Annotated in this window: 85 protein-coding genes, 1 tRNA gene and 2 pseudogenes; 37 read left to right on the top strand and 51 right to left on the bottom strand. The window is 60.3% G+C overall.

Annotation, left to right across the window (positions count from 1 at the left end; all coding sequences use genetic code 11):
- Positions 1-120 precede the first annotated feature (120 nt).
- From bfr to VGU61_RS16005, 10 genes and pseudogenes are all read right to left on the bottom strand, one after another.
- Positions 121-591, bottom strand: coding sequence for a bacterioferritin (gene bfr, locus VGU61_RS16050; protein ID WP_326860204.1), 471 nt, complete (start codon positions 589-591; stop codon positions 121-123).
- Between the two features lie 470 nt (positions 592-1,061).
- A complete protein-coding gene (locus VGU61_RS16045; protein ID WP_326860203.1) occupies positions 1,062-1,478 on the bottom strand; it encodes a biopolymer transporter ExbD in 417 nt (138 codons plus the stop codon).
- Positions 1,478-2,203, bottom strand: a complete 726-nt coding sequence (locus VGU61_RS16040) for a MotA/TolQ/ExbB proton channel family protein (protein ID WP_326860202.1) — start codon at positions 2,201-2,203, stop codon at positions 1,478-1,480. Before VGU61_RS16040 ends, VGU61_RS16045 begins: the two co-directional genes overlap by 1 nt.
- Before the next feature lie 9 nt (positions 2,204-2,212).
- On the bottom strand, positions 2,213-2,977 hold the full coding sequence (locus VGU61_RS16035; protein ID WP_326860201.1) for a TonB family protein: 765 nt from the start codon (positions 2,975-2,977) through the stop codon (positions 2,213-2,215).
- Between the two features lie 7 nt (positions 2,978-2,984).
- Positions 2,985-3,200 (bottom strand): (2Fe-2S)-binding protein, encoded by a 216-nt coding sequence (locus tag VGU61_RS16030; protein WP_326860200.1) that lies wholly within the window; start codon positions 3,198-3,200, stop codon positions 2,985-2,987.
- A 104-nt stretch (positions 3,201-3,304) separates the two neighbouring features.
- A complete protein-coding gene (locus VGU61_RS16025) occupies positions 3,305-3,625 on the bottom strand; it encodes a hypothetical protein (protein WP_326860199.1) in 321 nt (106 codons plus the stop codon).
- Between the two features lie 111 nt (positions 3,626-3,736).
- Positions 3,737-3,853, bottom strand: a pseudogene (gene hemP, locus VGU61_RS22665) (hemin uptake protein HemP); the annotation flags it as partial.
- Positions 3,854-4,248: 395 nt separating this feature from the next.
- Complete coding sequence (gene mnmA, locus VGU61_RS16015; protein ID WP_326860198.1) at positions 4,249-5,364, bottom strand: tRNA 2-thiouridine(34) synthase MnmA; 1,116 nt, start codon at positions 5,362-5,364, stop codon at positions 4,249-4,251.
- Complete coding sequence (locus tag VGU61_RS16010; protein ID WP_326860197.1) at positions 5,361-5,876, bottom strand: NUDIX hydrolase; 516 nt, start codon at positions 5,874-5,876, stop codon at positions 5,361-5,363. Before VGU61_RS16010 ends, mnmA begins: the two co-directional genes overlap by 4 nt.
- 255 nt (positions 5,877-6,131) lie before the next feature.
- Entirely contained in the window at positions 6,132-6,347 is a 216-nt protein-coding gene (locus VGU61_RS16005; RefSeq protein WP_326860196.1) for a hypothetical protein, read from the bottom strand.
- A 31-nt stretch (positions 6,348-6,378) separates the two neighbouring features.
- Here VGU61_RS16005 and panD point away from each other — a divergent pair.
- From panD to VGU61_RS15975, 6 genes and pseudogenes are all read left to right on the top strand, one after another.
- A pseudogene (gene panD, locus VGU61_RS16000) lies at positions 6,379-6,737 on the top strand (aspartate 1-decarboxylase).
- Between the two features lie 121 nt (positions 6,738-6,858).
- A complete protein-coding gene (locus VGU61_RS15995) occupies positions 6,859-8,445 on the top strand; it encodes a Re/Si-specific NAD(P)(+) transhydrogenase subunit alpha (RefSeq protein WP_326860195.1) in 1,587 nt (528 codons plus the stop codon).
- Positions 8,446-8,456: 11 nt separating this feature from the next.
- Positions 8,457-9,878, top strand: coding sequence for a Re/Si-specific NAD(P)(+) transhydrogenase subunit beta (pntB, locus tag VGU61_RS15990; protein WP_326860194.1), 1,422 nt, complete (start codon positions 8,457-8,459; stop codon positions 9,876-9,878).
- A gap of 263 nt (positions 9,879-10,141) precedes the next feature.
- The gene (locus tag VGU61_RS15985) at positions 10,142-10,546 is read left to right on the top strand and encodes a cupin domain-containing protein (RefSeq protein WP_326860193.1); all 405 of its coding nucleotides are present in this window, start codon (positions 10,142-10,144) and stop codon (positions 10,544-10,546) included.
- Positions 10,547-10,714: 168 nt separating this feature from the next.
- Positions 10,715-11,074 carry a GFA family protein gene (locus tag VGU61_RS15980; RefSeq protein ID WP_326860192.1) on the top strand — a complete coding sequence of 120 codons (360 nt, stop codon included), beginning with the start codon at positions 10,715-10,717 and terminating at the stop codon, positions 11,072-11,074.
- 102 nt (positions 11,075-11,176) lie between these two features.
- Positions 11,177-11,971, top strand: coding sequence for a DUF4184 family protein (locus tag VGU61_RS15975; protein ID WP_326860191.1), 795 nt, complete (start codon positions 11,177-11,179; stop codon positions 11,969-11,971).
- A 73-nt stretch (positions 11,972-12,044) separates the two neighbouring features.
- Here the strand turns inward: VGU61_RS15975 and VGU61_RS15970 are convergent, their stop codons facing one another.
- From VGU61_RS15970 to VGU61_RS15940, 7 genes are all read right to left on the bottom strand, one after another.
- Positions 12,045-12,305, bottom strand: coding sequence for a hypothetical protein (locus VGU61_RS15970; protein ID WP_326860190.1), 261 nt, complete (start codon positions 12,303-12,305; stop codon positions 12,045-12,047).
- Positions 12,306-12,385: 80 nt separating this feature from the next.
- Positions 12,386-18,532 (bottom strand): AAA family ATPase, encoded by a 6,147-nt coding sequence (locus VGU61_RS15965; protein WP_326860210.1) that lies wholly within the window; start codon positions 18,530-18,532, stop codon positions 12,386-12,388.
- Positions 18,533-19,099: 567 nt separating this feature from the next.
- Positions 19,100-19,543 (bottom strand): nuclear transport factor 2 family protein, encoded by a 444-nt coding sequence (locus tag VGU61_RS15960; RefSeq protein ID WP_326860189.1) that lies wholly within the window; start codon positions 19,541-19,543, stop codon positions 19,100-19,102.
- Positions 19,544-19,984: 441 nt separating this feature from the next.
- Positions 19,985-21,121, bottom strand: a complete 1,137-nt coding sequence (locus VGU61_RS15955; RefSeq protein WP_326860188.1) for a UbiH/UbiF/VisC/COQ6 family ubiquinone biosynthesis hydroxylase — start codon at positions 21,119-21,121, stop codon at positions 19,985-19,987.
- A gap of 6 nt (positions 21,122-21,127) precedes the next feature.
- On the bottom strand, positions 21,128-22,465 hold the full coding sequence (gene pepP / locus VGU61_RS15950; protein WP_326860187.1) for a Xaa-Pro aminopeptidase: 1,338 nt from the start codon (positions 22,463-22,465) through the stop codon (positions 21,128-21,130).
- A complete protein-coding gene (gene murU, locus VGU61_RS15945; protein WP_326860186.1) occupies positions 22,462-23,181 on the bottom strand; it encodes an N-acetylmuramate alpha-1-phosphate uridylyltransferase MurU in 720 nt (239 codons plus the stop codon). Before murU ends, pepP begins: the two co-directional genes overlap by 4 nt.
- A gap of 13 nt (positions 23,182-23,194) precedes the next feature.
- Positions 23,195-24,244, bottom strand: a complete 1,050-nt coding sequence (locus tag VGU61_RS15940; RefSeq protein ID WP_326860209.1) for an aminoglycoside phosphotransferase family protein — start codon at positions 24,242-24,244, stop codon at positions 23,195-23,197.
- Between the two features lie 79 nt (positions 24,245-24,323).
- Here VGU61_RS15940 and VGU61_RS15935 point away from each other — a divergent pair, with 79 nt between their 5' ends.
- Genes VGU61_RS15935 through rsmA form a run of 4 tightly spaced genes read left to right on the top strand, consistent with a single transcriptional unit; the run spans position 24,324 to position 29,877 of the window.
- On the top strand, positions 24,324-26,519 hold the full coding sequence (locus tag VGU61_RS15935; RefSeq protein ID WP_326860185.1) for an LPS-assembly protein LptD: 2,196 nt from the start codon (positions 24,324-24,326) through the stop codon (positions 26,517-26,519).
- 21 nt (positions 26,520-26,540) lie between these two features.
- Positions 26,541-28,025 carry a peptidylprolyl isomerase gene (locus VGU61_RS15930; protein ID WP_326860184.1) on the top strand — a complete coding sequence of 495 codons (1,485 nt, stop codon included), beginning with the start codon at positions 26,541-26,543 and terminating at the stop codon, positions 28,023-28,025.
- 18 nt (positions 28,026-28,043) lie between these two features.
- A complete protein-coding gene (pdxA, locus tag VGU61_RS15925) occupies positions 28,044-29,057 on the top strand; it encodes a 4-hydroxythreonine-4-phosphate dehydrogenase PdxA (RefSeq protein ID WP_326860183.1) in 1,014 nt (337 codons plus the stop codon).
- 43 nt (positions 29,058-29,100) lie between these two features.
- Entirely contained in the window at positions 29,101-29,877 is a 777-nt protein-coding gene (rsmA, locus tag VGU61_RS15920; protein WP_326860182.1) for a 16S rRNA (adenine(1518)-N(6)/adenine(1519)-N(6))-dimethyltransferase RsmA, read from the top strand.
- A gap of 1 nt (position 29,878) precedes the next feature.
- Here the strand turns inward: rsmA and VGU61_RS15915 are convergent, their stop codons facing one another.
- A complete protein-coding gene (locus VGU61_RS15915) occupies positions 29,879-31,549 on the bottom strand; it encodes a SulP family inorganic anion transporter (protein ID WP_326860181.1) in 1,671 nt (556 codons plus the stop codon).
- Between the two features lie 203 nt (positions 31,550-31,752).
- A complete protein-coding gene (locus VGU61_RS15910) occupies positions 31,753-32,919 on the bottom strand; it encodes a M48 family metallopeptidase (protein ID WP_326860180.1) in 1,167 nt (388 codons plus the stop codon).
- A gap of 189 nt (positions 32,920-33,108) precedes the next feature.
- Between VGU61_RS15910 and VGU61_RS15905 the strand changes: the two genes are divergently transcribed.
- From VGU61_RS15905 to VGU61_RS15885, 5 genes are all read left to right on the top strand, one after another.
- Positions 33,109-33,768 (top strand): response regulator transcription factor, encoded by a 660-nt coding sequence (locus VGU61_RS15905; protein ID WP_326860179.1) that lies wholly within the window; start codon positions 33,109-33,111, stop codon positions 33,766-33,768.
- Positions 33,765-35,129, top strand: coding sequence for an ATP-binding protein (locus tag VGU61_RS15900; protein ID WP_326860178.1), 1,365 nt, complete (start codon positions 33,765-33,767; stop codon positions 35,127-35,129). Before VGU61_RS15905 ends, VGU61_RS15900 begins: the two co-directional genes overlap by 4 nt.
- A gap of 560 nt (positions 35,130-35,689) precedes the next feature.
- Positions 35,690-36,094 carry a hypothetical protein gene (locus tag VGU61_RS15895; RefSeq protein WP_326860177.1) on the top strand — a complete coding sequence of 135 codons (405 nt, stop codon included), beginning with the start codon at positions 35,690-35,692 and terminating at the stop codon, positions 36,092-36,094.
- Between the two features lies 1 nt (position 36,095).
- Positions 36,096-36,353, top strand: a complete 258-nt coding sequence (locus VGU61_RS15890) for a DUF5985 family protein (protein WP_326860176.1) — start codon at positions 36,096-36,098, stop codon at positions 36,351-36,353.
- Positions 36,354-36,359: 6 nt separating this feature from the next.
- The gene (locus VGU61_RS15885) at positions 36,360-36,632 is read left to right on the top strand and encodes a DUF5985 family protein (RefSeq protein WP_326860175.1); all 273 of its coding nucleotides are present in this window, start codon (positions 36,360-36,362) and stop codon (positions 36,630-36,632) included.
- A gap of 46 nt (positions 36,633-36,678) precedes the next feature.
- Here the strand turns inward: VGU61_RS15885 and gloA are convergent, their stop codons facing one another.
- The 12 genes from gloA to VGU61_RS15825 all read right to left on the bottom strand — a co-directional run bounded on the left by gloA (position 36,679) and on the right by VGU61_RS15825 (position 48,362).
- Positions 36,679-37,068, bottom strand: coding sequence for a lactoylglutathione lyase (gene gloA, locus VGU61_RS15880; protein ID WP_326860174.1), 390 nt, complete (start codon positions 37,066-37,068; stop codon positions 36,679-36,681).
- Between the two features lie 28 nt (positions 37,069-37,096).
- On the bottom strand, positions 37,097-38,038 hold the full coding sequence (locus VGU61_RS15875) for a SprT family zinc-dependent metalloprotease (protein WP_326860173.1): 942 nt from the start codon (positions 38,036-38,038) through the stop codon (positions 37,097-37,099).
- Complete coding sequence (locus VGU61_RS15870) at positions 38,010-38,795, bottom strand: lysophospholipid acyltransferase family protein (RefSeq protein ID WP_326860172.1); 786 nt, start codon at positions 38,793-38,795, stop codon at positions 38,010-38,012. Before VGU61_RS15870 ends, VGU61_RS15875 begins: the two co-directional genes overlap by 29 nt.
- Before the next feature lie 26 nt (positions 38,796-38,821).
- Positions 38,822-39,394 (bottom strand): D-glycero-beta-D-manno-heptose 1,7-bisphosphate 7-phosphatase, encoded by a 573-nt coding sequence (gmhB, locus tag VGU61_RS15865; RefSeq protein ID WP_326860171.1) that lies wholly within the window; start codon positions 39,392-39,394, stop codon positions 38,822-38,824.
- Positions 39,391-41,487 carry a glycine--tRNA ligase subunit beta gene (glyS, locus tag VGU61_RS15860; RefSeq protein WP_326860170.1) on the bottom strand — a complete coding sequence of 699 codons (2,097 nt, stop codon included), beginning with the start codon at positions 41,485-41,487 and terminating at the stop codon, positions 39,391-39,393. Before glyS ends, gmhB begins: the two co-directional genes overlap by 4 nt.
- Before the next feature lie 99 nt (positions 41,488-41,586).
- Complete coding sequence (glyQ, locus tag VGU61_RS15855; RefSeq protein WP_326860169.1) at positions 41,587-42,498, bottom strand: glycine--tRNA ligase subunit alpha; 912 nt, start codon at positions 42,496-42,498, stop codon at positions 41,587-41,589.
- A 59-nt stretch (positions 42,499-42,557) separates the two neighbouring features.
- On the bottom strand, positions 42,558-44,090 hold the full coding sequence (lnt, locus tag VGU61_RS15850) for an apolipoprotein N-acyltransferase (RefSeq protein ID WP_326860208.1): 1,533 nt from the start codon (positions 44,088-44,090) through the stop codon (positions 42,558-42,560).
- Between the two features lie 198 nt (positions 44,091-44,288).
- Positions 44,289-45,170 (bottom strand): HlyC/CorC family transporter, encoded by an 882-nt coding sequence (locus tag VGU61_RS15845; protein ID WP_326860168.1) that lies wholly within the window; start codon positions 45,168-45,170, stop codon positions 44,289-44,291.
- A 97-nt stretch (positions 45,171-45,267) separates the two neighbouring features.
- Positions 45,268-45,726, bottom strand: a complete 459-nt coding sequence (ybeY, locus tag VGU61_RS15840) for an rRNA maturation RNase YbeY (protein ID WP_326860167.1) — start codon at positions 45,724-45,726, stop codon at positions 45,268-45,270.
- Positions 45,710-46,750, bottom strand: a complete 1,041-nt coding sequence (locus tag VGU61_RS15835) for a PhoH family protein (RefSeq protein WP_326860166.1) — start codon at positions 46,748-46,750, stop codon at positions 45,710-45,712. Before VGU61_RS15835 ends, ybeY begins: the two co-directional genes overlap by 17 nt.
- A gap of 34 nt (positions 46,751-46,784) precedes the next feature.
- On the bottom strand, positions 46,785-48,125 hold the full coding sequence (gene miaB, locus VGU61_RS15830) for a tRNA (N6-isopentenyl adenosine(37)-C2)-methylthiotransferase MiaB (RefSeq protein WP_326860165.1): 1,341 nt from the start codon (positions 48,123-48,125) through the stop codon (positions 46,785-46,787).
- A 21-nt stretch (positions 48,126-48,146) separates the two neighbouring features.
- Positions 48,147-48,362, bottom strand: coding sequence for a hypothetical protein (locus VGU61_RS15825; RefSeq protein WP_326860164.1), 216 nt, complete (start codon positions 48,360-48,362; stop codon positions 48,147-48,149).
- On the opposite strand from VGU61_RS15825, the gene VGU61_RS15820 reads away from it, so the two are divergent.
- Together VGU61_RS15820 and VGU61_RS22660 are read left to right on the top strand one after the other, a co-directional pair.
- Complete coding sequence (locus VGU61_RS15820; protein WP_326860163.1) at positions 48,361-48,846, top strand: DUF4214 domain-containing protein; 486 nt, start codon at positions 48,361-48,363, stop codon at positions 48,844-48,846. The genes VGU61_RS15825 and VGU61_RS15820 overlap by 2 nt on opposite strands.
- Positions 48,750-49,022, top strand: coding sequence for a hypothetical protein (locus VGU61_RS22660; protein WP_414691646.1), 273 nt, complete (start codon positions 48,750-48,752; stop codon positions 49,020-49,022). Before VGU61_RS15820 ends, VGU61_RS22660 begins: the two co-directional genes overlap by 97 nt.
- 25 nt (positions 49,023-49,047) lie before the next feature.
- Here VGU61_RS22660 and VGU61_RS15815 read toward each other — a convergent pair whose 3' ends face one another.
- From VGU61_RS15815 to tsaE, 13 genes are all read right to left on the bottom strand, one after another.
- Entirely contained in the window at positions 49,048-49,737 is a 690-nt protein-coding gene (locus VGU61_RS15815) for an MIP/aquaporin family protein (protein WP_326860162.1), read from the bottom strand.
- Positions 49,734-50,234 carry an arsenate reductase ArsC gene (locus VGU61_RS15810; RefSeq protein ID WP_326860207.1) on the bottom strand — a complete coding sequence of 167 codons (501 nt, stop codon included), beginning with the start codon at positions 50,232-50,234 and terminating at the stop codon, positions 49,734-49,736. The genes VGU61_RS15815 and VGU61_RS15810 overlap by 4 nt, the downstream gene beginning before the upstream one ends.
- Positions 50,235-50,250: 16 nt before the next feature.
- Entirely contained in the window at positions 50,251-50,655 is a 405-nt protein-coding gene (gene arsN2, locus VGU61_RS15805; protein WP_326860161.1) for an arsenic resistance N-acetyltransferase ArsN2, read from the bottom strand.
- Between the two features lie 37 nt (positions 50,656-50,692).
- Positions 50,693-51,202, bottom strand: a complete 510-nt coding sequence (locus VGU61_RS15800) for an ArsI/CadI family heavy metal resistance metalloenzyme (RefSeq protein ID WP_326860160.1) — start codon at positions 51,200-51,202, stop codon at positions 50,693-50,695.
- The gene (locus VGU61_RS15795; RefSeq protein WP_326860159.1) at positions 51,199-51,537 is read right to left on the bottom strand and encodes a helix-turn-helix domain-containing protein; all 339 of its coding nucleotides are present in this window, start codon (positions 51,535-51,537) and stop codon (positions 51,199-51,201) included. The genes VGU61_RS15800 and VGU61_RS15795 overlap by 4 nt, the downstream gene beginning before the upstream one ends.
- Positions 51,538-52,042: 505 nt before the next feature.
- A tRNA-Met gene (locus tag VGU61_RS15790) sits at positions 52,043-52,119 on the bottom strand.
- 38 nt (positions 52,120-52,157) lie between these two features.
- Positions 52,158-53,114, bottom strand: a complete 957-nt coding sequence (gene miaA / locus VGU61_RS15785; RefSeq protein ID WP_326860158.1) for a tRNA (adenosine(37)-N6)-dimethylallyltransferase MiaA — start codon at positions 53,112-53,114, stop codon at positions 52,158-52,160.
- Positions 53,114-54,280 carry a multidrug effflux MFS transporter gene (locus VGU61_RS15780; RefSeq protein ID WP_326860157.1) on the bottom strand — a complete coding sequence of 389 codons (1,167 nt, stop codon included), beginning with the start codon at positions 54,278-54,280 and terminating at the stop codon, positions 53,114-53,116. Before VGU61_RS15780 ends, miaA begins: the two co-directional genes overlap by 1 nt.
- Positions 54,281-54,324: 44 nt before the next feature.
- Positions 54,325-56,136, bottom strand: a complete 1,812-nt coding sequence (gene mutL, locus VGU61_RS15775; RefSeq protein WP_326860155.1) for a DNA mismatch repair endonuclease MutL — start codon at positions 56,134-56,136, stop codon at positions 54,325-54,327.
- A 242-nt stretch (positions 56,137-56,378) separates the two neighbouring features.
- Complete coding sequence (locus tag VGU61_RS15770; protein ID WP_326860154.1) at positions 56,379-58,091, bottom strand: methyl-accepting chemotaxis protein; 1,713 nt, start codon at positions 58,089-58,091, stop codon at positions 56,379-56,381.
- Between the two features lie 143 nt (positions 58,092-58,234).
- Entirely contained in the window at positions 58,235-58,750 is a 516-nt protein-coding gene (locus VGU61_RS15765) for a chemotaxis protein CheW (protein WP_326860152.1), read from the bottom strand.
- Between the two features lie 424 nt (positions 58,751-59,174).
- Positions 59,175-60,491, bottom strand: coding sequence for an N-acetylmuramoyl-L-alanine amidase (locus tag VGU61_RS15760; protein WP_326860151.1), 1,317 nt, complete (start codon positions 60,489-60,491; stop codon positions 59,175-59,177).
- Positions 60,455-60,940: a tRNA (adenosine(37)-N6)-threonylcarbamoyltransferase complex ATPase subunit type 1 TsaE gene (gene tsaE, locus VGU61_RS15755; RefSeq protein ID WP_326860206.1), complete on the bottom strand. Its 486-nt coding sequence runs from the start codon at positions 60,938-60,940 to the stop codon at positions 60,455-60,457. Before tsaE ends, VGU61_RS15760 begins: the two co-directional genes overlap by 37 nt.
- Before the next feature lie 92 nt (positions 60,941-61,032).
- Here tsaE and queG point away from each other — a divergent pair, with 92 nt between their 5' ends.
- Positions 61,033-62,124 (top strand): tRNA epoxyqueuosine(34) reductase QueG, encoded by a 1,092-nt coding sequence (queG, locus tag VGU61_RS15750; RefSeq protein WP_326860150.1) that lies wholly within the window; start codon positions 61,033-61,035, stop codon positions 62,122-62,124.
- A 5-nt stretch (positions 62,125-62,129) separates the two neighbouring features.
- On the opposite strand, the gene VGU61_RS15745 is transcribed toward queG, so the two are convergent.
- The 3 genes from VGU61_RS15745 to VGU61_RS15735 all read right to left on the bottom strand — a co-directional run bounded on the left by VGU61_RS15745 (position 62,130) and on the right by VGU61_RS15735 (position 65,809).
- Positions 62,130-63,020 carry an AEC family transporter gene (locus VGU61_RS15745; protein WP_326860149.1) on the bottom strand — a complete coding sequence of 297 codons (891 nt, stop codon included), beginning with the start codon at positions 63,018-63,020 and terminating at the stop codon, positions 62,130-62,132.
- 56 nt (positions 63,021-63,076) lie between these two features.
- A complete protein-coding gene (locus tag VGU61_RS15740; RefSeq protein WP_326860148.1) occupies positions 63,077-63,667 on the bottom strand; it encodes a response regulator transcription factor in 591 nt (196 codons plus the stop codon).
- A 111-nt stretch (positions 63,668-63,778) separates the two neighbouring features.
- Positions 63,779-65,809, bottom strand: a complete 2,031-nt coding sequence (locus VGU61_RS15735; RefSeq protein WP_326860147.1) for a PAS domain S-box protein — start codon at positions 65,807-65,809, stop codon at positions 63,779-63,781.
- Between the two features lie 233 nt (positions 65,810-66,042).
- Here VGU61_RS15735 and VGU61_RS15730 point away from each other — a divergent pair, with 233 nt between their 5' ends.
- From VGU61_RS15730 to VGU61_RS15695, 8 genes are all read left to right on the top strand, one after another.
- Complete coding sequence (locus VGU61_RS15730) at positions 66,043-67,104, top strand: TRAP transporter substrate-binding protein (protein ID WP_414691645.1); 1,062 nt, start codon at positions 66,043-66,045, stop codon at positions 67,102-67,104.
- A gap of 303 nt (positions 67,105-67,407) precedes the next feature.
- Positions 67,408-68,388, top strand: coding sequence for a tripartite tricarboxylate transporter substrate binding protein BugE (locus tag VGU61_RS15725; protein WP_326860146.1), 981 nt, complete (start codon positions 67,408-67,410; stop codon positions 68,386-68,388).
- A gap of 332 nt (positions 68,389-68,720) precedes the next feature.
- Positions 68,721-69,698, top strand: coding sequence for a tripartite tricarboxylate transporter substrate binding protein BugD (locus VGU61_RS15720; RefSeq protein ID WP_326860145.1), 978 nt, complete (start codon positions 68,721-68,723; stop codon positions 69,696-69,698).
- A 348-nt stretch (positions 69,699-70,046) separates the two neighbouring features.
- The gene (locus tag VGU61_RS15715) at positions 70,047-70,511 is read left to right on the top strand and encodes a tripartite tricarboxylate transporter TctB family protein (protein WP_326860144.1); all 465 of its coding nucleotides are present in this window, start codon (positions 70,047-70,049) and stop codon (positions 70,509-70,511) included.
- Between the two features lie 12 nt (positions 70,512-70,523).
- Positions 70,524-72,023: a tripartite tricarboxylate transporter permease gene (locus VGU61_RS15710; RefSeq protein WP_326860143.1), complete on the top strand. Its 1,500-nt coding sequence runs from the start codon at positions 70,524-70,526 to the stop codon at positions 72,021-72,023.
- Positions 72,024-72,134: 111 nt separating this feature from the next.
- Positions 72,135-72,635, top strand: coding sequence for a methylated-DNA--[protein]-cysteine S-methyltransferase (locus VGU61_RS15705; RefSeq protein WP_326860142.1), 501 nt, complete (start codon positions 72,135-72,137; stop codon positions 72,633-72,635).
- Complete coding sequence (gene xerD / locus VGU61_RS15700) at positions 72,632-73,546, top strand: site-specific tyrosine recombinase XerD (RefSeq protein ID WP_326860141.1); 915 nt, start codon at positions 72,632-72,634, stop codon at positions 73,544-73,546. Before VGU61_RS15705 ends, xerD begins: the two co-directional genes overlap by 4 nt.
- A 25-nt stretch (positions 73,547-73,571) precedes the next feature.
- On the top strand, positions 73,572-74,207 hold the full coding sequence (locus VGU61_RS15695) for a LysE family translocator (RefSeq protein WP_326860140.1): 636 nt from the start codon (positions 73,572-73,574) through the stop codon (positions 74,205-74,207).
- A gap of 59 nt (positions 74,208-74,266) precedes the next feature.
- Here VGU61_RS15695 and VGU61_RS15690 read toward each other — a convergent pair whose 3' ends face one another.
- Positions 74,267-74,575: a GNAT family N-acetyltransferase gene (locus VGU61_RS15690; RefSeq protein ID WP_326860139.1), complete on the bottom strand. Its 309-nt coding sequence runs from the start codon at positions 74,573-74,575 to the stop codon at positions 74,267-74,269.
- A gap of 143 nt (positions 74,576-74,718) precedes the next feature.
- On the opposite strand from VGU61_RS15690, the gene VGU61_RS15685 reads away from it, so the two are divergent.
- The 4 genes from VGU61_RS15685 to VGU61_RS15670 all read left to right on the top strand — a co-directional run bounded on the left by VGU61_RS15685 (position 74,719) and on the right by VGU61_RS15670 (position 77,772).
- Complete coding sequence (locus VGU61_RS15685) at positions 74,719-75,255, top strand: pyridoxamine 5'-phosphate oxidase family protein (RefSeq protein WP_326860138.1); 537 nt, start codon at positions 74,719-74,721, stop codon at positions 75,253-75,255.
- A complete protein-coding gene (locus VGU61_RS15680; protein WP_326860137.1) occupies positions 75,233-75,577 on the top strand; it encodes a hypothetical protein in 345 nt (114 codons plus the stop codon). The genes VGU61_RS15685 and VGU61_RS15680 overlap by 23 nt, the downstream gene beginning before the upstream one ends.
- Positions 75,578-75,680: 103 nt before the next feature.
- Positions 75,681-76,634, top strand: coding sequence for a lysophospholipase (locus VGU61_RS15675; RefSeq protein WP_326860136.1), 954 nt, complete (start codon positions 75,681-75,683; stop codon positions 76,632-76,634).
- A gap of 31 nt (positions 76,635-76,665) precedes the next feature.
- Complete coding sequence (locus tag VGU61_RS15670; RefSeq protein ID WP_326860135.1) at positions 76,666-77,772, top strand: DUF2855 family protein; 1,107 nt, start codon at positions 76,666-76,668, stop codon at positions 77,770-77,772.
- A gap of 83 nt (positions 77,773-77,855) precedes the next feature.
- Here the strand turns inward: VGU61_RS15670 and VGU61_RS15665 are convergent, their stop codons facing one another.
- Positions 77,856-78,425, bottom strand: coding sequence for a phasin family protein (locus tag VGU61_RS15665; RefSeq protein ID WP_326860134.1), 570 nt, complete (start codon positions 78,423-78,425; stop codon positions 77,856-77,858).
- A 307-nt stretch (positions 78,426-78,732) separates the two neighbouring features.
- Between VGU61_RS15665 and ybaK the strand changes: the two genes are divergently transcribed.
- The 3 genes from ybaK (at position 78,733) to VGU61_RS15650 (ending at position 80,274) form a co-directional block, all read left to right on the top strand.
- Positions 78,733-79,224: a Cys-tRNA(Pro) deacylase gene (gene ybaK, locus VGU61_RS15660; RefSeq protein ID WP_326860133.1), complete on the top strand. Its 492-nt coding sequence runs from the start codon at positions 78,733-78,735 to the stop codon at positions 79,222-79,224.
- Positions 79,225-79,309: 85 nt separating this feature from the next.
- Complete coding sequence (gene plsY / locus VGU61_RS15655; RefSeq protein WP_326860132.1) at positions 79,310-79,915, top strand: glycerol-3-phosphate 1-O-acyltransferase PlsY; 606 nt, start codon at positions 79,310-79,312, stop codon at positions 79,913-79,915.
- A 38-nt stretch (positions 79,916-79,953) separates the two neighbouring features.
- Positions 79,954-80,274: a cupin domain-containing protein gene (locus VGU61_RS15650; protein WP_326860131.1), complete on the top strand. Its 321-nt coding sequence runs from the start codon at positions 79,954-79,956 to the stop codon at positions 80,272-80,274.
- A 3-nt stretch (positions 80,275-80,277) separates the two neighbouring features.
- Here VGU61_RS15650 and tsaD read toward each other — a convergent pair whose 3' ends face one another.
- Positions 80,278-81,306, bottom strand: a complete 1,029-nt coding sequence (tsaD, locus tag VGU61_RS15645) for a tRNA (adenosine(37)-N6)-threonylcarbamoyltransferase complex transferase subunit TsaD (protein WP_326860130.1) — start codon at positions 81,304-81,306, stop codon at positions 80,278-80,280.
- A 111-nt stretch (positions 81,307-81,417) separates the two neighbouring features.
- Here tsaD and VGU61_RS15640 point away from each other — a divergent pair, with 111 nt between their 5' ends.
- Positions 81,418-82,041 carry an ANTAR domain-containing response regulator gene (locus tag VGU61_RS15640; protein ID WP_326860129.1) on the top strand — a complete coding sequence of 208 codons (624 nt, stop codon included), beginning with the start codon at positions 81,418-81,420 and terminating at the stop codon, positions 82,039-82,041.
- A gap of 20 nt (positions 82,042-82,061) precedes the next feature.
- Here VGU61_RS15640 and VGU61_RS15635 read toward each other — a convergent pair whose 3' ends face one another.
- Positions 82,062-82,277, bottom strand: a complete 216-nt coding sequence (locus VGU61_RS15635) for a hypothetical protein (RefSeq protein WP_326860128.1) — start codon at positions 82,275-82,277, stop codon at positions 82,062-82,064.
- Positions 82,278-82,397: 120 nt separating this feature from the next.
- On the opposite strand from VGU61_RS15635, the gene VGU61_RS15630 reads away from it, so the two are divergent.
- The 3 genes from VGU61_RS15630 to VGU61_RS15620 all read left to right on the top strand — a co-directional run.
- Complete coding sequence (locus VGU61_RS15630) at positions 82,398-83,663, top strand: CmpA/NrtA family ABC transporter substrate-binding protein (protein WP_326860127.1); 1,266 nt, start codon at positions 82,398-82,400, stop codon at positions 83,661-83,663.
- 21 nt (positions 83,664-83,684) lie between these two features.
- Positions 83,685-84,626, top strand: coding sequence for a nitrate ABC transporter permease (ntrB, locus tag VGU61_RS15625; RefSeq protein WP_326860126.1), 942 nt, complete (start codon positions 83,685-83,687; stop codon positions 84,624-84,626).
- A gap of 45 nt (positions 84,627-84,671) precedes the next feature.
- The coding region (locus tag VGU61_RS15620; RefSeq protein ID WP_326860125.1) for an ABC transporter ATP-binding protein at positions 84,672-85,113 on the top strand (442 nt) is incomplete at its 3' end.

The following is an 85,113-nucleotide window of genomic DNA, read 5'->3' as shown; positions in this document are numbered from 1 at the left end:
ATCCGATAACCCAAGGCAAAATATTAAAAAGCCGTCAGACACGCAATGTCTGACGGCTTTTTGTTTGGAGCGCTTCGGTAAAGCGCCCTGCTGGTAGAAATTTGTATTTCGCCGTGGAAATTATTCGTCCATTTGAGACTGCAGGTAGTTCTGCAAGCCGATCTTGGTAATCAGATCAAGCTGGGTCTCTAGCCATTCGATGTGTTCTTCGGTGTCTTCCAGGATCTCGCGCAGCAATTCACGCGATACATAGTCGCCCGCCGCTTCGCAGGCGGCGATGCCGTCCTTGACGGTCTGCTGCGAGACGCGTTCCAGGTCCAGGTCCGCCTGCAGCATTTCCGGCGTCGCCTCGCCGATCATCAGCTTGTTCAATGCCTGCAAATTAGGCAAGCCATCCAGCATCAGGATGCGGTTGATCAGCTTGTCGGCATGCTTCATCTCGCCGATGGATTCGTCGTACTCTTTTTTCCCCAGTCTCTCAAAGCCCCAATGCCGGTACATGCGCGCATGCAGGAAGTACTGGTTAATGGCAGTGAGTTCGTTGGTCAACTGGGTATTCAGGAACTTGATGACGGTGGGATCGCCCTTCATGGAAACCTCTTTGCGGGATAGAGAAGACGCGCCGGCGGGATTCTGCGGCATGGTATGGGCAGGATCATACCGCAATCAACGCATTATGCGATGGAATCGTTCCGCGATATCCGGAGATGGCCGGCAAGGCGTGCAGATGCTGTGTTCCGGCGGATAAAGGCGGGGAAGTTTGATGCTGCCATGCCGGAGAGCGCTGTTCCGGACCAGGACTTTTCCGGGGCGCAATACAACTGCGCTACGATGCCTGCTACGCAGACTCAGGCCGCGTCTATCATTTGCCAAAGCCAGGCAAGATTTCCACAGGTGTCACGCAGTCCGTCGGCACGACGGGTGAGTTCGCCAACGCACGCAAATACTGGGCGATCGTCTGCGTCCGTTTCACGGTCAAGTCGCCCCGGCGGAATGGCTCATGGATTGTGGCACGACGGCCAGCGCCATTTGCACCTGAAATGGCATGGCCTGTCACCGCTTCACTTCTTCTCGGGGTCGGTCACGAAGCCGATTTTTTCCAATCCGCCAGCCTGGGCTGCCGCCATCACTTCCGCCACCTTTTCATACTGCGTCGTGCGCTCCGCGCGCAAATGCAGTTCCGGCTGCGGCGATTTCTTTGCCGCTTCTTCGATACGCGTCTGCAGCTGTGCCAGGTCCACCACTTCAGTGTTCCAGAACAGCTTTCCTTCCGCGTCGATTGCAAGATTGATGCTGTCCGGTTTGATGTCGTTCGGTTGTGTGCTTGCGCGTGGCAGGTCGATCTTCACGCCATGATTCATGACCGGAATGGTGATGATGAAGATGATCAGCAACACCAGCATGACATCGACCAGCGGCGTGGTATTGATTTCCGGATTGAAGTCGTCTTCGGAATCCGACAAAGAACCCATCGCCATCATGCACCCCGGATCGCGAACAGTTTGGCGCCAGTGCCGGCATCGCTGCTCTGCTCGGCGCGGGCGCCGGTGACAAACAACGCATGCAGGTCGAATCCGAACTTATTGACACGGGCAAGCAGCGACTTGTTGCCACGCACCAGCGCGTTATAGCCGAATGCCGCCGGGATAGCCACGGCAAGCCCGAGTGCCGTCATGATCAGCGCTTCGCCCACCGGACCGGCCACCTTCTCGATGCCCGCCTGGCCGGAGGTGCCGATGGCGACCAGCGCATGGTAAATGCCCCAGACGGTGCCGAACAGTCCGACGAACGGCGCGCTCGATGCCACCGATGCCAGCACGGCCATGCCGGACTGCAGTTCGGCAGATGCTTCGTCGATCGCCTGCCGCAGCGACAGCGTGATCCAGTCGCTGACCGACAACTGATCATGCAGGTGTCCCTTGTGCGCAGTGTGATGACGCATCGCGCCGACGCCGGCCTGGGCGACATCGGCGAACGGGTTATTCTTGCCGAGCGTGGCCAGTCCTTCGGTAAGGCTGGTCGTATCCCAGAAAGCGTGGCCGGCGGCACGTCCGGCGCGGCGATAGCGCCAAAGCTGCATTGCCTTGGTGACGATGACATACCAAGATGCGATCGACATGACCAGCAGCATGATGGCCACGCCTTTCGTGACCCAATCGCCCTGCATCCATAAGCTCTCCAGTCCGTACGGGCTATGTTCCATGTTGTTTCCTTAACTCGCTAATTGAAAATTGATTGGCACGATGGCGTATGCAGCCACCGGCCTGCCGTCCTCGATGAAGGGCTTGAACAATGCCCGGGCCACTGCCTGCCGCGCTGCTTCGTCGAGGCGGGCGGAACCGGAGGATGTCTGCACTTCGATCTGCTCGGGACGACCCTTGTCGTTGACCAGCACACGCAATATCGCCTTGCCTTCCTCGCCCATGCGTTTGGCGAGCGGCGGATATTCCGGCTTCGGTGCCTGCAGGTACTGGATGCCGGACGTGACGGTCCGAGGCTGGGAGGGCGGCGGGGGCGGTGCGGGCGCAGGGGCTGCCGGTGTGGGTGCGGCAGGTGCCGTGGCAACCGGCGGCGCGGGTTCGGCCGGCGCAGTGGTCTCCTGCGTCGTTTGTGACGGTGGCTCCGCCTGGGCCGGCACCCTGGTCGGCTTCTCCGTTTTCTTCGGTGCGGGCTTCACTTTCTTCGGCACCGGCTGTGGCTTCACCGGTTCGGGACGCGGCTGTTCGACGACCGGCGTCGGCAGCGGTGCGGGCACGGGCTCCGGGGGCAAGACCGGCGCAGGAGCGGGGGCCGGCGTGATGAATGTCGCCATGACCTCCCTGGGCGCCGATTGTTTGGGCTGCGGTTTGGACGGTGTTTGCAGGCTGTACAGCAGGCCCGCGTGGACGAGGATGATCGCGCCAAGCGGACCGATCCGATTGAGGGAGAGGCGTGGTTGCGAGTATGCGCCGCCGGCCGGCAGGAACGCGGTGTTCATGCGTTGATCAAGCGGCCATCGGTTGGAAGAACATTGGTTGCGGCTCGAGCTGCCGTGTGTCGCTCACGCATTTGCGCAGCACCTCCTTTGCATGCGGATGGCATTTGCCGCAGCATGTGCCGAGGCCGAGGTGTTCGCGGATCTGCGGCATGCTGGTCATGCCTGCATCGACTGCCTGGCGGATTGTTCGATCGGAGATATTGTTGCAGATGCAGACGATCATGCCAAAACCTTGCTTTCCTGTTGATGATGTTCGGTAATCAAAACTTCACTATGTTCGGTGTCCGGCACCGCTTTCACGCTGCCGGAAAAATCGTTGTTCATTCCTCAGACCGGTCTTGTCCCGGCGGCGAGCCTTGAGAAGAACGCCATGCGCTGCGGTCGGGGCATGCTGCGCTCGACGACCGACGCCCACTGGTCGGCCAGCTGGTGGCAAGTCGCCCGCAATACCGGCGCCAGATCCGGCAGGTCGGCGAGGGCCTTGAAATGACGTTCGATCACTGCCGCCAGCTTGGTGCACTCGCTGGTTTCATGCAGGTTGGCGGTGTAATGCGACATCAGGTGCAACACGGCGGAGATCAGCAGTTCCGGTTGCGCCGGCGCACTGTTCGGCTCAAGCAGAACGGGATTCATCGTTTCGATAGCCATCAAAGACTCCTTGGTCAGGTGTTCTGCTGGCTACCGCACACATTTCGCGGATGGCTGGCCGGGGTTGGTCGGGGGCGGCAATGCCGCGCGGTGCGTTCATTACATCCAGCCTCATGCGGTCAGGATCAGCTTGTTCAGCTGGGTCAGCCGCAGGCGATAAATTCTGCCCTGGTGTTCGATCTCGACTTCCCGCATCTGGCGGAACAAATCCTCGCTTTTAATGCGTACGACGGATGCCGACAACTCTGAACCGGTGTCCGTCTTGCCGACGGACAGGCGTTTTTCCCGCGACTGCTCTGACATTTCAGACTTTCTGGAGAATTTTTGTAAATGCGAATAGTTCGTATTTAGATTATTAGTTATATTGATCCGGTTTGCAAGGGTTTTATTTGGAAGAAAATCAAACTCGGGCAAAACAACGCCTGTACCCAAAAGAGTGAGTATTTGCTAGCGGGAAATAGCTGTCTGACCCTTGAAGGCGGCGGTCAAATACGTTCTGAAGGTGAATGCCGGAACCGGGCGGCAACGCCCGTTCAGCCCGCAATCTTGCGATAGGGGCTATCTGGGAAGCTGAATACGTAAGCTATTGAGAACGGCGATGCAGGACCGCCGTCAGGATGGGCCTATGCAGCGGCGTGATGAATGATGCCGCCGCCGAGGCAGATATCGCCGTCATACAGCACAGCGGATTGCCCAGGAGTGACTGCCCACTGCGGTTCGGGAAAGTACAACGCCAAGTCATCACTGATTTCGGCGGCATCGCAGGCGACATCCGGCTGACGATAGCGGGTCTTCGCATGCAGGCGTCCGGCAGCCGGCGGCTCGCCGGCGATCCAGCTGAGCTGATTGGCGGTGAGCGATGAAGACAGCAGCCATGGATGGTCATGGCCTTGCACCACGTACAACGTATTGTTTTCGACATCCTTGCGCGCCACATACCAGGCGTCGCTGCTGCCTTCCGCATTCTGGTAAGACTTGATGCCACCCAGGCCGATGCCCTTGCGCTGGCCGAGCGTGTAGAAACTCAGTCCGACATGGCTGCCGACCGTGGTGCCGTCCGGGGTCTTCATCGGTCCCGGCTGGTAGGAGAGATAGCGGTTCAGGAAATCCCGGAAAGGTCGCTCGCCGATGAAGCAGATGCCGGTCGAATCCTTTTTCTTGGCGTTCGGCAGGCCGATGCGCTCGGCGATCCTGCGGACTTCGGTCTTCTGGATTTCACCGAGCGGGAAAAGGGTTTTCGACAATTGCGCCTGGTTGAGCCGGTGCAGGAAATAGCTCTGATCCTTGCTGGCATCGAGCGCCTTGAGCAATTGGAAGCGGCCCGCATCCGGGCCCGATGTTACTTCACGCACCCGTGCATAGTGGCCGGTGGCGATCAGGTCGGCGCCGAGATGCATCGCATGGTCGAGGAAGGCCTTGAATTTGATCTCGGCGTTGCACAGCACATCGGGATTCGGCGTGCGGCCGGCCTGGTATTCGCGCAGGAATTCGGCGAACACGCGATCCTTGTATTCAGAAGCAAAGTTGACGGCTTCAATATCCACGCCGACCACATCGGCGACGCTGGCCGCATCGATCCAGTCCTGGCGAGTGGAACAGTATTCCGAATCGTCGTCGTCTTCCCAGTTTTTCATGAACAGGCCGATCACTTCATAGCCCTGTTCTTTCAGCAGCCATGCGGAAACCGACGAATCGACGCCGCCGGACATGCCGATGACGACTTTTTTCCTGCGTGTCATTTCACGAGAGCCAGTGCCGGCGGATCGGCCGGGCGCAACACGCCGATCGCATCCGGATGGGTGTACAGCAGGGAGAGCGGAGCCCGCTTGCCGGCGAGGTAATCGTCGACACAGCGCAATACCAGCGGGCTGCGGTGTTTTTCCTGGCAGGCCAGCATTTCCTCGCGCGTCATCCAGACGGTGCGCAGAATGCCGTAGTCGAGAGGGCGATCGTGGCTGGCGCCGAGCTCACCCGCAAAGGCAAATCGAAGATAAGTCACTTCCAGCCCGGTACGGGAGGACAGGTAGCGGGACATGTACAGGCCCACCAACGCTGTCGGCGTGAAATCGACAGCCGCTTCTTCCAGCGTTTCGCGCGTTACCGCCTGCTCCAGCGACTCGTTGGGATCGAGATGGCCGGCAGGCTGATTGAAGCGGATGCCATCGCTGGTTTCTTCTTCCACCAGCAGGAAGTGACCGTCGCGCTCGACGATGGCCGCAACGGTGACAGAGGGTTTCCAAACGTCAGTCATAGTGTCCTCGAAAGTGGGCGCCATTTTAACCGCGGTTATCGCCCGACTGCATGCTTCTTTGCACGACATGCGGCTAAAACACGAATAATCTGCCGGATGAAGGCGGTTATGATTGATTTTCGCTAATGGGCATTACCCGATTAATCAGTCTTCGGTCAAAAACCTTGCAGAATGAAGGACATTCAGCTTTTTTGATCATGTTGCCAAATCGTTTATGACAAGGATGGCAACCGTGGCAATATGTCGCTCTTTAAATTAGTAGAAAGCCATAAAAAAGAACGGTTGTGCTAATTTTGGAATTGCGTGTAACATCTGCGCACGAATTTTCAAAAAGACATGGGAAAAATGCATCGACGCCGGCATGCGATGCGTCTTTCGAATGATTTCAGCTATATAGGGTCGCCCGCCGGAATTTACAGCCCTGTCAACTGAATTGCCTGTCACATCCGTTTTTGCTGCCGTCTTTGCCATGGCGGATTGTTTTGCGTCATTGGGAGAATAAATGCAACGCATCATGTTCAGGTCGAAAATCCACCGCGTGACGGTCACGCAGGCCGACCTGCATTATGAAGGCTCATGCGGCATCGGCCAGAACCTGCTGGAAGCCGCCGACATCAAGGAGTTCGAGAAAATCGGGATCTATAACATCAATAACGGCGAGCGGTTTTCCACTCATGCAATCAAGGGCAAACCGGCAGCGGAGAAATTTTCCTGAACGGCGCATCGGCACGGCGTGCGCATCTTGGCGACCTGTTGATTATCTGCACCTATGCACCGATGAACGAAACAGAAGTCGAAACCGATGTGCCGGAGATCGTTTTCGTTGATGAAAAGAACCAGATGACAGGACTGAAGAAGTAAAAACAAGAAGTGAGCCACACGAGGTCGGTGAAATGCCGCCCCAAACCAATTCCGAAGAGGCAGCAGGATGCCGGCCGGTCCTGCAGGATTAAAAACACTTAAATAACCAAGAGGAAAGCGTATGCCGTTAATCATTGGAGTGCCAAAGGAAATCTTTCCGGATGAAAAGCGTGTCGCGACCGTTCCCGAAGTCGTGGAAAAGCTGATCAAGCTCGGTTTCTCCGTCGCTGTCGAATCCGGTGCCGGCGATGCCGCCAATTTCAGCGACGATACCTACCGCGCAGCCGGGGCGCAGGTCGTGCCGGGTGCGGCCCAGCTATGGGCCGGATCCGATATCGTATTCAAGGTGCGGCCACCCACCATCGAGGAAGTCGGCATGATGCGGGAGGGCGGCACGCTGATCAGCTTCATCTGGCCTGCGCAAAACCCCGACCTGATGCAGCGGCTCGCGGCAAAAAGGGTCACTGTGCTGGCAATCGACGCGCTGCCGCGGACACTCTCCCGCGCCCAGAAGATGGACGCATTGACCTCTCAGGCCGGCGTCGCCGGCTATCGCGCCGTCATCGAGGCGGCCAACGCATTCGGCCGTTTCTTTAACGGTCAGATCACCGCCGCAGGCAAGGTTCCGCCGGCCAAGGTGTTTATTGCCGGCGCCGGCGTGGCCGGCCTGGCGGCAATCGGCACGGCTGCCGGCCTCGGCGCCATCGTGCGCGCCAATGACACCCGTGCCGAAGTGGCCGACCAGGTCGTGTCCTTGGGCGGTGAATTCGTCAAGGTCGATTACGAAGAGGAAGGCTCCGGCGGCGGCGGCTATGCGAAAGTGATGAGCGAAGGCTTCCAGCAGGCCCAGCGCGAAATGTATGCGAAGCAAGCCAGGGAGGTGGATATCATCATCACCACCGCGCTTATCCCGGGCAAGCCCGCGCCCAGGCTGATCACCGCAGACATGGTAAAGAGCATGAAGCCGGGCAGCGTGATCGTCGACATGGCGGCCGAGCAGGGCGGTAACTGCGAACTGACCGAACCCGGACAAGCGGTAGTCAGGCATGGCGTAACCATCGTCGGTTACACCGACCTGGTCAGCCGCCTGGCGAAGCAGTCCTCCACGTTATATGCCACCAATCTGTTCCGCCTGACCGAAGAGCTTTGCAAGACCAAGGACGGCATCATCAACGTCAATATGGAAGATGATGCCATACGCGGCCTGACGGTCATCAAGGACGGCAACATCACCTGGCCGGCGCCGCCGCCGAAACTGCCTGCAGCCCCCGCAAAACCCGCTGCCAAGCCGGCAGCGGTGCAGGCGAAGGGGCATGGCCATGGCGCACCGAGCGAACCGGCATCCGGCACACGCATCGCCGTAATGTTCGGCGTCGCGGCGGCATTGTTCTGGTTCATCGGCGCGTTTGCGCCGCCGGCCTTCCTCGGCCACTTCACGGTGTTCGTCCTCGGCTGCTTTGTCGGCTACATGGTGGTGTGGAATGTCACGCCGGCACTGCACACGCCGCTGATGAGCGTCACCAATGCCATCTCCAGCATCATCGCCATCGGCGCGCTGGTGCAGATCGCGCCTCCGCTCGCGGCGGGCGCAGAACGACCGGGCGACTGGATACGCTGGCTGGCGGTGATCGGCATTGTGCTCACCACGATTAACATGTTCGGCGGATTCGCCGTGACTCGCCGCATGCTGGCGATGTTCCGCAAATAAGGGAGCGCTCCATGTCTCAAAGTCTTACAGCAGTCGCCTATCTGGGCGCAACCATCCTCTTCATCCTGAGCCTGGGCGGCCTGTCCAATCCGGAGACCTCCCGCCGCGGCAACCTGTACGGCATGATCGGCATGACGATCGCCGTGCTGGCGACCGTGTTCGGCCCGTCCGTCACGGCCGCCGGCCTGCCGTGGATCATCGGCGCGATGCTGGTCGGTGCGGCCATCGGCCTGTATGCCGCCCGCACCGTGCAGATGACGCAGATGCCGGAACTGGTGGCATTGATGCACAGCCTGGTAGGTCTCGCCGCCACGCTGGTCGGTTTCGCAAGCTACATCGATCCTGCCGCCTCCGCCAACTTCACCGGCGCCGAAAAGATTATCCACGAAGTGGAAATTTACATCGGCATCCTGATCGGCGCGGTGACCTTCTCCGGATCGATCATCGCCTTCGGCAAGCTGTCCGGCCGTATCGGCGGCAAGCCCTTGCTGCTGCCCGGCCGCCACCTGCTCAACCTCATCGGCCTGCTCGTCGTGATCTATTTCGGCTACCTGTTCCTGCAGGCGCAAAGCATCGATGCCGGCATGACACCGCTGATCGTGATGACGGTGATTGCGCTCCTGTTCGGCATCCACATGGTGATGGCGATCGGTGGCGCAGACATGCCGGTGGTGGTGTCGATGCTCAACAGCTACTCGGGATGGGCGGCGGCGGCAACCGGCTTCATGCTGTCCAACGACCTGTTGATCGTCACCGGCGCGCTGGTGGGTTCGAGTGGTGCCATTCTCTCCTACATCATGTGCCGCGCAATGAACCGCAACTTCCTCAGCGTGATCGCGGGCGGCTTCGGCGGCGATGCTCCCAAGCCGAAGGCAGCGGGCGACGCCGCGCAACCGGAAGGCGAAGTGTCGCCGGTGACCGCCGCCGAGACCGCCGAAATGCTGCGCGACGCAAAAAATGTGATCATCGTGCCGGGTTACGGCATGGCGGTCGCACAGGCGCAGCATACCGTGTATGAAATCACGAAGACCTTGCGCGAAAAGGGCGTGAATGTCCGCTTCGGCATTCATCCGGTCGCGGGAAGGATGCCGGGCCACATGAACGTTCTGCTGGCGGAAGCGAAAGTGCCTTACGACATCGTGATGGAAATGGACGAGCTGAACGACGACTTTCCGGACACCGACGTCGCCATCGTGATCGGCGCCAACGACATCGTCAACCCGGCGGCCCAGGACGACCCGAGCAGCCCGATCGCCGGCATGCCGGTGCTTGAAGTCTGGAAAGCGAAGACCTCCATCGTCATGAAGCGCAGCATGGCTTCCGGCTATGCGGGCGTGGACAATCCGCTGTTCTACAAGGATAACAACCGGATGCTGTTCGGCGATGCGAAGAAGATGCTGGACGAAGTACTGGGCGCATTGAAGGCGGCCTGATTTTCAGCGCGCCCGAAGCACGAAAAGCCGCGCCCTGCGCGGCTTTTTTCCTTGTTGAAACATGAGTCAGTCCTGTGCCTATCGACTTGGCCACGCATGCATCTCGATCCTGCTTGCAATGACAGTTTTTCCACGAAGCTTCTCAGGGAGAAGGCAATCGAACCGCCATGCTTAACCTGTTAATCTTGCATGTGCAATGAATAGCAGGCGGGTAAATCCGCGACTGCCGACGAATGCTCTTCAATGACATGCACGAGGTTCTCATGGATGCCGATCATCGCAAGGTACAGGCCGTTCGACCCGATGCCGAAGTAATGACAAAACAACGCCTCCCGTACTACATCGGAATTTCCGGGAATACGGTTGGTGCACAAGGCCTGTCGATGCACATGGTGCTCATCCCGCCGGGCGGGCGCGCCGAGCCGCACAAGCACATAGGCTACGAGACAGGCATCTATGTTCTCGAAGGACGGGTTTGCACGCGATGGGGCGCATCGCTTGAACATGAGGTTGTGAGCGAAGCCGGCGACTTTCTTTTCATCCCGCCCGGTGTACCGCATGAGGCAATCAACTTAAGCGCTACCGAACCGGCGCGTGCAATCGTCGCACGCAACGACCCATCGGAACAGGACACGGTCGAACCGTTTGCGCGCCCCGAAGGCACCTAGATGCGCCGCTGCCAGGTTGAGGAGATTCATGCTGGAGATCAAAAGCAATGGTTGCCGCTTGAGCATGCGATTCATCCAATCGGCAGGCATCATGTCGAAGATAAAGCACCATGCTAATCTTGCCTTTCGCAATGTACAAAAATACCTTCCTCAGGGGATGAGAAGTATATGAGCCGTCCAATGCAGACATATCAAGGCAGCTGTCACTGTGGCGCAGTTCGCTTCGAGATTGAGACAGATTTTCCCGAACTCACGATGTGCGACTGTTCGCTATGCCGCCGCAGGAATGCTCTCATGATCAAGGTCCATGAGAGCAGGTTCCGTCTGCTGGCGGGCGAGGAATCACTCACCGAATACCAGTTCCACACCAGGACGGCGCGGCACTTTTTCTGCAAGGTATGCGGCATCTATCCGTTTCACCGCAAGCGTGTTACACCGGACAATCTCGGCATCAACATCTTTTGCTTGCACAACGTCGATCCCGAAGGTATTCCGGTTCGGCAGGCGGTCGGAGCAGGGATGCCATGAATGACGAGGTCGTGCGGAATATATTGTTGAATAGCGGCGCGCGACGAAGGCGGCGGATCCGGACGGCACTGGAAATCCGCAGAACCGGTGATTCGAGACCTTTTGAATCGTCTCGATAGCATGCCGTTCACGCTTTCCCATCCTGCAGCCATTGTTCCCATCCAGCGATACTGGAAAGGCGCGAGCCTTTCCGCCCTGGTCATCGGCAGCATGGCGCCTGACTTCGTCTACTTTCTCAGGATCGCAATTTCCGGCGCGCTGAGTCACAGCCTGGCAGGAATCATCACGTTCTGTGTGCCCGCCAGCCTGGTTGCCTACCTGATTTTTCATCTCCTGATCAAGCGGCCATTCTGGCTGCTCTTGCCCGATCGCCTCCGGAGTCGGCTCGATATAGAATCGCCCGACTGGCTTCCGACATCGCCCAAATCATGGGCGGTGATCAGTGCTTCGGCTGCACTGGGCGCAGCTACGCATGTGGCCTGGGATAGCTTCACGCATGCGAACACGGCCGTTGTGACCTACTTCAGTTGGCTCAGGTCGGCGATCGGCCCGGACAGCGGCCCCCGGATTCCCCTGTACAAGTTACTGCAGCACAGCAGCACCGTACTCGGATTGTGGATTCTGGCGGCTGCATTGCGAAGATGGTTCAACGCAACGCCGCCCTTGCACATTCCCGGTAACCAATTGAGCCCGAAGATGCGCATGGCGGTTGTGCTCGTGCTGTTGATCGCAGGATCGCTCGGATTGTTGATTGGCGCGATGAGCGTGCCGGGCGCTGCTCTGGAACGAATGACATTCAGGGGAATCGTGAAAGGAGTGCAGTGGTTTGCGATTGCGGCGCTGCTGTATTGCATTCTGATGCAGACATACCTGGGCATCCGGCGAGATGCCGGTTGATATTCCCGGCGCCGCTTCTAGTGCTGCCCATATTGCCTATTCCTCTTGTACTCGTGTTTCGATATCTGAACGCTCATCCCGTATTGCGCCAGATTTTTTCCATAATCGCCGCGGCATGCTCCAGATGGGCGGCACTTCGTTCGCCATATTTGGAGTATCGACCTGAACGGTCATTGAAAACAACTTTGCGGGTTTCATGATTGATATACAGCTCACCCGATATCCTTGCCTGGCCTCCGACGACGAGGGCGGGATGTGATAAGCGGGGTTCCGCTTGGTCTTTCCCCAAGTTATGCAATGGTGCCAATGCTTCATCCGTGATGATGCTGTCCACCCGTGTTTGCGGTACAACGATCAGTCGCTCCAGCTTGCTTGCGCTCCGGATAAGCTTTTCGCCTGCACTTACCGGCTGGTCTATGAGGCCATGCTGCTTTGCCGATACTTCTCCACCAGGAGCAGCACAGCCTGGGACTGGTAGTTGATGGCGAGCGAACGCAATCGGCTCGCAAAGGGGCGATAGCACTCGTCGAGTTCGTCCAGCCGGTCGGCCTGCACCGCGATCTCGTGCATGTTGCCCAGCCTGGCCAACCGATACAGCACTTCCATCTCATCCGCCGGTGGCGCGACGATGGCCTCCTCTTCTGGCGGCGATGCCGCTTGCGCTGCGTCGTAGGTCCACTCCAATCGCAGCAGCCTGGCTATCTGCGCGAGCAGCTTGTCCGTCTCAAGCGGTTTGGGCAGAAAGACATGCGCCCCGGCCGCCAGGCTTTGCTCGCTGTCGCTGGCCGACACGCTGGCTGACATCACGATGATCGGCAAATCCCGAAAGACTGCCTGTCGGCATAAAAGACGCATGGCCTCCAGCCCGTCCATCTCCGGCATGACGAGATCCATCAGGATCAGATCGGGCTGCAAGCGCTGCGCCATCTCCACCCCTTCGCGGCCCTTGGACGCCTCGGCCACCTCGAACCCGAGCGGCGTCAGCAAGTCGACCGCCACCATCCGATTTTCGGCAATATCGTCGACCACCAGTACCCTCCTGCGCGGCCCCGCATAGCCGGTCACTATCCTGGACGATGTTGCTGCCATGGCTCTCTGTACCGGATGCGCCTCCACCTCGAAGCGGAAGGTGCTGCCCTGACCCAACCTGCTCTCGGCCTCTATCCGGCCACCCATCAGGTGCACATATTGCTGGCTGATGGTCAAGCCCAGGCCCGTGCCGACCACTCGCCGCTGCATGTCGCAGGCCTGTTCGAACGGTTCGAAAATGGCTTTTAACCGGTCTGCGGCAATGCCGATACCGGTGTCCTGCACCTCAAAGCAGAGTCGGTCCGGCGGCGTAAAGCGCACCCGCAGCACGACCCGGCCACGGTCGGTGAATTTGATCGCATTGGATAGGAGGTTCAGCAACACCTGGCGCAGACGCTTCTCGTCGGCCCGGATCCACTGCGGCAGACTGGGAGAAAAATCCCGGACAAACTCCAGCTCCTTCTGTGCCGCCTTCATCGCAACGATTTCGATGATGTTCTGCACGAAGCGGGCAAGCGGGATGTCGACCGGGACGAGTTCCATCCTGCCGGCTTCGATCTTGGCCAGGTCCAAAATGTCATTGATGAGGGTCAGGAGATGCTCGCCGCTTTTCCTGATCACATTCACGCCGGCAAGCTGACGTTCGCCAAGAACCTGATCACGCTCGAGGATCTGGGCATAGCCGAGAATGCTGTTCAACGGCGTGCGCAGCTCATGGCTCATGGTGGCCAGGAAGGCACTTTTGGCGCGGTTGGCCGCCTCGGCGGCATGGCGTGCCTCCCGTTCCGCTTCGGCCCGCTTGCGTTCGGTCAAGTCCAGCACGAAGGCTACGCCGTGATCCGGCGAATCGTCGAAAAGAACGGCGCCGAGCAGTACCGGGATGCGGCTGCCGTCCTTGTGCAAAAACTCCTTCTCATAGGGAGTGCTCGTTCTGGTAGCACGCACTTCCGTCAATTTTTGCTCGTCGAGCGCCTTGTATTCCGGCAGCGTCATGGATTCCCAGTTCACTTTCCCGTCCGCCAAGTCTTGCCGGGAGTAGCCGACCATCTGCAGGAATGCTTCGTTGGCGTCAGTGATGCCCCCGCTTAAATTCCAGAACACAATGCCGATGATGCTGGACTCGACCAGGCGGCGGATGCGGGCATGGCTGTCGCGCACGTCGGCATACAGCCGGGCATTGTCGAGCGAGATGGCGGCCTGGCAGGCCAGCAGTTCCAGCACCTGGACGCGGTCCGGCGTAAAGGCGTGGGTGGTCAGATTGTTTTCCAGATAGAGCACGCCCACCAAGGTCGATTGGCGCAGGATCGGCAGGCACAGCACGGATTGAGGCCGCTGTCGGGCAAAGTACGGATCGTTGGAGAACGGGTGCGATTCGGCGGCATCCATCAGCAGCACGGATTCGCGACTGCGCCGGACATATTGGAGGATGGTCATGGGCAAGTGTGTCTGTTGCCGAGGCCGTCCGGCTTGACGACGCACCTGCACCGCCTGCTGCTCGACTTCGGCTTCGGCTGCCAGCGTCAGTTCATCTTTTTTAACCAACAGCAGGCAGCCAGTCTGTGCGCCGGCATTTTCAAGCACTACGCGCATGAGGGCATCAATCAGTTCGTCCAGTACGATGCGGCCGGAAATGGCTTGCGACGCCTTGGCAGCCGACAGCATGTCCAAACGGGACGCACCGTCGGGCAGGCGGTCCGAGGCGGAAGCGCTCAAGGCATGTGCGCGCAATTGCGGATAGCGTTCTTCGAGCTGCCGGACCTTGCCTGATTCCTCCCACTCCGCATAACAGTCACGCGCCCGTTCCAGGTGGGCGTTGCCGGCGGTCGACAGGCCGTATGCGAGATAGAAGCGGGCGGCGAGTTCGCTGGCGATTCCCTCGTTGTGCACGAAGCCGTTGTCGCGGGCCGAGCGGATGGCCTGCTCGTACAGCAGTTCGGCGTCGAACTTCCGGTCTTCAAGGCGCGCGATCTCTGCGCCGAGCAGCGCGGCCCGGTTCGCGAAGTTCTCCGGGCAGGCCTTTGCGTAGGCATCGAGCTCCCTATGGTGGGCGCGCAATGCCTCCATGTGCGGTGCCCGTTCACCGGCGTCAACCGAATCGCAGAGTGCGGCGCATGCAAGCGCGCCGTAGTAGTGATATTCCACCGTTTCAAAGAAACCCCACGACGTCCATAAAAGCGGCTTTGCCCGCATGGCGGCTGCAAGGGCGGCGGAAAAATCGCCCGCCAGAAAGCGCACCTGCAGCTTGCGGATCCAGTACCAGCACGCGCCGATCGCCAGGCGCGGGTTGTCGGCGTACCGGCGTTCCTCCTCATCCTCGTTGAACTGCGCATCGTCAAGGGTACCGAAAATCGGCGTCAATCCAAGTAGCGTTCGCGCGAGCGCGAGCTGCGAATTGATCGTGCCGACGACCATGCCGAAGCGCGCTTTCTGTACAAAGGCGAGGCGATGCTCGGCCTCGCGCTGCACCTCGCTGAGCGGTGCGCCGGTGGCCAGGAGGTTGCTGATGATGTTCGTGCAGCTGACCGACGCAAAGATGATGTTGCCGTTCCTGTTTCCTGCCTCGAAGGCGCGGAGCAGCAGGTCGTGTCCGGCCCGGATATGCTGGGCCCAGAGCAGGGCGCGCGCGGCAAAGGTGAAATAGACCTCGCTCTCGAAACGCGTCAGCCCGCGCCGCTCCACCAGCAGGCAGCCGAGCCGCGCCAGGCGATAGGCGGCATGGTAGTCGCCGAACATGGAACCGGCGATCATGCCCAGCCTGCCGTAGGCGAAGCACGAGGCGGCGCTGTTGCCATGCGTGAGACTGAAACTGACTGCCTTGCAGGAGAGCAGCGAATACAGGTTCGCGTCCGTAAACATGGCGGGCATGCCGATCTTGGTCAGCACATCGAGCGTCGCGAGGGACGCCGGATCGGTCATCAAGGGCAGGTCGATGAGCTCGTCGATCGGCCGCTCGCCAAGCCTGGACATGGTTTGGTCATACTCGCCGCGCACCTGCTCTTGCGTCGGCTGCGGCGACAGGTCGATGCCGATGTGGCGCAGGCAGTCGAGGCCGACCTCGACCGCACGATCGCTGCGGTCCATATGCGTGTACAGGTCAGCGCGCAGGCAAGCCACGGACGCGCGTTCCACCGCAGTTGCCGTGCACATCGACAGCAGCGCCAGCCGTTCCTCGGCGGCGGCCAGGGCGCTGGTCAGGAACTCGCATTCGGCCCGAATCAGTTCGAGCTCGAAGATCAGCTCATGCCGCCGCTCCCAGCAATCCTCCGTCAGCAATGCCGTGCCGGCAGTCACGAAAGCCAGCGCAGACGCAAATGCCGTCGCCGCCCTGGCGCGCTTCCCGGCCAACAAGTTGAGTTCGGCAATCCGTTCCTTTTCTTCCCGCGACTCGACCAGGCTGCTGCCGCGATTGAATTGGCTGACAAGCTCGAAGATCCTGTTCGCCAGCGCCTCGGGCGCCAGGCTGGATGCCAGCATGCGGCCGATGTGCAGGTGCATCACGGCCCGCAATGTCTCGGGGATCATCGAGTAGGCCGCTTCTTGCACACCGTCGTGGAGGAACAGGTAGGTATCCGCCTGCCTGAACACCGGGCCCATGCATGCCGCCTCCCGGAACAGGGCGTGAATGGCCTCCGCGGGTTGCCCGAGTACGATGGCGAGCGTGGCGGTGTCCGCGGCATTACCGAGGAAGGCAAACCTTGCCAAGGCATCCCGGGTATCGTTCGGAAGGCGGCCAAGCTTGCCCACGATCAATTCCACGACATTGTCCGTATAGCCCATTGCGTGGATACGGGACATGTTCCAGCGCCAAGTGCCGGCGCGATCATCGAAGGACAGCAGTTTCTCGTCGGCCAGGGTAGCCAGGAACTGTTTGGTGAAGAAGGGGTTGCCGCCGGTCTTGTCCAAAAGTAATTGCGCCAGTGGTTGTGCCTCGTCAGGCCGGCAATGCATGGATTCGGCCACCAGCTGCGCCAGTTCGTCCAGTGACAGCGAGGCGAGCACGATGCGTTGCAGGCGGCCTCCGGCTTGGCGGATCGCTTCCAGGCGCTGCCTCAATGGGGGGCTGTCGCCGACTTCGTTGTCCCGATAGGCGCCGATCAGCAACAGGGAATGCATGTCCGGATGGGTCACAAGGTCGGCCAGCACGGCGAGCGTTCCCGCGTCCGCCCACTGCAAATCGTCGAGGAACAGCACCAAAGGATGCTCTTGCCGGGCGAATACGCCGAGAAAGCGGCGGAATACCAGTTGAAAGCGGCCTTGCGCTTCCTGTGGCGGCAGGACCGGTACGGGGGGCTGCGGACCGATGATGAGTTCGAGCTGGGGGATCAGATTGACCATGAGCTGTCCAACCGGACTCAGTGCCTCGCACAGGGCCTGCCGCCAGCGGGCGATGCTGGCGTCGTCTTCACCCAGAATTTGGCGCACAAGCTGGTCCAGGGCCTGGGCCAGGGTAGCGTAGGGAATGTCGCGCTTGTACTGGTCGAACTTGCCTGCGACGAAGTAGCCATGCCTTGCCATGATGGGCTGTTGCAGGTCATGGACCAACGCGGATTTCCCCACGCCCGAGTAGCCGGCCACCGTGACCAGCAGCCGCCCCCCCGCCGTTGCGATCCTCTCGAATGCATTCAGCAGTGCAGCTCTTTCCTGCTCGCGCCCATACAGCTTGTGCGGCACATGGAAGCGGTCGGACACGTCCCGTGTGCCGAGCGGAAATGGTGCAATCGCTCCAGTGGCCTGCCATTGGTCCAGACAATGCGCCAGGTCGGCCAGGAGGCCGGAGGCGCTCTGGTAGCGGTCCTCCGGCACCTTTGCCAGCAGCTTGAGCACGAGGTGCGACACGGCATGCGGCAGGTCAGGCACCAGATAATGCGGCGGAACGGGCATGCGGGCCAGATGGCAATGCACCCATTCCAGCGCATCGTTGGCCTGGAACGGCAACTGCCCGGTCAGCAGGCGGTACAGCAGGATGCCAAGTGAATAGAAATCGGTGCGGTAATCGGCCTGGCGCTTCATGCGCCCGGTCTGCTCAGGTGAAACATACGCCCAATCGCTGCCGGCAGCCGGCCGGGAAGACGTCGCACTCTCACGCGCAGTAGCCCTAGATGCATCCGCTAATTTCACCTGGATCCCATGGGGTGCATGCGCAAGCAGGAAGTTGGCGGGACGGATGTCGTGATGTACGAAGCCGGCCGCATGGAGCGCGGCCAAGGCGCGAACCGATTGAAGAGCAATGTCGAGCGCTGTCCGCAGGTCCAGGCGCGGCTGGCGTGCCAGCACCACATCCAGACTCTCGCCCGGAAAGAATTCCAGGACCAAGGCGGGGTGTATGCTGTCCTCCTGCAGGGCAATCGGCTTAAGGATCTCGGGGGCATCAAGAGATTGCAGCAAGGCATACTCGTGCCGCAAGCTATTCACAGCGCATTCGCGTGGAGGGAGCTTCAGAAGAGCAGTGGTGCCGTCTTGCTCATGGCGGGCGACGTAAAGGGTTCCACCGGCTGTCAGGCCTATCTGCTGAATAACCTGATAGTTGCCCATCGTCATCAGACTTTTCTGCGTTGAGGGTGGTGTCGGTTACGGCAACGTCTCTGTTCTTTTTCGGGTCCCTGCAACGTATCGGACTAAAGATTGCGCTCTTCAGGCAGTTGCTTGTCCAAGTTGCTAAAAGGTGCCTGAAGCGATCTGATATTACCATGGCCGATCCATGGCGCTAATGCGCAATAAAGGGCAGTCATGCATATCGATAATGATGTCAATCCGGTTCGTGAGCAGTGTGTTCTGCGCCATGATTCGTCTACTCGGCGCTGGCCGAAAACATGCTGACAATATTACTTTGGAGCTCGCTTTTTGCCGGTCGACAGGCTATCGCTGATGCACTGATGAAATGTGCCATGCTCTGGATTTGCCTGTACGGCTTGCATCCTATGGCTGTGGGTTTCGGGCTCTCCGGTTTCATGTCGTGAAGCGACGGCCGGAGAAACCGGCGGACGCCTTCCGCCCGTCGCGTTGTTCAACTGCTCGCCAGTTCCGAGCCCGACGAGATCCGCAGCCCCGCAGCCCCGAACCCTCAGCGGGCTGCGGGGCTGTTCGATTGTCATCAATAATTTAGTGGTGGGTGACGGCACCCTTTTGCGGGCTCACAGAGTCCGTGGGCATGAACGCGGCTTCGACAGCGGCGGAGTTGGTGTAATCCTGAAAGCGGATTACCTTGCCGTCTCTCATGGTGCTGATGTGCACCCACGGCGTGTCATAGGTCCGGCCAGTCGACTTGACGCGCCACGTTGAATTGCCGTACACAACCACCTTGTCGCCATCGGCCAGATATTCGATTGGTTCAAACCGCTCGGCATCCTGCGAATCGCTTAGTTTCTGGAAGAATTGCGCAACCTCGGCCTTGCCGTGATAGGTGCCCGAAAATGGAACATATTCCGACTCCAGACTGATCCATTCGATATCATCCGCATAGATTTCCATCAATTTCGCAATGTCGCCGGCCATGAATGACGCATAGGCTTGCTTCGCCAACTGCTTGTTTTCCTCGCTGGTCATGATTGCCTCCTCAAAAGCTTGACCCCTTTCTCCCTGCACGCATCGGTATCATGTTTCTCGATCGCCTTGGCCACCGGATCTTTCGACGATTGCCGGTGCTGAAGGAAAGCATGCTCTTTCCGGGCTCCTCCGCGCTGGCCAACGATGACGCCGGCGAATGAAACCAAAGCAAAGAGGTTCATTTGTTCCTGACCGAACAACCGCACGGCGCGCCTCGGACTCGAGATCGTTACCACAATCAATCTGTCGATAAAAGCCGGTAGGGTAGGACCGGTAGGCGGAAATGCGATGTGAATGAAAATAGTCTATGAAGCGCAACGGAGCTTGCAAGGTGTTTTTGCACGGCTTCATATGGCCATGCATGCGATGCCTGCGATGCCGTGCAGGTTGCTGTAGAGGTCTATGCTGGTTGCGTGCGCTGTAAAAGCGCCCTGCGGCAATTTACCGCTTGCCGAACATCATTTGTTCCGCCAGAAGGCGCTTGGCCGGCTTGATCGCGTCAATAAGTCCGAGCGATAGACCCAGCATCGTCTGTGTCGGCGCGCCATCCGGGGCGCTCGCGAAAATCTGCGCCATGGTGTCGGTGATGCGGATCGTCAGGCTGCGGTCGCTGTGGCGCTGGGTCGCGAAGCGTTGAAGCGCACTGGACGAAATTTCCCTGGAGAGGATTTGCGACAGGACGACGGCATCGCGCATACCCAGGTTCAGGCCCTGGCCGGCTACGGGATGCAATGTTTGCGCCGCATTGCCGATGGCAACCGTTCGTGCCGAAACCATGCCTTGCGCGTTGAGGCCAAGCGGATAGCTGACGCGGGGCGTTGCCGACGTGAAGCGGCCGACGCGCGTGCCGAACGCGCTTCCCAGTTCGGCAAGGAAGTCGCTATCAGACAAGGCAAGCAGCCGCGATGCGGTATCGGGACGAACACACCAGACCAGCGCATAGCCTCCGTCCTGCGGTAACAATGCCAGCGGGCCTTCGGCGGTAAACCGCTCGAATGCGCGTCGGGCAATGGGCGCGCCGGCAGTGACCTGTGCAATGACGGCGGTCTGCTGATAGTCCCGCCGTATTGCTTTTTCCGCCTGTTCCGAAAACGCGCCGCCCTCCGCCTGCACCGCGATCCGGGCAGTAACCGGCGTACGCTCTGCGAACTGGAGTTCGACTTCATCCGCCCGTTCGATCAACTGCGTCACCTGCGCCGGGCGCAGCGAGGCAACCGGGGTATGCTGCAACTCCTTTGCAAGTGCGGTGACCAGCGTGCCGTAACGCGTGACATAGCCGAGAGCCGGGACCTCGTGTTCTTTGCTGGTGATGAGTGTGCGGCCAAAGTGGCCGCGCCGCGAAACATGGATTTCGTGAATCTCGTCGACGGCAAGCGGCCATGCGCCGATCTGTTCGAGGATCTGGCGGCTGCCGAAGGAGAGGGCGATCGAGCGCGGATCCTGTGCTGCCTGCTCGACCAGTTTCGCATCGACCACCGCGATGCGCGATGCCGGCACGCCACGTTTTATCAGCAGCAATGCGAGTGCCATGCCGACAGGCCCGCCGCCACAAATGGCGATGTCGTAATCCGCCGCCATCGCGTATCAGTGCCGCATCAACGCTTCGATGTCGTCGACGCTTTTAGGCGCGCCGCTCGTGAGGATGTCGCAGCCGTCGGCAGTGACCAGCGCGTCATCCTCGATGCGGATGCCGATATGCCAGAACTGTTCCGGCACATCGTCGGCCGGCCGCACATAGATCCCCGGCTCAATGGTCAGCACCATGCCGGGTTGCAGCGCCCGCCAGGGTTTTTCTTCGCCCGGCGCAACGTTGCGGGCTTCGCGGTATTCGCCGACATCATGTACATCCATGCCCAGCCAGTGGCCGGTGCGGTGCATGTAGAACTGCCGGTAGACGCCTTTCTCGATCACGTCTTCCAGGCTGCCAACCTTGTTCTTGTCCAGCAGGCCGGTATCCAGCATGCCTTGAGCAAGCACCTTGACCGCCGCATCATGTCCGGACATGAAGTGCTTGCCCGGACGGGTGTCTGCGATGGCGGCAGCCTGCGCGGCCAGCACGATTTCGTACAACGCCTTCTGCGGGCCGCTGAACCTGCCGTTGCCGGGGAAGGTGCGGGTGATGTCGGACGCATAGCTGTCGAGTTCGCAACCGGCATCGATCAGCACCAGGTCGCCGTCCCTGATTTCGGCGTCGCCTGCGCGATAGTGCAGCACGCAGGCATTGGCGCCGGTGGCGACGATGGAGCCGTAGGCCGGATATTGCGATCCGTGGCGGCGGAATTCATGCAGCAGTTCGGCTTCGAGCTGATACTCCCGCAGTCCCGGCCGGGAGATGCGCATCGCCCGGCAATGCGCTTCGGCGGAGATCGCGGCTGCGCGCCGCATGATGGCAATTTCGTCTGCGTCCTTGAACAATCGCATCTCGTCGAGCAGGACATGCACATCGTGCATCGCCGACGGGGTCGCCACGCCGGCGCGTGCCTGCATGCGCACCGTCTGCAGCCATTGCTGGATGCGGGTATCGAGCTTGTGGTCGCTGCCGAGCGAATAGAACAGCGCCGGCGCATCGGCCATCAGTTTGGGCATTTCCACGTCCAGTGCATCGATGGCAAAGGCGGCGTCGAAGCCGAACTTCTCGCGCGCCGCCTGCGGGCCGTAACGATAGCCGTCCCAGATCTCGCGCTCCAGATTCTTGTCGCGGCAGAACAGGATGGCCTGGTCGGTCTTGCCGGCCACCAGCACGATGACCGCTTCCGGCTCGGTGAAACCCGACAGATAGTAGAAGTAGCTGTCATGGCGATACGGATAATCGGCATCGCGGTTGCGCATCACTTCGGGCGCGGTCGGAATGATGGCCACGCCGCCGCCTTTTTCATGCATCTGGGCCAGCAGTCTTGCGCGTCGGTCGGCATAGGGTTTCATGGTTTCATTCTTTCAACGATGGGTGCATTCAATTGCGCCAGGCGCTCCGGCGTGCCGACATCGGTCCAGTCGCCGCGGTACAGTTCTCCGCCCACCTGTCCGCGCGCGGCATACTCGCGCAGGATGGGCGCGATCTGCGCCGACTGGCCGGCTTCGACGGCATCGAAGATTTCCGGCCGGTAGACGCCGATGCCGGAAAATGTATGGCGCGGATCGCCGTCATTGGCGATCGAGAAACTGTGCAGCGCGAAATCGCCTTTCGGATGATGCGGGGGATTCTTCACCAGGTAGAGCCAGGCCACATCGCGCTTGTCGGCGGGATGCGGGTTGCCCCACATGTCGTTGTCCTGCAGCGCGGTCTTGACCTGTTCGTAATCGAAATGCGGGCAATACACATCGGCGGCGATGGCGACGAAGGGTTCCTCGCCCAGCAGGTGGCGCGCTTTCGCGACGCCGCCGGCGGTTTCGAGCGCGGTGCCTTCGGCCGAGTAGACGATGCGCGCGCCGAATTGCGTGCCTTCACCAAGCGCTTCCTCGATCATGTGGCCGAGATGCGCGTGATTGATCACGATATCGGTGATGCCGGCACGCACCAGATTGAGAATGTGCCAGACGATCAGGGGACGCCCGCGCACCTTCAGCAGGGGCTTCGGACAGGTATCGGTGAGCGGACGCATGCGCTCGCCGCGGCCTGCGGCGAAAATCATGGCTTTCATTGATGTGCCTTAATCAGAAGGTATAACCGACCTGCGGCGCTTTTTCTTCAAGCTGGTCCAGCAGCCGCACCAGCGGCATCAGTTCCTTGTAGCGGGCGGCAGCCTTGCGGGTGTATTCCATCACCAGCGGCAGGTCCTTCAGATAGGCGTCCTTGCCGTCGCGGTGGAACAGGCGGGCGAAGATGCCGAGCACCTTCAGGTGCCGCTGCACGCCCATGAATTCGAAGTCCTTGTAGAAGGCGTCGATATCGCTGTTGACCGGCAGGCCGGCCCGTTTCGCGAGTTCCCAGTAACGGATCGCCCAGTCGAGCACCATTTCCTCATCCCACTGGATGTAGGCATCGCGCAGCAGCGACACCAGATCGTAGGTGATCGGGCCGTACACCGCATCCTGGAAATCGAGGATGCCGGGGTTGCCCTTTTGCATCACCATCAGGTTGCGGGAATGATAATCGCGATGCACGTACACCTGCGGCTGCGCGAGGTTGTTGGCCAGCAGGGCGTCGAATACCTTGTTCAGCTCGGCGGTCTGCTTGTCGTTCAGCGTGACGCCCAGATGCTTGCCGATATACCAATCCGGAAACAGCATCAGTTCACGCAGCAGGAGCGCGCGATCATATTCGGGCAACACGTCCGGCTTGCTCTGCGCCTGGATCAGCACCAGCGCGCCGATTGCATCGAGATACAGCTTATGGGCGGTGTCGTGGTTGAGTTCGTTGAGATAGGTCGTCGCGCCGAGATCGGACAGCAGCAGGAAGCCGTTATCGACATCCTGGGCCAGGATGCGCGGCACCGCCACGCCTGCTTCGCCGAACAGTTGCGCCACATGTACGAAAGGGCGTACATCCTCCTGGGGAGGCGGGGCATCCATCACGATCAGCGTGGCGCCGCCATCGGTATCGGATTGCGCCGCGGAATCGGCATCGACGCGGAAATAACGGCGGAAGCTGGCATCGGAAGAGGCGGGGCGGATTGAGTCCACTTTGACCGGATTGCCCGGCAGCGCGGAAAGCCATTGCTTTAATTGAATGAGACGGGGATCGGGGGAGTGCTCTGAGGACATGGACAATACGTTTGAGGGCAGTGAGTTCCCATATAATAAGGGATTCAACTCAAAAAATCGCCTGCCAGCCTTTCTTTTCATGACCTGGTTTCCCGCATTTCCTCCCTCGCAACGTTTGCTTCGTTACCTGACTGCAGTCGTTGCGGCGGCAGCGGCGCCGACGCTCGTATCAGCTCAGACTTCACCAAAAGGCATCACCGACGAAGAAAAAAATGCACCGGCAAACGTCAGTGCGGAAAAAATGACCGGCCGCCCCGACCGTGACGTGGTCCTGGAGGGCGATGTCGAGATCATCCGCGGTCCCACCACCGTCAATGCCGATAAGGCAACCTACCGCGTGGCGGAAGACGAGGTGGAGGCGGTCGGCAATATCCGCATGCGCCGCTTCGGCGATACGTACACCGGCGACGAATTGCGGTTCAGGATGGACGCGGGCGAAGGCTATGTGCTGCGCCCGACGTATCAGCTGGAATTGAACAACGCGCAGGGCAGCGCGGAGCGGATCGATTTCGAAGCGCGCGACCGCGCCACGATCACCGAGGGTTCCTACAGCACCTGCGAAGGTCCCGATCCCGACTGGTACCTCAAGTCCGGGCGGCTCAACCTAGACTCCGGCCGCGACATCGGCACCGCCTACAACACAGTCGTGTACTTCAAGGGCGTACCCATCCTGGCAGCACCGGCGATGTCCTTCCCCTTGTCGGATGCGCGCAAGTCGGGCCTGCTGCCGCCGACGGTCGGCACCACCAACACCGGCGGCCTGGAAATCACCCAGCCGTACTACGTGAACATCGCGCCCAACCGCGACCTGACGCTCTATCCACGGCTGATCGCCAAGCGCGGCCTGCAGCTCGGCGCCGAGGGCCGTTATCTCGGTGAAACCTATGCCGGGCAGACGAGCGTCGAGGCGTTGTTCAACGACCGGCAAAGCGGCACCGACCGGTATGCGATTTCATCTGTCCATACGCAGAGCCTTGCGCCCGGCCTGTCGTACTCGTGGAATCTCAATTCCGCGTCGGACGACAATTACCCGAGCGACTTCGCGCGTTCGATCACCAATGCATCGCAGCGGCTGCTGCCGCGGGACATGAACCTGGTGTACGGCAGCGCTTACTGGAGCGCGTCGGCCCGATTGTCGAACTTCCAGGTGTTGCAGGACCCGGTAGTGCCGATCATCCGCCCGTACGACCGGCTGCCGCAACTGACCTTCCAGGCGGGACGGCAGGATGTGGCCGGTTTCGACTGGACAGTCGATTCGGAGCTGACGCGTTTCTGGCATCCGGACCTGGTGCGCGGCGACCGCATGTTCATCAATCCACGCATTGCTTATCCGATCCTCCGGCCCGGTTACTTCATCACGCCGAGACTGTCGTTGCACGCCAGTACCTACAACATCGATAACCGCACGCCGGCCGCCGGCCGCAATCTGGACCGGGTGCTGCCGACGTTTTCGGTGGACAGCGGACTGGTCTTCGAACGCGATACCAAGTTCTTCGGCCAGGCCATGACGCAGACGCTGGAGCCGCGCCTGTTCTATGTGCATACGCCGTATCGCGACCAGAGCAGGCTGCCGATTTTCGACACCGCGGAAGCGGATCTCAGCTTCGCACAGTTGTTCAGCGAAAACCGCTTCATCGGCAACGATCGCATCAGCGATGCCAACCAGCTGACCACCGCGCTGGTGTCGCGTTATATCGAGTCGAGCGGCGCCGAACGTGCGCGCTTCGCCGTCGGCCAGCGATTCTATTTCGACGAGCAGCGGGTGACCATCGGTGGTGCGCGAAATGAAAGCCGTTCGGACCTGCTGATTTCCGCCGCCGGCCGCATATCCAACGAACTTACCGCCGAAGGCAACGTCCAGTACAGCGAAAGCCTGCGCAACACGCGCCGTGCCAATTACGGTGTCCGCTGGCAACCCGGCCCGGCTCGCGTGCTCAACCTGCAATACCGCCGCGACCAGCCGAACCGGCTGGAGCAGGTGGATATTTCCGCTCAATGGCCGCTAGCGGCGCGCTGGTACGGCGTCGGACGGGTGAACTATTCTTTGCCGGACAGCAAGGTTGCGGAAGGCTTGCTCGGTTTCGAATATAAGGCGGACTGCTGGATCTTCCGCCTCGTCGCCCAGCGCACTCCAACCGCGACCGGGCAGGCAACATCGGCGCTGTTTTTCCAGCTTGAGTTGAATGGTTTGACGCGTCTGGGTTCCAATCCGCTGGATGCATTGCGCTCCAGCATTCCGGGCTATCAGATGATCAACCAGCCCAGCACTCCCTAACAACGCATTGCGGACTTTCCCATGAAACTTCATCGCTCCAGGCAACAATCCAGAACCGTACGGTCCGGCCTTTCGCTGGCAGGCATCTTCCTGATTGCGGCGGCAGGCGTGGTGCCCACCGCATCGGCCCAGTTCAAGCCGGGCCTCGGGCCGGGTTTGACGGCACCTGCCGCCACGCCGGGCTTCACGCCGCCCGCCGCGCCATCGTCCACGCCTCCTGCGGGAGCGCCGGCGCAGGCCGCCAAACCCCGGGTGCAATTGGCGGATGCCATTATTGCCGTCGTGAACAATGAAGTCATCACCATGCAGGAACTGATAGACCGTTCGCGCATGGTGGAGCGCCGCATGCGAAACCAGGGTATCTCGCTGCCGCCCCCGGCGGAACTGCAGCGCCAGTTGCTGGAGCGTATGATCGTCGATCGTGCCCAGTTGCAGCTGGCAAAGGAAGTCGGCATCCGGGTCGATGATCTCATGCTCGACAGGGCGATTTCCCGCATCGCGGAGCAGAACAAGATGTCGTTGCAGGAATTCCGCGACCGCCTCGAACGCGAAGGCACACCATTCAACCGCTTCCGCGAGGAAATCCGCGAGGAGATCATCATGCAGCGGCTGCGCGAACGGGAAGTCGACAACAAGATCCAGATCACCGAATCGGAAGTCGACAACTATCTCGCCGTCGACAAGGGCGCCACGCAAAACCAGCAGGAATACAATCTGGCGCAGATCCTGGTGCGCATTCCCGAGAATGCGACGGCGGAGCAGATCGCCGAGCGTCGCAAGCGCGCGGATGAAATCCTTCAGCAAGTCAGGTCGGGCGGCGATTTCGCCAAGATCGCAGCGACCTACTCCGATGCCAGCGATGCGCTGACCGGCGGCGATCTCGGCTGGCGCAACCAGGACAGGCTGCCGCAACTGTTTGTCGACACGATCGCCGGCCTGAACCAGGGCGATGTGTCGCCGGTCGTGAAAAGCGCCAACGGCTTCCATATCCTGAAACTCGTCGGCAAGCGCAACGCCAGCGCGGCGGACAATGCCGGCTCGGCCGCATCGGTGCAGCAGACGCGGGCACGCCACATCCTGATCAAGACCAATCAGGTCGTCACGCCGGCCGATGCGCGCCGCAAACTCGCCGAGATCAAGCAGCGGCTGGACAACAAGGCCGCCAAGTTCGAAGACCTGGCCAAGCTGTTCTCCAATGACCTGTCGGCGTCCAAGGGCGGCGATCTGGGCTGGATCTATCCAGGCGATACCGTTCCCGAATTCGAGCGGGCGATGGATGCGCTGAAGCCCGGTGAAATCAGCGAACCGATCGAATCGCCGTTCGGCTTCCACCTGATCCAGGTGCTGGAGCGCAAGAAGGACGACGTCTCGAAGGAACGCCAGCGCCTGATCGCCCGCCAGGCGATCCGCGAGCGCAAGCTTGACGAAGCGACCAATGAGTGGCTGCGCCAGTTGCGCGATCGTGCCTATGTCGAATACCGCTTCGACAATGTCGATGCACGCTAATCTGCCGACCGCAATCCTGTGAGCCGTCGTCCCGCCATCGCCATCACCTGCGGCGAACCCGCAGGCATCGGCCCGGAGATCGCCATCCGGGCGGCCTGGGATCTGCGGTCCCAGGTCAACGGCGTTCTCATCGGCGACTCCGCCTTCCTGGCGATGACGGCGGCCGACATCGATGCATCGATCCGCCTGACGGCGGTATCGCTGCAGGCGGTGCGCCACAGTGGCCTGCCGGATTTTCCTGCCGGGCAGATCGCCGTGATCGATTGTCCGCTCGCCACGCATGTCGTGCCCGGGACGCTCGACGCGCGCAACGGCCGCGCGGTGCTGGACACGCTCGACATCGCCATCGAATGCGCCGTGCAGCGCCGGGTGGAGGCGATCGTCACCGCCCCGCTGCAGAAAAGCACCATCAACGATGCCGGTGTGCCTTTCACCGGCCATACCGAATACCTCGCCGAAAAAACCGCGACGCCGCAGGTGGTCATGATGCTCGCCGGCGGCACGCCGCCGCTGCGGGTGGCGCTGGCGACCACCCATCTCGCACTCAAGGATGTGTCGGCGGCCATCGGCTTCGACAGCCTGATGCGCACGCTGGACATCATTCATCATGACCTGAAAACCAAGTTCGGCCTGCCATCGCCGCGCATCCTGGTCACCGGGCTGAACCCGCATGCCGGGGAGGGCGGTTATCTCGGACGCGAAGAGATCGACGTGATTGCGCCCGTCATCCATGCCGCGCGTGCGAAGGGCATCGACGCCACCGGTCCCTATCCGGCGGATACGCTGTTCCAGCCGAAATACCTTCAGCAGGCAGATTGCGTGCTGGCGATGTACCACGACCAGGGCCTGCCGGTGTTGAAATACGCCAGCTTCGGGCGCGGCGTCAACATCACCCTCGGCCTGCCGATCATCCGTACTTCAGTCGATCACGGCACCGCGCTCGATCTGGCCGCCAAGGGGATCGGTCACGCCGACCACGGCAGCATGATGGAAGCGATCGGCATCGCGGCCCAGATGGCGCAATCGGCCTGATCACCTTGTCCCGCGACACCCACTTCCCTCTCTTCCTGATTCGATGAACCACATTCCCCGCAAGCGTTTCGGTCAAAACTTTCTGACCGACCAGGGTGTCCTACACGACATCATCCGCGTCATCGACCCGCAGCCGGACGATGCGATGGTTGAAATCGGGCCCGGCCTCGCCGCCATGACACGCCTGCTGCTGGACTCGCTCCGGCAGCTGCATGTGGTGGAGCTCGATCGCGACCTTGTCGAGCGCCTGCGGAAGAATTTCGATCCGGCCCGGCTGATCATCCATGCCGGTGACGCCCTGCAATTCGATTTCGCATCGCTTCCGGTGCCGGCGGGACAGCGCCTGCGCGTCGTCGGGAACCTGCCGTACAACATCTCCAGTCCGCTGCTGTTTCACCTGACGCAGATCGCGCCGCAGGTGCAGGACCAGCATTTCATGCTGCAGAAGGAAGTGGTGGAGCGCATGGTTGCCGAGCCGGGCAGCAAGACTTACGGACGCCTGTCGGTGATGCTCCAGTGGCGCTACCAGATGGAGCTGATGTTCATCGTGCCGCCTGCCGCCTTCGATCCGCCGCCGAAAGTCGATTCGGCGATCGTGCGCATGATCCCGGTTGCGCAGCCGCTGCCATGCGACGCCGAAACGCTCGAGCGCGTGGTCACCAAGGCATTCACCCAGCGGCGCAAGGTATTGCGCAACTGCGTAGGCGACCTGTTCACCGAAAACGAATTGATCGATGCCGGCGCCGACCCGCAGGCGCGCCCGGAGACCGTCCCGTTGGAACAGTTCGTCGCGATGGCCAACCTGCTTCGGGCGCGCTGAGCTAATCCGCCGCCGGCTTGTTCGATGCAAGCGCCAGAACTGCCTGCCGATCGGTGGGAAACAGGCGGTCGCGCCGCAGCGCGGCGATCATGCCTGCGCCTTCCATCACATCCCACACCTGTTTTTTAATCCCGGAGAAGTACAGGTCGATTCCTGCGCCCTGCAGGCTCGTCCGCAGGGATTCCAGCATGTCGACGCCGCTGGCATCGATGCCGTTGATCGCACTGGAGCAGATCAGGACCCGGCGGACATCGGGATGGGTGCGGCAGTGCTCATTGATGAAACGCTCAAGCGCGGCAGCGGTCAGGAAGTTGAGCGCGGCGTCCAGTCGTACGGCCAGCAGGTCGGGCGCCAGTGCCGGAAGGTTGAAGCGGTTGCGGTCGCGCAGGGTGCCGTCCGGATGCAGGCTGACTTCGATGACGCGTGGCTCGGTCAGCCGGTACAGGTAAACCGCCATGGTGAGGCCGACACCAACGAAAACGCCCCAGTGCAAGCGCGGCATGGAGAACAACGTCGCAACGAAGGTGGCGACGGCAATGCCGCCATCGATCCGCGACACTGCGAATACCCGCCGGATGGCGCCGACGTCAATCAAGCCGAACACCGGCACGATGATCATCGCCGCCACCACCGAGCGTGGCAGGTAGAACAGGTAATCGGTCAGGAACAGCAGGCTGAACAGCACGCAGGAGGCGGCAAACAAATTCGCCCACGCGGTCTGGGCGCCCGCATACAGGTTCAGCGCCGACCGCGAAATCGATCCGCTCACCGGAAATGCGCCGCTGAAGCCGCTGGTGATCTTTGCGAGCCCCTGCCCGATCAACTCCTGGTTCTCGTCCCAGCGCGCATTGGTTTTACGGGCAAGCATGCGGCAGCTCGACATCGCCTCGGTGAAACTGATCAAGGCCAGCACCAGTGCGGCCGGCCACAACTCCTGGTGACTCGTCAGCGAAATCTGCGGCGGCAACAGCAGCGACGGCAGCCCCGACGGGATGGCGCCGATGACCGCGCCGCCGCGGCCGACATAGTCGAGAGCGATACTGGCGGCGATGCCGATCAGGCTAACCAGCAGGATGCCGGGCGCACGCGGCAGGTAGCGCTTGAAGCCGAGCAGGAGCAGCAATGCCACGCAACCGAAGGTAGTCGGCCATGCCATTTGGGAAAGCGGGAATTGCCAGAAAAGAAGATCGGGCGCGCCGAGCAGCGCAGGAACCTGCGACAGGATGATGATGATGGCCGCCGCATTGATGAATCCGGCCATGACCGGTTGCGATACCAGGTTGGCGATCCGGCCGAGCCGAAAGGCTCCCAGCAGGAGTTGGAAAATGCCTGCATAGATGGCCAGCCAGATCGCGAGCGCGACCCATGTATCGCTGCCCGGTGCGGCCAGCGGCGACAGCGCACCGAAGGACAGCAGGCTGGTCAATGCGACCGGCCCGACGGCCAGCAGGGCGGAAGAGCCCCACAGGATGCCGATCAGCGCCGGAAGCAGCGCCGCGTACAGTCCGGTCTGCGGCGGCATGCCGGCCAGCGTTGCGTAAGCAACCGCCTGCGGGATGAGCACCAGCCCCACGCTGAGTCCAGCCCATGCATCGCGCCGCAGCGAAGCGGCGGTAGGCCGGGGCCATTTCAGGAAAGGCAGCAGACGAACGAGCAGGGTGCCGTGGTTCATACAATCCCGTTATGTATGGCGGGTGGGCCGGCTAGCGGCCTTGTTGCAAAATGCGATGCGCGCGTAGCGGCATGTCGTTCCCGGAGGACATCACCTTTCTCGATTGCCGGACGGTGCGCCACCGGATTCTCGCTTGCGAACCTCTTCGCGGGAATGACTGCAAATTACAGGTAGTGTCTCCAGAACGGGTTGAACTTTATCAGTCACGGCACCATCGCCTGCTTGCGATGACGCTTCCATTTGATCGCTTCCAGCGTCTGATTCATTACCGACACGCGGTAAGCGGTGGACGGGTGCAATGCGGTATAGCTGTTCGGCATTGTCGCCGGATGGCCGGCCGCGAGCCGCTTCCAGAAATCGATCGTGCCGGCGGTGCCGTATCCCGCACGGGTCAGCATGTACAGCGACAGCTTGTCGGCGGTGGCATCCAGCACCGGCGAGTAAGGCTGTAACGCCGGCATGGACGCCGGAGCGCTCCGGTCTTCCCGCAACACGCGCAGCTTGTTGATGGTGCTGCTCATGCGTGGCCGGTCCGACCGTGTCAGTGTATTGTGGGCGATTTCCTTGGAAAGCACATAGGCCAGTTCCTCGTCGGTACGGACGAAATTCAGCATGCCCCGGTTGATCATCACGCGGAAACCGTCCGCATAGCTGTTCACCAGGTCCGAATCGCCCAGTTCGATGCCGAACGCGCAGGCATTGGTCAGCGGCGTGGCGATGCTCAACTGTTCGCCGTTGCGCTCCACGTTGAGAGTCACGCTGCTGCGGCCGCGCATTGCCGCATTGACAAGCACCGCGCCGTCCCGCTCCGCGTTCGGTCCCTGCGACAGCGGCTTGCCGTCGACCGCCAGCAGGACATCACCCTTGCGGATGCCGCTGCGTTCGGCGCCGCTTCCCGGCAGCACGTCCATGACCTTCAACCGTTCATTCAGTCCCAATGCAGACTGCGCTTCAGCCACGAACCCCTTGCCGTAGGAATACCGCGTCTTGGCAGTCAGGCCAAGCAGGTTGCGTGCTTGCCGTTTGCACAATGCCGTATTTTCGATCAGCAGCGGCGCGGCCACCCGGTACAGACGGCTTTGCTGGTCGACCCAGCCGCTCAGCAGAGCCGCTTTTTCCGGCGATGGCGGCCGTTGCGGCGCAGGGGCGGACTGGGCTGGCTGGGGAGAGGGAAGCGGTGCGGCAGCCGGTGTTTCCATAGCGTCGCGGGCGGGAGGCTGTGTCGTTGGCTGGACCGCGCACGCCGTCAGCACGGCCAGAGAGAGCATCGACAGGCGCCTGAAACAGGCGGGGGAACCACGAAAGGAAATGCGTATCGCCATAGGCATGAAGATTGGGAAAACAAGGTTGATCTGTTGAATCGCGGGCATGTTCCGGCACTGCACTTTATGCAGAGGCGGAACCATGGCGCCGGATGTGAGACAAAGTACTGCAATATGTACTGCAGCAGCCGGCGTGCGTTCGTATGCGCCGTTGCGCTACACTGCATCCGGAAACCGGGCAAAGCAGGGCTTATTATATTGCCTCGACATCAAACATGGCATAGGCACCACATTCCGATGAAAATCCTGCTTGTCGAAGACGACCTCATGATCGGCGAAAACATCCAGATCGCCCTTGACGGCGAAGGCATTGCGGTCGACTGGGTGACCAGCGGCAGTGAAGCGGAAGCGGCGGTCGGTACACAGGCCTATGACGCGCTGCTTCTCGACCTCGGATTGCCGCAGAAGGACGGCATCGAGGTGCTGCGCGGATTGCGTGCCCGCGGCAAAACACTGCCGGTGCTGGTCATCACTGCACGCGACACCGTGCCCGACCGGGTGCGGGGACTCAATAGCGGCGCCGACGACTATCTCGTCAAACCATTCGATCTCGAAGAACTGATCGCCCGGCTGCATGCCCTTGTCAGAAGGGCGCGCGGGCGCACCGAGCCGGTCTATCGCAACGGCGACGTCGAGGTCAATGCCGCCACCAGGGAAGTCATGGCCGAAGGCCGACAGGTCATCCTGTCGGCGCGCGAGTGGGCCATCCTGGATGCGCTGATTGCGCGGCCCGGCGCGATCCTGTCGCGCGCCCAATTGGAGGAACGCCTGTACGGCTGGTCCGGCGATGTCGAAAGCAATGCGGTCGAGGTGTACATCCACGGCCTGCGCAAGAAACTCGGCCAGCAGCTCATCATCAATGTCCGCGGCGTGGGCTACATGGTGGAAAAGACATGATCCGCTCGCTGCGTGTCCGGCTCCTGCTCTTGCTCGGCGCGGCGATCACGATCGCCGCCGTGGTGCAATTCATCACGTCCTTCCGGGTGGCGACGGAGAAGGCCGACAAGCTGTTCGACTACCACATGCAGCAGATGGCGATCGCGCTGGAGGACAGCGGTTTCGAGAGCGCCGCATGGCCGAAGATGTCCGATTCGGACGATCCCGGATTCGATTTCGTGATCCAGATCTGGACCGATGACGGCGTGCGCGTCTATCAATCGCGCACCTATCGTTCGCTGCCGCCGCGCACCGCGCTCGGCTATTCCAATGTCAATCTCGACAACGGCGACTGGCGCGTCTATACGGTGCAGACCGATACACGGGTGGTGCAGGTATCGCAGAAAATGCAGGCCAGGCATGACCGTGCGTTCGCACTGGCGCTGTCGGCGGTGTGGCCGGTACTGCCGGTTTCGCTCCTGCTGTTCGCGGCTGCCTGGTGGGTGGTCACGACGGCGCTGTCGCCGCTGAACCGCATCGGCCACGACCTTGCCAACCGCAATGCCGATTCGCTGGCGCCGGTATCGGATGAGGGCGTGCCGCAGGAGGTGTCGCTGCTGGTCGGTGAACTGAACCTGCTGCTGGCCCGCATGTCGCAATCGCTGGAATCGCAGCAGCGCTTCGTGGCGGATGCCGCGCATGAGCTGCGTTCGCCGCTGACCGCATTGAAACTTCAGGTCCAGACGCTGGCGCGGGCGAAGGATGACAATGCGCGCGAACATGGCATCGCCCGTCTGCTGGGCGGTGTCGACAGGGCATCGCGCCTGGTCGAGCAACTGCTCGCACTGGCACGCCAGGACCCGTCCGTAAAGGACTTCGAACGCACCGAAGTGTCGCTGCCCGCCTGCATCGAACAAGCGGCGACCGATGTCGCGCCGCTGGCGCTGGCGCGGCACATCCACCTCGAATACGATGACCTGGCGTCCGCGATCATCGCCGGTGATCTCGACAGCCTGCGCATGATGATGCGTAACCTGGTGGATAACGCGGTGCGCTACACCCCGGAACATGGCCGGATCCGGATCGGATTGGCGACTGAGGGCGATGCGGCGGTGTTGCGGATCGAGGACTCGGGCCGCGGCATTCCGGAATCCGACCGCGAACGGGTATTCGACCGTTTCTACCGGGTGCCCGGTACCAGTGCCAGCGGCAGTGGCCTCGGACTTGCCATCGCCAAGGCGATTGCAGACCGGCACCAGGCTACCATCGAACTCGGCGAATCGGCTCTCGGCGGACTTGCGGTCCGGATCACCTTCCGGCCGATCATCGACGATGCCATCGCCACACCTTCCATCAGGACAAGCTCCGCCGCAGCCGCCTGATCCCCTCGTCGTGCATGGATGCTCGTACGAGCCGCCTGCGCTAAGTTTCCCTTAAGCTTTGTCGTGCATCATGGCAACCGTTCTGCCGATCGGACGCACGGCTGCAGGCTCTCCCGCCACGCGCCGGCACCTTTTCCAGCACAGCACATCTTTCTTCGGCCCGTCCGGATTCCCCAAGGCGGACGGGTTCTTTTTGCAAACTATCCTCAGTCGGCAGGCGCGATGCAGCAGGGCTCCGGCATCAATTCGATGGTGAAGCAGCAGTGGTTTTCAGCAATGGGTTTTTGCCAGATCTTGCCGGGCCTTCCGTTGCGCGAGGCGTTTCGTTCGGCGCTTCGCGCAGGCTGCCGCTCATCGCCAGATAGAAAGAAACATCCCATGTCGCTCCGAATGTTCCGACTGTCATTGCGCAGGCCCATCCCAATCCGTGCATCCGTTCGCAAATCGCTGACAGCGTCCGTCCGCCCGAATGGCCGGGCCGTCGATTGCGGGATATCACCGCTAACAATTTCCCTCACACTGTTTCCGGCGACCTGCCTGCAAGCATCTGGACAATGAATATGGGAAGGGAGCAAATCCCCGGCGACGTGCAGCGCTTCATCCTCACCAGTATTCCATCGGTCCCCTTCCTGGAAGCGATGCTGTTGCTGCGCAGCGACGCGGGCGCGGGACATTGCTACGACGCCCGGCGGCTGGCGCAAAGACTTTACCTGAGCGAAAAGGCGGCTGCTGCACTGCTGGTGGAGTTGCACCAGGCCGGGATACTTGCCGCCGATGCCGGCGATGATGCGGAGTGCGTCAGCTATCGATATCAGCCGTCATCCGAAGATCTGAATGACATGATTTCACGGTTGGCCGGTGCCTATGCGAAGAACCTGGTCGAAATCGCCAATCTGATTCATTCAAAAGTCGGCAAGAAAGCACAGCAGTTCGCGGACGCTTTTATATTCAGAAAGGACGGATGAGATGGCTGCGTTGGTTTATGCATTGTGTGCATTGACTGCGTTTGCCTGCAGCGCGCTGCTGCTTCGGGGTTATTTCAGAACGCGCCATCGCCTGCTTTTCTGGAGTGGCCTTTGCTTTGCCGGCATGCTGGTCAACAATTTGCTGCTGGTCCTCGACCGGGTGGTGCTAGACGGTACGGATCTGCTCATCTGGCGGCAGGCGACTGCGCTGATTGCGCTGCTGCCCTTATTGTATGGACTGATCTGGGACGAGGAGTGAAGCCGTATGAATGAGATTCTGGTTGGCGCCACCGCTTGTGCCACAGCTGTCGCCGGATTGTTTTTCCTCCGTTTCTGGCGGAGCACGCGGGACCGCTTTTTTCTCTACTTCGCGCTATCTTTTTTCATTGAAGGATTCAATCGCGTGCTGATCGGCGCACAGGCTGAAGCCAGTGCCGGCATCGCGGGATACTTTTTCTACTTGTTGCGGGTGCTCGCCTACGGGTTGATCCTGCTGGCCATCTGGGAGAAGAACCGGCGCTCCGGAAAAAGCGGATGAGTTGCCCGCCGGCGTTCCGATCCGATATGCGCCAGGCGGTGACCGCTCAGGCCGCCTTGCGCTCGATCAGCTCGATCTTGTAACCGTCCGGGTCCTGCACAAAAGCGATCACCGTCGTCCCGCCTTTCACCGGACCGGCTTCACGGGTAACGTTGCCTCCTGCTGCCTTGACCGTTTCACAGGTCTTGTAAGCGTCTTCCACCGCGATGGCGATATGGCCATAGGCTGTGCCGATGTCATAGCTGTCGGTGCCGTAGTTGTAGGTCAATTCCAGTTCGGCATGATCCGGATTATTCCCGTAGCCAACAAAGGCCAGCGTGTATTTCTGCTCCGGGCGGTCGGTGGTGCGCAACAGCTTCATGCCGAGAACCCTGGTGTAGAAATCGATGGAGCGCTGCAGGTCGCCGACGCGCAGCATGGTATGAAGAATTCGCATGATGTATTCCTGATAGCGTCTGCAAGATTCAAAAGATTGGCAATGTTTCAGGCGCATGCTCGCGCAGTGCCCTTTTCGCCGATTGGAATTCCGGAAATACGGATTGTACGGTCGACCAGAAACGCGGGCTGTGGTTCATTTCCCGCAGGTGCGCCAGTTCATGCGCCACCACATAATCGATCAGCGGCAGTGAAAAATGGATCAGTCGCCAGTTGAGCCGTATCCGTCCATCCGCGGTGCAGGAGCCCCATTGCGTGGTCGCCGACGAGAGTGAAAATTTCTGGTAACTGACGCTGAGCTTTTCCGCATACAGCGGCAGCCGCTCGGCGAAAATCCGCTTGGCCTGGGTTTGCAGCCAACCCTGCACCCGGTCCTTCAATTGCTGTTCTTCCGCGTCCGGCGGCAGGCATACCGTCAGTTCCCGGGTGTCGTCATTGAAGGCGATGCCGGCGCCCTGCTCGGTGATGATACGCAGGGTGATGTCGCCGCCAAGGTAGGGCAGGGTGGCGCCGTCGCGCCATTGCATTTGCGGCTGCAGGCGACGGGCGGAGCGTTCACGCCGTTCGACGAGCTTGGCGAAAATCCAACGCTGCTTTTCACGGATCGCGCTTTCAATCTCCGCAATCGTCACCCATCTCGGTGCGGTGATGCGCAGGCCTTCATCGTCGATCAGAAAGCCGATGGTGCGGCGCTTTGAACGCAGCAGCCGGTATTCGAGAATGTGATCGAGGATATGCATGCGCCGCCGCGGCGTGAGCGACACGCCGGCGCCGTTCCCGGTCGGTGCCGGAAACAGTTCCGGCATGCTGGCGGGCGGCGAATGCGATTGTGCGGAGTTCGATTGCGACCCCGGTTCATGCTTCGGCGCCGGCTTGTCGACCGTTGGCTGCGAAGAACAATCGGGTGAAAAAAAATCGAGCTGCAGTGCGAGCTGCTGTGGATCAGGCGGAGTCTGGCGAAGCAGCTTCAAGGGTATGGGTAACTTTATCGTTGGAGTAGATGCCGGGCGAGGAAATCACCCGCATTTCGGATTCTATCCAATTTTCAACTTGTTGCATGAGCTCTGTTGCAGACCGTCCCTGCGGCGAGATCGGCTTGCCGATCGATACGGTGATCACGCCGGGTTTCTTGATGAAGGAATTCTTCGGCCAGCATTCGCCGGAGTTCACCGCGATCGGCACCGCCAGCGTATTGGTCTCGATGGCGAGTCGCGCGCCGCCGCTCTTGTACCTGCCGCGCTGGCCGACAGGTATGCGCGTCCCTTCCGGGAAGATGATGATCCACTGGCCGTCGGCCAGGCGCTTCTTGCCCTGCTCGACCACTTGGGCAAACGCATCCTTGGCCTTGCTGCGATCGATCGGGATCATGCGCATCAGGGCGATGCCCCAGCCGAAAAAGGGAATGTAGGTGAGTTCCTTCTTGAACACGAATACCGGCGGGCGCGGCATCGTGAAGCAGTAGAAAATCGTTTCCCAGGCCGACTGATGCTTGGACAGCAACACCACCGGGGCATCAGGCAGGTTTTCCATGCCTTTCACCTGGTAGCGGATGCCGCAGATGGTTTTCGCGGCCCAGATGATGAACACATTCCAGCGGACCGTCATGTAATAGCGCCGGTTGTAGGACAAGGGCGCAAACAGGAAGCACAGCGGCGCCCAGATGACGGTGGCCACGATCATCAGGAGCGAGAACAGCAGCGAGCGAATGAACAGGGTGATGGTTGACATCGAAACTCCGGAATGAATGGCAGCGCTCAGCGCGCGGAACCGCTGGTGGTTTTCAGCAAATGGTCGACGACCGCTGCCAGATCGGCATGCACCGTGGTGCCGGGCGGCAGTCCTCCCTTGGCACGCGTCTTTTCGCCCTTGCCGGTCAGCACCAGGTAGGGGATGCAACCGGCGACGAAGCCGGCCTGCAGGTCGCGCAGGGAATCGCCGACGTTCGGCACGCCCTTGAGGTTAACGTCGAAGCGGTGCGCGATTTCATGCAGCATGCCCGGTTTCGGCTTGCGACAATCGCAATTGTCGTCGGCCGCATGCGGGCAGAAAAAAACGGCGTCGATGTCGGCGCCGGCCATGTGTGCCGCGGCATGCATCTTCTGGTGGATGGCGTTCAGCGTCACGATATCGAAAAAGCCGCGGGCAATGCCCGACTGGTTGGTCGCCACCACCACCCGGTAGCCGGCCTGGTTCAGCCGCGCGATCGCTTCCATCGATCCCGGTATCGGAATCCACTCGCTCGGCGACTTGATGAATTCATCGGAGTCGTGGTTGATCACGCCGTCCCGGTCGAGGATGATCAGCTTCGTCGGCGCGACTGGTGTCATGCCGCCAGCTTGGAGATGTCGGCTACCCGGTTCATCATGCCGTGCAGGTTGGATAACAACGCGATGCGGTTATTGCGCAACTGCTCGTCGTCCGCCATCACCATCACGTCATTGAAGAAGGCATCGACGTTGTCCCGCAAATGCGCGAGCGACTTCAGCGTGCCGGTGAAGTCTCCGCCGGCGAATGCGGCATCGACCTGCGGCTTCAGTTTCGCGATGGCGCTGTACAAGCCTTGTTCCGCCTGTTCCTGCAGCAGGTTCTGCTGCACATCGCCGGTTGCGCCCTCGGCCTTTTTCAGGATGTTGGTGATGCGCTTGTTGGCGGCGGCGAGCGATTCGGCTTCCGGCAATGCGGCGAAGGCCTTGACCGCATCGAGACGCTCGACGATGTTGTCGAGGCGGTCCGGATTCTGGGCGACGACTGCTTCGATTTCATTCTGCGCAAAACCGCGTTCGCGCAGCAGGCCGCGCAGGCGGTCGAACAGGAAGGTGGTGATGTCCGCTTTCTGGTTCTTGAAATTCGCATTGCCGTCGAACAGGCTTGCGGTCCCGGACAGCAGGCTGTCGATCGACAGCGGCAGGCGTTTCTCCACCAGCATGCGCAGGATGCCGAGCGCATGGCGACGCAGCGCGAACGGGTCCTTGTCGCCGGTCGGTTGCAGGCCGATGCCCCAGATGCCGACCAGGGTTTCGAGCTTGTCGGCCAGGGCGACGGCGGTGCCGGTCGCCGTCGCCGGCAATGCGTCGCCTGCGAAGCGCGGCTGGTAATGCTCGGAGATCGCCTGCGCCACTTCCTCATGTTCGCCGTCATGGCGCGCATAGTAGGTGCCCATGATGCCCTGCAGTTCGGGGAATTCGCCGACCATGTCGGTCAGCAGGTCGGCTTTCGCCAGCAGCGCACCGCGCTCCGCGAGCGCGGTGTCGTTGCCCAGCAGCTGAGCGATCCTGCTTGCAAGAGTCTTGACGCGCTCTGTGCGCTGACCTTGCGTGCCGAGCTTGTTGTGATACACGACGCTGGCCAGGCCGGGCACCCGCTCGGCGAGCTTTTTCTTCTTGTCCTGCTCGAAGAAGAACTTCGCATCCGACAGGCGCGGACGCACCACGCGCTCGTTGCCGCCGATGATGTGTTCCGGATTGGTCGTGTCGAGATTCGATACGATCAGGAAGCGGGAACGCAGGCGGCCGCCGGCATCGGTCAGCGCAAAGTATTTCTGGTTGGTCTGCATCGTCAGGATCAGGCATTCCTGCGGTACCGAGAGAAACGTCTCTTCAAAGTTGCAGGCATACACCACCGGCCACTCCACCAGCGCGGTCACTTCATCGAGCAGCGCTTCCGGCATCAGCACCGCGTCGCCGCCTGCCTTTTCGAGCAGCGCCGCACGAATTTTTTCCTTGCGGGAGACGACGCCCGGAATGATCTTGCCCTGCGACTGCAGCACATCCGCATACGCGTCCGCGTTCGCGATCTGCAGTTCGCCGGCCGCAAGGAAACGATGACCGAGCGTGGCGCGTCCGGCCTGCAGGCCGAGCAGCGTGACGGGGATGATATCCGCACCGTGGAGCGCGATCAGCTTGTGCGCGGGACGGACGAACTGTACTGTCGAGCCGTCCGGTCGCTGGTAACTCATCACCTTGGGGATCGGCAGCTTGGCGACCGCATCCTCCAAGGCAGCCTGCAGGCCGCCCTGCAATGCGGAGCCGCGTGCGGTGTAGGTGTAGAAGAAGCTTTCCGCCTTGCCGTCCGGCGCGCTTTCGAGGTCCTGCGGCCGGATCTCGCCGACGCCGGCGGTCTGCGCCAGGGCTGCCAGTTTTTTCAGCAGTGGCGCGGCGGGCTGGCCCTCGGCATTCAATGCGACGGATACCGGCAGCACCTTCTCGCGAATCGATTTATCCGGCGACATCGCGCGCACGCTGGATATCGATACCGCGAGGCGTCGCGGCGTGGCATAGCTTATTGCAACGGAATCGGTATCGAGGAAACCGCGCGACGCCAGTCCGGCGGAGATGCCGGCGGCGAATGCCTCGCCCAGTTTCGCCAGTGCCTTCGGCGGCAGTTCTTCGGTAAGCAGTTCGACTAAGAGTGTTTGATTCATTTTTGTTGTCGCTCCCGCACGGGCGGGATTCAGGTAATGACCATCAACGAGGCGGACTTCAAGGCTTCATTTGTCCATCGGGCGTTCGGTGCAGTAGCGTCATGCCGCCTGCCGCGCATCACCGCACATCGGGAAGCCGAGCTTTTCACGCGATTCGTAGTACGCCTGCGCCACCGCCCGCGACAGATTGCGGATGCGGCCGATGTAGGCGGCGCGTTCGGTCACGGAAATGGCGCCGCGGGCGTCGAGCAGGTTGAAGGTATGCGCGGCTTTCAGGATCATTTCATAGGCCGGCAGCGCGAGCGGCACTTCCAGCAGACGCTTTGCCTCGGACTCGTAATTGCCGAACAGCGAGAACAGGAATTCGGTATTCGAGTGTTCGAAGTTGTAGGTCGATTGCTCGACTTCGTTTTGATGGAAGACGTCGCCGTAGGTCAGGCGCTTGGTGACGCCCTGTTCCTGCCATTCTGTCCAGACGAGGTCATAAACATTCTCGACGCCCTGCAGGTACATCGCCAGCCGTTCGATGCCGTAGGTGATTTCGCCCAGCACCGGTTTGCAGTCAAGGCCGCCGACCTGCTGGAAATAGGTGAACTGCGTGACTTCCATGCCGTTCAGCCACACTTCCCAGCCGAGGCCCCAGGCGCCCAGCGTCGGGTTTTCCCAGTCATCCTCGACGAAGCGCACGTCGTTCTGCTTCAGGTCGAGCCCGAGCGCTTCGAGCGAACCGAGGTACAAATCGAGAATGTTTTCCGGCGCCGGTTTCAGCACCACCTGGTATTGGTAGTAATGCTGCATGCGGTTCGGATTCTCGCCGTAGCGGCCATCCTTCGGCCGGCGCGACGGCTGCACATAGGCCGCGCGCCAGGGCTCTGGCCCGATCGCGCGCAGGAAGGTTGCGGTATGCGAGGTGCCGGCGCCGACTTCCATGTCGTAGGGTTGCAGCAGCGCGCAACCTTGCGCATCCCAATACTCTTGCAGCTTGAGAATGACTTGTTGAAAAGTGAGCATTTTTTGTTCCCAGGGGCGGGGCCGAGGGTTGGTGAAGGGAATGACGAAAACCGACAATTCTAGCGGTTTTTGTCGTTCCCATGCGATTTAGCAGGACGTCGGCGGCTCACAAGATAGCCTGCCGCAAGCATCAGCAGCGCCAATCCGATCGCCGGCTTGTTACCGTACAGGATATATGGCGTGTAACCCTGATACCCCTGCACCTTGGCGCTCAATGCGTCGCGTGTATAAGGCGCAAGCTGTGCCTGCACCCGGCCTTTTGGGTCGATGACGGCGGTGACGCCGGTGTTGGTGGCGCGCAGCATGGGACGCCCGGTTTCGAGCGAGCGCATCTGGGAAATCTGCAGGTGCTGGGGCAGGGCGATCGAATCGCCGAACCAGGCAATGTTGGACAGGTTCAGCAGCATGGTCGCCTGCGGAACGGCCGACCCGGAGGCGCGACTGGCGGCGATCTGCGCCGCGATCTCCTCGCCGAACAAATCCTCATAGCAAATGTTGGGCAGCACCCACTGGTCCTTCACTGCAAACGGCGGCTGGATGGATTTGCCGATCACGAAATTTCCCAGTGGAATTTTCATCATGTCGACGAACCAGCCGAAGCCGGTCGGAACAAACTCGCCGAAGGGTACCAGATGATGCTTGTCGTAACGATATGTCGCCGGCGAGGCCGGGTTGCCTGCGGGCGCGATGCCGATCGCGCTGTTGGCATAGAGAGATGGCCCATCGCTGAGAGGAACGCCGAGCACGAGGTGGCTGCCGGATTGTTGCGAGAATGCCGACAAGCGCGGCAGATAATCCGGCGGCAGCAGGCGCGAGAGCATCGGAATGGCGGTTTCCGGCGTGGCGATCAGGTCGGCCGGCGCCGCGCTGATCATGTCGTGGTACATCGACAGCGTGGCATGAATTCGGTCCGGCGCGAATTTCATTTCCTGCGGCACGTTCCCTTGCAGCAGACGCACCGATATCGGTGCGCCGCTGGCGCGCGTCCATTCGACCGTGCGCAATCCGGTTCCAACCAGAAGGATGATCGCCGCCATGACGGCCGCCGATTTTTTCTGCGGTGCCAGCACCAGCGCCCCGGCGATCAGTGCCGACAGCAGGGCCAGTCCATAGACGCCCATGAGCGGCGCAAATCCGGCCAGCGGTCCGGCACTGTGCGCGTAGCCACCTCCGACCCATGGAAAGCCGGTGAGCACCCAGCCGCGCGCCCATTCGTTGAGCGTCCAGAGCGCCGGCAGCAGCAACAGCAGCGAAACCGTCGGTCCGGCGGACCACCGCTGGCGCAACCAGGCAGCGGCGCCCATCGCGATCGCCGCATACGTGCTCAATGCAACGCCGAGCAGCACCACCGCCAGCGCCGCCATCCAGCCCGGCAGATTGCCATAGTCGTGCATGCTGATGTACAGCCAATGGAAACCCGCGATCAGCCAGCCCGACCCGTAGGCCCAGCCGACCATGGCGCTGCGCCGTACCGACTCCTGCCGCAGTACCAGCGCGAACAGAAACGCCAGCAGCAGGGTTTGCAGCGGCCACAGGCCGAAGGGCGCGAACGCAAACACATTGGCCGCGCCAGCGGCCAGTGCGAGCGGCATTGTGAAGCGAGGGCTGAACGCGAGATGGTTGCGGGAAGTCACGCGGTATGTCCGTGGAATTCAAAATGACGAGGAGAGGGGACGCATCCTGTCGAAGACAGGGATCGGCTGGCGGAGGTCAATCAGCCGTCCCGGCAGTCGCTGGGTGCGCCATGCGCACCGACAGGCCTATGGCGGCAATGGTGCGAGCCGCGCTCACTACTGCGTTTCAGCCGGTGCCGGCGGAATCCTGGTGACCATCAGGAGGTGCACTTGCCGCGCATCGGCGCGCAGTACCTCGAACCGCAAGCCGCCCATCTCGAATACATCGCCCTTGTGGGGCACGCGGCCAAGATGATTGGCGACCAGTCCGCCGATGGTATCGACATCGTCGTTGGGAAAGTCGGTGCCGAATGTCTCGTTGACTTGCTCGATTTCGGTCAGCGCCTTGACCCGCCAGCGCTGGCCGCGGGCGCTATCCTTGATCGAGAGAATATTGTCCTCGGTATCGTCCAGATCGTATTCATCTTCGATGTCGCCGACGATCTGCTCCAGCACGTCCTCGATGGTCAGCAATCCGGCCACCCCGCCGTACTCGTTCACCACGATCGCCATATGGTTGCGGTTGGCGCGGAAATCGCGCAGCAGCACATTCAGGCGCTTGGATTCGGGGATGAAGACCGCCGGGCGCAACATGTCGCGCGGATTGAAGGATTCGTCGGCGTAGTAGCGCAGCAGATCCTTTGCCAGCAGGATGCCGACCACCTTGTCGCGTTCGCCGTCGACCGCCGGAAAGCGCGAGTGGGCAGTCTTCAGCACCAGCGGCATCCATTCGCCGATCGGCTTGTTCAGGTCGATCACATCCATTTGCGCGCGCGGAACCATGATGTCGCGCGCGGACAGGTCGGCGACCTGGAATACGCCTTCGATCATCGACAGGGCGTCGGCATCGATCAGGCTGCGCTCGTGCGCGTCGTGCAAAATCTCGAGCAGCTCGGCGCGGTTTTCAGGTTCAGGGGAGATGAGAGCGGTCAGGCGTTCAAACAGTGACCGTTGCGGTTTGGTGTCAGAGAATTTGGCACCACTAGGGTGATCTTGCATAGGGTGGAAAACCGTCTTTCGACGTAGTTGCTAAGGAATATAGGATACAACAAATGGACCCCGAAACCGGAAAATCAACCGCATTCCTGACCCGGGATCAAGCCTCTGCATACGGGTTGGCATAGCCCAATGTTGCCAATATTTCAATTTCAAGCTGTTCCATCTCGACCGCTTCATCTTCCTGCTCGTGGTCATAACCCTGTGCATGCAGCACGCCGTGCACCACGAGATGTGCAACATGGGTTTCCAGGGGCCGTTTCAGTTCTTCGGCTTCGCGCTGCAGTACATCGGTGCACAGGATGATGTCGGCCTGCGTCACTTCGCTGTCTTCATCCTCAGTGTAGGCAAAGGTCAGCACATTGGTCGCATAATCCTTGCCCCGGTAATCCCGGTTCAGCGTGCGGCCTTCCCCGGCATCGACGAAGCGTATCGTGAATTCCGCCGGGGCAAACAGCGCTGCCTGTGCCCAGCGCCGCAGATGCGTTCTGGAAACAACATCCTTCAGCCGTGGATCAGGATACTGCACCGACAGCGACAGCTTATTTTTTGAGGGCATGTTTGAGCAAAACGCTGCGTGTCTGGGGCGATGCCGCTTCATAGGCATCGACGATCCGCGCCACCATTGGATGCCGTACCACATCGGCGCTGGTGAATTGCGTAAATGCAATGCCGCGGACATTAGCAAGGATCTTGAGCGCATCCACCAGTCCGCTTTTCTGCGTGCGCTGCAGGTCGATCTGGGTCACGTCGCCGGTGACCACCGCCTTGCTGCCGAAGCCGATGCGCGTGAGGAACATCTTCATCTGTTCCGGGGTGGTGTTCTGGGCTTCGTCCAGAATGATGAAGGCATGATTCAGCGTGCGGCCGCGCATATAAGCCAATGGCGCGATCTCGATGGCTTGCTTTTCGAACATTTTCTGCGTGCGGTCGAAACCAAGCAGGTCGTAGAGCGCATCGTACAAGGGCCGCAGGTAAGGGTCGACCTTTTGCGCCAGGTCGCCGGGCAGGAAGCCGAGGCGCTCGCCGGCTTCGACCGCCGGACGAGTCAGCACGATGCGCTTGACCGCGTCGCGCTCCAGCGCATCGACCGCGCAGGCAACCGCCAGATAGGTTTTACCCGTGCCGGCCGGGCCGACGCCGAAGGTCACATCGTGTTCGAGGATTGCCTTCAGGTATTGGCTCTGGTGCGGCGTGCGACCGCGCAGGTCGCTGCGCCGTGTTTTGAGGACCGGGTCCGCCGCGACAGGTTCATCGTCGCCGCCGGATTGGTCGTCGGCCTTGCTGGCCTGCTCGGCCTTGCGGCTGCCACCGGCGCGTTGTTCGACCAGCGCAAGCTGGATGTCTTCAACGGAGATGACCTTGTCGGCGATCGCATAAAATTGTTCGAGCAGTTCCACGGCCTGGGGCGCGTTGGCGCCGCCGACGACGAATTTTTCACCGCGGCGGAAGATGGTGACATCGAGCGCCGCGGAAATTTGCCGGAGATTTTCATCCATCGGGCCGCACAGATGGGCGAGACGGGTGTTGTCAACCGGTTGCGGAATGAATTGTTGTGGCTCGGAAGGAGTTTTTGTTTTCAAAATGGTGTGAACAGAAGTCGTTGTCTGGTGAGATTCACTGTTTGATAACAAGTTCGCCGCGCAGCGAATACGGGAACGCTTGCATGATATTGACGTCGACCATCTGGCCGATCAGTCGCGCTCCGTTCGGTCCGGCAGCGAAATTGACAACGCGGTTATTCTCGGTCCGGCCTTGCAGGTCGTCCCCGCCCTTTTTCGCCGGACCTTCGACCAGGATGCGTTGCACCGATCCCACCATGCTCTGGCTGATGCCACGCGCATTTGCCTCGACCGTTGCCTGCAGATGCTGCAGGCGCTTGAGCTTCACTTCGTACGGCGTATCGTCCGGCAGATTGGCGGCCGGTGTACCGGGGCGGGGGCTGAAGACGAAGCTGAAACTGGTGTCGTAACCGATGTCGTTGATCAGCTTCATCAAGGCATCGAAGTCCGCCTCGGTTTCCCCCGGGAATCCCACGATGAAGTCGCTGGATACCGCAATGTTCGGCCGCACTTCACGAAGGCGCCGGATCACCGACTTGTATTCCAGCACCGTGTAGCCGCGCTTCATTGCCATCAGGATACGATCGGAGCCATGCTGGGCCGGCAGATAGAGGTGATCGACCAGCTTCGGCACTTTCGCATAGGTATCGATCAGACGCTGCGTGAATTCCTTCGGATGGCTGGTGACGAAACGGATGCGTTCAATGCCGGGTATTTCAGCGACGTATTCGATCAGCAATGCAAAATCGGCAATCTCGCCGTCCTCCATCGCGCCGCGATAGGCATTGACGTTCTGGCCCAGCAGGGTGATTTCCTTCACGCCCTGGTCGGCCAGGCCGGCCACTTCGGCCAGCACATCCTCGAAGCGGCGCGACACTTCCTCGCCGCGGGTATAGGGCACGACACAGTAGCTGCAGTATTTGCTGCAGCCTTCCATGATCGACACGTATGCACTCGCGCCCTCGACCCTGGCTGGCGGCAGATGATCGAACTTCTCGATTTCCGGAAAGCTGATATCGACCTGGGAGCGGCCGGTCGAACGCCGCTGCTGAATCAATTCCGGCAGTCGGTGCAGGGTTTGCGGCCCGAACACCACATCCACATAGGGCGCACGTTTGACGATTGCCGCGCCTTCCTGCGACGCGACGCAGCCGCCGACGCCGATCACCAGGTCGGGGTTGGTGCGTTTCAGTTCGCGCAGGCGGCCGAGGTCGGAGAACACCTTTTCCTGCGCTTTTTCGCGCACCGAACAGGTGTTGAGCAGGATGACGTCGGCGTCTTCCGGCCGCTCCGTCTTGATCAGGCCATCGGAGGCGTTGAGTACGTCTGCCATCTTGTCCGAGTCGTACTCGTTCATCTGGCAGCCGAAGGTCTTGATGAATACTTTTTTCGGCATGGTGTCCAGCAGGGTAAATCGCTATTTCGGGTTGGGCCGGCTTTGTTCTTCCCGCGTCAGGATCCAGACCCGGTCAATGTCGCCTTCCAGGTTCTCGGTGTAATACACGGGCAGCAAACTGCCGCGCAGCGAGGCCGGCATTTCGATCATGTTGTCCTGGTTCCAGATGCGGGCGCCGGCCGACAGGGTGCGGCTCTTGCCGTCGATCACAATTTCGGGATAGGGTGCCGGCGTCATGCTGCCGCGCTTGATATTGGGTGGAAAAGGCCGCTCCAGCGCCGAAGCCGCCACCGAGATGACGGCCGACAGAAGGAAAATGAAAAAATGTCGACCCCGCATAGTCACCTCGATCATCGCAAAAATCGTTGCCGCGTCGCAGAAACGGTTCCCGGCCATATGCCGAAACGCGCTTTGGAAGGCATGTTTCGATGCCGGTCTCCGGCGTGCGGTGGGATCGGATTATACCATCGGGGGTATGCGCGCCGTCGTCACACTGTATCAAACCGTCCTGCACCGGACATGGGACGAAGCCGGGGTGGATAACTGGGTAGGTGCGTTGGAGGACTCAAAGGTGCCGCTTACCCGTACGCAAGTGTTGATCGGTTTTCTTTCAGCGACGAACACATCGCTCAACGTGCTGCCGATAATGGCCTCTTCCTGGCAACTAGCACTCTGGCGCAGGAACAGGGCAGGATTGCCGGAAGTGGCAACGATCGCCTAGATGGCGGCACCGGCAACAATTGGATCGTGGGAGGCGATGGCATCGAAACGGTGGTGTACGGCAGGGATGTATCCAACTACAAAGTCATGTTGGGCGCCGACGGCCGTGTACGGATTGCCGACATGTCGGGTGCCGGCAAGCTTAAAGCACTCAGCTTATTATGTTGTCTTCGCTGATCCGGGAAAGACGATTGCAGCAAATTCAACGAAGTCGGGCGCCTGGCTCTTCGCTGGATATGGCAGGCGGATAAAGCCAGCTGAACGTCATGGTGGCCGCGGCAGCACCAAGCAATTGCGCAATGATGAAACCGGGGACATCGAACGGGCGAACGCCAGCAAAGGTGTTGCTGGCTGCACGCGCAAGCGTTACGGCAGGATTTGCAAATGAGGTTGATGAGGTGAACCAGTAGGCCGCCGTTATATAGAGGGCAACAGCAAACGGTGTGACAGTCGGACGGCTACGGGAACAGCTGATGATGACTGCCACAAGTCCGAACGTTGCCACGAATTCGCTCCACCATTGCGCCAAGCCGTTACGCACATGTGCTGACGCAGAAAAAATTGGTTCGCCAAACATGAGATGTGCTGCCGCGACGCCGGCAAACGCACCAGCAATCTGGATGATGATATAAGGAAGCACCTGGCGGGCGGGTAGATTGCCCTGCCACGCTTCCGACAAGGTCACCACCGGATTAAAGTGCGCGCCTGACACTGCGCCGAACATCAAAATGATGGCGGCAAGTCCAGCGCCAGTTGCCACAGCATTTGCCAGCAGGGCTATCGCTATGTTGCCCGCCGCCAGATGCTCGCCCATGATGCCTGAACCGACCACGATGGCAAGCAGGAAGGCGGTACCCAAACCTTCCGCCACCAGCCTTCGTCCCAACGTCATACCGGCGTTTCCCCGATCTTCCGCATTGCCTGCACTATGGCTTGATGCTCCATCTGATGCAGTGGCAGATCTGTGAAGAGGGCGATTCTTGATTTAATCTGTCGAAAGATGCGGTCAAACTCGGCGCGCTTGTGATCGTCCGATCCTTCGGCAGCAGCAGGATCTTCAAATCCCCAGTGCGCCGTCGCAGGATGCCCCGGCCAGAATGGACATGCTTCACCAGCGGCGTTGTCACAGACCGTGATGATGAAATCCATCCGCGGCGCAGCGGGTGCCGCAAACTCGTCCCAGCTTTTGCTGCGCAAAATATCTACCGGGTATCCAATTGTTTTTACCAGTTCGATGGCGAATGGATTGACGGTCCCGCCCGGCTTGCTTCCGGCACTGAATCCCTTGAAGCGTCCGTCGCCCATCACCGTTACCAAGGCTTCCGCCATAATGCTGCGTGCCGAATTCCCGGTGCAAAGAAACAGCACGTTGTATGCTCGTTTTGTCATGTTGTAGTGCAATTCATTAAGTCAGTGCCTTGTACAAGCAGATTGCTTGCGCAGGACACAGACTGGAAAATTCCGAGGTGGATTGCAGTGCTGCCGGTGCGTCGGAGCGTTGGATGACGCGATAACCCCTGCGCACAAAGAAATCAGCCGCCGTCGTTGTCAGAAGGTACAACGCCGCAACACCGGCCTTGCCAGCCCGTTCCTCCATCGCTGCAGCCAATTGCATGCCCAAGCCCGTCCGGCGGCTTTCTGGGCGCACAACGAGTGACCGCAGCAGGCCGGCATCGTCGTACTGTTCCAATCCGACCGCGCCAAGGATCGACTGTCCCGGCGCGGCAACAAGGAAATCGATTGAAGGCAGGGTATTGATGTCCTGACAGGGCAGGCCGCTGTCCTTCAATAACGCAAGGACAGCTGGCATGTCGCCAGGTGTGGCTCGACGAATCGGTGCCATGGCGTTAGCAGCAGGCTCCTGTTGTCGCTTTCTGCTTATTCGACACACAGCAGGCTGATGCTGTAGTCGTTTTTGCCAAAGGGATGCAGCAAGCATCGCTTTCCGCTGGCTTGTCGCCTTCGATCGCCGCTTTGCCCGGTTCGCCAAAGACAGGGATGGTGTCGAGCGTGTGGAAGGTTTCCCACGCAATGCCGGACGGATCATTGACCCAATATTTGTCGGATTTCGCGTAGCAGCATGTCGCTGCTTCTTCCGTTTCGACGTCAGCCTGCAAGGCGCCAAGGCGGCACTGCATTCCCTTCAGCTCACCGGCGGATTCAACCTGTATTCCCAGGTGATTCACTCCGATCTTTCCGCCGCGATTGGAGATGGCGAAGTTCATCCGGGGGTCTTCGAGCATCCATTTTGCATAGTCCGATTTCACGACAGTCGGTTCGCTGGCGAACATGCCGGAATAAAACTTGATGCTGTCGTTGAGATTATCGACAGACACGTGTATGTGCAGACGTTTCATGAACAAGCTCCTTCGTCAGAACAGTGGGTATCGCGGACAGGGCTACATACATTCCCGCCGCAGCAGTTTTCAGTCAGAAAGCTGATCAGGCTATTCATTGTGAAAAAATTGGCCGAATAGATCAGAGATCGTCCCGCCTTCATCTGATCCACCAGGCCAGCGTGGGTCAGTTCCTTCAAATGGAAGGAAAGCGAGGAAGGCGGGATTTCCAGCTGATCTGCAATTTTCGTTGCAGGTAAACCTTCCGGTCCGGCTTGAACCAGAAGGCGAAACACGGCAAGCCTTGATTCATGCGCCAAGGCCGTAAGTGCACTGATAACTTGTTTGTTTTCCATCATTCGACTCTTCAAGAATCATCGTTAATTCGATAATAGTAGAATAATCGAATAGTTGCAAATTATTTTTAATGATTCGTTATGTTCATAGTGATCTTTTAAGGCTATTTCAGCGCACTAATGTTTAAAAAGAGGGAGCTCAACTACCTGCCTGCTTTCATGAGCGCAGTTGCGGGAGTGTTTCATTAATCCAAACTGCCGATTCTCTTCGTGGGTTATCTGTACTGTAGTGCCCGGCACCGGCGTCCAGAGGGTGTTGCGGATTCAAAAGTCCTCTACCAAGGCATGGGTGCAATTGCTGGTGCTTCAGGGCCATGTTGACGATGTAATTGGAACTTCAAGGAAGAAGAATGTGGCTCAAAGGATTAAGTTTTCCCTTTGCTTGACAATGTCGCCAACGTTGTACAACTTAAATAAAGCAATGGATGGTAAAACAAAAAGCCCGCGTCCTCACATGGGAGAAAGCGGGCTTGCGTGCATCCTTGAGCAATCAAGGACACTAGATTGGTGGTGATAGGTGGACTTGAACCACCGACCCCAGCATTATGAGTGCTGTGCTCTAACCAACTGAGCTATATCACCAAAACAGCCGCACATTATCCTGTGTGCAGTGCGTGCTGTCAAGATCGTGCCGGAATATCCCTTGCTTTTACGACTGTTTCCAGTACCTCGAATGCGGCATCCGTCCGTAGACAATCGATCACGATACGTTCCGGCATCGAACGCAGCCATGTGAGTTGGCGTTTCGCCAACTGTCTTGTGGCGGCGATGCCTTTTTCGCGTAATTCCGCCCGGCTACAGGCGCCATCCAGATACTCCCACGCCTGCCGATAACCGACGCAACGCATCGAAGGCAGGCCGAGGTGCAGGTCACCACGTGCGCGCAATTTCTCCACTTCCGTCAGCAAGCCGCCGTCCTTCGCATCCAGCATGGCGTCAAAGCGGCTGGCGATGCGTGCATGCAGCACGGCGCGGTCGGATGGCTCCAGCGAAATCGGCAGTATGTCGAACGGCAATTCGGTTTTCGGCGTGCGGGCCAATAACGCCGACATCGGCTGACCGGTCAATTCGATGATTTCCAGTGCGCGCTGTATCCGTTGTGCGTCGTTGGGCTTCAGGCGTGCGGCGGTGTCCGGATCGAGTGCGGCGAGCCGGGCGTGCATCGCCGGGATGCCGGTCTCGGCTGCTTCCTGATCCAGTCTTGCACGGAGCGCCGGGTCGGCTTGCGGCAAGTCGTCGAGGCCGTCGCGCAACGCCTTGAAATAAAGCATGGTGCCGCCAACCAATAATGGCAGGCGGCCGCGCACGGCGATTTCACCGGCAAGACGCACCGCATCCTGGCGGAATTGCATGACCGAGTAGGCGTCGGCGGGGTCGAGAATGTCGATTAAGTGGTGCGGGACGGCGGCACGTTCTTCGAGCGACGGTTTGGCGGTGCCGATGTCCATGCCGCGATAGACGAGGGCGGAGTCGACGGAGATGATCTCGGACGGAATATACCGGGCGATTTCCAATGCGGCCGCTGTTTTTCCGGACGCGGTGGGGCCCATCAGGCCGACGACCAGGGGCTTTCGCATCAGACGGCCTTCGTCGCCGCACCGCGCGGAATGCGTGCTGCCGCAAATATCAGCACGCCTAGCGCACAGGAAATGAACGCCAGCGGATAGAGCGTGCCGTTATGGGTTGCCCCGACCACGCTGCCGACGATGAACGCGACGGTCATGTAGAGCGCACCCATGAGGCCGGCGGCGGTGCCCGCCTGCTGCGCGAACGGTGATACGGCGCCCGACTGGGCGATCGGGAAGTTGATGCCGTGGGCGCCCATGGTCAGGAACATCGCCGCGAGCATCAAGGACCAGTGCGCCACGCCTGCAGCGACAGCACCAAGGAATAATACGCCGGATGCCAGCGACACCATGCTGCCGATACGCAGCGCGCCGTCGCTGCCTGCCTTCGGCAGAAGGCGTCGGCAAACCAGCGTCCCTGCCATATAGCCGGAGACGCCGAAGGCGAAGCAGTAGCCGAACCAGGCGGTCGGAACGTCCAGCACGCGGATCAGCACGAATGAGGAACCGGAAATGAAGGCGAAGATGGCGCCGTAGGAAAGCGCGCCCGGCAATGCATGCACCCAAAATTCACGCGCGCCAAGCACGATGCGGTAATTCACCAGCAAGCCCGACAGGCGGGTCGCGTGAGGGTCCTTGTGCATATTGGTTTCAGGCAGTCGAAGAAACGTCGCGGCCATCACCGCCGCCGACAGCAAACCGAGCGCGGCGAAGGCGGCGCGCCAGCCGAATGCCACCTGCAGGTAGGAGCCGAGGATCGGCCCCAGCAGCGGCGCGAGCGATAGCCAGGTACTGACCTTGGCCATGACCCGCATGCTGTCCTCCCGGGCATACGCATCGCGAACGATCGCACGGGCGATGACGACCGCCGAACAGCAGCCCAGCGCCTGAAGGAATCGTGCAGCGATCAATAACTCGATGGATCGTGCGAGTCCACACAGGACGCTGGCCGCAACATATAACGTTAATCCCCAAAGCAGCACCGGCCGCCGGCCATACCGGTCGGAGAGCGGGCCGATGACGAGCTGTGCGCTGCCGAAGCCGATGACGAACAGCGACAAGGTGAGTTGCACCGTGGCGGCTGGAACGGCGAACCCGGTTGCCAGGCTGGGCAGCGAAGCTAGATAGAGATCGGTCGACAGCGGCTGCAGCATCAGGAAGGCGACGATGAGCAGCATGATGGGCGCCCCTGCGAAAGGCGCAAGCGGGCGCGGGCCGGTGCTCATTGGCCCCGCAGGAATAATTTGTCGAGATCCGACAGCGCCAGCTGCACCCAGGTCGGGCGGCCATGGTTGCATTGGTCGGCGCGTTCCGTGGCTTCCATCTGGCGCAGCAGCGCATTCATTTCCGGGATGGTCAGCGTGCGGTTGGCGCGTACCGCGGTGTGACAGGCCAGCGTGCCAAGCATTTCGTTCCGCCGTTCGACCAGCACCCGCGAGCCGCCGAATTCACGCACGTCGCGCACCACATCGCGTGCCAGGGTCTGTGCGTCGGCATTCTTGAGCAGGGCGGGAATCGCGCGCACTGCGAGCGTGGTGGGCGACAGCGCGCTGATGTCGAAACCGAGCGCCTGCAACGCCTCCATGTTTTCTTCCACCGTGCCTACTTCCACCGGATCGGCATGGAAAGTCACCGGGATCAGGAGCGGTTGCACCTGCATCGCATCGGCATCGAGCGCGTTCTTCAATTGTTCATACAGAATGCGTTCGTGCGCAGCATGCATGTCGACGAGAACCAGCCCGTTGGCATTTTGCGCAAGGATATAGATGCCATGCAATTGGGCGAGAGCGAAGCCCATCGGAAACTCTTCCGGCGGCGAGTCATATGATTCACGTATGACGGCTGCGGCAGGCGCTGTCACTTCCGGCGTCTGTCGCGGCGTCGCATCACCTGAAAACAGCGCACCGTAATCCGTCATGGTTTGCGCCACGCCAAGCGCAGGTGAGAACTGCGCGCCGAAGCTGCTTTGCCGCTGCTCACGCAGCCACGGCAGTGTGCCGGTGCTCGCCGGTTGCGGCGCGGGCGCGCTGCCCGACGTCTGGGCCAGCGTCCGGCTGACCGCATGGAATACGAACTGGTGCACCGCGCGGCTGTCGCGGAAGCGCACCTCGACCTTCGACGGGTGCACGTTCACATCCACCAGCGCCGGATCGAGTTCGAGTCCGAGCACATAGGATGGATAGCGGTCCCCGTGCAGAACATCCTGATACGCAGCACGCACCGCATGGGTGAGCAGCTTGTCGCGAACGAAGCGGCCGTTGACATAAAAATATTGCGCATCCGCACGCGCCTTCGATGCGGTCGGCAGGCCGATGAAGCCATGCAAGCGCAACGGTCCGGCGCTTTCGTCGAGCGGCAGACGCGCATTGGCAAATTCGTTGCCGAGAATATAAGCGCTGCGCTTGTCGATTTCACTGGTGTTCCAGTGATCGACCGTCTTGCCGTTGTGCGTCAGCGAGAACGATACATCGGGCCGCGACAGCGCGATACGGCGGACGACTTCAGCGCAATGGCCGAACTCGGTTTGCTCGGATTTCAGGAATTTGCGCCGCGCCGGCGTGTTGAAATACAGGTCGCGCACGTCGACCGTCGTGCCGAGCGTGCCTGACGACGGCGTCACCTTGCCGTCATGCGAACCGAAGATTTCCGATGCATGCGGCGCATCGGCGGTACGCGACGTGATCGTGACTTGCGCCACGGAGGCGATGGATGCCAGCGCCTCGCCGCGAAAGCCGAGCGTGCCGACGTTTTCCAGGTCGGATAAGGATGCGATCTTGGACGTCGCATGCCGGGCGAGGGCAAGCGGGAGTTGTTCGGGCGGGATGCCGCGGCCATTGTCGGTGATGGCGATGCGCTTGACGCCGCCTTCCTCCAGCCGCACGGTAATCGCCGTCGCGCCGGCATCCAGTGCGTTTTCAAGCAATTCCTTCACTACCGCGCAAGGGCGGTCCACCACTTCGCCTGCGGCGATCTGGGAAATAAGCTGGTCGGGAAGAGCCTGAATCGGGCGGATGGGCGTGTGCGGGGCATTCATCCGGTGATTATACCGCCGGCAAAAATCGGACTTCAGGTGCCGTTCATCGATTTCAGCTCATTGATCACTGGTTTTCCCAGGATCAATAAATAGATTGCTTGTTATTAATGGTTGCAGGTGTCTAAGGCGGCATTGCATGAGTTTACGGCGACTCAAAAGCGCAGAAAATGCGCACCCACCCTTTAATGCAGGAGGAGAAAGGATCTTCAGGAGCTTTTGATTAAGTGAAACGGAATAAATAATTAAAACTCTTCCCAATCCGCATTATCCGTCGGCGTCTTGATTGCTGGCGGCAAGGCAGGTTTGTTTCCGGATTTCCAGGTTGCGGCAGATGCCGGGACAGGCACTTTCGTTCGCAACGGCTTCGGTGCCGGAGTGGCAGTTTCCGGTGTGCGCGCTGCACTTGCAGCGCGAGAACCATTTATTTTGAAAACACTGACGACCTGCGACAGATTGCCTGCCTGTTCCTGCATCGAGCCCGCAGCGGCGGCGGCTTGTTCCACCAACGCCGCATTTTGCTGGGTCACGTTATCCATCTGACTGATGGCCTGATTGATCTGCTCGATGCCGCTGGTCTGCTCATGGCTGGCGGCGGCGATCTCGCTGATGATGTCGGTGACGCGCCGCACGCTGGCGACCACCTCATCCATCGTCGCACCGGCCTGGTCGACGAGTTTCGTACCAACCTCGACCTTCTCCACCGAATCGCCGATCAGTGCCTTGATCTCCTTGGCGGCTGCCGCGGACCGTTGCGCCAGGTTACGCACTTCCGTCGCCACCACCGCGAAGCCGCGACCCTGTTCGCCGGCCCGTGCCGCTTCGACAGCGGCGTTCAGTGCCAGGATATTGGTCTGGAAAGCGATGCCGTCGATGACGCCGATGATGTCGACGATCTTCTTTGCCGACTCGTTGATCGAGCCCATCGTATCGACCACCTGCGACACCACCGCGCCGCCCTTGACCGCCACTTCCGATGCAGTGGCCGCCAGCTTGTTGGCCTGGCTGGCGTTTTCCGCATTGTGCTTGACGGTCGATGTCAGTTCTTCCATGGATGAGGCCGTCGTTTGCAGGGAGCTTGCCTGTTCCTCGGTGCGGACCGACAGGTTCATATTACCGGCCGCAATTTCACCGGAGGCCTGGGTAATGGTGTCGGTGCCGTTGCGCACCTCGCCCACGATCCGCACCAGGCTCTCATTCATGTCCTTCAGTGCCTGCATGAGCTGGCCGGTCTCATCCGTCGATTGCACGTCGACCCGCGTCGTCAGGTCGCCGTCCGCCACGCGTCGTGCAACGCCGACCGCGCTGCGTAGCGGGCTGGTGATGCTGCGCGTGACGAAGAAGGCGACCAATACGCCCACGAGCAGGGCGGCACCGGCCAGCGCGAGCGTCAGTAAAAGGGCATTCGCGTAGGCGTTATCCGCGTCGGCCGATGTCTGTTGTGCCAGGGCCTCCTGCTTCTTGACAGTTTCTTCCATCGCTTCGAGCCACATCCGCTGTGTCGGCACGACGTTGGCAAGCAGAACCGGAATGACGTCACCCTGCTTGAGCGCCAGTGTCACCGCCTTGTCGATCCATGGCTTGGCCTCGGCCTGGCCTGCGTCGATCTTGTCGAGCAGGCTGTTCTGGTCCTCGCTCTTCATCAGCGCACGAAGCGCCTGCATACTTTGCACATACTCCGCATTCGCCGCTTCCATGAGCCTCACTTCGGTCTTGATCTCATCCTCCTGGGTCATGACGGAGATGTTGCGCACCACCACGCCGACCGTCATCACGGCATGACGCATGTCGTTCAACTCTTTGATGATGACGTTGTTCTCGTTGATGACCTTGTCCAGGCTGCCGTGAATATTGGCCATGCGCGACAGGCTGGCCAGCGCCAGCACCATCATCAGCAGTAATACAAGTCCGAAGCCCAGGCCCAGCCGGGTGCCGATGTGAAGGTTGCGAAGTCTCATGGTTCTCCTCTATGGCGTCCGGCAAGCTGACGCAGGGGGCGGGACCTATTGCCCCGCAATTGCGGGCAGTTACCTGGACGCCTTGCTTGGTTTTTTTAGTTGGGTTGGCGCGCTTCGTGATACGTCCTGCACGGGACCGCGGATCAGTGTGCGGTCAGTTGGTCGATGAGGCCGATGTCCGCGCCGGACATCAGCTTGTCGATATCGATGAGGATCAGCATGCGTTCGCCGATGGTGCCGATGCCGATCAGGTGCCCGCTTTCGAAGGCGCCGCCGAGGTCGGGCGCCGGTTTCACCTGATCGGGTTTGAGCATGGTGACATCGGACACGCTGTCCACCACCATGCCTACCACGCGGGCTCCCACGTTCAGGATGATCACCACGGTGAAATGGTCATAGGTCGGCTTGCCGAGATTGAACCTGACGCGCATGTCGATGATCGGCACGATCACGCCGCGCAGATTGATAACGCCTTTCATGAAGGCCGGCGCGTTGGCGATGTGCGTCACCGCGTCGTAGCCACGCAATTCCTGCACCTTGAGGATGTCGATGCCGTACTCCTCCTTGCCGAGGGTGAAGGAGAGGAACTCGCGTATGCCGCTATCCTGCGGGCCATTGTGTTCAGATACAGGGGCAATGCCGGTGCTTGTTTGCAGCATGTTGTTTCTCCCTGAAAGAAGACGTCGTATCAATCCATGGTTGAACGATCGTGTCGGCTATCCGATGCCGGCGGCCGGCGGATTCGACCCACACTCTTAAGCCGCCTGTGACTCAGCCTCTATCGAAAGCCGGCAGGTTCCATCGCGGAAAGTGCCGATGGCGGAAAGCATGGAGCGATTACCGACTGTCGATATATATTTAACGGCAGCCGGCTTGCGCACTGAAGCGCTCGAAGAAGAAAAAAGAAAAAATATTGTGTCGATTAAAACATTGATCAGTCTGCAGGCAAAGCATCAAACCTGCTTGCAAATTTGCCATCGCGAACCGATTTCCGGCGGGCGACGCCCGCCATATCGTCATGCACCCGCGCCACTTTGCCCGAATGCCCGAACTGAAATAGATCGCCGCGTTATCAGACAGGCGTTACATCATCCGGTTTTTTGCCAGCGGCGGATTCTTGGCAAAATACTTCCGGATGCCGGTCAGCACCGCGTCCGCCATCTTGTCCTGGTAGGCATCGTCGGTGAGCTTGGCTTCTTCCTCGGGATTGGAAATGAACGCAGTTTCAATAAGGATGCTGGGGATGTCCGGTGCCTTCAGGACGGCAAAGCCGGCCTGTTCGACGGCCGCCTTATGCAACCGGTTGATGCCGCCGATTTCCGCCAGCACCGCTTTGCCCAGCTTCAGGCTGTCGTTGATCTGGGCGGTGGTTGACAGGTCCAGCAGAACGCTGGCGAGCAGCTTGTCCTGCCCCTTGAGGTTGACGCCGCCGATGAGGTCGGCCGAGTTTTCCTTGCGGGCCAGCCAGCGGGCGGCGGTGGAGCTGGCGCCTTTTTCCGACAGCACGAATACCGACGAACCGCGGGCGGTAGTCTCTATCCAGGCATCGGCATGAATCGACACGAACAGGTCGGCCTGCACTTTTCGTGCCTTGCTGACGCGAACATGAAGCGGCACAAAGTAATCGCCGTCGCGCGTGAGCATGACGCGCATGTTCGGCTGCTGCTCGATCTTGGCTTTCAGACGTTTTGCAATTGCCAATACGACATCTTTTTCCCGGCTGCCGCCGCGGCCTATCGCGCCGGGATCTTCGCCGCCATGCCCCGGATCAAGGGCAATCGTGATCATGCGGGTCAATTGGGCCGGTTTGTCTTCACCGGCTCCGGGGCGCGGGGGCGCGACCTCCGGCCTGGTTTCGGCGACCGGGGGCGCCTCCGGCGTATCGGCCGGCTTTTCCTTCGACCATTCGCCTTTCATGATCAGGGCGGCGATCGGGTCGGGCGGATTGACCGGATACAGATCGAAAATCAGCCGGTGCTTGTATTCGCCGATCGGCGCCAGGGTGAAGACTTGCGGATTGATTTCCTCCTTCAGGTCGAATACCAGCCGCACCACGCCGGGGCGGTTCTGGCCCACCCGCACCTGGCGGATATATGGATCGTTCGGCTGGATCTTCGCGACCAGCTCCTTCAGCGTGGCGTTGAGTTCGAGGCCTTCGATGTCGACCACCAGCCGCTCCGGATTCTTGACGATGAAGTGGCTGGTCTTGAGGTTGGTATCGTTTTCCAGTGTGACGCGGGTGTAATCGTCGGCCGGCCAGACGCGAACCGCCATGATCTGCGCGGCCTGCGCAGGCCCGGAAGCGATGACGGAGATAAGAAGTGTGCCGCCGGCTTTGAGGAGAGTGCGGCGGCGTCGGGATGTCACAAGTTTGGTGCGAATTTCAGTCGGTCGAGACATTGAATACCCTGGTCGGACAACCCTTGCAATTCTACATCACGCCCTGTACCGGAAACTTGCAGGTAGGCATTGATGTCGGGCGGGGGCAACACGGGTTCACCTTTTTCGGGCCATTCAATGATGCAGATCGTATCGGCGTTGAAATACTCGCGGAATCCGGCATCGAGGAATTCTTCCGGGCTCCCCATCCGGTACAGATCGAAATGGATGACCTCGACCGGTCGGCCGGCGATGACGACCGAGTAAGGTTCGGCCAGCGTATAGGTCGGGCTTTTTACATTGCCGGCATGGCCCGCCGCATGCAGCATGGCACGGGTCAGCGCGGTCTTGCCGGTACCGAGGTCGCCGTGCAGGTAGATGGTGAGGCCGGGAGCAAGCGCGGCGGCCATGGCGGTGCCCAGCGCCGCGGTCGCGGCTTCGTCGTTGAGGTGGGCCTTGAAGTTCTGCATCTCGTAAAATGGCTGCTTTCCATTGACGCGGTAGGTGAGCGGCATCCTTTCACCGCGATTGTTGTCATCCTGCAAGCGAACCGCCTGTTTTCATGATCGAGACCGATACCAATTTTTCCGCGCTCGCACTTGCCATCAAGGCATGGGGGCGCGAACTCGGCTTCGCCGAGGTCCGCATTTCGGATACCGATCTGTCGGCCGCCGAGGAAGGATTGCAGGCATGGCTCGCCGCCGGCCATCATGGCGACATGGATTATATGGCAGCCCATGGGATGAAGCGCGCCAGGCCCGCAGAGCTCGTGCCGGGAACGGTGCGGGTCATCACGGCTCGCATGGATTATCTGCCAAGAAATGCAGGCAAGGACTGGCGCCCCGCGGAAGAACGGCGTGCCGGCGATCCATCCGCCGCCGTGGTCTCCATCTATGCACGCGGGCGCGACTATCACAAGGTGCTGCGCGGACGCCTGCAGCAACTGGCGCAACGCATCGAAGGTGAAATCGGCACATTCGGCTACCGGGTATTTACCGACTCGGCGCCGGTCATGGAAGTGGCGCTCGGTGCCAGGTCCGGCACCGGCTGGCGCGGCAAGCACACGCTGCTGCTCAACCGCGAGGCCGGCTCGATGTTCTTCCTCGGCGAGCTGTTTACCGATCTGCCGCTGCCGGTCGATGCGCCGGTGAGCGATCATTGCGGGCAGTGCAGTGCCTGCATCGACATCTGTCCGACACAGGCGATCATCGGCCCCTACCGGCTCGATGCCCGCCGCTGCATTTCCTACCTCACGATCGAGCTCAAGGGCAGCATCCCGCTGGAATTGCGCAGCCTGATCGGCAACCGGGTGTACGGCTGCGACGATTGCCAATTGGCTTGCCCGTGGAACAAGTTCGCGCAGCCATCCGGGCTGCCCGACTTCGACGTGCGTAATGGACTCGATAACGCATCCATGGTGGAACTGTTCAGCTGGAGCGAGGAGGAATTCAACCGGCGGCTCGAAGGCAGTCCGATCCGCCGTATCGGGCATGAACGGTGGTTGCGCAATATCGCGGTGGGACTGGGGAATGCGGCGCGGCATGGGGTGTCATTGCCGGAGATCGTTGCGGCGTTGCGGGCCAGGGCGGACCATCCGTCGGCAATGGTGCGGGAGCACGTGGCTTGGGCGCTGGAGCAACATCACACCGTCTGACTGACCTATAACACCAACCCTAACCACAACGGCAGCGACACCGCCGATACCACCGTACTCGCCGAAACAAGGAAGGCCACGAACGGACCGTTGCCGCCCATGCGTGCTGCCAGCACATAGGCGCTGGACGCCGTCGGCAAGGCGCAAAACATCAGCAGGATTTGCATTTGCAGTGGCGGCAGACCGAACCAGCGCCCGGCCAGGAACCCGACCAGCGGCAGCACCAGCAGTTTGACTCCTAGAAAATAAACGGCCATGCCCTTGGCTTCGTGCAGGCCGGACAGCCTCAGTCCGGCGCCGACCGTCATCAGGCCGGCGGCGATCGACGCATTGCCCATGCGCGACAGCGTGGCGCCGATGATGTCCGGCATCTGCAGTCCGGAAAGGTTGAACATCATGCCGCCGGCGGTCGCCACCAGCAGCGGATTCTTCGCCAGCTCCTTCAGCAGCCCTCCGCCTTGCGGCACCAGCGCATGCACCGCCGCCATATTGCAAAGGGGAACGGCAAATCCGATGATCAGCGCCATCAGTGATGTTCCCTGTTCACCACCGAGGCGGGAGGCGATCGCCAGCCCAATATAGGAATTGAAGCGAAACGCGGTTTGCACGCCGGATTCGAACACCATCGGCCCGGCGCGGAACAGCCGCTTCGCCAGCCAGCCGAGGGCAACACCGCACAGGGACGCGGCGATCGCCGCCTGCACGAGCTTGCCGGTGCTGGTGAAATCGAGGGGAGTACGGGATGTGGAATAGAACAGCAGCGCAGGGAACAATGCGTAATACACCAGCTTCTCCAGCCCGGCCCAGAAGGACGCACCCCAATCGGTGAACCGGGCCAGCAGGAAGCCGATCAGGATCAGGGCAAAGTCGGGGAAGAGGATGGTGGCGATGGACATAAGTTAGTTGGCCGGACGATTGTGTACTGCGCCCGGCCCGACGCGGTGACAGTCGGCTACTTCAGCAGTCGCGCCAGTTCCACCGCGGTCTTGACGTTCATCTTGTCGAAAATATGGGCGCGATGGACTTCGACGGTGCGCATGCTGATGCCGAGCTGATCGGCGATGACCTTGTTCATTTTACCGGCAAGGATCAGTTCCAGCACTTCGCGCTCCCGCGCGGACAATGCCTGAAGGCGCGCCTGCACCGCGGCCGCCTCGCCGGCTTGCCGGGAGGCGGCGAATGCTTCCTGCACCCGGTCCATCAGCTTGTTGTCGTTGAACGGCTTCTCGAAAAAGTCGAATGCGCCGCGCTTCAGGGTGTCCACCGCCATCGGCACATCGCCGTGGCCGGTGAGGAAAATGATGGGAAGCCGGTGCGTGAGTTCACGCGCCGCCAGCAGTTCGAACAGCGCGACGCCGCTGATGTTCGGCATGCGCACATCCAGCAGGATGCATTCGCCTTGTGTATCGAAGCTTTGCAGGCCTTCCAGCGCGCCAAGGAACGCTTCACCGCTGTCGTACGCCGCAGCCGATATTCCGCGCGATCTTGCTAACCACGTCAGCGAGTCCCGGATCACCTCTTCGTCATCCACTATGTGCAGCATTCGGTCTCCAGCCAATCCGCCCTGCTTGAGCCGGACTTTTTATGTGTATTCGTCCTGCGAGGGCGGTGTATTGTCTGGCCGATTATGCCAGAACGAATTTCACCGTCACAGTTATTTGCTCATCGCCGTTGCAGGGACGGTCTCCGCCGCCGGCAGCGAAAAACGGAAGATCGTTCCCCCCGCCGGATTGTCGGCATGGGTCATCGTCCCGCCGTGGAATTCGATGGCGGTGCGGCAGATGTTCAGGCCGATGCCCATGCCTTCCGCTTTAGTCGAAAAGAAGGGTGAGAACAGCCGTTCCGCCACTTCCGCCGGGATGCCGTGGCCACGGTCGATGACGGAAATCACGACATTGGTCTGCGACGGCGATTCCTCTTTCCGCTCGGCGACGATGCGCAGGCTGCGCCGCTCCGGCGCCACATGCTGCATTGCCTCGATCGCGTTGCGCGTCAGATTCAGCAGCACCTGTTCCAGCAGCACGCGGTCGGCCAGCACCGACGGCAGCCTGGGCGCCACGCTGGTCTGGATGGCGACGAAGAATTGCTGCGCCTGCAGTTCCACCAGCGGCAGCACGCTGTCGATCAAGGTCTGTATCGACACCTTCTCGCGCGCCGGTTCGCGCTTCTTGACGAATGCGTGCACGCTGCGAATGATGTGGCCGGCGCGCTGTGCCTGGGCGCTCGCCTTTTCCAGTGCCGGCTTGAGCATGTCGATATCGACGTCGGCGGGCGTGGCCGCGTTGTTGATCAGATTGAGCGCCCCGGTGGTGTAGCTGGAGATCGCCGCCAGCGGCTGGTTGATCTCATGCGCCAGCGTCGATGCGATCTCGCCCATGGTTGCCAGTCGTGCGCTGGCCTGCAGCTTTTCCTGCTGCTGGCGATTGAGGTCCTCGATGCGCTTGCGGTCCGAAATATCGAGGATCGATCCCATCCATCCGGTCTGCTTGCCGCTGTTGTCGACCAGCGGCGATTCGAAAATCAGCACGGGGAACCGCTCGCCGTTGGCGCGTTGAAAAATCGTTTCAAAACCCTGGTCGGTGACGGTTCCCGCCAGCACCTGCGAAAAGCGCTCCTGGTATTCCTCCATTGCTTCCGGCGCCCAGTACGGCATCGGTGGCATCCTGCCCAGCAGATCTTCCGCCGCCATGCCCACCATGCGGCAGAAGGCCGGATTGACGTAGGTGACGCGGCCTTCGAGGTCGCGCGCCCGCATGCCTGTCACCAGCGAATTTTCCATCGCGCTGCGGAAGCTCACCTGCTGCCGCAGCGCACCCTCCGCTGCCAGACGCCGGTTGATGTCGCGCCACAACGCCCACAGACTCCAAAGAAGCCCGATCGACAGTGCGATCACCGAGCCGACCAGCAGGTTGGGCAGCAGTTTCGGCGCACTCTTGACGCTGTTCGTGCGCAGCGTCAATCGCGCGCCGGGCAGATCAAGCGCCCGCAGGTGGGTATAGACGCCGCGCCCCGGACCGCCGGCGGCGCGCTTGGCCACCATCGCATCGTCGCTGTCGGTGAGCTGGATTTCATTGTCCTGGGCGAACCACCACGGCACCATTTCATCCAGGATGCTGGCGACCGAGTAGCTGGCAATCAGGCTGCCGATATAGCGTTCGCCGGCAAACAGCGGGAGGTGATAGTCCATCAGCAGCGGCCCGGTCAAGCCGGGTGGCGGCGCCGGCTGGCTGTATTGCGGTGTCCTGGTGCCGCGCGCGCGCTCCGCCGCCGCCAGCGAATGGCCGGGCAGGTCCTTGAACGCCAGCGGCGAATCATCGGTCGATTCGATCAGCCTGTCGGCATCATCGAACAGCGCGATGCGGTTGAGTTCGCGATTATTGCGGATCAGGCTCGCCATGCGGTCCTGCAGGCGTTTGCCGGTCAGGTAGCCGGCGCTGATTTCGGTGCCGATCAGGCGGATGTTTTCCTCGTTGCGGCCAATCTGGAAACGGATGGTCTGTTCCACCCAAAGCGTGTCGGCGATGAGCTGTTCCTGGCGCTCGTTGGCTTCCATCTGCTGCGCCTGCCATGGCAGCCATAACAAAATGGACGCGAACAGCAATACCAGCAGAACCGGCAGGAACCATTGCAGCGGCTGGCGGCGGCTGAGAAAGCCGGATCTGGAATTGAGCGAAAGCGTAGGCATGACCGGTGTCGGAGAAATACCGCTGTTTAGACAACGAAAATAAACGACCAAAATGAAATGCAGCCGGCGAAGCCGCCTGACGGCTGTTTCAGCCAAGTGTAGCCGACCGGCGGCCGCTTACGGCGGCCCGCTGAGCGGATTGTGGTTATCCACAGTTGTAGTGTAGGGGAGGGATGCAGAGAATAGCCGAACGCCCATGCTTAAATCAGCGTTATTTTCCTATTGGGAACTCAATGAAGTTCAGCCCGAAGTTCAGCGTGAGATTCAACGCACTGCTTTTCGCAGTGGCTGCGGTGTCCCTGAACCTTGAGGCCCGGGCCGACGCACCCATCGTCATCAAGTTCAGCCATGTCGTGGCGAGCGACACGCCGAAAGGCAAGGCGGCCGAACGATTCAAGGAGCTGGCCGAGCGCGCCACCAAAGGACGTGTCAAGATCGAAATCTACCCGAACAGCCAGCTCTACAAGGACAAGGACGAACTCGAAGCCTTGCAGCTGGGCGCCGTCCAGATGCTGGCGCCGTCGCTGGCCAAGTTCAGCCCGCTCGGTCTCCGCGAGTTCGAGGTCTTCGATCTGCCTTATATATTCCCCACCAAGGAAGTCCTGTACCGCATTACCGAGGGACCCATCGGCAAGGAGCTGTTGGACAAACTTCAAAGCAAGGGCATTACCGGGCTGGCATTCTGGGACAACGGATTCAAGGTGATGTCGGCCAATCGGCCATTGAGAGTGCCGGCCGATTTCAAGAACCAAAAAATGCGCATCCAACCGTCGAAGGTACTGGAAGCGCAGATGCGGGCGCTCGGCGCCATTCCGCAGGTGCTGGGTTTCAGCGAGGTGTACCAGGCACTCCAGAGCGGCGTCGTGGACGGCACCGAAAATCCGCCCTCAAACTTCTATACCCAGAAAATGTACGAGTTGCAGCCGCACTTGACGGTGTCGAATCACGGCTACCTCGGCTATGCGGTGATCGTGAACAGAAAATTCTGGGAAGGGCTGCCAGGAGGGATTCGGGTCGAGCTCGAAGGGGCTATGCGGGAAGCAACACTGTATGCCAACGCCATCGCACAGACTGAAAACGACCGGGCGATGGAAGCAATCAGGAAGACGGGCAAGACAGCCGTGCACCAGTTGTCCGACAAGGAAAAGGAGGCATGGCGTGCAGCGCTGGCACCGGTGCATCGTGAAATGGAAGCACGCATCGGCCGCGACCTGATTGCCGCCGTCAACAGGGAGGCGGCGCGAGACGTTGCGAAGGAAGCGGCAAAGAAACCGGCGGCCTTGATCGGACGCTGATCGGTTGTCGCTTTTTCCGCATGGCGGTTGCTGCAGTACATGCGGTTTTCCATCCAGCTCTTCGTGAATCAGCCAGGAGGCACATTAAAATTTTCGTTGTATCAAAGGCTTGCAACATGGCCCCTATCTGGCACGTTGCCTGCTAAGGAAAAGCCCGGTTGCCTTTGACGACTGCACCGGGTGCCGTCGTCAAAGGTAATCCGTGCCCGGGGAAGCAAGGATGCAGTAGCGCGCATCACTGCATTCTGCTTGCCGGGGCATTACCCAACACTTGCAAGCGATCTCAACACCAGGAGACACGATATGAAGTCACGCAAACTGCTGCTCACAATCACATTCGCCGCCGGCGCTGCCGCGATGGCGTCGGCCCAGGCGCAAAATTTCCCCACCAAGCCAATTAGACTGATCGTACCGTTCGCGCCCGGCGGCACGACCGACATCGTTGCCCGCGTTGTCGGCGATAAACTCGGCAAGGAACTTGGACAGCCGGTCGTTATTGAAAACCGCGGCGGCGGGGGCGGCAGTATCGGCGCATCCGCCATTTCCAAGGCCGAGCCGGATGGATACACCATCGGCGTCTCCACGGTGTCCACCCACGCGGTCAACGCCGCCTGCAACAGCAAGCTCGGCTACGACCCGATCAAGGATTTCACACCGATCACCAACATGGCACGCACACCCAACGTACTGACGGTCAATCCGAAGTTTCCGGCACAGGACTTCAAGCAATTTCTCGCTGAAGTAAAGAAAAATCCAGGCAAGCTTAACTACGCCACGTCAGGAACCTGCAGCATCCAGCACATGGTCGGCGAACAGTTCAAGGCATCCACCGGCACCTTCATCCTGCACATTCCGTACCGCGGAGCAGGTCCGGCACTGAACGACCTTCTCGGCGGCCAGGTCGACATGATGTTCGATAACCTGCCGTCCTCGATGTCGCATATCCAGTCAAACAAGCTGCGTCCGCTGGCCATTGCCTGGCATAAACGCCTGGAGGCTTTGCCGAACGTCCCGACCTTTGCCGAACTCGGCCTCAAGCAGGTCAATGATCCTGCGTGGTATGGCCTGGTCGCACCGCCGAAAACCCCGGATGACATCGTCAAGAAAATCAACGCCGCCGCCGTCAAGGTGCTCAACATGCCGGACGTCAAGGAGCGGCTGATGGCAAGCGGAGCAGAACCGGTCGGCAATACCCCTGCCGAACATGCCGCCGAAATCAAGGCCGAGCTGGAAAAAATGAAGAATCTCGTCAACAAGCAAGGCATCAAGCTTGACGGTGCCTGATCGTATTCGATTCGCTTCTCCACAATAAGGGCGATCCAGTCGCCCGCTCCGATAGACCAGGGTGGGCAAGTACCCGGATCGTCCTCTCCATTTCCCTGAGGAACGCCAAGTCACTCAGCGGCATCCGTCTCGATCGCCCGAAAAGTTCGGTTGGATCAAGACTGCGGCTTTCCACAGTTGTAACCCCTGTTCGAGCAGGGAATAATGCGCCCATGGAAGCTTCCGCCGTCCTTTCCGCATTTGGGCGGTACACCCGGATTTCCGTAGCTGCGGCGTGCGATTGTGGCCGTTTAATTCTGGTTTAGTGACAACTCATAATTGGAGAGACACCGATGAAACTTACATTGCTTCGGACGGTTGCCGGTATTGCGCTGATGACGGGCGCCATGGCCCACGCGCAATCGGATTACCCCACCAAGTCCATCACCATGATCGTGCCTTTCGCAGCCGGCGGACCAACCGACACCGTGGCACGCCTGGTCGCGCAATCGATGTCGAAAACGTTGAAGCAGCAGGTCATCGTGGAAAACGTCGGTGGCGCCGGCGGCACCATCGGCGCGGCCCGCGTCGCCAAGGCCGCGCCCGACGGCCATACGATTTTCCTGCATCACATCGGCCAGTCGACCGCCCCGACCTTGTATCGCAAACTTTCCTATGACGCGATCAACGACTTCGAGCCGGTTGGCCTCGTGACGGACGTTCCGATGACCATCGTGGCGCGCGGCAACTTTCCCGCCAAGGACCTGAAAGAATTCATCAACTACGTCAAGGCCAACAAGGACAAGGTTACATACGCGAACGCCGGCGTGGGCTCGGCATCGCATCTGTGCGGGATGCTGCTGATGAGCGCAATCGGCACCGATGTGACCACCGTGCCTTACAAAGGAACCGGTCCGGCGATGAATGACCTGCTCGGCGGACAGGTCGATATCATGTGCGACCAGACCACCAACACCACCAGCCAGATCAAGAGCGGCAAGATTAAGGCCTACGCGGTCACGACCAAGAACAAGGTCGCTTCGCTGCCTGAACTGCCGACCGCGAATGAAGCCGGACTGCCGAACTTCGAAGTGGCGGTATGGCATGCCGTCTACGCACCAAAAGGCACCCCCAAGCCTGTAATCGCCAAGCTGGAAGACGCACTCAAGATTGCGCTGAAAGACGGCACGGTCAAGCAGCGCTTCGCGGAACTCGGCACCGAACCGGTGGCGGAAAACCGCGCAACACCGGACGCGCTGCGTACCCACCTGAAGGCCGAGATCGATAAGTGGGGGCCCATCATCAAAAAGGCCGGCGCATACGCTGACTAAGCGTGTGAAGTAGGTACAAAACAGAAGCATCGGCGGGATCACGAGATAGCGAGGAGGCTTTTTGTTGTCCCGTCGCCCCTGCGTCACTTTTGCGACATTCGATCAATTGCCGGTTTCGACCCGGGTCCTGAGCCAGGTGAGTGCCAAATTGGGCGTAGTGCCTATGATGGTGACAAACGGCAATGCTGGCAATAAATGCCTTGACATGTCATCTCGTACATTTCAAGGCATTTTCAATTCATAATCGAGCCAGCGTGACAGTTTTCGAATCGCCCGCTCGCTTGCCTTGTTAGGCCGCAAGACGGACTGTATATTAAAAGCCTGATAACACAATAAGGAGAAGACACCGTGTCATCGTTCATACGCAACCCCAAGGAATTCTGGTCGGGGATCATGTTCATTTTCTTCGGGGCGGCGGCACTCTATATTGCCCAGCAGGATTATCCGATGGGCAGTGCAGGCCGAATGGGACCTGGGTATTTCCCCTCAGTGCTGGCTGGGCTGCTTACCCTGGTAGGCATCATCGCTGTGATCCGCTCCCTGATCAGGCCGGGCGAAGCGGTCGGTCACTTTGCCTTCAAGCAAACCTTCCTCGTACTCGGCGGCGTCCTGCTGTTCGCCGCATTGGTGCGCACCGCCGGCTTGGTGGTCGCCATCCTCGTTCTGGCGCTCGTCAGCCTGTACGCAAGCTCACAATTCCGCTGGAAGTCCGCAGTCATCTTCGCCATAGCAGCAGTCATATTCTGCGTGCTGGTATTCGTGAAGGGGCTTGGCGTGCCGATGCCGATCCTCGGTTCGTGGTTCGGAAACTAACAGGGGATAGGCATGGAATTATTCAGTAATCTGGCACTCGGATTCGACACTGTCTTTACAGTTACCAATCTGCTCTACTGCCTGTTGGGCGTTTTCCTCGGAACCGCGATCGGCGTTCTACCGGGCCTTGGCCCGACGGCGACCATCGCAATGCTGCTGCCGGCCACCTTCGCATTGCCGCCGGTTTCGTCGCTGATCATGTTGTCGGGGATTTATTACGGTTCCCAATACGGCGGCTCCACGACCGCCATTCTGGTCAACCTGCCAGGCGAATCCTCGTCCGTGGTCACTGCGCTCGACGGCTACCAGATGGCTCGCCAGGGCCATGCCGGCAAGGCGCTGGCCACGGCGGCACTCGGTTCCTTCTTCGCCGGCAGCGTCGCGACATTCCTGCTCGCGATCTTCGCGCCGCCGCTCGCCGATGTGGCATTGAAGTTCGGTCCGGCGGAGTATTTTTCGCTGATGGTGCTGGGCCTGGTGGCGTCGGTCGTGCTGGCACACGGTTCCCTGCTGCGCGCCATTGGCATGATCCTGCTCGGCCTGTTGTTCGGCCTGGTCGGTACGGACGTGAATTCCGGCACGCCGCGCTATACCTTCGACAGTCCCAACCTTGCCGACGGCATCAACTTCGTCGTGGTGGCGATGGGCATGTTCGGTATCGGTGAAATCATCCGCAATCTGGAGCAGGAAGAGACCCGCACCGTGATGGTGAAGAAGGTGCAGGGCCTGATGCCGAGCAAGGAAGACTTGAAGCGCATCGTCGCGCCTATCCTGCGCGGCACGGCGCTGGGTTCCGCGCTCGGTATCCTGCCGGGCGGCGGTGCGATGCTTTCCTCGTTCGCCGCATACTCGATCGAAAAGAAGGTATCGAAGAACTCGGCCAACTTCGGCAAGGGCGCAATCGAAGGCGTGGCGGCCCCGGAAGCTGCTAATAACGCCGGCGCCCAGACATCCTTCATCCCGATGCTGACACTCGGCATTCCGTCGAACCCGGTGATGGCGCTGATGATCGGCGCCATGATCATCCAGGGTATCCAGCCTGGTCCGGCTGTGATGACTGAACAGCCGACCTTGTTCTGGGGCATCATCGCATCGATGTGGATCGGCAACTTCTTCCTGATTGTGCTGAACCTGCCGATGATCGGCTTGTGGGTACGCATGATCATGGTGCCTTACCACTTCCTGTTCCCTGCCATCCTCATCTTCAGCAGCATCGGCGTATTCAGCCTGAACAACAGCGAGTTCGACATCTACATGATGGCGCTCTTCGGTCTGTTCGGTTACCTGTGCGCCAAGCTGGAAGCGGAACCGGCACCATTGATGCTCGGCTTCATCCTCGGGCCGATGATGGAAGAGTACTTGCGCCGTGCGCTGCTGCTGTCCCGCAGCGATCCGATGGTCTTCCTGCAACGCCCGATCAGCGCCACCATGCTCGCATTGGCCGCCATCGCGCTGGCCGTGGTGCTGTTGCCGGCATTGCGCAAGAAGCGGGAAGAGGCATTCGTGGAATAACGGCGGGACATGCGGCGCTGTGCGCCGCGTTGCGATCAGGACGGCATGCTTTGCAAGGAGCATGCCGTTTTTTCTTGTGGCGCCGCAATTATTCTGGTTTATCCTAACGCCATGAACGCGCAGCCCAATACCGACTTGTTTTCCGCCATCGTCGAAGCACCCTTTGGCGCCATCGGCATCCGCACCGAATCTGGCGTGGTGAAAGAGCTGGTCTATTTGCCCTGTCGTTTCAACGAAAAGTCCCCCGCCGACAAGCCGGCTGAACTTGCCGCGCAACAGGTGGAGCGCTACTTCAGGGAACCTGATTTCCGGTTCAACCTGCCGCTGGCCCCAGTCGGTACCGCTTTTCAGCGCAGGGTCTGGGAAGTCATTTCCGCCATCCCGCGCGGCGAAGTGCTTACCTACGGTGACGTTGCAAAAAAACTATGTTCAGCACCCCGCGCGGTGGGCCAGGCCTGCGGCGCCAACTGGTTTCCGTTGGTCATTCCCTGTCATCGGGTCACCGCCTCCGGCGGACTCGGCGGCTTTTCCAATCATGACGATGAAACCGGTTTTCATCTCGGCGTGAAGCGATGGCTGCTGGCCCATGAGGGTGTCGAGAAATACCGATGACCGTCGCAACGCATGAAAGCCTGACAAGCCAGGCATCGATCGACGAATTCTGCGACACGCTCTGGCTGGAGGATGGCCTGTCGAAGAACACGCTGGAAGCATATCGCCGCGACATGAGGCTGTTTGCGACATGGCTGCAGGCCGAGCGTGGAAAGATGTTGTACGACGCCCAGGCCGACGATTTGAATGCCTATTTCGCCGCCCGCCACGACAGCACCAAGGCGACCTCGGCCAATCGCCGGTTGGCGGTGCTGAAGCGTTTCTACCAGATGGCATTGCGGCAGAACCATATCGCGAGCGATCCCTGTCTGAGGATGAAATCCGCCAAGCAGCCGCCGCGGTATCCGAAGACCTTGTCCGAGGCACAGGTCGAAGCGCTGCTTGCCGCCCCGGACATATCTACTCCGCTCGGCTTGCGAGACCGCACGATGCTGGAGCTGATGTATGCAAGCGGCCTGCGGGTATCCGAACTCGTGCTGCTGAAAACAATTGAACTGGGCATGAACGAGGGCGTGTTGCGCATTACCGGCAAAGGCAGCAAGACCCGCCTGGTGCCGTTCGGCGAAGAGGCCCGCACCTGGATCGAACGCTATCTGAAAAATGCCCGCTCCGTCATCCTCAACGGCCGGATCGACGATGCGCTGTTCGTCACCGCACGCGGCGGCCCGATGACGCGGCAGATGTTTTGGACGCTGATCAAGAAACATGCGCTGAAGGCTGAAATCAATGCGCCGTTGTCACCGCATACCTTGCGGCATGCGTTCGCCACGCATCTGCTGAATCACGGCGCCGACCTGAGGGTGGTGCAACTGCTGCTCGGACATGCCGACATCTCGACAACACAGATATATACCCACGTGGCGCGCGAACGCCTGAAGAAGCTGCATGCGGAACATCATCCGCGGGGATGATGCGTTTCACGCCTGGAGGAACGTGATGATTGACCTTTCCACGCTGTCCGTTTTCCTGCTCGCGGTTCTCGCATTCTTTCTGTCACCCGGTCCCAATATGGCGTTCGTCCTTTCGCATGGCATTGCGCATGGGCCGCGCGGCGGATATGCGGCTGCATTGGGCATCGCCGCAGCCGACCTCGTGCATACGATGTTCGCGGCTGTCGGCATCACCGCGCTGGTTGCCGCATGGCCGCCGTCATTCGATCTGCTGCGTTATGCAGGGGCGCTTTATCTTGCCTGGCTTGCGTGGCAGGCTCTCCGCCGACCGGGCAGTGCCGCGATCTCGCAGGGAGAGAACGGCTCGCTCATGCGTGTATTCAGGATGGCGATGATCAACAACCTGCTCAATCCCAAGGCCCTGCTGTTTTTCATCGTGTTTCTGCCGCAGTTCGTCGACGCCGGGCGCGGCGACGTGCAACTGCAACTGATTGCGTTAGGCGCCATCCTGGCTATTGCCGGCCTTGCCTTCAATGCGGTGTTCGGCGCATTCAGCGGACAAGTCGGCAAATACCTGGAACGAAGTCCGCGTGCAGTGCGATATCAGTCGTGGTTCCTGGGCAGCGTACTGGCTGCGCTGGCGCTACGTCTGCTGTTGCTGGACCGGCCGGCGGGGCGGTAGGGGCAGCAGTCGACGCGTCGTTCATGGTTGTCGAATGATCCCCCCGCCGCTGGCACGCATTAAACCTTGAATGCCCGCCGGCTATCCGGCGTGACGAGATCAATATAATCGGGATGCCTGCGGATAAAGGCGGTGATGAACTGGCATACCGGAATCACCTGTTTTTGCTGGTTGCGCACATCATCGAGCGCCTTCTGCGCAAGTTGCGACCCATAGCCTTTGCCTTCGTGCTCGGAGGCGATCTCCGTATGGGTGAACATGACGGCGTCCTTCATCATGTTGTACTCCGCAAAGCCAAGTACTTGCTCACCGTCGAGCAGTTCGTAGCGATGTTTTTCCTCGTTGTTGCGTAGTGTCGTGTTGCTCATCGGTTTTCCTTTTGGCTAATAATGTTTCGGCTGCAGATGCGCATCATGGCATGACATCAGGCCCGCCCTTGCAGGAGCTGCCAGCCCAGGCGCTATACTTTCATGCAGACCGTCATTCTCAAATAAAAATCCGAGGAGCCGCCTTGCATATTGCCGATCATTGGAAGGAAATCCAGCGTGTTTTCCAGCATGGACAGATTTCAAGCTTGTATTGCTCGATTGCATCGGCCAGCCCCGATGGGACGCCGAACGTCACCCCGATAGGAACGGTATTCCTGCGCGACAACGGTACCGGCTTCTATTTCGACCAGTACACCAGCCTGCTGTCGCAGAATCTCGAAACCAACCCGAAAGTATGCCTGATGGCGGTGAACGCAAGCCCGACGTTCTGGTTCCGGTCCCTGTTCGGCGGACGTTTTGTCTCGCCGCCGGGCGTGCGCCTTTACGGCACGGTCGGCGCGCTGCGGCCGGCGACCGACGAAGAACTGCAACGCGTGCGGCGTCGTGTCGGCCCGGCACGCTGGCTGAAGGGCGGCCGCATGTTGTGGTCGGATTTTTCCCACGTGCGTGATGTGCAATTTGCTTCCTTCCGGCCGGTAAGGTATCCCGTCATGATGGACGGCATGTGGGCGCAGCAGGAAATCAGCCGACACAGTCATGAGCCCGGAACAGCAGCTTGACATCATCATTCGCGGCAAGGTGCGCGAGGCGGTGAATGCCCATCTTGGAGGGGATTGGTCGGCGCTGCCGAAATTGTTCACCATCCCTCGCTCAATGTTCGATGCATGGGCCGATAGCGTCGAACTGCCTTACGGCAGCGTATCACGAAAAATCTCCCGTTCGGACGGGGTGTATGTGTTGCAGGATGCGGAAGGCTGGCTGGTGTTTGAGCAGCGAAACGGCGTGCACCTCAACGGCGAACGAATCTACCCCGACTACAAGCAGGCAAAACGGGCGGCGTTGTCGCTGGCGTATCTGAGCGCGCTGCATGGCGCGGTATAGGTCCACCGGAAAGGTTAAGACGATTGCCATGCGCGCCTGATCGTTCTTTCCCGTTTTAGGTTATGTTGTCGGTCATTCCAATAAATAACGGAGACAACAAGCAATGAACACGACCCCTGCATCGAACTCATCAACCGGCAACGCTGAAACCAGCGCGTCTCATACCTTCCGTGCGAATGACGGCACCGACGTCCATTATCGGTATTGGGCGCCTGCTACCGCGCCGACAGCCGTCATCCAGATCGTGCACGGCGCGGCGGAGCACGGTGGTCGCTACGAGCGTTTTGCAAGGGCACTGGTCGGCCAGGGGTATGCCGTATATGCGACGGATCACCGCGGTCACGGCCGTACCCGCATCCGGTCCGGCGAACTCGGCGATGCCGGACCGGATGCATGGAACCGGTTCGTGGAGGACGAACAGCAGCTCAGCCAATCCTTACGCGAAAGGCATCCCACCGCAAAGCTGGTGCTGTTCGGCCACAGTATGGGATCGTTCATCACCCAGGATTACATGACGCGCCGCCCGGATCTTCTCGATGCGGTCATCCTGAGCGGCACCGCCTATGGTCCGCCGCCGCCGAAGGAAGCGATCGAGGCGTTGAATGCCGTGGCGCAGGCTTCGCCCCTCGGGCCGTCACAGATCTGGTCCAATCGCTTCGCCGATTTCAACAAGCCTTTTACCGGCAAGCCGGGCTTCGAATGGCTGAGCCGCGATCCGGAAGAGGTGCGTAAATACGAGGAAGATCCGCTGGCCGGCTTTGCCTTCACAAATGAGCTGGTGCGTGATTTTTTCCAGGGCATGGCGCTGCTGCGCGACCCGGCGCGCGAGGCACGCATACCTTCCGGCCTGCCGGTGCTGGTCATCCAGGGGGCGCTCGATCCGGTAGGCGCCAATTTGCAGGCGACGCATGCGCTGCTCGACCGCTTCAACGAACTGGGCCTGACACGCGTCAGCCATCATTTCTATCCCGAAGCGCGGCATGAGTTGCTCAACGAGACCAATCGCGATGAAGTGCAGCGCGATGTGCTGAACTGGCTTGCATCGGTCCTGAAGTGACCGCAACCAACGACCATAAAAGGAGATACCCATGACAAGCAATACGGAAACGGCCGCGCTGGATTTTCTCGTCAGCAGGAGCGATCTGCATCAGTGCAAAAGCGTACCCGCCGCAGTCACCAAGGACACTGTGCTGCAACCTGGACAGGTGCTGCTGAAAGTGGACCAGTTTGCCTTCACGTCCAACAACGTTACGTATGCCGCTTTCGGCGATGCGATGTCGTATTGGAATTTTTTTCCTGCCGAAGATGGATGGGGCAGGATTCCGGTCTGGGGCTTCGGCGAGGTGATTCGTTCGGAGCAGGAGGGGATCGCGCCGGGCGAGCGCTTCTACGGCTACTTCCCGATATCCTCCTATGTGGTCGTGGAACCGGAGCGCGTCGGCACATCCGGATTCTATGACGGCGTTGCGCACCGGAAGCCGCTGCATCCGCTTTACAACCAGTACCTGCGCACCAGCGCGGACCCGTCGTACCAAGAAAGCCGCGAAGCCGAACAGATGCTGCTGCGCCCATTGCTGATCACATCCTTCCTGATCGACGACTTCCTGTTCGATAACGGATTTTATGGCGCCAATGCGGTCATTCTATCCAGCGCCTCCAGCAAAACATCCTACGGTCTGGCCTTCATGCTGTCGCGCCGCCCGGGCAAGAACTACCAGGTAATCGGACTCACATCGCCGGGCAATGTGGAATTCGTGAAAAACCTCGGCTGCTACGACCAGGTACTGACATACGACCAGTTGACGTCGCTGCCCGCCGATACGCCGGTGGTGTATGTCGACATGGCCGGCAACGGTGAAGTCCGCAGCGCGCTGCACCATCATTTCGGCGACAACATGAAGTATTCCTGCGCGGTCGGCGGCACCCATTGGGAGCAGCGGGGTGGCGGCAGCAATCTGCCCGGTGCGCGGCCGACACTATTCTTCGCTCCGGCGCAAGCGAAGAAGCGGGCCGCCGATTGGGGGCCGCAGGGTGTGCAGGAACGTTTCGGCGAGGTCTGGAGCGCATTCCTGGCGGAGACGAAAGGATGGATGAAAGTGACCCGCCAAAGCGGACCGGATGCGGTCGAACGAGTCTACCGGGATATGATCGAAGGCCGCGCCAGGCCGGATGAAGGGCATGTGTTGTCGCTATGACGTCAACATGCCGATACAGCGGCGCATAAAAAAACGGGCCGCGAATGCGGCCCGTTTTCAGGGTAAAGCGAATTGCCTGCGAATTACTTGGCTTTGCGGATGCCAGCAGTAGTCTTTTCAGCGACTTGCGAGAACTGGGTCACGGCATTGTTCAGGTTCGCTTCCAGCACTTCGACAGCCTGCTTGGTTGTCTTGGTGAACTGCTCGTAACCTGCATTGGCGTTACCGATCGCGGACTTGAAAATCGCGACGACGTTCTCGGAACCAGCCGGTGCGTTCTTGGATACGTCTTCGACCAGAGCGGAAACCTTGCGGCCGGTTTCAGCGATATGCTCTTCAGTTGCGCGGGTGAACTCGGACTGCGCGCTGGTGGCGATGCCGGCCAGGTGACGGCCATAAGCGATTGCCTTGGCAGCGGTCGGCTGTGCCTGTGCTGCGGTCAGCGAGAAGAATTCCTGCGGGTCTTTTGCGGAAATCAGTTGACGTGCTGTGACAGCGGAGTCTTCCAGCGATGCCTTGGCAGCATTCAGATTCAGGTCAGCGATTTTTTCCATGCTTTCAAAAGTCTTGGAAGTCAGTGTGGTGAAAATCGCGAGCTGGTTTTCGAAGTTGGACTTGGCGGCGTTGACGAATTGTTCGTTAATTGGAAACATGGTTTTCTCCTAAGGTAAGGAAATCTGCGGAAATATATTGGGAGCGCTGTATTGTGCGCTGCAACAAAGGCTATTCTAAAGACTAAAACTCCTATGTCAAGCATTTTTGGTGCAATGCACAAAATATCTTTCGTTGTATTGCTGTAAAGCAAAAAATGCATTTACGGCTAGCAATTAAGTTCCCATACTAGTGATATTTTTATATGGTTTTGCATGTTGTGCGAGGCTTACGATGATCCTGCGCCAGGCATTACGAACCTTGGGTCTTCCTGCATAATGTGCACCACTTTTAATACGCATTATTTCCATGGCCAAGAAGGATCATGTTTCCGAGACTCCTGCGACCCAATTCCTGCGCAAGAACGGGATCGCTTTTTCCGAACACCCCTATCAATATGAAGAGCACGGCGGCACCGCCGTCTCCGCCCGCGAACTCGGCGTAGACGAACATCACGTCGTCAAGACCCTGGTCATGCAGGACGAGAGCACCAAGCCGCTCATTGTGCTGATGCATGGAGACCGCAAGGTGTCCACCAAGAACCTCGCCAGGCAGATCGGTTGCAAAAGTGTCGAACCCTGCAAGCCGGAAGTCGCCAGCCGGCATTCCGGATACCTTGTGGGCGGCACATCGCCCTTCGGCACACGCAAGGCAATGCCGGTGTACGTCGAAGAGACCGTCCTGGAACTCGACAAGATCTATATCAATGGCGGTCGACGTGGCTTCCTGATCGGCATCGATCCGAAATCCATGGCGACGGTCCTGCCGTTGAAGTCGGTGCACTGCGCACTGGAAGAATAAAATCCGGCGAACGTTCGTCTGCCCGCAGCTCGCTTTGCTGCTCCGGCAGGCACGCCAAATACAACATATTGAATCAAGGGAGAATATGAATACCGTCTTGTTTACAGTCGCGGCTTACCTGCTCGGTTCGGTTTCGTTCGCGGTCGTTGTCAGCAAATTATTCGGATTGGCCGATCCGCGCACTTATGGGTCGAAGAATCCGGGCGCGACAAATGTACTGCGCAGCGGCAACAAGGCCGCCGCGGCGCTGACCCTGCTGGGCGACGGTTTCAAGGGCTGGCTCGCAGTCTGGCTCGCGTCGGCATACGGGCCGCAGTTTGGCGTCGATGGCAGCGGCGTCGCGCTGGTATCGATCGCGGTTTTTCTTGGTCACCTGTGGCCGGTGTTTTTCCGGTTCGAAGGCGGCAAGGGTGTCGCGACCGCACTCGGCGTGCTGCTCGGCCTGAATGGCTGGCTGGGATTGGCGACATTGATCACCTGGCTGGTGATCGCCTACGCATTCCGCTACTCCTCGCTGGCGGCGCTTGTCGCTAGTGTATTCGCACCGTTCTACTATGGCCTGCTGTTCGGCACGGACATGAAACTGCTCGCGGTACTGGCGATGAGCGGACTTCTTATTTATCGGCACCGGCAGAATATCGCCAATCTGATGGCCGGCAAGGAAAGCAGGATCGGCAGCAAGAAGAAGTAGTCTTTCGAACGCTTCAAGCATATCCAACGGAGACAACCATGTTGAAAAGTCACGCATCCGAACGTCAATGGTTACCGACCGACTACGACGGTATCGATCGCAGCGTGCTGCGCCTGAATGACGGCGGAGGCCGGACGTCGCTGGTGCGGCTTGTGGCCGGCAGCAGGTTTCCGAGGCATGCGCACGTGGGCAGCGAGGAAGTGCTGGTCATCGAAGGGAAGGTAGTGATCGGCGGCGCGACACTTGCAGCCGGCGACTACCTGTACACCGAGGCGGGCGAGGAGCACGACGTGCAGGCGCTGGAAAACTCCGTCATTTACGTCGCTTCGCAGAAGCAGACGCCGATCGTCGAAAAGTAAGGATCAGTTCGGGCGCAGCTCGTCGAGCGGCCAGCGCGGCCTCACATTGAACGCATAGTCGCGCTGCGCCGCCTCGGGATGCACCTGCAGCCGCATTGCACCCGCGAATGCAATCATCGCGCCGTTGTCGGTGCAAAATTCCATTTCGGGATAGAAGACCTCGAAACGCCGCTTGACCGCCGCCTCGTTGAGCGCGTCGCGCAACTGCCGGTTGGCGCCGACGCCGCCGGCAATCACCAGCCTTTTCAAACCAGTCTGCTTCAACGCTTTCATGCACTTCGCCACCAGCACATCGACGATGGCTTCGACGAAGGCACGCGCGACATTCGCTTTGTCCTGTTCGCAGATATTGGCGGTGTGATTTTTCACCACGGTCAGCACCGCGGTTTTCAGGCCGGAAAAGCTGAAATTCAAATCCTTCGAATGCAGCATGGGCCGCGGCAGATCGTAGGCGCCGGGATCGCCGAATTCGGCAAGGCGCGAGATGGCCGGTCCGCCGGGATAGCCTAGGCCGAGCAGCTTGGCGGATTTGTCGAAGGCTTCGCCTGCCGCATCATCCAGCGTCTCGCCGAGCAATTCATACTGCCCGACGCCGTCCACCCGCATCAGCTGGGTATGGCCGCCCGAAATCAGCAAAGCGACGAAAGGGAATGCCGGCGGTGTTTTCGACAGCAACGGCGACAGCAGATGGCCTTCGAGATGGTGTATCCCGAGCACCGGCCGGTCGAGCGCCAGGCCGAGGCCGCAGGCGACCGATGCGCCGACCAGCAAGGCACCGGCAAGACCCGGGCCCTGGGTATAGGCGATCGCATCGATGGCGGAGCGTTCGATCACGCTCTCGCGCAACACCTGTTCGAGCAGCGGAATGGTGCGCTGAATATGATCCCGCGACGCCAGCTCCGGGACGACGCCGCCGTACTCCTCATGCATCGCGATCTGCGAGTAAAGAGCATGGGCGAGCAGGCCGCGTTGCGTGTCATACAACGCAAGGCCGGTTTCATCGCAGGAGGATTCGACGCCGAGAACGATCATGTGGAAACAATGAAGAGGGGAAAGAGGTGGCAAGCTTTTTGCAGCGACCCGTCATTGTAAAGGAAAGCCCTGCAAGTCCGCACACGCTGCCATTTTTGAAACTAGCCCACCATGACCGATTCCAAACAGTTGAAAATCATTGTCATCAATTCATTGGTCGCACCGGAAGGGGCAGACCAGGCCATGCAGGAACAGGCCGAGCGCGCCCGCGCACTGCGTATCGGTCTGCTGGAAGGGGGCTACAACATTCTGGCGGCACTGCCGCCGGACGCCGACCTGGAGGAGCAGATCGCCCAGTTGCAGCCGGACCTCATCATCGTCGATGCGCAATCGGACGCGGCCTTGAAAAAGGTCGTGGCTGCAACCGCCGATGCGCGGCGGCCGATCGTCTGCTTCACGGAAGATGGCGACAAGGCGAAGATGCATGCAGCCATCGAGGCCGGTGTATCCGCCTATGTGGTGGCCGGCTTGTCGGCGGAGAGGGTGAAGGCGGTGCTCGATGTGGCGATGGCGCGGTTCGAGGTCGATCAGAAGCTGCGCGTGGAGCTCAACGAAACCAAGCTGAAGCTGGCCGAGCGCAAGGTGATCGAGCGCGCCAAGGGATTGCTGATGGAGCGGCATCATTGCTCGGAAGACGATGCCTACCGCAAGCTGCGGCGGCTGGCGATGGACAAGAACCTGAAGCTGTCGGAAGTCGCGCAACGCATGCTCGATGTCGCCCATCTGCTTCTTTGAAAACCTTCCTCCCGCCTTCTTCAACTTTCTTCCAGGCGACGGTGCCGCCGAGATGCAGCGGCACCAAAAAGCGCGCCCTGTTTTGATGCGCCGCACAAAGCCGGTGCACGACTTCCCCGCATTTTCACCGAAACGCGCGCAAACAGGATGCGCGCCGCTCCTGCAACCGTGTGATGCCGCTGGCACACCAATTGCAGATGAGAGTCCAGTGCCAATGGCGGCGCGACGATCAGCAATACCGTCTTGACCAATGTCGGTCGAGGCATTTGGACAAAGGCGTCCGAATCGGATGAGTTCAGCTCATGCCGTTCGGACGCCTTTTTTTTGCCCAGTGCGATTTAATTCATGAGGAAGTCATGACAACGAAAGAAACAAAAACCAATTTGACCCGCCGCAGCATCCTGAAGACGGGCGCAGCGGTCACCGCAGCAGGGGCATTCGGCGCATTGGCAACGCAAGGGGCGTGGGCCGCGGGTTCGGACAAGCCCGAAAAGGAAGAGGTCAAGGTCGGCTTCATTCCGTTGACCGATTGCGCATCCGTCGTGATGGCATCGGTACTCGGCTTCGACAAGAAGTACGGTATCAAGATCGTGCCGACCAAGGAGGCATCGTGGCCAGGCGTGCGCGACAAGCTGGTCAACGGCGAGCTCGACGCGGCGCATGTGCTGTATGGCCTGGTCTACGGTGTTCATCTCGGCGTGAGCGGGCCGAAGAAGGACATGGCGATCCTGATGACGCTCAACAATAACGGCCAGGCGATCACGCTGTCGAAGAAGCTTGCCGACAAGGGCGCGGTCGATGGACCGTCGCTGGCCAAACTGATGCAGACCGACAAGCGCGAATACACCTTCGCCCAGACTTTCCCGACCGGCACCCACGCGATGTGGCTTTACTACTGGCTCGCGTCCTACGGCATCGACCCGATGAAGGACGCGAAGATCATCACCGTTCCGCCGCCGCAGATGGTCGCCAACATGCGCATCGGAAACATGGACGGATATTGCGTCGGCGAGCCGTGGGGCCACCGGGCAATTGCCGACGGTATCGGTATCACCGGCGTGACCACGCAGGATATCTGGAAGGATCATCCCGAAAAAGTCCTTGGCACCACCGCTGAATGGGTCAAGGCGAATCCGAATACGGCACGCGCGATGACGGCCGCCGTGCTGGAAGCGAGCAAATGGATCGATGCCTCACTGTCCAACAAGAACAAGATGGCGGAAACCATCGCCAACAAATCCTATGTCAATACATCGGTCGACGTGATCAACCAGCGCATTCTCGGCCGTTACCAGAACGGCCTGGGCAAGACCTGGGATGACCCGAATTACATGAAGTTCTATAACGACGGCAGCGTGAATTTCCCTTACCTGTCGGACGGCATGTGGTTCCTCACCCAGCATCGCCGCTGGGGCCTGCTTAAGGACGATGTCGATTACCTGGCAGTGGCCAAATCGATCAACCGCATTGATATGTACAAGGAGGCGGCTGCCATGGCGAACGCCAGCGTGCCGAAAGACGTCATGCGCACATCCAAGCTGGTGGATGGCGCGGTATGGGACGGCAAGAATCCGAAGGCGTATGCCGCTTCCTTCAAGATCAAGGCACAGGCCAACGCCTAAATTTTTCAGATTGGAGTCGTCATGAGCGCAGTAATGGATACGATGTTGAACAAGCCGGCCCCGCCCGCATCGCCGGTGATCGAGTCGCCGCCGAAGAAGGTGGAAGCCGATGCGGCGAGCACGGAGAGCGGCCGCCGCCGCATGGTCGGCACAGACACGCCGCTGATCGGCATGAAGAACGCCCAAGCGCGGGCGGCGCTGCTTGCGGTTCTGGCACCGGTTCTCGGCCTTGCCTTCCTCGTGCTGGTCTGGGAAATCGTCGCAGCCAAGAATGCCGGCTTCCCGGCACCGGCAGCGACATTGCAGGCAGCGATTGCAATATTTTCCGATCCGTTCTACCGCAACGGTCCGAACGACCAGGGCATTGGATGGAACCTGTTGTCGTCTCTGCAGCGGGTAGGCATCGGCTTCGGCATGGCCGCGGCCGTCGGTATTCCGCTCGGTTTCATGATCGGCCGGTTCAAGTTCCTGTCGGCGATGTTCAACCCGATCATCAGCCTGCTCAAGCCGGTGTCGCCGCTGGCCTGGCTGCCGATCGGCTTGCTGGTATTCAAGGCCGCCAATCCCGCCGCGATCTGGGCCATCTTCATCTGCTCCATCTGGCCGATGATCATCAACACCGCGGTGGGTGTGCAACGCGTACCGCAGGACTACATGAACGTCGCCAAGGTGCTGAATCTGTCGGAGTGGAAGATCGTCACCAAGATCCTGTTTCCCTCCGTGCTGCCTTACATGCTGACCGGCGTGCGCCTGGCAATTGGCACGGCATGGCTGGTGATCGTCGCGGCGGAGATGCTGACCGGCGGCGTGGGCATCGGTTTCTGGGTCTGGGATGAATGGAACAACCTCAACGTGCCGCACATCATCATCGCAATCGTCGTGATCGGCGTGGTGGGCCTGCTGCTTGAACAACTGCTGGTGACGATCGCAAAAGCATTCACCTATGAGGACGTGCGCAGCTGATGCTGCCCGGCCGCTTGGAACAACGGGTAATCAAAGGACATCCTCATGGACAACAACAGCAAATTCATCGAAATCCAGAACGCGGAAATGGTGTTCCATACCAAGAAGGGCACGTTTCACGCATTGAAAGACATCAACCTGCAAGTGAAGAAGGGCGAGTTCGTCACCTTGATCGGCCACTCGGGCTGCGGCAAGTCGACGCTGCTGAACCTGATTGCCGGCTTGTTGAGCGCGACCGACGGCACGCTGCTGTGCGCCAACCGGGAGATCGCCGGTCCGTCACCGGAGCGCGCCGTCGTGTTCCAGAATCACTCCTTGCTGCCGTGGCTGACCTGCCACGAGAACGTGCATCTCGCGGTGGAGAGGGTATTCGGTGCGAACGAGAACAAGGCGCAGTTGAAGGCGCGTACCAGGTCCGCACTGGCCCTGGTCGGACTGACTGCGGCGGAACACAAGCGGCCGCATGAGATCTCGGGCGGCATGAAGC

It is taken from the genome of Noviherbaspirillum sp., from assembly GCF_035944575.1.
GTDB lineage: Bacteria > Pseudomonadota > Gammaproteobacteria > Burkholderiales > Burkholderiaceae_D > Noviherbaspirillum.
Note: the sequence above shows the minus strand (reverse complement) of the source record. Positions and strands in the feature narration are given on the sequence as shown.

Coding starts and splice junctions, on each gene's coding strand:
- mutL (WP_326860155.1), bottom strand. CDS start 56,136: ATGAATGCCCCGCACACGCCCATCCGCCCGATTCAGGCTCTTCCCGAC.
- VGU61_RS15690 (WP_326860139.1), bottom strand. CDS start 74,575: ATGAGCAACACGACACTACGCAACAACGAGGAAAAACATCGCTACGAA.
- VGU61_RS15780 (WP_326860157.1), bottom strand. CDS start 54,280: ATGCTGCTCATCGTCGCCTTCCTGATGCTGCAGCCGCTGTCGACCGAT.
- VGU61_RS15765 (WP_326860152.1), bottom strand. CDS start 58,750: ATGCTGCAAACAAGCACCGGCATTGCCCCTGTATCTGAACACAATGGC.
- bfr (WP_326860204.1), bottom strand. CDS start 591: ATGAAGGGCGATCCCACCGTCATCAAGTTCCTGAATACCCAGTTGACC.
- VGU61_RS16005 (WP_326860196.1), bottom strand. CDS start 6,347: ATGGCAAAGACGGCAGCAAAAACGGATGTGACAGGCAATTCAGTTGAC.
- VGU61_RS15640 (WP_326860129.1), top strand. CDS start 81,418: ATGACCGATTCCAAACAGTTGAAAATCATTGTCATCAATTCATTGGTC.
- VGU61_RS15895 (WP_326860177.1), top strand. CDS start 35,690: ATGGGAAGGGAGCAAATCCCCGGCGACGTGCAGCGCTTCATCCTCACC.
- rsmA (WP_326860182.1), top strand. CDS start 29,101: ATGAACCACATTCCCCGCAAGCGTTTCGGTCAAAACTTTCTGACCGAC.
- VGU61_RS15825 (WP_326860164.1), bottom strand. CDS start 48,362: ATGACGCCGGCACCCTATCCCGAAATTGTGATCGACGGCAAGAGCCGC.
- VGU61_RS15820 (WP_326860163.1), top strand. CDS start 48,361: ATGCTGCCGCGCTTGATATTGGGTGGAAAAGGCCGCTCCAGCGCCGAA.
- miaA (WP_326860158.1), bottom strand. CDS start 53,114: ATGCGAAAGCCCCTGGTCGTCGGCCTGATGGGCCCCACCGCGTCCGGA.
- glyS (WP_326860170.1), bottom strand. CDS start 41,487: ATGAATCAAACACTCTTAGTCGAACTGCTTACCGAAGAACTGCCGCCG.
- VGU61_RS15695 (WP_326860140.1), top strand. CDS start 73,572: ATGATTGACCTTTCCACGCTGTCCGTTTTCCTGCTCGCGGTTCTCGCA.
- VGU61_RS15795 (WP_326860159.1), bottom strand. CDS start 51,537: ATGGAAAACAAACAAGTTATCAGTGCACTTACGGCCTTGGCGCATGAA.
- tsaE (WP_326860206.1), bottom strand. CDS start 60,940: ATGCAGAACTTCAAGGCCCACCTCAACGACGAAGCCGCGACCGCGGCG.
- VGU61_RS15705 (WP_326860142.1), top strand. CDS start 72,135: ATGAACGCGCAGCCCAATACCGACTTGTTTTCCGCCATCGTCGAAGCA.
- VGU61_RS15985 (WP_326860193.1), top strand. CDS start 10,142: ATGGATGCCGATCATCGCAAGGTACAGGCCGTTCGACCCGATGCCGAA.
- VGU61_RS15770 (WP_326860154.1), bottom strand. CDS start 58,091: ATGAGACTTCGCAACCTTCACATCGGCACCCGGCTGGGCCTGGGCTTC.
- plsY (WP_326860132.1), top strand. CDS start 79,310: ATGAATACCGTCTTGTTTACAGTCGCGGCTTACCTGCTCGGTTCGGTT.
- xerD (WP_326860141.1), top strand. CDS start 72,632: ATGACCGTCGCAACGCATGAAAGCCTGACAAGCCAGGCATCGATCGAC.
- tsaD (WP_326860130.1), bottom strand. CDS start 81,306: ATGATCGTTCTCGGCGTCGAATCCTCCTGCGATGAAACCGGCCTTGCG.
- miaB (WP_326860165.1), bottom strand. CDS start 48,125: ATGCCGAAAAAAGTATTCATCAAGACCTTCGGCTGCCAGATGAACGAG.
- VGU61_RS16045 (WP_326860203.1), bottom strand. CDS start 1,478: ATGGCGATGGGTTCTTTGTCGGATTCCGAAGACGACTTCAATCCGGAA.
- VGU61_RS15730 (WP_414691645.1), top strand. CDS start 66,043: ATGAAGTTCAGCCCGAAGTTCAGCGTGAGATTCAACGCACTGCTTTTC.
- glyQ (WP_326860169.1), bottom strand. CDS start 42,498: ATGCTCACTTTTCAACAAGTCATTCTCAAGCTGCAAGAGTATTGGGAT.
- VGU61_RS15740 (WP_326860148.1), bottom strand. CDS start 63,667: ATGCTGCACATAGTGGATGACGAAGAGGTGATCCGGGACTCGCTGACG.
- VGU61_RS15800 (WP_326860160.1), bottom strand. CDS start 51,202: ATGAAACGTCTGCACATACACGTGTCTGTCGATAATCTCAACGACAGC.
- VGU61_RS15725 (WP_326860146.1), top strand. CDS start 67,408: ATGAAGTCACGCAAACTGCTGCTCACAATCACATTCGCCGCCGGCGCT.
- ntrB (WP_326860126.1), top strand. CDS start 83,685: ATGAGCGCAGTAATGGATACGATGTTGAACAAGCCGGCCCCGCCCGCA.
- VGU61_RS15720 (WP_326860145.1), top strand. CDS start 68,721: ATGAAACTTACATTGCTTCGGACGGTTGCCGGTATTGCGCTGATGACG.
- arsN2 (WP_326860161.1), bottom strand. CDS start 50,655: ATGCCAGCTGTCCTTGCGTTATTGAAGGACAGCGGCCTGCCCTGTCAG.
- VGU61_RS15980 (WP_326860192.1), top strand. CDS start 10,715: ATGAGCCGTCCAATGCAGACATATCAAGGCAGCTGTCACTGTGGCGCA.
- VGU61_RS15810 (WP_326860207.1), bottom strand. CDS start 50,234: ATGACAAAACGAGCATACAACGTGCTGTTTCTTTGCACCGGGAATTCG.
- VGU61_RS15760 (WP_326860151.1), bottom strand. CDS start 60,491: ATGTCTCGACCGACTGAAATTCGCACCAAACTTGTGACATCCCGACGC.
- VGU61_RS16010 (WP_326860197.1), bottom strand. CDS start 5,876: ATGACTGACGTTTGGAAACCCTCTGTCACCGTTGCGGCCATCGTCGAG.
- pepP (WP_326860187.1), bottom strand. CDS start 22,465: ATGAAACCCTATGCCGACCGACGCGCAAGACTGCTGGCCCAGATGCAT.
- VGU61_RS16040 (WP_326860202.1), bottom strand. CDS start 2,203: ATGGAACATAGCCCGTACGGACTGGAGAGCTTATGGATGCAGGGCGAT.
- VGU61_RS15940 (WP_326860209.1), bottom strand. CDS start 24,244: ATGTCCTCAGAGCACTCCCCCGATCCCCGTCTCATTCAATTAAAGCAA.
- VGU61_RS15870 (WP_326860172.1), bottom strand. CDS start 38,795: ATGTCAACCATCACCCTGTTCATTCGCTCGCTGCTGTTCTCGCTCCTG.
- VGU61_RS15745 (WP_326860149.1), bottom strand. CDS start 63,020: ATGTCCATCGCCACCATCCTCTTCCCCGACTTTGCCCTGATCCTGATC.
- pntB (WP_326860194.1), top strand. CDS start 8,457: ATGTCTCAAAGTCTTACAGCAGTCGCCTATCTGGGCGCAACCATCCTC.
- VGU61_RS15935 (WP_326860185.1), top strand. CDS start 24,324: ATGACCTGGTTTCCCGCATTTCCTCCCTCGCAACGTTTGCTTCGTTAC.
- VGU61_RS15665 (WP_326860134.1), bottom strand. CDS start 78,425: ATGTTTCCAATTAACGAACAATTCGTCAACGCCGCCAAGTCCAACTTC.
- VGU61_RS15955 (WP_326860188.1), bottom strand. CDS start 21,121: ATGGCGGCGGATTACGACATCGCCATTTGTGGCGGCGGGCCTGTCGGC.
- ybaK (WP_326860133.1), top strand. CDS start 78,733: ATGGCCAAGAAGGATCATGTTTCCGAGACTCCTGCGACCCAATTCCTG.
- VGU61_RS15680 (WP_326860137.1), top strand. CDS start 75,233: ATGAGCCCGGAACAGCAGCTTGACATCATCATTCGCGGCAAGGTGCGC.
- VGU61_RS15910 (WP_326860180.1), bottom strand. CDS start 32,919: ATGCCCGCGATTCAACAGATCAACCTTGTTTTCCCAATCTTCATGCCT.
- VGU61_RS15905 (WP_326860179.1), top strand. CDS start 33,109: ATGAAAATCCTGCTTGTCGAAGACGACCTCATGATCGGCGAAAACATC.
- VGU61_RS16035 (WP_326860201.1), bottom strand. CDS start 2,977: ATGAACACCGCGTTCCTGCCGGCCGGCGGCGCATACTCGCAACCACGC.
- mnmA (WP_326860198.1), bottom strand. CDS start 5,364: ATGACACGCAGGAAAAAAGTCGTCATCGGCATGTCCGGCGGCGTCGAT.
- VGU61_RS15915 (WP_326860181.1), bottom strand. CDS start 31,549: ATGAACCACGGCACCCTGCTCGTTCGTCTGCTGCCTTTCCTGAAATGG.
- VGU61_RS15960 (WP_326860189.1), bottom strand. CDS start 19,543: ATGACCAGCGAGGAAAACAAGCAGTTGGCGAAGCAAGCCTATGCGTCA.
- VGU61_RS15675 (WP_326860136.1), top strand. CDS start 75,681: ATGAACACGACCCCTGCATCGAACTCATCAACCGGCAACGCTGAAACC.
- VGU61_RS15815 (WP_326860162.1), bottom strand. CDS start 49,737: ATGACGTTGGGACGAAGGCTGGTGGCGGAAGGTTTGGGTACCGCCTTC.
- murU (WP_326860186.1), bottom strand. CDS start 23,181: ATGAAAGCCATGATTTTCGCCGCAGGCCGCGGCGAGCGCATGCGTCCG.
- VGU61_RS16025 (WP_326860199.1), bottom strand. CDS start 3,625: ATGGCTATCGAAACGATGAATCCCGTTCTGCTTGAGCCGAACAGTGCG.
- VGU61_RS15965 (WP_326860210.1), bottom strand. CDS start 18,532: ATGGGCAACTATCAGGTTATTCAGCAGATAGGCCTGACAGCCGGTGGA.
- VGU61_RS15845 (WP_326860168.1), bottom strand. CDS start 45,170: ATGCAAGATCACCCTAGTGGTGCCAAATTCTCTGACACCAAACCGCAA.
- VGU61_RS15670 (WP_326860135.1), top strand. CDS start 76,666: ATGACAAGCAATACGGAAACGGCCGCGCTGGATTTTCTCGTCAGCAGG.
- VGU61_RS15885 (WP_326860175.1), top strand. CDS start 36,360: ATGAATGAGATTCTGGTTGGCGCCACCGCTTGTGCCACAGCTGTCGCC.
- VGU61_RS15650 (WP_326860131.1), top strand. CDS start 79,954: ATGTTGAAAAGTCACGCATCCGAACGTCAATGGTTACCGACCGACTAC.
- gloA (WP_326860174.1), bottom strand. CDS start 37,068: ATGCGAATTCTTCATACCATGCTGCGCGTCGGCGACCTGCAGCGCTCC.
- VGU61_RS15710 (WP_326860143.1), top strand. CDS start 70,524: ATGGAATTATTCAGTAATCTGGCACTCGGATTCGACACTGTCTTTACA.
- VGU61_RS15930 (WP_326860184.1), top strand. CDS start 26,541: ATGAAACTTCATCGCTCCAGGCAACAATCCAGAACCGTACGGTCCGGC.
- VGU61_RS15630 (WP_326860127.1), top strand. CDS start 82,398: ATGACAACGAAAGAAACAAAAACCAATTTGACCCGCCGCAGCATCCTG.
- VGU61_RS15735 (WP_326860147.1), bottom strand. CDS start 65,809: ATGCCTACGCTTTCGCTCAATTCCAGATCCGGCTTTCTCAGCCGCCGC.
- VGU61_RS16030 (WP_326860200.1), bottom strand. CDS start 3,200: ATGATCGTCTGCATCTGCAACAATATCTCCGATCGAACAATCCGCCAG.
- VGU61_RS15995 (WP_326860195.1), top strand. CDS start 6,859: ATGCCGTTAATCATTGGAGTGCCAAAGGAAATCTTTCCGGATGAAAAG.
- lnt (WP_326860208.1), bottom strand. CDS start 44,090: ATGCCGCTCGCACTGGCCGCTGGCGCGGCCAATGTGTTTGCGTTCGCG.
- VGU61_RS15900 (WP_326860178.1), top strand. CDS start 33,765: ATGATCCGCTCGCTGCGTGTCCGGCTCCTGCTCTTGCTCGGCGCGGCG.
- queG (WP_326860150.1), top strand. CDS start 61,033: ATGATCGAGACCGATACCAATTTTTCCGCGCTCGCACTTGCCATCAAG.
- gmhB (WP_326860171.1), bottom strand. CDS start 39,394: ATGACACCAGTCGCGCCGACGAAGCTGATCATCCTCGACCGGGACGGC.
- ybeY (WP_326860167.1), bottom strand. CDS start 45,726: ATGCCCTCAAAAAATAAGCTGTCGCTGTCGGTGCAGTATCCTGATCCA.
- VGU61_RS15890 (WP_326860176.1), top strand. CDS start 36,096: ATGGCTGCGTTGGTTTATGCATTGTGTGCATTGACTGCGTTTGCCTGC.